Origin of the sequence: Priestia sp. SIMBA_032 (genome assembly GCF_046535215.1) — a bacterium.
Lineage (GTDB): Bacteria > Bacillota > Bacilli > Bacillales > Bacillaceae_H > Priestia > Priestia aryabhattai.
This window is the reverse complement of the sequence record NZ_JAWRXD010000014.1, coordinates 1-102731: the sequence shown is the minus strand read 5'-3', so window position 1 is coordinate 102731 and position 102731 is coordinate 1. Positions and strand designations below refer to the sequence as shown.

Annotated in this window: 118 protein-coding genes, 6 tRNA genes, 1 rRNA gene, 2 other RNA genes, 2 pseudogenes and 2 riboswitches; of the genes and pseudogenes, 39 read left to right on the top strand and 90 right to left on the bottom strand. The window is 38.5% G+C overall.

Annotation, left to right across the window (positions count from 1 at the left end; translation table 11 throughout):
* Positions 1 to 183 precede the first annotated feature (183 nt).
* Positions 184 to 1506, bottom strand: coding sequence for an SH3 domain-containing protein (locus SB717_RS26075; RefSeq protein ID WP_410905399.1), 1323 nt, complete (start codon positions 1504 to 1506; stop codon positions 184 to 186).
* A 345-nt stretch (positions 1507 to 1851) separates the two neighbouring features.
* On the opposite strand from SB717_RS26075, the gene SB717_RS26070 reads away from it, so the two are divergent.
* The 3 genes from SB717_RS26070 to SB717_RS26060 all read left to right on the top strand — a co-directional run bounded on the left by SB717_RS26070 (position 1852) and on the right by SB717_RS26060 (position 3819).
* Positions 1852 to 3063, top strand: coding sequence for an AGE family epimerase/isomerase (locus SB717_RS26070; protein WP_410905397.1), 1212 nt, complete (start codon positions 1852 to 1854; stop codon positions 3061 to 3063).
* A 130-nt stretch (positions 3064 to 3193) separates the two neighbouring features.
* Positions 3194 to 3499 (top strand): hypothetical protein, encoded by a 306-nt coding sequence (locus SB717_RS26065; protein WP_410905395.1) that lies wholly within the window; start codon positions 3194 to 3196, stop codon positions 3497 to 3499.
* A 17-nt stretch (positions 3500 to 3516) separates the two neighbouring features.
* Positions 3517 to 3819, top strand: a complete 303-nt coding sequence (locus SB717_RS26060; protein WP_155660409.1) for a hypothetical protein — start codon at positions 3517 to 3519, stop codon at positions 3817 to 3819.
* Positions 3820 to 3866: 47 nt separating this feature from the next.
* Here SB717_RS26060 and SB717_RS26055 read toward each other — a convergent pair whose 3' ends face one another.
* On the bottom strand, positions 3867 to 4808 hold the full coding sequence (locus SB717_RS26055) for a magnesium transporter CorA family protein (RefSeq protein ID WP_057234659.1): 942 nt from the start codon (positions 4806 to 4808) through the stop codon (positions 3867 to 3869).
* A 166-nt stretch (positions 4809 to 4974) separates the two neighbouring features.
* On the opposite strand from SB717_RS26055, the gene SB717_RS26050 reads away from it, so the two are divergent.
* A complete protein-coding gene (locus SB717_RS26050; protein ID WP_410905393.1) occupies positions 4975 to 5832 on the top strand; it encodes an STAS domain-containing protein in 858 nt (285 codons plus the stop codon).
* A gap of 43 nt (positions 5833 to 5875) precedes the next feature.
* Here the strand turns inward: SB717_RS26050 and SB717_RS26045 are convergent, their stop codons facing one another.
* Together SB717_RS26045 and SB717_RS26040 are read right to left on the bottom strand one after the other, a co-directional pair.
* Entirely contained in the window at positions 5876 to 6100 is a 225-nt protein-coding gene (locus SB717_RS26045) for a hypothetical protein (protein WP_114896177.1), read from the bottom strand.
* Positions 6101 to 6131: 31 nt separating this feature from the next.
* Positions 6132 to 7001, bottom strand: a complete 870-nt coding sequence (locus tag SB717_RS26040) for an SDR family oxidoreductase (protein ID WP_013058194.1) — start codon at positions 6999 to 7001, stop codon at positions 6132 to 6134.
* Positions 7002 to 7223: 222 nt separating this feature from the next.
* Between SB717_RS26040 and SB717_RS26035 the strand changes: the two genes are divergently transcribed.
* Positions 7224 to 7562 carry a YflT domain-containing protein gene (locus tag SB717_RS26035; RefSeq protein WP_064471932.1) on the top strand — a complete coding sequence of 113 codons (339 nt, stop codon included), beginning with the start codon at positions 7224 to 7226 and terminating at the stop codon, positions 7560 to 7562.
* Positions 7563 to 7846: 284 nt separating this feature from the next.
* Here the strand turns inward: SB717_RS26035 and SB717_RS26030 are convergent, their stop codons facing one another.
* Positions 7847 to 8017 (bottom strand): hypothetical protein, encoded by a 171-nt coding sequence (locus tag SB717_RS26030; RefSeq protein ID WP_410905390.1) that lies wholly within the window; start codon positions 8015 to 8017, stop codon positions 7847 to 7849.
* A 102-nt stretch (positions 8018 to 8119) separates the two neighbouring features.
* Here SB717_RS26030 and SB717_RS26025 point away from each other — a divergent pair, with 102 nt between their 5' ends.
* Complete coding sequence (locus SB717_RS26025; protein WP_013058198.1) at positions 8120 to 9049, top strand: SDR family oxidoreductase; 930 nt, start codon at positions 8120 to 8122, stop codon at positions 9047 to 9049.
* A gap of 45 nt (positions 9050 to 9094) precedes the next feature.
* Here the strand turns inward: SB717_RS26025 and SB717_RS26020 are convergent, their stop codons facing one another.
* The 5 genes from SB717_RS26020 to SB717_RS26000 form a co-directional block, all read right to left on the bottom strand.
* Complete coding sequence (locus tag SB717_RS26020; protein ID WP_410905388.1) at positions 9095 to 10750, bottom strand: M14 family metallopeptidase; 1656 nt, start codon at positions 10748 to 10750, stop codon at positions 9095 to 9097.
* Between the two features lie 523 nt (positions 10751 to 11273).
* The gene (locus SB717_RS26015; protein WP_410905386.1) at positions 11274 to 11858 is read right to left on the bottom strand and encodes a hypothetical protein; all 585 of its coding nucleotides are present in this window, start codon (positions 11856 to 11858) and stop codon (positions 11274 to 11276) included.
* 157 nt (positions 11859 to 12015) lie between these two features.
* The gene (locus tag SB717_RS26010; protein ID WP_410905384.1) at positions 12016 to 13095 is read right to left on the bottom strand and encodes a DNA alkylation repair protein; all 1080 of its coding nucleotides are present in this window, start codon (positions 13093 to 13095) and stop codon (positions 12016 to 12018) included.
* 2 nt (positions 13096 to 13097) lie between these two features.
* The gene (locus SB717_RS26005; protein WP_410905382.1) at positions 13098 to 13580 is read right to left on the bottom strand and encodes a GNAT family N-acetyltransferase; all 483 of its coding nucleotides are present in this window, start codon (positions 13578 to 13580) and stop codon (positions 13098 to 13100) included.
* 81 nt (positions 13581 to 13661) lie between these two features.
* Positions 13662 to 14024 carry a DUF2306 domain-containing protein gene (locus SB717_RS26000; protein ID WP_410905380.1) on the bottom strand — a complete coding sequence of 121 codons (363 nt, stop codon included), beginning with the start codon at positions 14022 to 14024 and terminating at the stop codon, positions 13662 to 13664.
* Positions 14025 to 14453: 429 nt separating this feature from the next.
* On the opposite strand from SB717_RS26000, the gene SB717_RS25995 reads away from it, so the two are divergent.
* Complete coding sequence (locus SB717_RS25995; protein WP_182005314.1) at positions 14454 to 14921, top strand: hypothetical protein; 468 nt, start codon at positions 14454 to 14456, stop codon at positions 14919 to 14921.
* Between the two features lie 90 nt (positions 14922 to 15011).
* On the opposite strand, the gene SB717_RS25990 is transcribed toward SB717_RS25995, so the two are convergent.
* From SB717_RS25990 to SB717_RS25955, 8 genes are all read right to left on the bottom strand, one after another.
* Positions 15012 to 16334 (bottom strand): MFS transporter, encoded by a 1323-nt coding sequence (locus SB717_RS25990; RefSeq protein WP_234483787.1) that lies wholly within the window; start codon positions 16332 to 16334, stop codon positions 15012 to 15014.
* Entirely contained in the window at positions 16321 to 17955 is a 1635-nt protein-coding gene (locus tag SB717_RS25985; protein WP_410905378.1) for a PEP-utilizing enzyme, read from the bottom strand. Before SB717_RS25985 ends, SB717_RS25990 begins: the two co-directional genes overlap by 14 nt.
* Before the next feature lie 22 nt (positions 17956 to 17977).
* The gene (locus tag SB717_RS25980; RefSeq protein ID WP_410905376.1) at positions 17978 to 18871 is read right to left on the bottom strand and encodes a PEP/pyruvate-binding domain-containing protein; all 894 of its coding nucleotides are present in this window, start codon (positions 18869 to 18871) and stop codon (positions 17978 to 17980) included.
* Between the two features lie 218 nt (positions 18872 to 19089).
* Complete coding sequence (locus SB717_RS25975) at positions 19090 to 19335, bottom strand: hypothetical protein (RefSeq protein WP_200508548.1); 246 nt, start codon at positions 19333 to 19335, stop codon at positions 19090 to 19092.
* Positions 19310 to 20869 (bottom strand): sodium:solute symporter family protein, encoded by a 1560-nt coding sequence (locus SB717_RS25970; protein WP_074679604.1) that lies wholly within the window; start codon positions 20867 to 20869, stop codon positions 19310 to 19312. Before SB717_RS25970 ends, SB717_RS25975 begins: the two co-directional genes overlap by 26 nt.
* A 272-nt stretch (positions 20870 to 21141) precedes the next feature.
* Positions 21142 to 21837, bottom strand: a complete 696-nt coding sequence (locus SB717_RS25965; protein ID WP_016765006.1) for a FadR/GntR family transcriptional regulator — start codon at positions 21835 to 21837, stop codon at positions 21142 to 21144.
* Between the two features lie 225 nt (positions 21838 to 22062).
* Entirely contained in the window at positions 22063 to 22692 is a 630-nt protein-coding gene (locus tag SB717_RS25960; RefSeq protein ID WP_410905374.1) for a CPBP family intramembrane glutamic endopeptidase, read from the bottom strand.
* A 104-nt stretch (positions 22693 to 22796) separates the two neighbouring features.
* Complete coding sequence (locus tag SB717_RS25955; RefSeq protein WP_410905372.1) at positions 22797 to 23726, bottom strand: hypothetical protein; 930 nt, start codon at positions 23724 to 23726, stop codon at positions 22797 to 22799.
* A 115-nt stretch (positions 23727 to 23841) separates the two neighbouring features.
* On the opposite strand from SB717_RS25955, the gene SB717_RS25950 reads away from it, so the two are divergent.
* From SB717_RS25950 to SB717_RS25940, 3 genes are all read left to right on the top strand, one after another.
* Positions 23842 to 24342: a GNAT family N-acetyltransferase gene (locus SB717_RS25950; RefSeq protein WP_410905370.1), complete on the top strand. Its 501-nt coding sequence runs from the start codon at positions 23842 to 23844 to the stop codon at positions 24340 to 24342.
* A gap of 73 nt (positions 24343 to 24415) precedes the next feature.
* The gene (locus SB717_RS25945) at positions 24416 to 25105 is read left to right on the top strand and encodes a YoaK family protein (protein WP_410905368.1); all 690 of its coding nucleotides are present in this window, start codon (positions 24416 to 24418) and stop codon (positions 25103 to 25105) included.
* A gap of 135 nt (positions 25106 to 25240) precedes the next feature.
* Positions 25241 to 25375: a hypothetical protein gene (locus SB717_RS25940; RefSeq protein WP_312036101.1), complete on the top strand. Its 135-nt coding sequence runs from the start codon at positions 25241 to 25243 to the stop codon at positions 25373 to 25375.
* 157 nt (positions 25376 to 25532) lie between these two features.
* Here the strand turns inward: SB717_RS25940 and SB717_RS25935 are convergent, their stop codons facing one another.
* Positions 25533 to 25661, bottom strand: a complete 129-nt coding sequence (locus tag SB717_RS25935; RefSeq protein ID WP_410905366.1) for a hypothetical protein — start codon at positions 25659 to 25661, stop codon at positions 25533 to 25535.
* Positions 25662 to 25713: 52 nt separating this feature from the next.
* Positions 25714 to 26472 carry a DeoR/GlpR family DNA-binding transcription regulator gene (locus tag SB717_RS25930; RefSeq protein WP_410905364.1) on the bottom strand — a complete coding sequence of 253 codons (759 nt, stop codon included), beginning with the start codon at positions 26470 to 26472 and terminating at the stop codon, positions 25714 to 25716.
* A gap of 164 nt (positions 26473 to 26636) precedes the next feature.
* On the opposite strand from SB717_RS25930, the gene SB717_RS25925 reads away from it, so the two are divergent.
* On the top strand, positions 26637 to 27512 hold the full coding sequence (locus SB717_RS25925; RefSeq protein WP_410905362.1) for a Cof-type HAD-IIB family hydrolase: 876 nt from the start codon (positions 26637 to 26639) through the stop codon (positions 27510 to 27512).
* A gap of 28 nt (positions 27513 to 27540) precedes the next feature.
* Here SB717_RS25925 and SB717_RS25920 read toward each other — a convergent pair whose 3' ends face one another.
* Together SB717_RS25920 and SB717_RS25915 are read right to left on the bottom strand one after the other, a co-directional pair.
* Complete coding sequence (locus SB717_RS25920) at positions 27541 to 27771, bottom strand: YczI family protein (protein ID WP_410905360.1); 231 nt, start codon at positions 27769 to 27771, stop codon at positions 27541 to 27543.
* Between the two features lie 11 nt (positions 27772 to 27782).
* Positions 27783 to 28748 carry a 2-hydroxyacid dehydrogenase gene (locus SB717_RS25915; protein ID WP_074679590.1) on the bottom strand — a complete coding sequence of 322 codons (966 nt, stop codon included), beginning with the start codon at positions 28746 to 28748 and terminating at the stop codon, positions 27783 to 27785.
* 126 nt (positions 28749 to 28874) lie between these two features.
* Here SB717_RS25915 and SB717_RS25910 point away from each other — a divergent pair, with 126 nt between their 5' ends.
* The 3 genes from SB717_RS25910 to SB717_RS25900 all read left to right on the top strand — a co-directional run bounded on the left by SB717_RS25910 (position 28875) and on the right by SB717_RS25900 (position 30225).
* Positions 28875 to 29357, top strand: a complete 483-nt coding sequence (locus tag SB717_RS25910; protein WP_410905358.1) for a DUF2500 domain-containing protein — start codon at positions 28875 to 28877, stop codon at positions 29355 to 29357.
* A 153-nt stretch (positions 29358 to 29510) separates the two neighbouring features.
* Entirely contained in the window at positions 29511 to 29708 is a 198-nt protein-coding gene (locus tag SB717_RS25905; RefSeq protein WP_098621697.1) for a hypothetical protein, read from the top strand.
* Positions 29709 to 29784: 76 nt separating this feature from the next.
* Positions 29785 to 30225: a DUF5391 family protein gene (locus SB717_RS25900; RefSeq protein WP_251460594.1), complete on the top strand. Its 441-nt coding sequence runs from the start codon at positions 29785 to 29787 to the stop codon at positions 30223 to 30225.
* Between the two features lie 71 nt (positions 30226 to 30296).
* On the opposite strand, the gene SB717_RS25895 is transcribed toward SB717_RS25900, so the two are convergent.
* Together SB717_RS25895 and SB717_RS25890 are read right to left on the bottom strand one after the other, a co-directional pair.
* A complete protein-coding gene (locus SB717_RS25895; RefSeq protein WP_410905356.1) occupies positions 30297 to 30431 on the bottom strand; it encodes a hypothetical protein in 135 nt (44 codons plus the stop codon).
* 127 nt (positions 30432 to 30558) lie between these two features.
* On the bottom strand, positions 30559 to 31170 hold the full coding sequence (locus SB717_RS25890; protein ID WP_074679584.1) for a transglutaminase-like domain-containing protein: 612 nt from the start codon (positions 31168 to 31170) through the stop codon (positions 30559 to 30561).
* A 138-nt stretch (positions 31171 to 31308) separates the two neighbouring features.
* On the opposite strand from SB717_RS25890, the gene SB717_RS25885 reads away from it, so the two are divergent.
* Positions 31309 to 31941 carry a LysE family translocator gene (locus tag SB717_RS25885; protein ID WP_410905407.1) on the top strand — a complete coding sequence of 211 codons (633 nt, stop codon included), beginning with the start codon at positions 31309 to 31311 and terminating at the stop codon, positions 31939 to 31941.
* 165 nt (positions 31942 to 32106) lie between these two features.
* Positions 32107 to 32247, top strand: a complete 141-nt coding sequence (locus tag SB717_RS25880) for a hypothetical protein (RefSeq protein WP_013058226.1) — start codon at positions 32107 to 32109, stop codon at positions 32245 to 32247.
* A gap of 86 nt (positions 32248 to 32333) precedes the next feature.
* Here the strand turns inward: SB717_RS25880 and SB717_RS25875 are convergent, their stop codons facing one another.
* From SB717_RS25875 to SB717_RS25865, 3 genes are all read right to left on the bottom strand, one after another.
* A complete protein-coding gene (locus SB717_RS25875) occupies positions 32334 to 32747 on the bottom strand; it encodes a DUF5301 domain-containing protein (RefSeq protein WP_074679582.1) in 414 nt (137 codons plus the stop codon).
* A 31-nt stretch (positions 32748 to 32778) separates the two neighbouring features.
* On the bottom strand, positions 32779 to 32943 hold the full coding sequence (locus SB717_RS25870) for a hypothetical protein (protein WP_176547866.1): 165 nt from the start codon (positions 32941 to 32943) through the stop codon (positions 32779 to 32781).
* Between the two features lie 158 nt (positions 32944 to 33101).
* Positions 33102 to 33302 (bottom strand): helix-turn-helix transcriptional regulator, encoded by a 201-nt coding sequence (locus tag SB717_RS25865; protein WP_074679580.1) that lies wholly within the window; start codon positions 33300 to 33302, stop codon positions 33102 to 33104.
* A 242-nt stretch (positions 33303 to 33544) separates the two neighbouring features.
* Between SB717_RS25865 and SB717_RS25860 the strand changes: the two genes are divergently transcribed.
* The gene (locus tag SB717_RS25860) at positions 33545 to 33721 is read left to right on the top strand and encodes a hypothetical protein (protein WP_410905353.1); all 177 of its coding nucleotides are present in this window, start codon (positions 33545 to 33547) and stop codon (positions 33719 to 33721) included.
* Here the strand turns inward: SB717_RS25860 and SB717_RS25855 are convergent.
* From SB717_RS25855 to SB717_RS25815, 9 genes are all read right to left on the bottom strand, one after another.
* Entirely contained in the window at positions 33699 to 34199 is a 501-nt protein-coding gene (locus SB717_RS25855) for a GNAT family N-acetyltransferase (RefSeq protein ID WP_410905351.1), read from the bottom strand. The genes SB717_RS25860 and SB717_RS25855 overlap by 23 nt on opposite strands.
* Before the next feature lie 144 nt (positions 34200 to 34343).
* Positions 34344 to 34961, bottom strand: a complete 618-nt coding sequence (locus tag SB717_RS25850; RefSeq protein WP_013058231.1) for an acetate uptake transporter — start codon at positions 34959 to 34961, stop codon at positions 34344 to 34346.
* A 142-nt stretch (positions 34962 to 35103) separates the two neighbouring features.
* Positions 35104 to 37398, bottom strand: a complete 2295-nt coding sequence (metE, locus tag SB717_RS25845; RefSeq protein WP_410905349.1) for a 5-methyltetrahydropteroyltriglutamate--homocysteine S-methyltransferase — start codon at positions 37396 to 37398, stop codon at positions 35104 to 35106.
* 150 nt (positions 37399 to 37548) lie between these two features.
* A riboswitch (cobalamin riboswitch) is annotated at positions 37549 to 37737 on the bottom strand.
* Between the two features lie 79 nt (positions 37738 to 37816).
* Positions 37817 to 37927, bottom strand: a riboswitch (SAM riboswitch).
* Between the two features lie 80 nt (positions 37928 to 38007).
* Positions 38008 to 38259, bottom strand: a complete 252-nt coding sequence (locus tag SB717_RS25840) for a hypothetical protein (protein WP_028414722.1) — start codon at positions 38257 to 38259, stop codon at positions 38008 to 38010.
* Between the two features lie 270 nt (positions 38260 to 38529).
* Positions 38530 to 38700, bottom strand: coding sequence for a hypothetical protein (locus tag SB717_RS25835; protein WP_410905347.1), 171 nt, complete (start codon positions 38698 to 38700; stop codon positions 38530 to 38532).
* A gap of 137 nt (positions 38701 to 38837) precedes the next feature.
* Positions 38838 to 40217: a sugar porter family MFS transporter gene (locus tag SB717_RS25830; protein WP_074679570.1), complete on the bottom strand. Its 1380-nt coding sequence runs from the start codon at positions 40215 to 40217 to the stop codon at positions 38838 to 38840.
* A 150-nt stretch (positions 40218 to 40367) separates the two neighbouring features.
* Positions 40368 to 41792 carry an L-arabinose isomerase gene (gene araA, locus SB717_RS25825; protein WP_410905345.1) on the bottom strand — a complete coding sequence of 475 codons (1425 nt, stop codon included), beginning with the start codon at positions 41790 to 41792 and terminating at the stop codon, positions 40368 to 40370.
* A gap of 29 nt (positions 41793 to 41821) precedes the next feature.
* A complete protein-coding gene (locus SB717_RS25820; protein WP_144644242.1) occupies positions 41822 to 42520 on the bottom strand; it encodes an L-ribulose-5-phosphate 4-epimerase in 699 nt (232 codons plus the stop codon).
* On the bottom strand, positions 42514 to 44145 hold the full coding sequence (locus tag SB717_RS25815; RefSeq protein ID WP_410905343.1) for a xylulokinase: 1632 nt from the start codon (positions 44143 to 44145) through the stop codon (positions 42514 to 42516). The genes SB717_RS25820 and SB717_RS25815 overlap by 7 nt, the downstream gene beginning before the upstream one ends.
* Before the next feature lie 337 nt (positions 44146 to 44482).
* Between SB717_RS25815 and SB717_RS25810 the strand changes: the two genes are divergently transcribed.
* Entirely contained in the window at positions 44483 to 45589 is a 1107-nt protein-coding gene (locus tag SB717_RS25810) for a GntR family transcriptional regulator (protein WP_410905341.1), read from the top strand.
* 119 nt (positions 45590 to 45708) lie between these two features.
* Here the strand turns inward: SB717_RS25810 and SB717_RS25805 are convergent, their stop codons facing one another.
* The 5 genes from SB717_RS25805 to SB717_RS25785 all read right to left on the bottom strand — a co-directional run bounded on the left by SB717_RS25805 (position 45709) and on the right by SB717_RS25785 (position 48925).
* Positions 45709 to 46086: a hypothetical protein gene (locus SB717_RS25805; RefSeq protein ID WP_410905339.1), complete on the bottom strand. Its 378-nt coding sequence runs from the start codon at positions 46084 to 46086 to the stop codon at positions 45709 to 45711.
* Between the two features lie 113 nt (positions 46087 to 46199).
* Positions 46200 to 46382, bottom strand: coding sequence for a hypothetical protein (locus SB717_RS25800; RefSeq protein ID WP_310878000.1), 183 nt, complete (start codon positions 46380 to 46382; stop codon positions 46200 to 46202).
* A gap of 180 nt (positions 46383 to 46562) precedes the next feature.
* A complete protein-coding gene (locus SB717_RS25795) occupies positions 46563 to 47930 on the bottom strand; it encodes a ferrous iron transporter B (RefSeq protein WP_169746658.1) in 1368 nt (455 codons plus the stop codon).
* Between the two features lie 13 nt (positions 47931 to 47943).
* The gene (locus tag SB717_RS25790; protein WP_410905337.1) at positions 47944 to 48675 is read right to left on the bottom strand and encodes a FeoB small GTPase domain-containing protein; all 732 of its coding nucleotides are present in this window, start codon (positions 48673 to 48675) and stop codon (positions 47944 to 47946) included.
* Entirely contained in the window at positions 48668 to 48925 is a 258-nt protein-coding gene (locus SB717_RS25785; protein ID WP_013058246.1) for a FeoA family protein, read from the bottom strand. Before SB717_RS25785 ends, SB717_RS25790 begins: the two co-directional genes overlap by 8 nt.
* A 432-nt stretch (positions 48926 to 49357) precedes the next feature.
* On the opposite strand from SB717_RS25785, the gene SB717_RS25780 reads away from it, so the two are divergent.
* Together SB717_RS25780 and SB717_RS25775 are read left to right on the top strand one after the other, a co-directional pair.
* Entirely contained in the window at positions 49358 to 49795 is a 438-nt protein-coding gene (locus tag SB717_RS25780; RefSeq protein WP_410905335.1) for a hypothetical protein, read from the top strand.
* Positions 49796 to 49807: 12 nt separating this feature from the next.
* On the top strand, positions 49808 to 50287 hold the full coding sequence (locus SB717_RS25775; protein ID WP_410905405.1) for a DUF3298 and DUF4163 domain-containing protein: 480 nt from the start codon (positions 49808 to 49810) through the stop codon (positions 50285 to 50287).
* Between the two features lie 327 nt (positions 50288 to 50614).
* Here SB717_RS25775 and SB717_RS25770 read toward each other — a convergent pair whose 3' ends face one another.
* The 3 genes from SB717_RS25770 to SB717_RS25760 form a co-directional block, all read right to left on the bottom strand.
* Entirely contained in the window at positions 50615 to 50782 is a 168-nt protein-coding gene (locus SB717_RS25770; protein WP_312036094.1) for a hypothetical protein, read from the bottom strand.
* A 386-nt stretch (positions 50783 to 51168) separates the two neighbouring features.
* Complete coding sequence (locus SB717_RS25765; protein ID WP_029714248.1) at positions 51169 to 51552, bottom strand: FixH family protein; 384 nt, start codon at positions 51550 to 51552, stop codon at positions 51169 to 51171.
* A gap of 204 nt (positions 51553 to 51756) precedes the next feature.
* A complete protein-coding gene (locus SB717_RS25760; protein ID WP_410905333.1) occupies positions 51757 to 52104 on the bottom strand; it encodes a DUF6054 family protein in 348 nt (115 codons plus the stop codon).
* 143 nt (positions 52105 to 52247) lie between these two features.
* Here SB717_RS25760 and SB717_RS25755 point away from each other — a divergent pair, with 143 nt between their 5' ends.
* The gene (locus SB717_RS25755; RefSeq protein WP_410905331.1) at positions 52248 to 52667 is read left to right on the top strand and encodes a MarR family winged helix-turn-helix transcriptional regulator; all 420 of its coding nucleotides are present in this window, start codon (positions 52248 to 52250) and stop codon (positions 52665 to 52667) included.
* Positions 52668 to 52713: 46 nt separating this feature from the next.
* On the opposite strand, the gene SB717_RS25750 is transcribed toward SB717_RS25755, so the two are convergent.
* Together SB717_RS25750 and SB717_RS25745 are read right to left on the bottom strand one after the other, a co-directional pair.
* Positions 52714 to 53877, bottom strand: coding sequence for a DUF4179 domain-containing protein (locus tag SB717_RS25750; RefSeq protein WP_410905329.1), 1164 nt, complete (start codon positions 53875 to 53877; stop codon positions 52714 to 52716).
* Positions 53878 to 53896: 19 nt separating this feature from the next.
* Positions 53897 to 54409 carry a sigma-70 family RNA polymerase sigma factor gene (locus SB717_RS25745; RefSeq protein WP_410905327.1) on the bottom strand — a complete coding sequence of 171 codons (513 nt, stop codon included), beginning with the start codon at positions 54407 to 54409 and terminating at the stop codon, positions 53897 to 53899.
* A gap of 148 nt (positions 54410 to 54557) precedes the next feature.
* On the opposite strand from SB717_RS25745, the gene SB717_RS25740 reads away from it, so the two are divergent.
* Positions 54558 to 55571, top strand: coding sequence for a S66 family peptidase (locus SB717_RS25740; protein WP_410905325.1), 1014 nt, complete (start codon positions 54558 to 54560; stop codon positions 55569 to 55571).
* 150 nt (positions 55572 to 55721) lie between these two features.
* A complete protein-coding gene (locus tag SB717_RS25735) occupies positions 55722 to 55904 on the top strand; it encodes a hypothetical protein (protein WP_410905403.1) in 183 nt (60 codons plus the stop codon).
* Here SB717_RS25735 and SB717_RS25730 read toward each other — a convergent pair.
* The gene (locus SB717_RS25730; protein WP_098621680.1) at positions 55879 to 56232 is read right to left on the bottom strand and encodes a DUF4181 domain-containing protein; all 354 of its coding nucleotides are present in this window, start codon (positions 56230 to 56232) and stop codon (positions 55879 to 55881) included. The two genes, SB717_RS25735 and SB717_RS25730, sit on opposite strands and share 26 nt — an antisense overlap.
* A 191-nt stretch (positions 56233 to 56423) precedes the next feature.
* On the opposite strand from SB717_RS25730, the gene SB717_RS25725 reads away from it, so the two are divergent.
* Positions 56424 to 57074, top strand: coding sequence for a DUF975 family protein (locus SB717_RS25725; RefSeq protein WP_410905323.1), 651 nt, complete (start codon positions 56424 to 56426; stop codon positions 57072 to 57074).
* A 437-nt stretch (positions 57075 to 57511) separates the two neighbouring features.
* Positions 57512 to 58354, top strand: a complete 843-nt coding sequence (locus tag SB717_RS25720) for a C40 family peptidase (protein ID WP_410905321.1) — start codon at positions 57512 to 57514, stop codon at positions 58352 to 58354.
* 57 nt (positions 58355 to 58411) lie between these two features.
* Here the strand turns inward: SB717_RS25720 and SB717_RS25715 are convergent, their stop codons facing one another.
* Positions 58412 to 59077, bottom strand: a complete 666-nt coding sequence (locus SB717_RS25715; protein WP_410905319.1) for an MOSC domain-containing protein — start codon at positions 59075 to 59077, stop codon at positions 58412 to 58414.
* A gap of 434 nt (positions 59078 to 59511) precedes the next feature.
* Here SB717_RS25715 and SB717_RS25710 point away from each other — a divergent pair, with 434 nt between their 5' ends.
* Positions 59512 to 60687: a NupC/NupG family nucleoside CNT transporter gene (locus tag SB717_RS25710; RefSeq protein WP_074679540.1), complete on the top strand. Its 1176-nt coding sequence runs from the start codon at positions 59512 to 59514 to the stop codon at positions 60685 to 60687.
* Positions 60688 to 61030: 343 nt separating this feature from the next.
* On the opposite strand, the gene SB717_RS25705 is transcribed toward SB717_RS25710, so the two are convergent.
* From SB717_RS25705 to SB717_RS25650, 12 genes are all read right to left on the bottom strand, one after another.
* A tRNA-Ser gene (locus tag SB717_RS25705) sits at positions 61031 to 61121 on the bottom strand.
* A gap of 114 nt (positions 61122 to 61235) precedes the next feature.
* Positions 61236 to 61312: transfer RNA gene (locus SB717_RS25700), tRNA-Arg, on the bottom strand.
* Positions 61313 to 61321: 9 nt separating this feature from the next.
* Positions 61322 to 61406, bottom strand: a tRNA-Leu gene (locus SB717_RS25695).
* A 10-nt stretch (positions 61407 to 61416) separates the two neighbouring features.
* Positions 61417 to 61493 (bottom strand) — tRNA-Met (locus SB717_RS25690).
* Positions 61494 to 61511: 18 nt separating this feature from the next.
* A tRNA-Ser gene (locus SB717_RS25685) sits at positions 61512 to 61604 on the bottom strand.
* Positions 61605 to 61619: 15 nt separating this feature from the next.
* A tRNA-Ile gene (locus SB717_RS25680) sits at positions 61620 to 61696 on the bottom strand.
* A 340-nt stretch (positions 61697 to 62036) separates the two neighbouring features.
* Positions 62037 to 62888 (bottom strand): tyrosine-type recombinase/integrase, encoded by an 852-nt coding sequence (locus SB717_RS25675; protein WP_410905317.1) that lies wholly within the window; start codon positions 62886 to 62888, stop codon positions 62037 to 62039.
* Between the two features lie 125 nt (positions 62889 to 63013).
* Positions 63014 to 63129: ribosomal RNA gene (gene rrf / locus SB717_RS25670) — 5S ribosomal RNA — on the bottom strand.
* Between the two features lie 52 nt (positions 63130 to 63181).
* Positions 63182 to 63446, bottom strand: an RNA gene (ffs, locus tag SB717_RS25665) — signal recognition particle sRNA large type.
* A 13-nt stretch (positions 63447 to 63459) separates the two neighbouring features.
* Positions 63460 to 63648, bottom strand: a non-coding RNA gene (gene ssrS, locus SB717_RS25660) — 6S RNA.
* 339 nt (positions 63649 to 63987) lie between these two features.
* A complete protein-coding gene (locus SB717_RS25655; RefSeq protein WP_029714236.1) occupies positions 63988 to 64167 on the bottom strand; it encodes a small acid-soluble spore protein H in 180 nt (59 codons plus the stop codon).
* Positions 64168 to 64693: 526 nt separating this feature from the next.
* Positions 64694 to 64954, bottom strand: a complete 261-nt coding sequence (locus SB717_RS25650) for a hypothetical protein (protein WP_029714235.1) — start codon at positions 64952 to 64954, stop codon at positions 64694 to 64696.
* Positions 64955 to 65295: 341 nt separating this feature from the next.
* Here SB717_RS25650 and SB717_RS25645 point away from each other — a divergent pair, with 341 nt between their 5' ends.
* The gene (locus SB717_RS25645; RefSeq protein ID WP_169746697.1) at positions 65296 to 65451 is read left to right on the top strand and encodes a hypothetical protein; all 156 of its coding nucleotides are present in this window, start codon (positions 65296 to 65298) and stop codon (positions 65449 to 65451) included.
* Between the two features lie 325 nt (positions 65452 to 65776).
* On the opposite strand, the gene SB717_RS25640 is transcribed toward SB717_RS25645, so the two are convergent.
* Positions 65777 to 66391, bottom strand: a complete 615-nt coding sequence (locus SB717_RS25640) for a TetR/AcrR family transcriptional regulator (protein ID WP_410905314.1) — start codon at positions 66389 to 66391, stop codon at positions 65777 to 65779.
* Between the two features lie 189 nt (positions 66392 to 66580).
* Here SB717_RS25640 and kynU point away from each other — a divergent pair, with 189 nt between their 5' ends.
* From kynU to kynB, 4 genes are all read left to right on the top strand, one after another.
* Positions 66581 to 67867, top strand: a complete 1287-nt coding sequence (kynU, locus tag SB717_RS25635; protein WP_410905312.1) for a kynureninase — start codon at positions 66581 to 66583, stop codon at positions 67865 to 67867.
* Between the two features lie 117 nt (positions 67868 to 67984).
* On the top strand, positions 67985 to 69427 hold the full coding sequence (locus SB717_RS25630; protein ID WP_074679534.1) for an amino acid permease: 1443 nt from the start codon (positions 67985 to 67987) through the stop codon (positions 69425 to 69427).
* A 45-nt stretch (positions 69428 to 69472) separates the two neighbouring features.
* A complete protein-coding gene (gene kynA, locus SB717_RS25625; RefSeq protein ID WP_410905310.1) occupies positions 69473 to 70327 on the top strand; it encodes a tryptophan 2,3-dioxygenase in 855 nt (284 codons plus the stop codon).
* A 33-nt stretch (positions 70328 to 70360) separates the two neighbouring features.
* Complete coding sequence (kynB, locus tag SB717_RS25620; RefSeq protein WP_410905308.1) at positions 70361 to 70987, top strand: arylformamidase; 627 nt, start codon at positions 70361 to 70363, stop codon at positions 70985 to 70987.
* Between the two features lie 118 nt (positions 70988 to 71105).
* Here kynB and SB717_RS25615 read toward each other — a convergent pair whose 3' ends face one another.
* The 12 genes from SB717_RS25615 to SB717_RS25560 form a co-directional block, all read right to left on the bottom strand.
* Positions 71106 to 71309, bottom strand: coding sequence for a 4-oxalocrotonate tautomerase (locus SB717_RS25615; RefSeq protein WP_029714227.1), 204 nt, complete (start codon positions 71307 to 71309; stop codon positions 71106 to 71108).
* A 77-nt stretch (positions 71310 to 71386) separates the two neighbouring features.
* Complete coding sequence (locus SB717_RS25610) at positions 71387 to 72175, bottom strand: 2-keto-4-pentenoate hydratase (RefSeq protein WP_074679529.1); 789 nt, start codon at positions 72173 to 72175, stop codon at positions 71387 to 71389.
* Positions 72176 to 72177: 2 nt separating this feature from the next.
* Positions 72178 to 73203, bottom strand: a complete 1026-nt coding sequence (gene dmpG, locus SB717_RS25605; RefSeq protein WP_098621676.1) for a 4-hydroxy-2-oxovalerate aldolase — start codon at positions 73201 to 73203, stop codon at positions 72178 to 72180.
* The gene (locus SB717_RS25600; RefSeq protein ID WP_410905305.1) at positions 73193 to 74110 is read right to left on the bottom strand and encodes an acetaldehyde dehydrogenase (acetylating); all 918 of its coding nucleotides are present in this window, start codon (positions 74108 to 74110) and stop codon (positions 73193 to 73195) included. The genes dmpG and SB717_RS25600 overlap by 11 nt, the downstream gene beginning before the upstream one ends.
* 23 nt (positions 74111 to 74133) lie before the next feature.
* Entirely contained in the window at positions 74134 to 74913 is a 780-nt protein-coding gene (locus tag SB717_RS25595) for a 2-keto-4-pentenoate hydratase (protein WP_410905303.1), read from the bottom strand.
* 24 nt (positions 74914 to 74937) lie between these two features.
* The gene (locus SB717_RS25590; protein WP_098621673.1) at positions 74938 to 76407 is read right to left on the bottom strand and encodes an aldehyde dehydrogenase; all 1470 of its coding nucleotides are present in this window, start codon (positions 76405 to 76407) and stop codon (positions 74938 to 74940) included.
* Complete coding sequence (locus SB717_RS25585) at positions 76404 to 76877, bottom strand: RidA family protein (RefSeq protein WP_074679518.1); 474 nt, start codon at positions 76875 to 76877, stop codon at positions 76404 to 76406. The genes SB717_RS25590 and SB717_RS25585 overlap by 4 nt, the downstream gene beginning before the upstream one ends.
* On the bottom strand, positions 76849 to 77892 hold the full coding sequence (locus tag SB717_RS25580; protein WP_410905301.1) for an amidohydrolase family protein: 1044 nt from the start codon (positions 77890 to 77892) through the stop codon (positions 76849 to 76851). Before SB717_RS25580 ends, SB717_RS25585 begins: the two co-directional genes overlap by 29 nt.
* A complete protein-coding gene (locus SB717_RS25575) occupies positions 77877 to 78425 on the bottom strand; it encodes a 3-hydroxyanthranilate 3,4-dioxygenase (RefSeq protein ID WP_028414764.1) in 549 nt (182 codons plus the stop codon). The genes SB717_RS25580 and SB717_RS25575 overlap by 16 nt, the downstream gene beginning before the upstream one ends.
* A gap of 88 nt (positions 78426 to 78513) precedes the next feature.
* Positions 78514 to 79071: an NADPH-dependent FMN reductase gene (locus tag SB717_RS25570; protein ID WP_098621672.1), complete on the bottom strand. Its 558-nt coding sequence runs from the start codon at positions 79069 to 79071 to the stop codon at positions 78514 to 78516.
* A gap of 56 nt (positions 79072 to 79127) precedes the next feature.
* The gene (locus SB717_RS25565; RefSeq protein ID WP_029714217.1) at positions 79128 to 79673 is read right to left on the bottom strand and encodes an FAD synthetase family protein; all 546 of its coding nucleotides are present in this window, start codon (positions 79671 to 79673) and stop codon (positions 79128 to 79130) included.
* 87 nt (positions 79674 to 79760) lie between these two features.
* Complete coding sequence (locus SB717_RS25560; protein ID WP_410905298.1) at positions 79761 to 81239, bottom strand: 4-hydroxyphenylacetate 3-hydroxylase family protein; 1479 nt, start codon at positions 81237 to 81239, stop codon at positions 79761 to 79763.
* A gap of 374 nt (positions 81240 to 81613) precedes the next feature.
* On the opposite strand from SB717_RS25560, the gene SB717_RS25555 reads away from it, so the two are divergent.
* Entirely contained in the window at positions 81614 to 82243 is a 630-nt protein-coding gene (locus SB717_RS25555; protein ID WP_029714214.1) for a Crp/Fnr family transcriptional regulator, read from the top strand.
* Between the two features lie 96 nt (positions 82244 to 82339).
* Positions 82340 to 82999, top strand: a complete 660-nt coding sequence (locus SB717_RS25550; protein ID WP_182005370.1) for a Crp/Fnr family transcriptional regulator — start codon at positions 82340 to 82342, stop codon at positions 82997 to 82999.
* A gap of 168 nt (positions 83000 to 83167) precedes the next feature.
* Here SB717_RS25550 and SB717_RS25545 read toward each other — a convergent pair whose 3' ends face one another.
* Both SB717_RS25545 and SB717_RS25540 read right to left on the bottom strand, forming a co-directional pair.
* A complete protein-coding gene (locus tag SB717_RS25545; protein ID WP_410905296.1) occupies positions 83168 to 83410 on the bottom strand; it encodes a hypothetical protein in 243 nt (80 codons plus the stop codon).
* A 384-nt stretch (positions 83411 to 83794) separates the two neighbouring features.
* Positions 83795 to 84184 (bottom strand): carboxymuconolactone decarboxylase family protein, encoded by a 390-nt coding sequence (locus tag SB717_RS25540; RefSeq protein ID WP_410905401.1) that lies wholly within the window; start codon positions 84182 to 84184, stop codon positions 83795 to 83797.
* Between the two features lie 108 nt (positions 84185 to 84292).
* On the opposite strand from SB717_RS25540, the gene SB717_RS25535 reads away from it, so the two are divergent.
* A complete protein-coding gene (locus SB717_RS25535) occupies positions 84293 to 84676 on the top strand; it encodes a MerR family transcriptional regulator (protein ID WP_367039783.1) in 384 nt (127 codons plus the stop codon).
* A gap of 329 nt (positions 84677 to 85005) precedes the next feature.
* Here SB717_RS25535 and SB717_RS25530 read toward each other — a convergent pair whose 3' ends face one another.
* From SB717_RS25530 to SB717_RS25520, 3 genes are all read right to left on the bottom strand, one after another.
* Positions 85006 to 85986 (bottom strand): carbohydrate kinase family protein, encoded by a 981-nt coding sequence (locus SB717_RS25530; RefSeq protein ID WP_410905294.1) that lies wholly within the window; start codon positions 85984 to 85986, stop codon positions 85006 to 85008.
* A 15-nt stretch (positions 85987 to 86001) separates the two neighbouring features.
* On the bottom strand, positions 86002 to 87396 hold the full coding sequence (locus tag SB717_RS25525; RefSeq protein WP_074679500.1) for an MFS transporter: 1395 nt from the start codon (positions 87394 to 87396) through the stop codon (positions 86002 to 86004).
* Between the two features lie 200 nt (positions 87397 to 87596).
* A complete protein-coding gene (locus SB717_RS25520; RefSeq protein WP_410905292.1) occupies positions 87597 to 88658 on the bottom strand; it encodes an NAD(P)-dependent alcohol dehydrogenase in 1062 nt (353 codons plus the stop codon).
* A 301-nt stretch (positions 88659 to 88959) separates the two neighbouring features.
* Here SB717_RS25520 and SB717_RS25515 point away from each other — a divergent pair, with 301 nt between their 5' ends.
* Positions 88960 to 91494: an NACHT domain-containing protein gene (locus tag SB717_RS25515; protein ID WP_410905290.1), complete on the top strand. Its 2535-nt coding sequence runs from the start codon at positions 88960 to 88962 to the stop codon at positions 91492 to 91494.
* Positions 91495 to 91769: 275 nt separating this feature from the next.
* Here SB717_RS25515 and SB717_RS25510 read toward each other — a convergent pair whose 3' ends face one another.
* A complete protein-coding gene (locus SB717_RS25510) occupies positions 91770 to 91997 on the bottom strand; it encodes a hypothetical protein (RefSeq protein WP_410905288.1) in 228 nt (75 codons plus the stop codon).
* A gap of 501 nt (positions 91998 to 92498) precedes the next feature.
* Here SB717_RS25510 and SB717_RS25505 point away from each other — a divergent pair.
* Complete coding sequence (locus SB717_RS25505; RefSeq protein ID WP_410905286.1) at positions 92499 to 92687, top strand: hypothetical protein; 189 nt, start codon at positions 92499 to 92501, stop codon at positions 92685 to 92687.
* Between the two features lie 269 nt (positions 92688 to 92956).
* Here SB717_RS25505 and SB717_RS25500 read toward each other — a convergent pair whose 3' ends face one another.
* The 8 genes and pseudogenes from SB717_RS25500 to SB717_RS25465 form a co-directional block, all read right to left on the bottom strand.
* Positions 92957 to 93442 carry a tetratricopeptide repeat protein gene (locus tag SB717_RS25500; protein ID WP_074679492.1) on the bottom strand — a complete coding sequence of 162 codons (486 nt, stop codon included), beginning with the start codon at positions 93440 to 93442 and terminating at the stop codon, positions 92957 to 92959.
* A gap of 123 nt (positions 93443 to 93565) precedes the next feature.
* Complete coding sequence (locus SB717_RS25495) at positions 93566 to 93859, bottom strand: RNA polymerase alpha subunit C-terminal domain-containing protein (protein ID WP_410905284.1); 294 nt, start codon at positions 93857 to 93859, stop codon at positions 93566 to 93568.
* 168 nt (positions 93860 to 94027) lie between these two features.
* Entirely contained in the window at positions 94028 to 94735 is a 708-nt protein-coding gene (locus SB717_RS25490) for a DNA alkylation repair protein (protein ID WP_410905282.1), read from the bottom strand.
* Between the two features lie 40 nt (positions 94736 to 94775).
* Positions 94776 to 95147: an iron chaperone gene (locus SB717_RS25485; protein ID WP_074679486.1), complete on the bottom strand. Its 372-nt coding sequence runs from the start codon at positions 95145 to 95147 to the stop codon at positions 94776 to 94778.
* Positions 95148 to 95288: 141 nt separating this feature from the next.
* On the bottom strand, positions 95289 to 95882 hold the full coding sequence (locus SB717_RS25480; protein ID WP_029714200.1) for a YdeI/OmpD-associated family protein: 594 nt from the start codon (positions 95880 to 95882) through the stop codon (positions 95289 to 95291).
* Between the two features lie 258 nt (positions 95883 to 96140).
* A complete protein-coding gene (locus tag SB717_RS25475) occupies positions 96141 to 96659 on the bottom strand; it encodes a MepB family protein (protein WP_410905280.1) in 519 nt (172 codons plus the stop codon).
* Between the two features lie 199 nt (positions 96660 to 96858).
* Complete coding sequence (locus SB717_RS25470; RefSeq protein WP_410905278.1) at positions 96859 to 97239, bottom strand: hypothetical protein; 381 nt, start codon at positions 97237 to 97239, stop codon at positions 96859 to 96861.
* Between the two features lie 47 nt (positions 97240 to 97286).
* Positions 97287 to 97555, bottom strand: a pseudogene (locus SB717_RS25465) (Y-family DNA polymerase); the annotation flags it as partial.
* Positions 97556 to 98050: 495 nt separating this feature from the next.
* Between SB717_RS25465 and SB717_RS25460 the strand changes: the two are divergent.
* Both SB717_RS25460 and SB717_RS25455 read left to right on the top strand, forming a co-directional pair.
* Positions 98051 to 98407, top strand: a complete 357-nt coding sequence (locus SB717_RS25460) for a DUF4181 domain-containing protein (RefSeq protein WP_410905276.1) — start codon at positions 98051 to 98053, stop codon at positions 98405 to 98407.
* Positions 98408 to 98424: 17 nt separating this feature from the next.
* Complete coding sequence (locus SB717_RS25455) at positions 98425 to 98781, top strand: DUF4181 domain-containing protein (RefSeq protein ID WP_410905274.1); 357 nt, start codon at positions 98425 to 98427, stop codon at positions 98779 to 98781.
* 680 nt (positions 98782 to 99461) lie between these two features.
* Here SB717_RS25455 and SB717_RS25450 read toward each other — a convergent pair.
* Both SB717_RS25450 and SB717_RS25445 read right to left on the bottom strand, forming a co-directional pair.
* A complete protein-coding gene (locus SB717_RS25450) occupies positions 99462 to 100355 on the bottom strand; it encodes a DMT family transporter (protein WP_074679482.1) in 894 nt (297 codons plus the stop codon).
* 123 nt (positions 100356 to 100478) lie between these two features.
* Positions 100479 to 101018 (bottom strand): prolyl-tRNA synthetase associated domain-containing protein, encoded by a 540-nt coding sequence (locus tag SB717_RS25445; protein ID WP_410905271.1) that lies wholly within the window; start codon positions 101016 to 101018, stop codon positions 100479 to 100481.
* Between the two features lie 127 nt (positions 101019 to 101145).
* Between SB717_RS25445 and SB717_RS25440 the strand changes: the two genes are divergently transcribed.
* Positions 101146 to 102006 carry a LysR family transcriptional regulator gene (locus tag SB717_RS25440; protein ID WP_312036136.1) on the top strand — a complete coding sequence of 287 codons (861 nt, stop codon included), beginning with the start codon at positions 101146 to 101148 and terminating at the stop codon, positions 102004 to 102006.
* Positions 102007 to 102336: 330 nt separating this feature from the next.
* Here the strand turns inward: SB717_RS25440 and SB717_RS25435 are convergent.
* Positions 102337 to 102731: pseudogene (locus SB717_RS25435) on the bottom strand (IS110 family transposase); the annotation flags it as partial.

The following is a 102731-nucleotide window of genomic DNA, read 5'->3' as shown; positions in this document are numbered from 1 at the left end:
CTGAGTCCTTATCAGTATAGAACTCAGGCTGCATAGGTAGTTTTCTTAAGACTGTCTATTTGACAGGGGTCACTCCACCAAAATGAGGTAGCCTCTTTTATACATAATTGATCTTAGTACTACACTTTACGGACGTTTCTTCTCAAATTAAAGTTATTTCGTAAAGTCTTATCCCTTTTTTCATTACTTAATGCCGTAATATTCTTCAAGCGTAATTCCTTTACTCTTAATCGCCTGCGCCACTGGTTTGCCTACATATCGCAAATGCCACGGCTCATATTTATAGCCCGTTACCGCGTCTTTCCCTTTTGGATAACGAATAATAAATCCGTATTCTGCTGCGTGGGCATCGAGCCAAGTTGCTTCTTTTGTTCCGCCAAAGCAGTCTTGAGCAGCACATGTGCCGTCGCCTTTTGTTACATCAATTCCCAGACCCGTTTCATGTTCACTCGTGCCTGGCAATGCGCTATAAGTTGCCGCTTTATCATAACCGTCCCGTTGAACATACGAACTAAAAAGCGCGCTTTGCGTTGCATGTGAACGGTAAGCTGATACGCCAAGAAGCGTAACGCCTTGTTTTTTCGCACCTGCAAATAACTGTGCAATAGCAGCGGCTGCTTCACTGCGCATTTTTTTCTTTTCCGTTTGTTCTTTGAATGTAAATGGAATCGTTGTATATACTAAATCTTTCGGAACGTAGTTTTCCGGAAGCTTGTTTTGTTTATTCACAACAACTTGTATACTTTCAGGGTTCGAAACCACTTTCATGCCAGCCAATGCTCGTACGTATTGACCGCTTACATAGCCAACCTTACCTTGATACGTAATTTTCAGCCAGCCGTTTGCTGCTTTATCCGTCACGTCGAGCTGTGTGCCGGCTTTAAGTGTTGCCATGACAGCACCAGCAGTTGAAGCAGTTGTTCGAACATTTAAATTTGCCGTCGCCACATAGACAGAAGCCGCTGGAGCTGGTTCGGAAGAACCCGTTGATTCCTTTACGTACTGCGTGCTCACATAGCCTATTTTGCCTTGATAGCTTACTTTTAGCCAGCCGTTCGCTGCTTGTTCTGTCGACGTTAGCTGCGCGCCTTGTTTGACCGTTACAACAATCGCGCTTGACGTCGATGGACCGCTTCGAATATTTAAATTTGCCGTTGTTACGTAAGTTTTGGTCGTTGAACTCGCTGACTTTTTAACATACTCACTGCTTACGTAGCCTGTTTTGCCTTGATAGCTTACTTTCAGCCAGCCACTTGCTGCTTGTCCAATTACCGTTAGCTGCGTGCCTTGTTTGACCGTTGCAATAATCGCGTTAGACGTCGATGGACCGCTTCGAATATTTAAATTCGCCGTTGCTGTATATGTTTCCGCCGCTGCGCTTGCGACAGTTGGCTCACCCGTAAAATTTAAAGAATGAAGACCTAGAGTTCCTGCCCCTACAAGTGTAAAAGCAAGGCCTGTTACCACTAATTTTTTGTAAAATGTTTGTCTGTTCACTTCTGTCATGTTTTATACCTCATTTGCAAAATATAATAGAAATCCATGCTGCTAGTTTAATAGGTTAAGTGAAAACAGGATCCGATGTTTAAGCTCAACCTTAACTAAACAGCATTAAGTAAAATTATTCGACGTCTAGAGGCTTACCCTTACTTCGTTCCAGCTAGCACGTATCTTTAGAATACCGGATAATCGTGTCAAAAGTATATCAAAATATTTCAAACTTGTTTCCAAACTGATACATTTTCAACAAAAATAGAATAATAGAGCAGAAACAGCAAAAAAATCCTTACGTTTACTCCCAACTGCTTAGGGTAAAAAACATTTAAAAACAAAGATTGAGATGGTGATAAAATGAACACGGCAACGGATTTCTCCTCAACTGCGTTTCGAGAACCTCACACATTAAAACAGCATATTTTTGATACGCTTCATTTCTACTACCCCGCTTGTATTGACCAAAAAAACGGCGGGTATATCCATGAATATTACGACGACGGCACCCTCAACAACACGCATTCAAAGCACTTGGTAAGTACGGCGCGCTTTATTTATATCTTCAGTGTAGGGGCTCTTTTAGGCGGACCGGATTGGTGCAAAGAAGCAGCTCATCACGGCATCCGTTTTCTACAAAACAACCATTATGATAGAGAGCACGGCGGGTATTTTTTTGAAATAGCCGATAACGGAGAAGTAAAAGATGATTCTAAACAAGCATATGGCCACGCTTTTGCTCTTTTAGCTTCTTCCATCGCATATCAAGCCGGCATTCAAGAAGCAAAAGAAACAATTGAACAGGTATATGACGTGGTGGAAAAGTATTTTTGGGAAGATGCGCACGGCTTTTATCGAGACGAATGGGATGCATCGTGGTCAGCTTCTTCTTTATATCGCGGCCAAAATGCAAATATGCATATGTGTGAAGCGATGCTTTCTGCCTTTGAAGCAACAAGAGATAAAAAATACTTAGACCGAGCGTACACGCTTGCAAAAGGCGTTACTCAGCAGCTTGCTGAACGATCTGGCGGCATGATTTGGGAGCATTATGATACAGACTGGCAGCCGGATTGGGAGTACAATAAAAACGATACAAAAGATGAATTTCGTCCGTACGGCTTTATACCAGGACATCAGTTTGAATGGAGCAAGCTGCTTTTATGGCTTGATCGGCACCGTTCGGAAAACTGGATGACAGAACGCGCAAAGTATTTGTTTGATAAAGGCTGGAACCGAGGCTGGGATGCTAAGTACGGAGGTCTTTACTTTGCGCTGTCTCCTCAAGAAGAAGTCATTGACCCCGATAAAAACTACTGGGTGATGGCCGAAGCCATTTCTGCGGCTTCACTGCTCGGGGTAAAAACCGGAGACAGCGGATATTGGAAAGCATACGACGCCCTGTTCTCCTACTGTCAGAAACACTTTATTGATCACACATATGGAGGCTGGTATCAGCTGTTAAATCAGCAAAACGAACGCTACAGCTCGAAAAAAAGCCCGGCTCCTAAAGCCGATTATCACCCTGTAGCAGCTTGCTATCAAACGCTGATAGCACTGAATTCTCTCTAAGATAACAATCATAAAGAAACCGTTTTCTTCCAAATGCGTTTATTTTGTTTATTTAAGGGAATTTACTTACTAACAATCATTGTTTCTATATTTCATAAAAAGCACGACTATATATATGTAAGGAGTGAAGATGATGTATTTTTACGCGTTAGCACAAGGAAAAGATTCTGGAGACCCAGTAACACTGCATCATGAGAGGAAATTTTCGAAAAAAGAATTTTTAAAGATGTTTAACGAAGCGTTAGATGAGTTGGATACGCATCCAGCTCCAAGCGATGTTGGTGAATACCTTTGCCGTGCATACGGATTTCAAGAAATTGAAATCGAGACGGGTGTTGTATGCTACTGCGCTCCTTTTAGAAAGCTAGACGACTCGGATATTATAGAAGACCGCACGTACATGGACGCCACGACCCGAACACTAAAATACAACTAACCAAAAAGAAAGGTTGGATGCGTGTGAAGACCGTACAGAACATTTATCGAACCAGTGAAGCTGTACCAGAATCGGGCGCTTACGTTTGTGCGGAAGGTGAAATTAAACTCTTTCAAAAAGATGATCTTTTTACACCTTGCCCACATACACGTGAATCAACGACGTGGAAGCCTGTAGATGACGCCTTTTCAACCGGAGAATTGGTTCCGCAAACCGGTCGCTATACCGACGAAAACGGCAATCAAGTAAAGCTAAAAGAAAACGATTTATTTCCAAGATGCCTTCGTTCAGGTGAGCCCACGACGTGGAGGCGAGGATAACAGACAACAAAGCAGCCGCTTATTAAGCGGCTGCTTTTTCTTGAAGCTTATTTAAAAAATGAATTCTTTTTTCTTCCTTTTAACAGATCGCCCGTCCACCCTTTCATTCGTAAATAGAGATAAATGGCCACGGTTGAAAGAACAATTAAAATGAGTGCGTAGACATAGCCAAACTTCCAATCAAGCTCCGGCATCCCTTTAAAGTTCATTCCCCAAAGAGCTCCAAAAGCCGTTAAAGGCGTACTGATTGCTGTCAGCAGCGTTAAAGCTTTCATAATCTCATTTCCTCGATGAGTAGACACAACTTCTTCTAATTTAATTAACGCGTCAAATTCTTTTTGATATTGTTCAATCAGCGTTAAGCCGATTTCGATTTTTTTACACATCCGCTGATATTCGACCGTTTGGTTAATTTTTTTATGAAATGCTTCTTCTATTCCCATTGTGACTTCTCGAACAGAACTAATTAAATTCGTCCATATAAGCAGGTCATACCGGGCTTTATGAATGTCATCTAACACGTCGATATTATTATTATGGCGAACTTCCCACAGAAGCTCTCTGAAATGACTTTCAAACTGATCAAACCCATTTAAGTGTTTTTTCATAATTTCGCCTAAAAGAATAAAAAAACTTTCCGCCGTGTTAGCAGACTGCTTCATGCGTTCAATCATTCGTTCATGATTGGTGTTCTCGAGGATTTTTAAATCGATTCCTGCCGTTATAATAAACTCCTCAGTAATATAAAAATGAAACGAATCATAATTTTTTTGGTCAAACGACTCCTTATGATAAATCAGTGAACCATAAATGAGCTCACTTTCTCCTATTACATCTACTTGAATATGATTAGAATTTTTCTTTTGAAGCTGCTGACAAAACCATTCATCTCTTGGATACTGATAGTCTTTGATTATATCAGCTATTCCGTCTGCTTCTTCTAAATCAAACTGATACCATTTCCACTGATCGCTCGTCACGGTATTCATACTTTCCCTCTTTCCCCTTTTATTAGAATTTTTCCCTATATACAATCACTTAAAACCTCACGCGCAAAATAAACATACATTTCATATCCATCTTTACAAAAATGATGCTATAATAAATATGTTGCGCGCCTGCGCGATGCTTTATCAGTTTGAGAGGAGAATAACAGTGAAGAAAGATATCGCTTTACGTTCTTATCTGCTAGAGAATGCACCAAATATGACGGAGGAATGGTATGAATCTTTGGACAAAAAATCTTCTGAAGGCGTATATACCTCTAATGATCCTCACGTCATTCAACGCTTAAAAGCGCAAAACTATGAATTCCATTTATATATTAGCAACGTCTTTATAGAAGATGAAAAAAGTTTTTTTGAATCTTTTAATACGTGGCTAAATAAAGTTGCCAAAGATCAACAGCATCTCAGAACCCCCATTCAAAGTATTATTAAAGAATTTATGAACGTCCGCAAACAATACTGCGAGTATATTCGCCGATTTGCAGAACTTCATGATGACATCACTCAGCAGCATATCGATATGTGGAATGAAAAAGTAGTACGGGTATTTGATATTATTATTTTGAAATTCATCACAGAAGCGCAGGAATATGCCTCAAACCGCCTCCGCTCTCAGCAGGAAATGATTCATGAATTAAGTTCACCTGTTATTGTGATTAAAAAAGACGTGGCTCTTTTACCATTAGTTGGCGATATTGATACGGCAAGAGCCAAAATGATCCTAGAAAGCACGTTAAAACAGTGTGCTGAGAAGCAAATCTCTCATTTGTATATTGATTTGTCAGGAGTTGTGATGATCGATACAATGGTCGCGCACGAGCTGTTTCAGCTAATAAATGCGCTTGATTTAATCGGCGTTAAATCGATTTTATCGGGCATTCGTCCTGAATTAGCCACTACTGCGATGCAGCTTGGTTTAACTTTTGACCATATACGAATTAAATCGAATCTTGCTCAAGCATTAGAAGATGATTCAAAAATTGTAATTGCTTCTAGCACTCATTAATATAGGGATACAAACAAAAAAAACAGCCCGAGAAGGCTGTTTTTTATTTTCTATGATGAATGTTTTCAGAACCTGATTCATCTTTCGTTTTCGTTTTATTTTTCTCTTCTTTTTGTTCAAGTCTTATGTCTTCCAACGGCATAGGATCGACCGTTTCTTCTTCTTTAAAACGTTCAAATAACGTTTCGTCTTGATCTGTTACACGCTGTTCCGTTTCATCTCTTTTTTTTGGTGTATTTGAAATAGATCTTTTCTCGCGTTCTCCCATCTTTTTCTCCTCCTTTATATAGGTGAAGCAATTATGTGTTCATGAAATCTCCGCCGTTGACATGAAGCGTTTGACCCGTCATATAAGATGAATCATTTGAAGCTAGCAGCACATAGCAGCCTACGTGCTCCACAGGATGCCCAGGTCTGCCCATCGGCGTATCTGTACCGAATTCTCCTACTTTATCACCTGAGAAAGTAGACGGGATAAGCGGTGTCCAGATTGGTCCCGGTGCTACGGCGTTCACGCGAATGCCATCTTTGACAAGCGCTTGCGCCATACTGCGCGTAAAGCCGTTGATTGCACCTTTTGTCGCCGTATAATCGATCAGCTGAGGATTTCCGCGGTAAGGATTAATTGACGTTGTATTAATGATTGCACTGCCTTTTCCTAAATAATCAAGCGCTTTTTTCGTAAAATAAAAGTATGAATAAAAGTTCGTTTTGAACGTTCGTTCAAGCTGTTCACTTGTAATTTCTTTAATGCTTTCTTTTGGATGCTGCTCTCCTGCATTGTTCACAAGAATATCAAGCTTTCCAAGCTCACTTACTGTTTTTTCTACCGCTTCGTTACAGAATGATTCGTCTCCTACGTCTCCTGCAATCAGCAGGCACCTTACACCTTCTTCTTCAATGCGGGCTTTTGTTTCCTCGGCGTCGCTATGTTCGTTTAAGTAAACGATGGCTACGTCCGCTCCTTCTTTCGCATAAGCAATGGATACAGCTCGTCCAATTCCGCTGTCTCCTCCGGTAACTAGCGCTACTTTTCCTTTTAATTTTCCTGTACCAATGTAATTGTCATCCTCATAAATAGGGAGAGGATTCATCTCGCTTTCGATACCCGGCTGGCGGTCTTGCGTTTGCTGAGGCTGACCTTGTGTTTGTTGATCTTGTAAATTCATTTTAATCTCCTCCTATTTTTGATGGAACTTTTTAGTATAGTCTACGTTTAGCCTTCTGTTTTGAAGTTCAAACATCTTTTTTAAAAAATTTATGATATTTCTATTCTCTTTTACTATCTTAGAAAATTCATAGAAAACAAGTTTAAAGTTGGAAACAAAGGCTACAGAATGAGTAGAAGATGTATTTCAGAAATATCTTTTATTAGGAGGTTTGGTTGGTATATGAAACACATTGAAATAGCAGAAAACCAAGAGGAGGCAACCTGCATCATCCATTCTTTTTTAAAAAAAGGATTTACAAGCAAAGATATTTACCTGCTGGCCTACGATAAAGAATGGGCTCATAATTTAACGGACGCAACACATACAAAAAAATACAGAATGGCAGAGCAAGGTATTTTTGAAACGGCGGTAAATAAACTTCTTTCAAGAGAAGATGAGCTTCTTTCAAAGATGGCTTCGCTGGGCTTATCCAATCAAGAAGCAAACCGGTATAAAGAAGAAATGAAACAAGGACATATCGTGGTTATTGGCGCACAGAGTCAATCAATTCCCTACTAAAACAGCGGAAACGTTTTTTATCAGCTTATAAGGGTATTTAGTAAAATAAACCATTGTCTATCAAGAAAGGAAGTTATAACGATGTTAAATTATTTGGGAATTCAGATAGGCTCTCTTTACTTTCCTACTAGTATTTTGCTTATCACGTTTCTTGTATTAATCGGCTTTTTTATTTATTTCCTATCTAGAAGAAGAAAAAACCGCCAGGAATCACGTGAGCAATCACGCGGAAAATAAAAGAGAATGTCAAGGTAAAAGCCCTTCGTGCAGAAGGGCTCTTTATGCTATAAAACAGGCAGATACTTCTCATAGCGAGGGTTTACATAAAAAGGCGGACGAGGTCCTAAAAGCGGCATCATAAGAGGCTGAGGGTCCGAGTTATAGATTACTTCCACCGTCTGATTTGACCCGTCCATTAGCAATAGCTTCACTTCTTCACTGTAGTAATATCTCATGAACTCACCTTCTTTCTCGCATTCTACACTCTTTATACGTATGCATGAGAGATTGATCTATGTCATAGAGTGAAAGAGTGATGCTTTTTAGGAGGTTGTTTTATGTGTCCAAACAATGAATTTTATCAGGACAAGCAAGGGTATCCGATGCAGCCGAATTACGGAAAAATTACGCGCTATGAAGACGTTCCGATTACGGTTCCTGAACAGCGGCAGCTTCGCCAGCCCGGGTTAGAAAGTTTGATGGTTCCGCGTCCCATTATCGAAAATCCGCATTACAAAGGAAGCGGCAAGCTAAAAGGAAAAATTGCTCTCATTACAGGCGGTGACAGCGGAATCGGAGCAGCCGCTGCCATTGCCTTCGCTAAAGAAGGAGCAAACGTTGCGATTGCTTATTTAGATGAACATGAAGATGCAAATCGAACGAAAGCAAGGATTGAAGAACTGAGTCAAAAATGTGTGCTGCTTCCCGGCGACGTGCGGGACAAACAGCACTGTAAAGACATCGTCGAAAAAACGGTAGAAACGTTCGGTCAGCTTGATATTTTGTGCAATAACGTAGGCGTTCAGTTTCAGCAGATGAGTCTTTTAGACATCACCGATGAGCAGTTTGATCATACATTTAAAGTGAATATCTACTCGCACTTTTACACGACGCGTGCCGCTCTGCCTCATTTAAAAGCCGGCAGCTCGATTATTAATACTGCTTCAATTGTGACGTATAAAGGCTATGAACAGTTAATTGACTATACGGCAACTAAAGGAGCCATTGTCGGTTTCACTCGTGCACTTTCCAATAGCCTGATTAAAGACGGCATTCGCGTAAACGCCGTAGCGCCGGGGCGCATTTGGACGCCGCTCATTCCAGCAAGCTTTTCAGCTGATCAAGTAACGCAAGTGGACAATCCGATGGAGCGCCAAGGGCAGCCGTTTGAACTTGCTCCAACCTACGTGTATCTCGCAAGCGACGACTCACGGTTTGTCACGGGGCAAACGCTGCATGTAAACGGCGGAGAGTGGGTTTCTTCTTAAAAATCTCAATATAAAAAGCGTGAAGCCAGGCTCCACGCTTTTTCATTATTTACGGAATTCTTTTTGCAAAGGCGATTTTTCAATGGAACGCGTAAACCGGTAAACATCAAGCTCTTGTCCTACTTCTGAAGGCAAATACCCAAACGTCGTGAAACTGTCCACCGATTCCGGTTCAAGCGATAGAGACAATAAATTGTTTTGCGGCTGAGAGGTTAAAAAGACGTAGCTTCCTTTTGGAAACGTTACTGTTTTGGGCTTGACGATTGTTTGCACGTCTACATTTGGTTTGTTTTCGTAGGCTTCATTTTCAATGCGGCTGCTGACGTTATACGCTTCTACTGAAAGAACCGTTTCTTTCGTTAATTTGAAGCCATTTACGCCTTGTCCCTGCAGTTTGGCTGCTACATCTTCGTGTCCTGGTTTTAAAAGATAAGCAGTCGGACGTTCGCGGACAAGCGCCGGCGTTGCTTCTTTTGCACTGTAGTACATCACGGGAACTTCTTTAACAGACGCACTTTCCACATCGACCATTTCTAACGTGGAGTTTGGTATTTTTTTATTTTCACTGTTTACAACGATTGGGTCATGATCATTTGCATTTTTTCCTTTTTTAACAAGTTCCGCTTTTTCTTTTGCAATCAGCGCCTTAATTTGTTTGGCGTGATCAGCTGTTTGGGTAATCAGCTTTTCTTGCGTAGCAATTTGTGCACTCACTCGCCGCGGAAAATCTTCTCGTCCAATACCGATCCCTCTGCTTTCAACTAAAAACGAAAACGAAGGATACAAGCCTAGTGAGTTTCGGCCAATTCGCGGTTCAACTGAGCCTTCTTCCACTTCAAGCTGCCCTTGTTTATTCACTTGAGACGTATAGTATACTTCTCCTGAATATCCTTGCTTTTCAATGGCTGTAAGCGTACTGTTCACAAACAGCTCATCAGACACGTCGCGAATGCGCTGCGGAATATTTAAGTTTCGACCGGACTGCAGTAAAATATCGTGATACTTCCACACGCCTTCTTTACCGATATTTTTAAATCCGCTGCTGTAAGGCGTATATTCATGAGCATCAATGACGACTTCCGGTGAAAAACGGTTAAATTCAGCTCGTACGCTCTGCACTTCCGGGCTTTCAAGCTTTATGTAGTCGCGGTTTCCATCTAAATTATTCGCTAGCTGACGCTTGAATGCATAAGATCCGTCTGGATTAATGCGCGGTACAATGACAATGTTCACTTTATTTAGCACATCTTTTCCAAAGTCTTCTGTCAAACGCGTTGCAACAGCTAGTACAGATTCACCGCTTGCCGGTTCATTACCATGAATTTGACTTTGAAGCCAAATCGTTGGCTTTTTGGATGTTTTTCCATCCGCAAATTTCTTTTCCTTTGAAAAATACAGAGCCGGAATGTCACGCCCTTGCTGTGACTTTCCGATAATCTTCAGCTTTACATACGGACTTTTATGAGCAAGATTTTGGACATAGCTCATCATCTCTTCTTGCGTCGTAAATGCGTCTTGTCCTTTTGTAAATGCCGGCGTTGCTTCATTCACCTTTATTTCCGGATAAAGCGCCTTAATTTTTTCCGGCTGACTATAGTCTTTTCCGTAATAAGGCATGTCAGCTTGTACCGCAAGCGGCGACAGCAATAATCCAATCGACAAAAGAGCCGGCACGGCCGTTCGTTTTACAGTTTTTTTCATTCATTTACTCCTCCCCATCCTCTTGATTAGACATTTTAAATTTTAAAAATATTTAAAATGTTACATAAATAATTATACCGTTTAAGGAAATAACTTCAAGATAAGGGAGCTGAACCTTTTTGACTATTTTTTATGTATCAAATGAATGCATTATATAAAAAAGAATTGAGACATAACAAAATCAATTCAACCTGAAGACAAATAATCAGGATTAACAATTCTGACTTCTTGTTCGACCGCTGTTGATTTCCGTGCAAGGCTTCTCTTTCCGCGGGTGGCCGCTGAGCCTCCTAGTCGCTTGCGCTCCAATCAACTACTAGAAGGAACGAAACACACGAAACTATATTCACCATAAAAAAAACAAACCACTCATCAAACATGTTAATCAATGGTTCATTTTTTATTTCAGCTAACATACGTTTATCCTAGCCTCTTTTTTATGTATGAACTGCTATAAACTTTAGGCCTTCATTGAGCCCGCACTGTCCGTAATTTAACTGCGCATACTCCATGCAGCTGTTGGTCATTTCTTTACAGATTCTAACGTCTCTAAATCATATCGACCAATTTCTTTGTTATTTCTTGTAATGACGAGCTTTCCATGCCTCGCAGCCTGTTGGAGTTTTTTTAATTTCTGATCGGACGGAGCCAGAGGCATTTCTTTGTTTTTAACAGTCGCGCCCAGATCGTAGTGCACATCGACTTTGCCTTTTTTCATATAGTTAAAGTCTTCAATTCCCATACCTGTACCGAACTGACCATGCCCCTCATCAAATACATTAACGCCTACTGTATTGATAGATGCTTTCTTTAAATCTTCATTCGGTATAATTTCAGCTTCTATTTCGTCTTTATCATTTTGATAGAATTTACGCTGACCTTGCTGCTTCATTTTAAACTCGTAATAAAGCGCTTTTGGTTTTACGTCGACCATTTTTCCTTTGCTGTCTTGTATTCCCACTTTTCCAATTAAATCAGCAGCATCCGTTATCTTGACTTTCACTTTTTGAATCCTATATCCGCTCTCTTCTTTGCTAGCAAAGTTTGAGCACGCTACCAATGACATTGCAAAAAAAGCACTCAATGTGCCCACCATAAATTTCTTCACTTCATCACCCCTTAAGGATTAATATACCATAAAAGGAATTTAAATGGATGTTTATCAGTCGATTTTGTAAATAAGTAAAGGGACAGTAACCTATTGACTTACGTTTCCTCATCAGCTCTATAAAAACATAAAAAAAACTCTCTCCATCAGGAAAGAGTTACTCGATCACAAAATCCGCTTCTGCTTTTACCACTCCGTTTACAATAACAGAAAGCGTATGCGTACCGCTGTAATGTTTTCGTGTACTTAAATCTTTAAATGCATGCTTTTTTGTGACTGTCAGCGTTTGGCCTGCTTTTGCTTGAACGTTTTTTAACATAAACACTTTTTGAGTGCGGTTTCCTTTTGCTTTTACGTAATGAATTCCGTACTCTATGCGAAGGGGCATGATTTTTTCGACCGATAGTTCAAATGAAAAGTCAATACTATCACCGATTGTAATGGTATGTGGATGTAAGCTAAGACCAGTGACAATTACGCCTGGATCATCTCCATAGCCAAAAAGAGAAAGGGCTTCAGGATCTCCTTTTTTCAACAGTGAACGGCACGCATGTTTGACGATCCAGTCGGTTTTAGCGTCTTTTCCGTACCAGCTTTTCATCACATCGAGCATCCAATCTTTCTCTATGTAAGAAATATCATTTAAATGATTGGCTACACTTTTACGAACATATAGCGATTCATCGAATTTTAACTGTTCTAAAATCGGCAGCGTTTGCTTCGGCTCCTGCTTTAACGCAGGTACTGATTGTCCCCATGGAAGTCTAGGACGACTCCCTTCGCTTGCTAATCTGCGAATATGATGATTTTCATCTCCCGCCCACTCAATCATTTGTTCAAGCATTCGATTTGTATCTTGAATTAAAAACGGACGCACCGCAAATTCTGATGTGGAAAACGGCGTAAAAAAAGCAAGTGCTTTGATTGAAGCTTCCCAAGCGTTCAATCCGTAGAGTTCAACATAATCTGGAAAAATCGTGCCTTGTAGTCCTCCTACCGTTGGAGCCACTTCGTATAGAATAGAGAGCGCATTTTCATAATCCGCCGGCAGCACTTCATGCATGGAAAGTGTAATTCTTCTCATGCGCTCTTTCAGCGCTAAGTCTTCCCAGTCCTGTTGAAAAACCAGCTCATGAAATGTTTTTTTATCAAAGGAGCTCATTTCACGTGAAAAGGCGTCGCTCAAGTGCATAATCAACTCTTCATTAAATACGCTTTTACGTAACTCTTCAGCCATACCTATCCCTCTTTTCCAGGTAGTATTTTATTTTCTTCCGAATAAAGCGCCCGCTCGTACATGCCTTTTTTAAAAATTTGCATAAACAGCTGCTTATTTTTAACTTCTTTAAATCCGTACTGACTGTACAAGCCGTGAGCATCTTTTGTTGCCAATAAAATTTTTCGTACGTGTTGAATCAGCTGATAGCGAATCATTTCCTGTACCAATGCTTTTCCAAGGCCGTTGCCTCGCGCGTGTGGAAGAATAAACACATCCGCCAAATAAGCAAACGTCGCAAAATCGGAAATAATCCGTCCAAACCCTACTTGTTTATCACACTCATCATACACGCCAAAACAAACGGAGTATTCAATAGACGTTTGAACAAGGTGAAGCGGAATTCCTTTTGCCCAGTACGATTCATGATGAAGGTACGAGTAGATGACATCTATATCAAGCTTTTCTTTGTTCGTATGTATGGTAAACTGATGATTTTCTTTCATGCTGCATCCTCCTTGCTTCTCTATCATAGCACAAATGTTCGCCATAGAAAAAAGCCTTTTTGCGGTAAAAGGCTTTTTTGGTTAGTATGATATTTTTTTAGAAACAGAAGCATTTTTTCTATAGCGTCTTCCGACTATGTAAATAAGCGGACTGCCAATAATCGTAGGCAAAAACCAATAAAAAAGAGAAGGAAGCATATTTAACAGCGGAATACTGTCTCCAATATTCACAAGCAGCACGGTAACCGCTCCGATATAAGATCCCAGCATACCGCGAATATGATGCTGAAGCCAGCTTTTCCATTTTTGCTTACGTGCTAAGTATCCGTAAATCGCTAATCCATATGAAAACACCGCGATATAAAATAAATAAGCAATTTCACTCCATTTCCAAATCGCTAACATGATAGCTGTGGCAGCTAGTGCTGCGTGATCTCGGAGCAATGCTTCTCACCCTCGTCTAGCCCCATACGCCACTTTTTATGCTGGCTTTAATCACTGGCGGCTTCTTTAAAATTGGTCTGTTTTTCTACGCCACTGTGCTGGGCCTTTCTCACGTGTTTAAAATTTAAAACCCGTCACCGCTTGTATTTCCAATCGGCTTGGTCATTTTATTTTATTCATTGTCTCTTGCTCAAAACTATTTCGAACATATATATGAAGGATTAAAAATCATTCCGTTCACCTTACATCTTCCGTTTCAAATTGTCATTCCTGCTTTTTTACTTGTGATCGCATTTTTAAGAAATAGAAAAAAATACAGTCCGTCCCTGTGAAAAATACCGCAGAAAATTCGTAGTATGTCCATTTCTCTATTGGATTTAACCTCCTAAAATTATACAATATAGTCAAGAAGCCAAAAGGAGAACCAATATGATTGGATTAATTCTTTCTATTTTAATATTTAATATTCTTGCTTTTAAAACAAACAAGCGCTTCACAGCAAATCAAATTGTACACATTTGGATGTTCACCATTGCTGCTCAGCATATCTTTGACGTCTTCATTAATTTCAAATTTCACGGCTACTGGTATTTTACACCAGAGACAGACTGGCAAGGTATTTTCGCCTATACTGTTCTCATTCCGCCTGTAAACATGCTTTTTCTTACCTACTATCCTTTTGCCGGAAAGCTCACAAAAAAGGCCGCCTATATTTTACTTTGGTCGGTTGCTGTTTTACTTTATGAAGTAGTGGCCCTTCTCCCTGCTCCTTGGGGTTATTTTCACTACGGATGGTGGACGTGGTGGTATTCGCTTCTTCTAAATCCACTGTTGTTTTTGATGGTGGTGCAGTATTACCGGTGGGTGTGTAAAATTGAAAAAAGAGCGATCACTTAAAAATAGAATAGCCTTTGGACCAGCAGACACTCATTTTCAGCACGTGCAATAAAATGAGTGTCTGCTTCTCCGGTGGCTATTCTTTTTTTATTAAAAAACGTCTTTGGACAAGGTAACTTGCTTTTCTTTTTCCTTTCCAACTAACGACACAAGGAATCCTGCTATTCCAGCTATACATAGAACCACCAATAGACCAGTAGTACCTACTAACAAGCTCACCGCAGCTGACGCTAACATTCCTCCAATATACCGAAAAGTGGAATAAATGCCTGATGCAGTGCCTGATTGCTCTTTTTTGACAGATTGAATATTCATAGCCTGCATAGATGAAACACCGATTCCCGCTCCCACTCCTCCTACTAATAAAGATACAATGGTATAAGAAATGGATGCATTCGCTAAGTGGAAATAAAGCATCGCCGCAAGCAGTGAAATAAGAAACGATAATCGTATCGGATGTTCTTTCCCTACCTTTTCTGCTAACAGTCCTCCCACCCAAGAAGAAATAGACATGGCTAATGAAAAAAAGAAAAGAAGCAAACCAATTAAACGAATATCATACTGCTTCTCTAGCAAAAGCGGAACAAACAAAATGGTACTATACATCATAAAATTACTGCATAGAATGGAAAGATTTGAAGAAAAAAAAGGACGAACCTTAAAAAGCTTAAAATCAATCAGCGGCTCTTTGACTTTGCGTTCTTGCATAATGAAAAGAACGATAGACGCTATGCATATAAAAATAGTCCAAGCATTAAACAAATCACGGTGCGTCAGCATTAGCGTAAAGCTCGTCATGCTTACTCCAAGTAAAAAAGCGCCCCCTATATCCAGCATTTTTGCTTTTTGTTTTACGGTAGACGGCACGTATATAAATGAACAAATTAACGATAGAACAGCAAAAGGAACGTTAAACCAAAAAATCGACGTCCACCCAAGATACTTAATTAAAAACGCACCTAATACAGGCCCGACAGCTGCCCCTAGCCCCATTGATAATCCAAATAACCCAAGCGTTCTTCCAAGCTTTTCTTTTGGCAAACTGTGTCTCATAATGGCTGTTGCGTTAGGCGTAGCTAATGCACCCCCCAATGCTTGCAGCGTTCGAAAGACCGTGAGCGAAAGTAAGTTATATGAAAACACACAGGCGGCAGATCCCACTAGAAAAATACTCATTCCAGCTACAAACATCGTTTTATTTCCATATAAATCCCCAAGTTTCCCCGCAATGGGCTGAGCAACTGCCATCACAATTAAATAGATCGTTACCACTACTGATACATGTACGATGGAAAGATGAAGCGCTTTGGCAATAGACGGTAATCCTACCGCAATCATAGTAGAATTAACGGGAATTAAAAAAGTTCCCGTTAAAATAGAAAAGATAATCAAAGACGGCTTACTGCTGTTCAATCGTCACCACTCCGTTAGTTCCGTCTACGGTAATAACATCTCCGTCTTTTAGTAGATCCACGGCTACTTTTGTGCCAAGAACCGCTGGAAGTTTATATTCACGAGCCACTGTTCCTGCATGAGACAAAATTCCTCCTGCATTGGTTACAATTGCGCCAGCAAGCGAAAATAACGTGGTCCAAGCGGGTGCTGTTGTTTCACACACAAGAATATCTCCTTGTTCAAGCTTAGAAAATTGACTTGGCTCTGAAATAATTTTCACTACTCCCGTATAAACACCTCTTGAAGCGGCACTTCCTTTAAAGATTTTTTGAGTTTCATCTACTTCTGGAGGCCCCATTTTTCCGAATACCCGCTCCAACAAAGGATCTTCTCCTGTTTCAGGAGGCGTTCCATAAGCAGGCGGCGTTTTTTTATGACGATTTTCTTCAAACTCCTGCTTTCTATTGTCAATAAGTTCATGAGATGCGACGGGTTTTTTTAATACTTCCAGCAATTCATCGTAATAAAAATGAAAAATATCTTGAGGCTGATGAATCACTTGGTGGTCAGCTAAAAGAGTTCCTACATTCAGCAAAAACAGTCTTGCTGTAGCAGGCAGCATCGCATCGATATAAAAATGATGATCTTCATCCAACCCCCATGCCTCCAAAGCCCATCCATAAAACAGCTTAAACTGCTCTTTTTCTTCGCACTCCGGCATTTTTGCGAGTACATCACGATAGCTTTCTTCTCTCTTTTTTACGACGTCTTCATAATTTTTCTTGAAATCGTAATCTTTACGCACATAGCCAGCAATAATCGATAGCGCATGTAAAGGATCCTCTACCCACGTCTCATCAATAAACTCGTGCGAATTTGCAGAACGATAGCCATACTCATTCAAAAAGCTTTGCAGACTCTTTAAAAATTCTCTGCCTTCAGCTATGCCTAATAGATTTGCTTCTATGTCTTCTGACTTTTGTTCCGTAAAAGCTTGTTTTAAAGCGCCAGAACGCTTTACCGTGTCAGTTAGTTCCCACAGTGCTTGATCCGTTTCAAGTGACTTGTTCATCACGCCTTCCAGCAGATCATATACGTAAGCGGTATTCGCGTCTCCGGTCAAGTTTCCGTATAGCTCTTCTAAAACCATTCCTAAATCACTTCTCGGCATGACGATTTCAAAGTGAAGCTGCCAAGCTTTTTTATAAAAAGCATGCAGCTCTTTTACTTTTTTTTCTGCTTCTTTTAAAGATAAAGGACGTTCTGCATTTCTTTTGACTTCCGTATAAAAAGGTAAAAACACCTCATCAACGTACTCGTATAATCTAGGTTTAAGTCGAGGTAACAGCGGCTTCACTGCTTCCTGGTGCTCCTTTAAGCGATCATTTACGTCACCGGGAAACGGGATATTTTGCTGATACATTTTTCCATCAGCTAATTTCACTACAAATTGATAGATAGGCAGTTTTAACGTTTCAAAACCCTGCTTTGTCCCGTAAGTCATTGCCGGAAGCTGAAAGGAAGCGTATAAAGGACTTAGTGCATGTGCGATATGTAGGTTGTCTTGCACCCAAAATCCCGTTTGTTTTTCTTCCTCACTTAAAAATAAGTCGTTTTGAAATGCAGATAATACGTTCATTTGATTTCCCCTTTCCTTTTCGTTATGTAGTAACAGGTCTTACTTGGAGCAAATAAATATGTTCATTTTTTATGGCAAATTCAATGTCTACAGCGTACTGACAATACTGCTCTACTTGATTCGTTAAACGAAGCAGCTGTAGTGCTGTTTCATCTGATATGGAAAATTCATTTTTTTCTTTATCCGTTGTCACAGCTTTTGTTATTCCTGCAAAACCTGACACTAGCTTATACTCTTTTAATCCTAGTTCTTTCATTATATTTTTTGTCTGTTTATGAATAATAAATAAATCCGGCGTAACACCACCTGATACGATTCCCTCTCCTAAGCCGTACGCCACGTTAATCACCACTTCATCTTCACTTTCTGTAATAGGGTTTACGCTAAAAATCACACCGGATACATCAGCTTCAACCATTCCTTGTACAAGGACACCCATCTGGGGATTAGAAAGCGAAATTTCTTTATCTTCGGCGTACGCTTGAACCACGGATGAAAAATAAGAAGCCCAGCATCTTTTTATACTTGTCAAAAGTTCTTCGCTGTTTCTTACGTTTAATATCGTTTCATACTGTCCGGCAAAAGACGCATTCTCCAAATCTTCAAGTGCGGAAGAAGACCTTACGGCTACGGCTTTTACACCAGCATCCTGAATATTGGCATACGAAGAAACAATTTCTTTTTGCAAAGCTAAAGGAAACGTGCCGCTTTGAATCTTCTTTTCTATGACGCTGCTATCTTCTGCTTTTATTTCTATATGGTTAAACGTTAAAAAGGAATGTAATGCGTGAGATGTTAAAACAAATCCTGTAGGAATATGAGAAACGTGCTGAATCATTTTTGAGAGATTGTAAGCTTTTGAACCTACTGCTCGAAGTTCTGCATAACATGCTTTTTCTAAAGAGACGATGTGCAATCACTTAACCTCCTTTCATTTATGTCAAAAGACAATCAAATAAAATAGGAAAATGTATTTAAAACCATAATGTAATTTTATGGAATTAAGTCCGGTTTACCAAAAATTAACATAAATTTAAATATCTTTACAAAAAAATCACAAACCATATTCACTAGAATATGATTTGTGATTTTTTTTATAACTAACACATTTGAAATTCATATCGTTTTGACAAATTAAACTATATCTCTATCCTTCTTCTCTCTCACAAACTCCACCACAGGCCCCACAATAATGCAAATCCCTGCGATAATCAGCCAGCCAAACGCAAGATACGTCCAGCCTTTAAAAAAGGAAAGCGTGTATTGATAGCCCGTTAAAAACATCACGCCTGGAAACAAGAGGACAAACAAGAATGTAAGTCCCAGCGCCCAGCGCGTACATAGCTTTGCGTCTTTATTTAACTGTTGTTGTGGATCCATACGCCACTTCCTCTCTTAATGGTTCGTCTCCGTGTTCATCAAAGCTTTTAAATTTATCTTTTAGTTCATCAAAGTCAAATTCTTTTTTAGCAAGTAAGCCGTGTCCAATTGATATAACCCCGCTGATGATAAAAACGGTAGAATTTCCAATAAGCATTGGATACAGTCCGCCAAGGGCTTCTACGTTAATGTGACCGTTAATCAAGTAAGCAGATGTGTTCCATGCGACAACGCCTCCGATCATTCCTAACAGCGCACCATAGAATGCACCTGTGTTCGTCGCTTTTTTCCACATCAGTCCAAGCGTAACGGGAATAACGGCTCCGCTGACGAAAATACCCATGGCCATATAAACAAACCCAAGGCTAACTCCTAAATAAAACAGTAAAATGGAAAACACGCCCATCGCCAGCCCGAAGCCAAGCGTCACTTTTCGCGACGTGCTTAAGATTTTTTTACTGCTTGCTTTCGGGTTGATAGAACGCAGGTAAATGTCCGTTACGATAATATTGGTAATCGCCGTTAATTCAGCTGCTCCTGTCGACATTACTGCCATAAACAGCATCGTTAAAAACAAAATAGAACCTAGATTTCCAAGCACGTGTGACGCCATAACCGGTGCAATAGAATCTGGTGAATCAACGGCAATTCCAAGACCAGCCGCGCTTACGCCGAGGAAAGTGGCAACCGCAAATGGAATCGAAAACCAAGCAATTCCGCCGTAAATATACGCTTTTGAAGCAGCGCTGTTTTTACTTGCAATGGCACGCTGCCAGTAAGCTTGATCCACAAAGACCGTACCAAAGTTCCCGATAATATTAATCATTCCAAACAAAAGCCCCGGCACCGATGCCATCGTAAGCATATGCTGTGACTGAGGCAGATTTTTCAATCCTTCGTACACGCTTGTTACGCCGAACTTATAATAGACGGCAGCAGCAAAAATAAATAAAATAACGAAAATAAAAACGGTGTTAAAATAATCAGCAACAAATGAGGCTTTTAAACCGCCAATCATGGTGTAGATTGTAAACGTAAGAGGAATTAAAAAAGCGGCAACAAAAATATTCATCCCGGTAAGAGAGTTTAAAGCAATGGCTCCTCCTAAAATAACCATGGCGGTCACAATAATATTTGTCATAAGCGCAAAACCAAGCATTAAACGATGATTTTTCACGTCGAAGCGCTGTGCAATAAATTCTAAAAACGTATGAGCGTTCGGTGCTTTTTTCTTCAGGTTAATCGCGACAATGGCAAACAGCAAAATTTGAATGCTTGCTCCCGCTGCGTACCAATACGGTCCGCTAATTCCGTACTGATAACCTGTGGAAGAAGACATCATTAACGTAGCGGCCCATGTCCATGCAGCAATAATGGATGCACTCGCCAGCCCAACGCCTACATTTCTTCCGGCTGTACTAAACTGCTCAGCCGTCATTTCCTTTCCTTGACGGCGCTGCATTATGATTGTGACGACTGTAAAGCCTCCTCCAAAAATCAGTAAAATCAAATAACCCACGCTTGATGAAAGCATCTTATCCCTCCTCTTCCTCTTAATGTTATATTTACTTACATTAAAATGTAAATAAATATAACATTTGTTAATAAAATACCACGCCATAAATTTATTAACAATACTGTATTTTCTGATTGTTAAAGAGTATAATTAATTGTTTTCTCTATTCACACACAAAAAAGCCGGCACATTCGCACCGGCTTAAGCGTAAATTTTCGTTTTTAACATGTTTTATTTCTTTACATAACGAAATAATAAAAAACGATAGCCACAAGGGCTATCGTTTTTTATTATTGAGATACCATTACTTTTTGGCGAACGTGCTCCAAGTGATCACGAACCGCTTCTGCTGCTTCTTCTGGGTCTCCATTTTTAATCGCTTCAAAAATACGCTCATGGTCGGCATCGGTTTGCTTGCGATTTTCTTTTTGGCTTTTATTTAACGAATAAGCAAGCGCTTTTCGATACAAATGGCCTAAATCTTCTACGGCATGAAGAAGGAATGAATTATGAGCTGCTTTCACGATATCATGGTGAAAGCGATAGTCCGCTTCATGTCCAATTTCTTCACTGTTGTGAACCGTCTTTTTAAATGCTTCTAACGATTCTTTAATTTCAATCAGTTCTTCATCTGTACGGCGCAGCGCGGCTAAGCTTGCTGCCTGCGACTCAATGATAATACGCATTTCAATTAATTCAAGAACCTGATCTGCTTCAACCATTTCAAATGTCATTGGATCAAGCATACCCACTAAGTTTACACGCTTTACGTAGCTTCCTCCGCCTTGTCTTGATTCAATTAATCCGCTGGCAGAAAGAACGCTTAGCGCTTCACGAATTGGTGCGCGGCTCACTCCAAACATTTTTGACAGTTCATGTTCCGACGGTAAACGAGACTCTGGTGGGAACGTTTTCTCTTTAATCATCTTTTTTAATTGATCAAGCACTTGACTAGATACTTTTTTACGCTCAATAGGTACAAACATACTTCTATTCCTCCTCCAAGTAATTATCTCTCTCTTTTTTTATAGTGTTCATCGGCTCCAGTATAACTGTGTGTATTCCGATTTATGTAAACGCTTCAATCTTTGTATTACAAGTATACATTATTTCAATTCAAATGTGTTGATAAAATTTTACTATTATTGTTATTATACCATGAAAACAAGTTATAAATGAATAGCGATTCATGTTTTTTTGACATAATACCACTATCTTACATATAATCCGTATACAATCATAATCGCCGCGTCCGCTAACGCATGACTAATAATTGCCGCTTCGGCCCCATATCGCTCCCTTATACACGCCCACGTTATACCTGCTAAAAAAACGCCTGCAGCCGAGATCCAATTAAAAGGAAACGAAAAAACAGGCAGAATAATAAACAGGTGATAAAGCGTATAAAAGCTTGATGTAACAATGATTGAAGCGGGTAAGGGCAGATGCTTCTTCACTTTATTCTGTATATATACGCGCCAATACATTTCTTCCAAATAAGGATTAATAAAAATCAAAATGACGGCTAAAATGATCACTTTCCATCCGCTAAATCCCCATATTTGCAAAACCGCTTGCATATCTTCTACATGAAAGATTTTACCAGAAAAAAGCAGGCTGCTTCCAATTATCACAGCGGCACATAGAACTCCACTCAGAGTTCCCACATACAGAGATTTTTTTGTAAGCGCTACCTTCAAGTTAATTTTATTATTTGCATATAAAATCATAAACATCCAGCCGTAAAAGCACACAAATGTTACCAACACATTTTGGATAAGCCACAAACCGAAAAAAACAAAGATTGTAGGCATAAACAGCAAAAACAAAAATTTTATCACGTTTATGGCGCACCTTCTTTAAGAGCCGCTTTTCTTTTACCTAGTAAACCTTTCGTATTCAAAAGGTTTACTATCTTTTATCTTATAAAAGTCCAGGGGTATTTTCAATTATTTTTTAATTCCTGCTCCAGCTCACGAAGACTTTCAGCAAGCTTTTTCTTTTCTTCTTCAAAGTGAGCATCATTTCTAAAAGCAGGAGCTGAAGGGTCTGTCTCTTCATTTTCTTTTAGCCAATCCGGCGTCAATTCCTTGCGAACAACGCGCTTTTTAGTAGCGTAGGAAAGCGGTTTTTCAGTCTGCTGACTCGCTAGCGTGCGCTGTGATGTTACATAATGCTTATGAAAAAGATGCTGTTTAATGTAGGCAAATGCTCGAATGGTATCGCCGCTGTATTTAGGCACGTAGTGATCAAATGCTTCATGCAGTCCAGCTAGCGCCTCTTCTATAGGTATTTCGCTTTTGGCGACTTCATACATATGCTTCAAATCACTAGCTGAAGGATACACCCCTAGGTTTCTTCTAGCAATAAAAGCGGCTTCTAACGTTTGTACATAAGCGTCATGCGCCTCTTCTTCTCTTTTTATTTGATTTGTATTTTCTGCTGTAGTCTCTGTTAATGAAGCCTTTACTGTGACCGGCTCCGCTGCTTCAATTTGACTCTCCCCTTCTGTCAAATTGACATCTTCGAGCTCTTCAAACTCATCGCTTGGCATAAGCTCTTCTAGTTTCTTATAATCAATCCGGTACCAAACGGTGTTGTTAAATTTAGAGCGGTTGTACTTTCCTTTTATAATTAACCCTTCTTTTTCAAGCTTTGAAATGATGCGTTGAATCGTTGAAAGCGACCAAAACGGAAACTGCTGCAGCCACTGCTGATTGGTGTTGTATACCCATGTGTATCCGTCCTGCACGTTTACGCTTTTTTCAAGCCAGTAGTGAAGCTGCTGAAGAAACAGGGCTCCGTTCACTCCTACTTTGACTGCCAGCGCCGGCAGTACAATTAACGGCTGATCTTTTAATAATAATTTACTCATTATATCATCTCCTTTGTTATGTAAAATAGCTACTATATATATACAAAGAAAACGAAAAAACGGGGATGCCCGTTTTGAAATTATGTTAAAATATAGAAAAAAATGAGGTGGTCATATGATACGTCAAGGCAGAATTGGGGATGAAGCAGGCATCGCAAATGTACACGTAGAAAGCTGGAAATCAACTTATAAAGGACTTGTTCCGGATTCTTTCTTAAATTCGTTGAACGCTGAAAAACGAAAGCCCATCTGGAAAAAGCAGCTGGAATCAAATTCTATTTTTGTTGCAGAAGAAAACGGTCAAATCGTAGGCTTTGCTTCTTATGGCAAAGAAAGAACCAGCAAGCATCCTTTCTATAAAGGAGAACTGTATGCCATGTATTTACTCGCAGAGCATCAGCGAAAAGAAATTGGAAAAGCGCTTTTGCATAAAATAGCGCAAGAGCTGGTAGACCAAGATATACATACAATGCTCACATGGGCTTTCGAAGAGAACGGCGCCTGTCAATTTTACGAAGCGCTTGGCGGAAAAAGAATCGATCGTGCTGAAGTGATTATTGATGGCAAACATCTATCTGAAGTGGCTTTTGGATGGGACACACTTAAAAATTTGTAGGACAACTCTCTGGACAGATTTTTTTCTTCACGGTAAACTGTTTAGTTGGTATAAAAAGAAAGGATTACTTACCGTGACGAATTTTACTTATCGAAACATTATTTTGCTCGTTCTTTGCGTAACAGCAGGTATTGTGGATGTGATTGGCTACTTAAGTCTTGGGCATATCTTTACCGCAAATATGACGGGAAACATCGTGCTGCTTGGGTTAGCAATTGGAAACTCTCTTGAAACAACTGTTTTTCATTCCCTAACAGCTCTAGGAGGATTTAGTATAGGAGTTATAGGCGCCGCAATTATAGTTGGAAATAAAGAGAAAACGTTTTGGCCTAAAGCCGTAACGATTGCTCTTGGATTAGAAGGATTACTTTTACTTGTTTTTGTACTTTTATCTTCGTTTTCTCCTTCTTTACACTTAACTTACTTGTTTATTTTCTTATTAAGCTCAGCAATGGGACTTCAAACAACGGCCGCTCGAAAGCTTGGCGTAGCCGGAATTTCAACAACCGTATTAACGGGGACGCTTGCTAATTTCTTTGAAGACGTAACGGCACGTTTGCGCAGCCCTCGCTACCGCAAAACGTTTACAACTGATGCCATTCTTCGCGCGTTGTCTCTTGTATTTTACTGCTTTGGCGCTGCTATCGCCGCACTTGCAGAGCCAGCTTATAAATTTGAAATTATTTGGCTGCCAATTGTGATTCTATTAGCCATTATCATTTTTGTCAGCACGAAGTTTCGTTCTCATTCAGAAAAAAAATAATAAAACGAGGCTAGGACAAAGGTATTTTAGTCAAAGGAAAATCCGAACGAGTTTGATTCGTGATTGAGAATCAAACTTGTTCGGATTTTTATTATTATTATAGTGAACATTCATATATGTAGCAGCTTCTAGCTGGTGATTGGAGGGCAAGACGAAGACTCCTGCGGGAAAAGCGGACTAGGTGAGACCCCGCAGGAGCGAAAGCGACGAGGAGGCTCACCAGCCGCCCGCGGAAAGCGAAGTCTTGAACGGAAATCAACAGCGGTGTAACAAGCGAACATACTAGATCATTTATCCAATTTGTTCGTCTTGAGATTATATTGATTTAGTTAGGTCTCAACCTTTTTCACTTTCCCGCTAGTGCCGCTAAAAAGCCAAAAATAATTGCCGCCATAGGACCTACAATAAATAGTCCAATTAAAATCGATCATATAGCTTCCCATAAGAACCATAAAGGTCCTTGCCTGGACTCTGCTTTTTCCACTCTTTCCTCTAGGTGTTCGACTCTTTGCTGAAGCTTCGCTAATTCCTGCGTAACATCTATTTGTTCGCTCATCGCTCAAGCTCCTTTTTACTCTACATTACCATATATTTCCTTGCCAACACTACTATTTATTTGTTATTACTTCAATGCCGATTTCGCGGTAAGCATTTAACACGGTTTCGTTCACATGTTCTTCTGTAATGAGCCAATCTAGTGAGTTTGCTGAGCTGAACGTGTACGTTGAAGACGTATTGAGTTTTTTTGCTGTTACAATAGCTGCTACTTCACTCGCACTTTTAATCATTTGGCTTTTAATGTGCATTTCTTCAAGCAAAGGAATGCTCATGCCGATTTTAGGATCGATTGCGTATACGCCTAAAAAACAAAGATCCGCTCGAATTTGTTTTAACGTATCAACCACGCTTTGTCCTACTGTGACCATCGATTCTTTTCGAAACGTTCCTCCAAGAGAAACCACTTCTACAAAGTCATGTTCCGCTAGTGCAACGGTAATTAACGGACTGTTTGTAATAACCGTAACGTTTAAATTCTTTGGAAAAGCTTTGACGAGCTGAATATTTGTTGTACTTCCGTCCATCAAGAGCACCTGCCCGTCTTTAATTAACGGAAGCGCCGCAACGGCAAGTGAATGCTTAACAGCCATCAATTCACGTTTTCGCTCTTTGTAATCAACCGCGGACGTTGAACGAGGCAGTGCTCCTCCGTGTACGCGCTGCAGCAGACCAAGCGCGTCCATTTCCCGCAGATCTCTGCGGATTGTATCTTCTGAAACATTCAGCGTTTGGCTAAGCGTCGTAGCTACAATTCGCCCTTCTTTTTCAAGCAAATTCATAATTTGTTTGCGTCTTTCTTGTTTTAACATTGCTTGTTCACCTGTTTTCTTTCTGCTTTTTACTTTATTATACTTGTTTCTTTTGTAAAAACAATGTAAAAACGCTTGATTATCAGTGTTTTTTCGTTTATTGTAGGATAAACAAGATAAAACACGCAAAAACAAGTAATAATAACCAAAGGGAGAGATAGTTTATGAAGATGATTTTTACAGATTTAGATGGAACTCTTTTAAATAGCAGCAGTGAAATTAGTACAATTAATGCAGAAGCAATTAAAAAAGCGCAAAAGCACGGAGTTGAAGTCGTGGTTGCTACAGGGCGCGCTTATTTCGACGTGCAGGAAATTTTAAAAAAAGCTGAGCTTTCCAACCTTTGGGTGATTGCCGCAAACGGAGCGACTATTCATGACCCGAACGGACAGCTCAGACATTCTGTTCCAATTGATGCACATCACGTAAAAGAAGCGCTTCAGTGGCTGGATGCAAACGAATTTTATTATGAAGTGTTTGCAGAGCATGCGATTTATACACCAAACTCAGGCCGTGAGCTGCTTGCCATTGAAATTGACAGAGTAAAAAGCGCCAATAAAAATGTGGACGAAGAAAGACTTCATCACGCTGCGGCTAAGCAGTACAGCCAAACGGGATTTGCCTTTGTTGCATCGTATGAAGATATTTTAAATACAAACGCTGAGCTTTATAACGTATTAGCTTTTTCATTTGATGATAAAAAACGAAAAAAAGGCTGGGATCACTTTAGCAAGCAGCACGACATGACGCTTGTCTCTTCCGCTGATCATAACTTTGAACTCGAACACAAAGACGCGTCAAAAGGAAACGCATTAACATACGTTGTAAAAGAGCTTGGCGGTTCTCTTCACGATACCATTGCCATTGGAGACAGCTTTAACGACGTATCGATGCTCCAAACGGCTGGAAAAGGAATTGCTATGGCAAATGCGCACGCAGAAATTAAAGCGCTAGCTGATGATGTTACATTAACGAACGATGAAAACGGCGTAGCTTCGGTTATTGAAAAAGTGTTCGAAACACAGCTGGAAGCACATTAAAAAAACGCTTGGCATATGCCAAGCGTTTTTAAATGGTCATGCGGTAAATACCGACAAACCAGCTGAACAGCGCAACGAAAAACAGCAGCCACGCGCTGCTTTTCTTTCTTTTTTGCCACTCGATTGCTCCTAAAACTAGCATGGTAAACCCGAGCAGTATATTTAAAAATGAAAGGAACTGGTAGCTGTGAGTGAGCATGATATAAAGAGCCAGTCCAACAGTAATAATTGAAAGAATAAGCTGTAATGCTTTTAACAAAAAATCTCTCCTTACTTGTAGTTCACTTCTTCATTCACACACGTCACTAAAGGCTTTTTCTCAAGGCCTAACAGCAAGTTCTGTACGGCTAAATCCGCCATGCGATTGCGCGTCTCGTACGTAGCACTTCCAATATGAGGTGTTACTAACACGTTTGAAAGCTGCAGCAGCTTGTGATCTGCCGGAAGCGGCTCTGGGTCTGTTACGTCCAGTGCGGCATACGCAATTTCTTCATTTTTCAGCGCTTCGTACAGTGCTTCCGTATCCACTAATCCTCCGCGCGCTGCGTTTACAAAATACGCACTATTTTTCATTGCTTTAAATTCTGCTTCTCCAAACATGCCTTTGCTTTCATTTGAAAGCGGCACTAAGCATACGATACAGTCAGCTGTGTGAAGAAGCTCTTCAAACGAAAGGTACACGGCATCAAGCTCTTTTTCGGCTTCATGCTTGCGGCTTCGGTTGTGGTAAATGATGTTCATACCCGATGCCTTTGCTCGTCTGGCAACGGCGCTTCCGATATCGCCCATTCCAACAATACCAAGCGTTTTTCCAAATAAATCAACGCCAAATACCGTTTCCCAGTTTCCTTGTTTCACTTTTTCATAGCCTTCATGAATGCGGCGAGCTGCTGACAGCAATAGACCAAACGTTAAGTCTGCCGTTGCTTCTACTAGCACACCTGGCGTATTACTAAATGGCACGCCTTTTTGGGTACACGCTTTGACATCTACACTGTCATACCCGACGCCTGATTGAGAAATAACGCGCAGGTTCGGTGCTGCTTCTAACAGCTCTTCATCTACTGTGATGTGACCGATATTAAAAAAGCCGTCCGCATCACGAAGCCAGTCGCGCAGCGTTTCTTGTGGAATCTTCCCTTCTCCTTCCCACATTTGAATATCGCAGTGCTCCGCTAGCTTTTCGTAAGCGTTTGGCCACGTTTTTCCAGACATAACAACCTTATATTTCCCCATGTGTATCTCTCCTTTTCCTTGTTCACTCATATGTATGAATAGTAACTAGCTATCCTATCATAAGACTACTATAAAGATGAAACTTTTTCCATTCAGGAACCGTATTTATAGTAAGGGGGAATACGAATGTTTGAAGATGAAATGATATTTGAAGATGACCCGTCCGGAAATGACATTGTTTTTGAAGGTGATGCTGACCTAAGCGGAGGCGCTTTTTTTCCAGACGATGCGTTATTTAACGGAATACCTGCGTTTGTTATGCTATTTTTTGTTATTGTTATTGGTATTTTCTTATTTTCTATTTTTAAAGGAATTAGCACATGGAGCAAAAATGAGCAGTCTCCCCGTCTATCCGTAAAAGCAAAAATTACGGGCAAAAGGACAAACGTCCAACACCACAACAGTCACGCTCACGAACATCACCACTCTCATACGTCTACAACTTACTATGTAACCTTCCAGTTTGAAAGCACCGACCGCTCTGAATTTACTGTTTCAGGCAGCGAATACGGCAAGCTTGCAGAAGGTGATGAAGGAATGCTGACGTTTCAAGGAACTCGTTTTTTGGATTTTCAAAGGAACCTCAGTGAAGAACATACAGATGCCTAGGTTATGACCTCTTGCTTTTAGAGGTCTTTTTTACTGTAAGGGAGCATTCATATAGCCAATGACCTATTTGTGCCCTTTTTACACTCTAGAAGAACGTTAATCCGTATAAAAACATACCGTGTAACACATTCATTTAAGCAGGCAGGTGATTTTATGTATTCTCCTTATTCAGGCAGCGGCCTCTACTACGGACATTACGGTGAAGCCCCTCATTCGCACCCTATTCAAACAATACTGACGCAATACTGGCATGAAACCCACTATCCAGGTCCACACAAAAAATATGTACACGTGTATTATCTTAACCCGGCTTCTCTTCATTATTATCCAGCCTATCGAACGTTTTTGTAAAAAACTGGTGATTATCAAACTTTTATATTGTAAAATTAATCCATATACTTGTTTATTGGAAAGGAGGTTAAAAACAGTGCGTAATTCTACAGCAAAAAATAGTGTGATAGTCACCACTTTGCTTTCCGCCCTATTTTTCTGCTTCATTTTGGTTCTTGGTTCGCTTTCTCCTCTAGCAGATTCAGGCCCCAACGTTAATACATTCGGCTCAACTGGGCTGTTGTTATCTCTTGGCATGGTTCTATTTTTATATCTGTTGCCTTTAGCATTTTATCTGCTAGGAATGCGTTTCTTAAAATTTGTGATGGCTGCTTTTTGCAGCATTGGCCTTTTAATCGCTGCTAGTACTCTATTACTAATGCCGGCTCTGTTTTTATTTGGACTGGAAGATTTCTCAGGAAACTTAGCTTCCATCATAGGTGTAATGATTTCTTGCTTAGGCTTGCTGATCACGAATATTGTGTGGTTTGTTGCTGCGTTTAAAAGACCGTCAGCCACCGTGCAGGAAAGCGTTTAAAATGGTGAAGAGGTTGATACTAATTTTTCAGTTAAAGACGAATAAATTGGAGAGATGAGCTGAACCGCTTGTTACACCGCTGTTGATTTCCGTGCAAGACTTCGCTTTCCGCGGGCGGCCGGTGAGCCTCCTCGTTGCTTTCGCTCCTGCGGGGTCTCACCACTTCCGCTGTTCCCGCAGGAGTCTTCGTCTTGCCCTCCCATCACCAGCTAGAAGCAGCCACATACATGAAGCTATCAATAAAAAATCCGAGCGAATTCAATTCTCTATTAAGAGTCTCCATTCATCGTTCGGATCTTCCTTCAACTAAAATACGTTTGTCCCAGCCTCTTTTTATAGCTTGGTAGGCAAGTAGTGCAAATACATATCCAAGCAGTCTTCGTGCTGAGACAACACGTCCATTGTTTCTTTACGAGGTTTTGTATAAATAGTCGCATAGTCTACTTCACCCTGTGCAGGATTTACTGGAAAAGCCAGTTTTTCTTTTTTCAGCGAAAAGTCGGCCTGCACTCTTTCTTTATTTCCTCTTGCGTCTAATCGAATCCATTTCTTTTCACTTTTGATGTAGACAGCATTTAACGCATGAATACAGTAGCCGGTGTCTATTGTGTTTCCAAGTATTAGCCTCTGATAACAAAAGCCTGTTGGAATTCCTTCTGCACGCAGCAGAGCAGCTAATAGATTACACTTGCTGTAACAAATCCCTTCTTTTTCTTTTAAAGCCTCTGAAGCCGTTTTTGTGATGATTCTGCTTTGAATATCCCATGAATGAGAAACTTCATCTCTCACAAACTCATACGCTTTTTTTATGTACGCTAGTGAAGAATGAGGCAAGCCGCTTTTGAGTTCACATACCTTTTGCTGAATCAAAGGATGTGTAAAGTTCACCTCTGGTAGTTCTTGCGTGTAGTCTTCTTTTTCCAACGATTCACAAATTAATTTCATTCACTTTCTTCCTCCTCTATATTCACTACATGTTTTTTTATACATAATATTGAATTTTATTACATAATTTTATATAATGAAAGACCACTTAAACGGAAAACGATAGTAGATACGAGATTGAAAGAGGTTTTGTTTTTGGTGACGTTATTTTTAACAAATGTGCTGCTCGGTCTTTCGATTGCCCTTCCCGTTGGCACGGTGACGATGGAAATGACGAAGCAAGGTTTAAAAAATGGTTTTCTGCACGGTTGGGTTGTTGGACTTGGGGGCATGACGGTTGATTTATTATTAATTGTGCTGCTTTACTCTGGACTGGCTTCTTTTTTATCGGCTCCTTTTATCCAGCTTATGATGTGGCTTATAGGAGCGCTTTTTCTACTCTATATTGGCTATGACAGCATTAGACACGCGGATCATGACATAACGGCTCCTGGAGAACACGTAAAAAAGTCGTTTGCATCTTCTTATGTGAACGGAATCTTTGTTGCCGTTTCTCCTAGCAATCTCATATTTTGGCTGAGCGTATTTGGAACGGTGCTGACAAATTCGCTTCAATCCTCTCACTCTTTTCATTTCCTGCTGATTGCCGCCGGAATATTAACAGGGATTTTAATTCATGACCTGGGCTTAATGACGATTGTCTCCGGAACTAGAAAAGTGCTGAATCAGCTTTATATTAAATGGGTTTCTATTGCCGCAGGATGTATCTTAATCGGTTTTTCATGCTATTTTCTCTACCGATTTATTGAGAATCTGCGCATGTACTTTTAATGTTTCTACATATTTTATGACTTACTATATCCCTCTTTATCTAGTATAGAGAGGGAATTTTTATAATCTATCAGGGACTATCAGACAAAAAGTTCACATTTTCGTCACATTTCTATTGATTTTTTTCTCTTTTTATACGAAAATATAAAAAAGGGAGGAAATATCATGAAAATCAAAAAAGCACTTCGCATCTTTATTGGATCAAACGTTCTTGTATTATTAACATTTGGCCTTCTTCCAGCACTATTAGTTAACCCCGATATTGACCTAATTCAATCATTTATTAATTATATAGGCAAAGATTAATCCTGCTTAAAATAGTCAAAATTTTCAATCTATTGTTTTTATAAAAAAAGACAGCGCAGGCTGTCTTTTTTAGTAGGTTTACACGTTTATTTAGTTGACAACAGCTTTTTCACATCTATTTTTTGGTCTTTACCGATCGTATACGTGGCCTGCTTTTTATCTTTAAAATTAAATGCTTTTATGTACTCATCATCGTAAATCGTTAAGCCGTACGCATCTTTTCCGTTTTCAACGATTTTTACCCAGTAAGACTGGTCAAACTTTGGATCGAGTTCCTTGCTTTTTTTCACTTCTACTTTTGCTAAAGAATGTACGATTTGCTTTATCTCTTTTTTGTCATCTACTACACGTTTTCCTTCGTCCGTATCTATTTCAATACGCGTAACGTTTGCTTCGTCTACTTTCACAACATCTTTTAACTGATAGGCTTTCCCGGTATATGTAAAATAAAATACGACGATAAATAAAAGTGCAGCTATAATAATCGTTCTTTTTTTCAAAAGGAACCTCCTTTTCTATATCACGCTGCATTCACGTGATACACCTTTTTATTCCTCCTGTCCCGCAGCCTTTTAGTAGAATGCTGCTTCCTACAAGTAAACTATAGATTAATCCCGGAACAGGAAGTATTAACGTTATCATCAACAGTAACATGCCCGTACTTGTAAGAGCTACTCCTGCAGCTCGATTTTCCATTCGTTTCACCGCCATCGCTTGGCAAATTTTTTATATGAAGCAATAGAAACAGTATTAATCTTCTACCTACTTATGTATTGTTCGCGTATAAGACAGAATCATCAACACGCCTACTAGAAAGACCGTTGCTTCACATTGTCTTTTTCTTTTTAACTAACTCATGATTTATGAAATAAAAACAGCTCATCTACTGTTGCTCCCAGCTCTTCGGCCAGCTGGAAAGCCAGCGCTAAGCTTGGATCATACTTATTGTTTTCAATTGCATTAATCGTTTGTCTCGATACGCCGCATACTTTTGCCAGTTCATCTTGAGACATCCGCTTGATTTTACGCAGTTCTTTAATTCGGTTTTCCACCATTCATCACTCATCTCTAAAATGTAAAAAACTTTTTACACCCATATCTTATATTATTTCCTTTGTTACTGTCAAATATGTTTGACAAAGCAGAGTCTTTTACATAACTAAAATAGAGGTTGGAACAAAAGTAGGTTAGTTGAAGAACACTGCGAACGAGTTTGATTAAGAATTCACCTCGTGCTAATTTTTTTATGGGTATGGTGAACGTAGGTTTCGTGTATGTTGGTGCTTCTAGCAGATGATTGGAGGGCAAGGCGAAGACTCCTGCGGGGGAAAACGGAACAGGTGAGACCCCGCAGGAGCGCAAGCGACGAGGAGGCTCAGCGGCCGCCCGCGGAAAGCGAAGCCTTGCACGGAAATCATTAGCGGTGTTACAAGCAATTCATAGTAGTAACATTAAAGCTCCTTGCTCATATTAAACCACTGGACGCCTGCATGCTGAGACTCCGCAACTCCTTGATTCACATATCCGTTTTTTTCGTAAAAAGGAATTAATTCTTCTTTACATGTTAAAGTAACCGTTAAGCGCTGGTTGTTCCGCGCTTGTTTTTCAAACTCTTTTAGCAGCATACTGGCAATTCCTTTGTGATGATGCTTGGGATTTACAACGATACCTAAAATGCTTTGATAACCGCCTGTCTCAGGGTTCAAAATCGTTTTTTTAAACAAATCATCCGTAATAAACGGTGCTGAAATGACAGGACCGTTCACATATCCGATTATTTCTTCATTTTCTTCGGCAATAATAAACGTATCAGGAATGGTGTTAATCCGCGTGATAAATGCATCTTTTGAGGCAGCTTCTTCAGGTGTAAAGCCTTTGTTTTCTAACGTAATTAATTGGTTTAAATCTTTTTCATCCACTTTTCTTATAATCATTGAAACGTTTCCTCTCATTATGTATTTCTCTTTTTTCTCTAAAAGCTTCTATTACATATAACTATCTCTTTCTACTATATATAAAAACGCCCAAACAAAAAAGGATTGACCTCTGCATCATACAGAATTCAACCCTACTTCGCTTTTTAATGAACGTCTTGATTATTTGATAAATGCTCCAAATGGCTTGCCCACCGGAAGCACAACTCGACCGTAGTGAGTATTTAATACAGCCGCTGCAGATCCATAAAATGAAAACAGAGCAATCAATAGCTCTGACACTGCTGCTAGTAAGTGCGTGTATTCATATGCCACACCAAATGTACTTAGCGATAATCCAATGAATAAGAAATCAATTAACACAAAAATAATAAATAATACTTTATGAGTGCCCATTGCTCCAACTGTCATAAAAACGCTGAAAATCAAGTAGCCGACAAAAGCGAATGCGAGCTGCTTCGGATCCGCTTCTTTTGCGAGCGCTTCCCCAAATGCTCCAAGCTGAATAAGCCATGTCATAGCTACACCTAGCCAAAATAACCCGAAGGCACCAAAAGCAGTTGCGCCGAAGGTATTATTATGTTTGAAATCTTGCATAGACGCGATTAACTGTCCTATTCCGCCTAAAAAAATCGCCCATGGCAATACCAATGAAACACCATCGGTTACCCCAAGCTTTTGAAACGATGCAACAAGTGTCACCATGGCAAGTCCGAATAGACCTAGCGCTGATGGATCCGCTGTTACAATTTTAACGTGCTGCGTGCTGTTGTTACTCATGTTGTACCTCCCTGATTTTAAAAACACCTTTAAAAAGATACAAAAATCTACGGGAAGTGTCAATGGATATTTTTGGCCTTTAAAAAACCCATAAGACCAAGCAGTGTAGCGTTTACACTGCTTGGTCTTTACTTTCTTGTTATTAAACGTTTTGTAATAAATTTTGTCTGGTTTGTTTTGCAGACTCAACCATCACTTTTAAAGCTTCAACCGTCTCGCTGATTCCTCTTGTTTTAAGACCGCAGTCGGGATTAATCCAAAATAATGCAGGATCAAGTACCTGCAGAGCGCGGTCAATGTTTCGCTGAAGCTCTTCAAGCTTCGGTACGCGCGGGCTGTGGATATCATATACACCAAGTCCGATTCCTTGATTGTACGTATGTTTTTCAAACGCATAAATTAATTCACCGTGGCTTTTAGACGTTTCAATGGAAATCACGTCAGCATCAAGCGCTTTGATCGCATCAATAATCTCTTCGAATTCTGAATAGCACATATGCGTGTGAATTTGCGTCTCGTTTTGCACGGATACAGTGGCTAGCTTAAATGCATACACCGCGGCGTTCAAGTAGCTCTCCCAGTTTTCTCGTTTTAACGGCAGCCCTTCACGCAGCGCCGGTTCATCTACTTGAATCATTGAAATACCCTGACTTTCAAGTGCTTCCACTTCTTTTCTAAGAGCAAGTGCAATTTGATTTGCCACGTCGTAGCGCGGGATATCATCACGTACAAACGACCAGTTTAAAATCGTAATCGGACCCGTCAGCATTCCTTTAACCGGCTTATTGGTTAGAGACTGTGCGTAGACCGTTTCTTTGATCGTCATTGCCTGCTCGTACGATACATCTCCGTAAATAAGCGGCGGCTTCACGCAGCGAGAACCGTAAGATTGCACCCAGCCAAACTTCGTAAACTGAAAGCCTCCTAATTTCTCACCGAAGTATTCGACCATATCCGTACGCTCAAACTCTCCGTGCACAAGGACATCTAAGCCGATGTTTTCTTGAATTTCAATCCATTTTTTTATTTCCTCGCTAATGTACACTTCATATGCTTCATCGCTTAACTCGCCTTTACGCCATTTTAGACGCTCTTTTCGCACTTCTTTTGTTTGCGGAAAGCTTCCAATCGTTGTCGTTGGAAGAAGCGGCAGTTGAAAAGCTTCTTGCTGAACGCGCTGACGTACGTCAAACGGCGCTTGTCGCTCTGCTTTATAGCTGTGCAGCTGCTTCAGCTCTTTTTGCACGTCTTGATGATTTCGAAAAGATGATCCATTTAATGCTTGAATTGCCTGTTTGCTTACACTTATTTCTTCTTCTATTGCTTCTTTTCCTTGCTGCACCGCTTTCGTTAACAGCGTAATTTCCTTCAGCTTTTCATCTGCAAAAGAGAGCGCATTTTTCAATACTGGATCAATCGTCTCTTCATTTTTCACCGTGACAGGAACATGTAGCAGACTTGATGAAGGCTGCAGAATCAAACGGTCTTTTGATACGGCTTCTTCAATTTCACTGATTGTTAAAAGCTGCTCGTCCAAATTTTCACGCCAAATGTTTCGTCCGTCAATCACTCCTGCTGCCAGCACTTTATCAGTTGGAAAACCATATTTATTAAGCGCCGTGAGATTTTCGCCTCGGTCATGCACAAAGTCTAAACCGATTCCTTCAACAGGAAGAGACACGACTTCCTTATAGTAATCAACGCTGTCAAAATACGTTTGCAAAATGACTTTTACATTCGGTGCCGCTTCCTTCAAAGTTTGATAGACTTCTGTGTAAAGCGCCAGGTCTTCTTTTGATAGCGTTGTAGATAAAACCGGCTCATCTATTTGTACCCACTCTACTCCTTCTGCCTGCAGCTCCGCTAAGATAGTTGCATAAAGAGGAACAAATTGTTCAACTACTTTTTTAAACTCACTTTCTTTATATCCTTTTGACAGCTTTACAAATGTTACTGGACCTAAAATAACGGGCTTGCCTTCAATATTCAGCTTCTGTTTTGCTTCTTTGTAAAATTGAAGCGGGCGATTTTCTACAAGTGCCGGCGTACATTCCTCAAGCTCTGGTACGATATAGTGATAATTTGTGTTAAACCATTTTGTCATCGTAGAGGCTACCGCACCTTTTGTTCCTCGCGCGATGTCAAAATACGTTTCAAGCGATACCGGTCCTCCGTCATATTCAAAGCGCTTTGGCACCAAACCAAACATAGCGGCTGTATCTAACACGTGATCGTATAAGCTAAAATCTCCGACTGGAATCAGTTCAATTCCTGCGTCATGCTGTTTTTTCAGATGCCCAAGACGAAGAGCTTCAATTTCCTGTAGAAAGATATCTTTCTCTAGCTTCCCTGCCCAAAACTGCTCAAGCGCTTTTTTCCATTCTCGTTTTTCACCAATTCTTGGATAACCTACATTTGAACTTTTTACACTGCTCATTTTTTCCACTCCCTGTATATTTTTTTATCGATAAACTAAAAAATCTCTCTTTTCGAAATGAAAAGAGAGATGATACGCATACTTAACTAAAGTTGAGATAGTCTGTTTTTCTCAACACGTATTCCTCACTCCTCTCTATATCCCGTAGAGCTTAAGTGCATACAACAGGCAGGTCTCCTGACTTAGGTTCATCGCTTCCTATCCCTTCCCATTTCAGCATGAAACAGTGGTTAATAAGTTGCTCCCCATTACAGTGGCGGGACCGCGCCGGCTTTTCACCGATCTTCCCTTTTAAGCTGCGTACATTCGTTACACAGCACCTGATGCATTTCTATGAAATTGTTCATTCAAAACATATTCACATAAAATAAAAAGCCTCTCTATCACGAATAGAGAGGCATAGTATCTATGAAATCCTCTCTTATTTTTCAAAGCTGTACGCTTTGCAGGATGTAGCACCTTTTCAACAAGATTGTTAAATGGTTGCCGGGCTTCACAGGGCCAGTCCCTCCGCCTCTCTCAATAAGAGTTTTGATTGTTTATAATATTTTGAATGTAGAGTCATCTTAACACCTTACATTTATGTTGTCAAAAGAAATTTCAAAAAAATCAGTTTTCAGGAGGCGTTGACGCTAATTTTTGCCTTAACAATTTGTAATCATCTTTTCGATGTGTTTCGATCAAGTCTTTTGCTCCTTGATGATACCCTGAAGAATAGATGTACTCTACCGCCGTTTCAATAAGCATTCTCTTTTCTTCCGCACACTCTCGGTCCATTAAGGGAAACAGTCTACCTAAAAGGTCATTTAAATCTTCCTTAATAAAACGATTAAGTCCTTCTTGCATCTTTTCGTTTGCCATGATAGCTCCTCCATTTGCTGTGTATGTTCCAAGCCTCTATAAACAGGCATTTCACTGTAAATTTTAAGATAAAGTTAAGTCATTAAACAGTATATCAAGTGAATGTTTTTCTTCAGTTACATATGTAATACAAATATATGACAAATATAGAGAATATATCATCCTTCATTATCTATTATAACGCTTGACTTAACCTTCTGCTACAAGGTTTCGTTAAGAGTTATGTACGGTTTTCCAAAAGAGGTTGAGACATAACGAAATGAATCCACTCTAAAGACACATGGAATACATGAGCTGAATCGCTTGTGACACCGCAGTTGATTTCCGTACAAGACTTCGCTTTCCGCGGGCGTCCGGTGAGCCTCCTCGTCGCATACGCTCCTGCGGGGTCTCACCTGTTCCGCTTTTCCCGAAGGAGTCTGCGTCTTTCCCTCCAATCAACTGCTAGAAGAAACTCAACAGATGAAACCTGCGCTTACCATAAAAAAACGAACCACTAATCAAACACTTTGATCAGTGGTTCGTTTTTCACTTCGGCTACCATACTTTTATCGCAGCCTCTTACATTTAAACAACAATTAGACGTATTTATTACGCTCAACCGGACTTAAAGAATTTCTTTCAGAGCGAGTTGCCATGTCCGTTTCAATTTGTTCTAGGCTACGTCCTTTTGTTTCAACAACTACAAAACGTATGAAGAATAATCCGAGAATACAAATGATCCCGAACGTTGAAAAGATAACGCCCAGACTAAACTGATCAGCTAAAATTGGGAACACAAGCCCTACTGCCAGCGATCCTGTCCAGTTAAAAGCAGATGAAATACCAGCACCGATTCCGCGTACAGAAAGCGGGAAAATTTCTCCTACAATGATCCACGTAAGCGGCGCCCAAGAAAACGCATAGCAAAGGATAAAGCAGCAAAGAGCAATTAACGTAACCCAGTTAACAACGACTTCATTAACGCCTAACGCTCCTAGAATAGCCGGTGTAAAGAATGAAAGAGCCATACCCGCGCCGCCAATCGTAAGAATGGTACGGCGGTTGAATCTATCAACAAACTGCAGAAAAATAAGTGTTGTCACGACGAAGATTACCCCAACAATGACCGTAAAACCAGCAGCTACCTGCGGGGCTAAACCAACTTGGCGAGCAATGCTTGTTGCATAATAAACAATTGAGTTTGAGCCTTGAATCTGCTGAAAAGTTGCCATTCCGACGCCGATAATTAAAGCTAGACGAAACTTTTTCTGAAACAGCTGCTTAATGCCTGATTGTTCATGCACAGCTACGCTTTCAATTTCAGACACTTCAGCTTCGACTTCCACTGCTGAGGGACGAAGCGTGCGCAGCACTTCACGCGCTTTATCTGGCATTCCATTTTTAATTAAGTAGCGAGGCGACTCTGGAAGCTTGATCATACCGATGCATAATACAATTGCAAAAATACCGGCGCTGCCAAGCATTAATCGCCAGCTGTTTGGAACCGGCTCAAAAATAAAGGCTACGATATAGCTTAATAATAATCCAATTACAATCATTAGCTGATTTAAACCTGAAAGCTTCCCGCGAATATTAGCAGGTGCGATTTCTGACATATAGGCAGGAACTAAAGAAGAAGCCGTTCCTACTGCTGTACCTAAAAAGACGCGCGCAATCGTTAACGTAATTTCCTCTGGTGCAATCGCTGAACCGATGGAGCCCAAAAGAAAGATGATCGACGAAATTAAAATTAACTTTCTTCGTCCAAACTTATCGCCTAATAATCCGCTTAAAATGGAACCGATAATTGCTCCTCCCATTAGCGACGAAACCACAATCCCCAGCCAGAGCGGACTCAAATGAAACGCTTCACGGATATGACCTTCTGCACCAGCAATAATCCCAATATCATAACCGAATAAAATACCGGCAAATGAGCCGAAGAAGAAGATAAACTTACTTGATACTTTACTCATGATTATATATCCCCTTTTTGTTGTCTTAGTTTTTCTTTCTATCACAAAATTTAAAACGCTTTCATTTATTTCTAAAAACGGCGTTCTTTTACTAAATTGCGCTATATTTTCACTTCCAAGGAAGCAGCGCTCCCTTGAAAGTAGTGATGCTTACTTAATAATGACGTACTCTAGATCAACAAGCTTTGCATAGCTCACGATTTGATCCGTCGTTAAATTTAATGAAAGAACCGTATGATGGCCTCCTCCGTTTTCAATCCACGCTTTAACGCCGTCTTGGAAGTTCGGCTTAATGTTCCAAAGCACGCGCGCTACCGGAAGATTTGGAGCTGGAACTTCCGGTTCAAATGCCGATACTTCGTTAATTAACAGCTTGTAATGCGTGCCGAAGTCAGCCATGGAAACTACTACGCCTTCTCCTTGTTTACCATCAAACACTAAGCGGGCCGGATCTTCGCGGTTACCGATACCTAGCGGAGAAACGATTAGTTTTGGCTTGTTTACCGCTAGCGTTGGGTCTACTTCAAGCATGTGTGATTGAAGCACTGACTCACGTCCGGGTGCTAATTCATACGTGTAGTCTTCCATAAAGCCCGTTGACTGATTATGGCTCATTACTTTAAGCAAACGGTCAAGCGCGGCTGTTTTCCAGTCTCCTTCACCGGCAAATCCGTATCCCTGTGCCATCAAGCGCTGTACGGCTAGACCAGGAAGCTGTTTCATACCGTATAGATCTTCAAAGTTAGTGGTAAAAGCGCTGTAGCCGCCTTCATCTAGAAAACGTTTAATCGCAATTTCATAGCTTGCCTGTACTTTTACGCTAGATTCCCAGTCTTCTGCAGAATAATCGCCGTAAACAAACTCATACGCGTCGGCATATTCAGTAAATAAATCATTGATTTCTTCTTCCGTAACGGCATTTACATATTGAACAAGGTCGCCAATTCCAAAGTAGTCAACCGTCCAGCCAAATAGAATTTGCGCTTCAATTTTATCTCCTTCTGTTACCCCCACGTTGCGCATATTGTCACCGAAACGCGCGACTTTAATGTTGAAGCTTTCGTTATAAGCAGCGGCTACGTCCATCCACTGTGCAATTTGCTGCTGTACTTCGGGGCGCTCCCAGTAGCCTACTACAATTTTATTTTGCTTGTTCAAACGCGCGTTGATAAAGCCGTATTCACGATCACCGTGAGCGGACTGATTCAAGTTCATAAAATCCATATCAATCGTTTCCCAAGGAATACTTTCGTTAAATTGTGTTGCCAAATGAAGCAGCGGTTTTTGCAGTAACTTGGTACCGCGAATCCACATTTTTGCAGGCGAGAACGTATGCATCCACGTGATTACACCGGCAACTTCATCTCGGTAATTCACTTCTTTCATCATGCTTGTAATCGTATCAGCACTCACAGCTAAATCTTGCAGAACAATCGGATAAGGCAAGACACCGCTTTCATTTAAAGCATCAGTCATTGTTTGCGCGTGTGCTTTTACTTCTGCTAGCGCTTCTTTTCCGTAAAGATGCTGTGAACCAACAATAAACCAAAATTCTTTTTGAACTGTTTTTAACATGATAATCCCCTTTTCTGTATGTAAGTCTTTTACTGTCCTTGCCCGTAATACGCGTTTTGTCCGTGTTTTCGTAAATAATGTTTGTCTAATATGCGCTGAGGCAGCTCTTCAGCCAGTCCGTTTAATTTTTGAGTAAAGAAATTCATTTTGGATACTTCGTCTAATACGACGCTGTTCATTACCGCCGTTTTAGCATCTTTTCCCCACGTAAACGGTCCGTGCCCTTGAAGTAGAATACCAGGAACCGCTAACACATCTAAGCCACGCTCTTCAAATGTTTCGATAATCACCTTGCCTGTTTCCACTTCATATCCGTCATTTACTTCTTTTTCTGTCAAAAAGCGCGCGCACGGTACGGAACCATAAAAGGTATCGGCATGAGTCGTTCCCATTGCCTGCACGTCGAGTCCTGCTTGAGCCCAAATGGTCGCCCACGTTGAATGCGTATGAGCAATACCGCCAATTTGCGTGTAATGTTTATAGAGTACGGCATGTGTCAGCGTATCAGATGAAGGATTAAGCTCACCTTCTACCACGCGACCATCTAAATCAACGACTACCATGTCTTGCGCCGTCATTTTCTCGTACGTCACGCCGCTTGGTTTAATCACAAACAAACCGCTGTCTCGATCAATCGCACTTACATTTCCCCACGTGTACTTGACCAGTCCGTGTTTTGGCAAATCGACGTTTGCTTGAAATACTTCTTCTTTTAATTTATCTAGCACACTAACTCCTCCCGTTCTTCGCTGTGGTGCTCTGCAGCTGCTTTTTCAATCACTAGCCCTTTTTTATATCTTTTAATAAATGCTTCAAACCCTTTTACATCGAGCTCATCAGGATAGATTTCTTGTGCGGTCACTTCTTTAAAAACTTTATCATCCAAGAAATCTTCTAAACTTTCATTCTCATTTTTATTGAGCATATAAGAAGAAAGAATAGCCATGCCCCACGCGCCGCCTTCTCCTGCTGTGTCCATGACGGAAACCGGGGTATTAATTGCCGCTGCCATCATTTTTTGACCGACTACCGGCGTTTTAAATAACCCTCCGTGCGCTAAAATGCTGTGAATCTTTACGTTTTCTTCTTTAACTAAAAGATCCATCCCTATTTTTAAAGCGCCAAAAGCTGTAAAAAGATGTGTACGCATAAAGTTTGCTAGATTAAAATTGCTTTTTGCTGAACGGACAAATAATGGACGTCCACTTTCTACTCCGGTAATATTTTCACCTGAGAAATAGCCGTAGCTAAGCAAGCCCCCTCCATCAGGATCAGCTTCTAACGCTTTATTTAACATCACTTCGAATAATTTATCCGACTCTACTTTTTGTCCCATCGCCTCTGAAAATTCGCGAAACAATCCGAGCCAGGCGTTTAAGTCGCTTGAGCAGTTATTCGCATGAACCATGGCAACTGGACTGCCGTTTGGCGTGGTAACCAAATCAATTTCCGGATAAACGTTTGAAAGCTTTTTATCTAGTACAATCATCGCAAAAACGGACGTTCCTACTGAAACATTTCCCGTGCGCTTTCTTACGCTGTTTGTCGCCACCATTCCCGTTCCCGCATCTCCTTCTGGAGGACAAAACGGAATGCCCGGCTGCAAATTTTTTGATTGATCTAAAATGCTGGCTCCTATCGCTGTTAATGTACCTGCTTGCTCTCCTGAAGTATGAACTGCAGGCAGAATATCTGATAGTTGCCACGGATATCCTTTGTAAGAAATAAGCTCATCAAACTGCTTCATCATATCTTCACTATAATTTTGCGTGCGTTCATCAATTGGAAACATCCCTGAAGCGTCTCCAATGCCAAGCGATTTACTGCCTGTCAGCAGCCAATGAATATAGCCGGCTAGCGTTGTCATGTAATCAATGCGCGGCAGATGTTTTTCTTGATTGATGATTGCCTGATACAGATGCGCAATGCTCCATCGTTCAGGAATATTAAATTGGAAATGTTCAGTTAATTCTTTTGCTGCTGCACTTGTTGTTGCATTACGCCACGTTCGAAACGGAACAAGCAGCTCACCCGTTTTATCAAACGCCATATATCCGTGCATCATAGCTGAAACGCCGATGGAGCCAACTGTTCGGATGGTGATCCCGTAGCTTCGTTCCACTTCTTGCTTCATTTCACGGTAAGCACTTTGCAGACCTGTAATAATATCGAGTAAGTTGTACGTCCAAAAACCGTCTTCTAAGAGATTTTCCCATTCATAACTGCCCGATGCGATCGTTTCAAAGTTTTCATCGATCAGCACCGCTTTAATACGAGTAGATCCAAGTTCAATTCCAAGGGACGTTTTCCCTTTAGCAATTGCTTGTTTTATGCTTTCTTGAGTTGTTTTCACGTTTAATCTCCTTTCTGATAGCTATAACAATACCTATAGCAGTAAGGAAGCGCTTTCCGTTTTATGTAACGCTGTTTGAATTTGTTAACAACTTAAGTATATTTATTTGTACGTACATTTGTCAATATAAAAATTATATATGCACACAAATACTTAAAACATCCTACTCTTCCCTTCTTAAACTTTTAAAAAATCGGATCTACCCCTTAAATCATTCTCCTTTCGATTAAAAATCAAGGAAATCTTTTCATTTATTCACGTTCATGATAAAATATGTCCATACAAATTTTACACATAAAAAAAGTTGAATGTATACAACTACGAAAGAAGTGAAAACATGAAGCCAAAATATCAGGTGATTATTGAGGATATAAAAAGCAAAATTCTTTCAGGCGATTACAGCATGGGCGAACAAATCCCGACTGAATCGGTCATGCAAGAAACGTATGGTGTCAGCAGACATACGGTTCGAAAAGCCATTTTAGAGCTGTCGAATGAAGGATTTTTAAGAAGCGAAAAAGGATCTGGCACCTATGTAAGCAATCAGTATCAATCAAAAACTAGCGGGGCTTCTGCCAACAAAACAATCGGTGTAATTACTACGTATATTTCCGACTATATTTTCCCTTCGATCATTCGCGGAATTGAAAGCAGATTAAATAAAGATAATTATTCGCTGCTGCTGGCGAGCACGAATAATGATGTGGAACAAGAAAAAAAAGCATTGGAAATGATGCTTTCCTATGGAGTAGACGGCTTAATTGTTGAGCCTACAAAAAGCAATTTGTACAATCCAAACATCTCGTATTATTTATCATTCAAAGAACAAGACGTTCCGTTTACCATGATTAATGCCTATTACGAAGAATTGAACGTTCCGTTTTTTTGTCTAGACGACGTTCAGTCAAGCTACCTTGCCACAAATGAATTAATTTCAAAAGGACATACGCAAATTGGGCTCATCGCAAAAATGGATGATCTTCAGGGAAAGTACCGAATGAAAGGCTACATAAAGGCACTCGGTGAAGCAAAACTCCGCTTTCAGCCTGAGCATATTTTGTCTTTTAACACCGAAACAAAGCTCGATTTGTACGCTAATTTAAAAACGTTTCTTACTGAAAATCAAGAGGAAATGACGGCTCTTGTCTGCTATAACGATGAAGTAGGATTAGAAGTCGTAAATGTATGCAGACAGCTCGCTATTTCCATTCCGGACAAGTTGTCAATTATTGGTCAAGACAATTCCTACATCGCTAAAAATGCGACCATTAATTTAACAACGTTAACCCATCCGCAAGAACAAATGGGACACGACGCGGCGGATTGGATTATTAAAAAGCTGCAGGGCAAAAAAGAGTTGCCAAATGAAACCTACTATCAGCCGGTGTTAGTTGAAGGAGAAACGATTAAAGAATTAACTGCAAAGCGCGATGAAGTTCGTTAAGAGAAGGCTTCTTTAGGGGTCTATAAAACTTCTTATTGTTTACGAAAAAAGTGACGGTTGGGGAGAAAAAGTAAATAGTCTATCAAAAAGCGACCTCTGCTTGTCAAAGGTCGCTTTTACTATTTCTTTGATTCTTTGATACGGTCAAGATAATGCTTCGCATGAAGCAAACCAAGATTTTTTTCTTTGCGTATGTATTTAATAGCCTGAACGTCACTTCGGCCATTCATCATCATCAAATTGACTCTGTTTTCAAAAGCCTCGTCTTTCTCTATTTCTAGCTGCTTCCACTCTTCCTCTAAATCACGTTTAGGGGTTTTGAGCAGGAATACCACTAGTATAACAAGAACGCTACTTGTGGTGATATAAAGCCACAGCCAATCGAGAAACCAGCTGTTGATCACATTGATTATGATGAGAACAGTGAAGCAAGAATACAGCCTTGTTTGATACTTACTCCCCTTGGTTGAATCTATTTTATTAAAAAATATCCCCACGGTCAGCCTCCTTTTAGCATTTCATTGGCGCTTTTTTCTATTAATCTCTCGTGATGCAAACCGCCGCTTCTTTTTACCTGATGATGACGCTTTTGGTCGTACCCTCGCTTGTCTCATAGCTTCCCGAACTGTTGGTTGCTGCCAGTCACTTGTATGCTGCCGTAATCATGATAATCCTTGTTCGAAGATAGAAGCGTTTGGTTTGTACCTTTATAAACGACATTTACGATACTGAGAATAAGGAGAGCAAGGATTGCCAGCCAGCAGATGGTTTCTGCTGCCTTGTTTTTTGCCATAGTTGTTCTCCCCCAGAAGTTAAATCTGTGCATATCATAAAAGAAATACATACCATATAAATTACCATTTCATCTAAAAAATATCAATTAATCATCCGTGAGGAAACTAAAAATCTATTAAGATAGCAGCTCATAAAAAATACAGGACTTTTCGCAAAGCCCTGCACGTTTATTTCATATTTAAATAAGGTTAAACATTTTTACGACTTGAGCAACCGCAAACGTAACGCCAATCGCAATCACTGTTGGAATCGCAAAAGCAAGAAACGTCCACTTTGCATTTTTGGTTTCTTTATAAATATTTACAAGCGTCGTTCCGCATGGAAAATGCAGAAGCGAAAACAGCATCATATTAAGAGCCGTTAGCCACGTCCAGTGGTGATCAAGGAAAATTTGTTTGAGTCTTGTTGCATCTTCAATTTCAATTAATGAGCCCGTTGATAAATACGCCATCAGTAAAACTGGTACAACAATTTCATTAGCCGGCAAGCCAATAATAAAAGCAGCTAATATATAACCGTCTAGCCCCAGCGTCTTGGCAAACGGATCAAGAAACTGAACAAAGTGCATTAAAATACTTGTATCACCGATATAGATATTAGCCAATACCCATGTTAACACCGCCGCGGGTGCTGCAACAATAATCGCGCGTTTTAACACAAACAGCGATTTATCCAGCGTTGCGCGCACAATTGTATCTACAAATTTTGGCTTACGGTAAGGCGGGAGCTCTAGCGTATAGTGTGTTGGTACTCCGCGCAGTGCCGTTTTAGACAGTGCCCATGATACAAACAGCGTCACAACAATTCCAAATAACACCGTTCCCACTACAACAAGCGCCGTTACGAAAGTTTTAGCACTCCCTGTAAAGCCCGTTGCCATAAATAAAGAAGCTAATAAAATCAGCGTAGGCCATCTGCCGTTACATGGAACAAAGTTATTTGTTAAAATCGCCATCATACGTTCACGGGGCGATTCAATAATACGCGTTGACATAATCGCTGCGGCGTTACATCCAAATCCCATCGCCATTGTCAGCGACTGCTTGCCGTGTGCACCTGCTCGTTTGAACAAACGATCCATATTAAACGCCACGCGAGGCAAATAGCCGTAGTTTTCTAAAAGCGCAAAAACAGGGAAAAAGATGGCCATCGGAGGCAGCATCACGCTAATAACCCATCCCGTACCGCGAAACAGTCCTAGTACAAGAATTCCGTGCAGCCATTCTGGTGCGTGCATCGCTTGAAAGAAAGCTGTTAAATACCCTTCCGCCCAGCCAAACCCTTCCGCAATTAACCCAGAAGGAACGTTTGCGCCGGCTATGGTGATATAAAAGATCACCGATAAAATACCAAGCATAATCGGAAAGCCCCAAATTGGCGAGGTAAAGACTTTATCCAGTTTCTCGGTGCGCTGAAGCTTTGAACGGTCTTCGTACACAACTGATTTTTTACATATTTGCTGCGACGACTGATAAATGCTTGCGACCATATTTGAACGATGATCTTTTTCTTTTGCCTGCTGCGCATAGCGCGTTAGCTGCTCCATCGCTAATGAGTTTTCAGGAGTTAACGGATTTCCCATATGTGCTGTTCCTCCTTTCTGTGTGACTGATATCTTGCTGCTGACGCTGCTGAATCGTTTCTAAAAATGACGTATCTCCATCAAGAACCCGTAAAGCAATCCAGCGCAGAGGAAATTGATTTCCAACAATAGAAGCGACTTGAGGTTCTAGCTCCTTTAGTGACGCTTCAATTTCTTTTGTGTACTGCACCTGGTAAGGATTAAGCTTTACTTGCCCTCGCACGACTTGTTCAATCGCATCCAGCAAATTCGTAATTCCTTTTTTATTGCGAGCTGATATAGGCACAACTGGTACGCCTAACGATTCAGCGAGCTTTTTTTCGTTAATTACAATTCCTTTTTTCTTTGCTTCATCCATTAAATTCACGCAAATTACGACGTTTTCCGTCATTTCCATTACCTGCAGGGCTAGATTAAGATTTCGTTCCATCGCCGTTGCATCCACCACCACAACCGTCACGTCAGGTCTTTCAAATAAAATATAATCGCGCGCTACTTCTTCGTCCGCCGAGTTTGAATAAAGTGAATACGTTCCAGGTAAATCGACGATTGTATAGAGCTGCTGGTGATGTTCAAACGTCCCTTCTGCTTTGGCTACAGTTTTTCCCGTCCAGTTTCCCGTGTGCTGCTTGAGACCGGTTAACCCGTTAAATAACGTACTTTTTCCTGTGTTCGGATTTCCTGCTAATGCAATACGATACTCACTCACCGTCGTCACCTACTTTTTTTACATAAATTTTTGAACTTTCTTCTTTTCTCAGACCAATCGTTGTATGACTGACTTGATAAGCAACAGGATCTCCTAACGGACTTTTTTGAAGCACTTTGATGATGGCTCCTGGAATAAATCCTAAATCTAACAAGCGGCGCTTTAACGCACCTTCGATTTCGATTCGTTCGAGCTGTACCGTTTCACCTGTCGTAAATGTAGACAATGGATAATTATTTACACTAGCCATCTATTTTTCGTCCCTTCTTATTTTTTACCTATGGTTATATTTTTTTCGTCAGACCAACTTTTAAGGTAAAAAAATATGCTCGTTGATTTTTAATAGGGTATTCTGCTGGTGCAGAAAAATGAACATGTCAGCATGATTTATTTAAAATTTTCAGTTTTTATGTGTCATAATACCGAAAGTTTACCACAGGAAACTTTTTTAGTCTAGGGTAAAAAACTGATTTTTTTCTTCTTTCTACTAAAGGCATAAAGTGCACCGGTCTATTTTATTTAATCATTTAATAAGAGGAATCAAGTCGAAAAATAATTCAGTAAAAATGAATTGATAAAAGTAAAAAACTGTAAAAATATACTATACTAGTGAATGGGTTTTTTTGAAAAATAAAGTATCGATTAGCTTTAAAACCTACAAAAATCGCTTTAGGGGGCTTTTATGAAAAGGTTTAAAAGAGTTAGCGCAGTTGTTTTAGGTTTGGCTTTGTTATTCTCACCGCTTGCTCCGCAAACAGTTGCAGAAGCAAAAGTTGTGTGGGGGAATCAGGAACTGGTTAAAGGGCAAATAGGACGCGTTACCGTTTTAAAGAACACGAATCTTTACAACATCAAAAACAACAAGTTAGTAGCGGCTAGAAAAGTGACAAAAGGGCAAGTATTCCGCGTGTATTCTGAGTCTAGCAAATTTGGCGGTCTTTATGGGGTATCAAAGGGTACCTATGCTCAAAAGTCATCAAGCATTAAGTATGAAAAAGCGCCTAGTGACAAAATTCAAGCACTAGGAGTAACGGTTACGAAGAAATCTTTAGCCAGCAACATTAGCTATCCGCAGGTATCCGGCCTTATCAATAAACCATTTGAGGCTAGCTATAATTGAAAATTTTTAAACATTGCGAAAGAAGCACAAAAAGAACACAACGAGCTAAAAGAACAGGAAAAGGAAGACCGTAAAAACGGCTGGGCACCAGGTCCTTATTCTCGTAATATGACATACTCTGTACCTTACAACCAAGATAATATTTTAAGTGTTGCTATTACGAATGATGCGTACGCTGGCGGCGCTCACGGCAACGCTTGGATTGATACTTATAATTACGATTTGTTGAAAGCTCGACAAATTAGCTTAAAAGATATTATTAACAACAACACTAAGTTGAATAAAGTTAATAACTATATTCGTAATGAAATGATTGCTCGTAATAAAAAAGGCGCTCAGTTCTGGGTTAATGAATTTAAGTCTGTAAATTTAAAAGAAGATCAGTTTTACTACACAAGCGGCGGCATTGCCATTATTTTTGGCGAATATGAGTACGGCCCGTATTCTAACGGCATTCATACGTTTAAAATTCCGTCCAGCGTTTATAAATAAGATCGTCGTACAAAAAAAGAAGCCTGCGAACCATTAGTTCACATGCTTCTTTTTTTTTCTGCAGAATAAGCAGAGCAAAAAAGAAAGATGAGCCCTTTTCCGCTTCCAACCATCATTGAATAGGAAAACGTATCTCTTAAAGCTAGACCGCCTATCATTGACAATACAAACAGAAAATAAAACAGTAATGTGTAGTTCCTCTTCACAATCGCTACTCTCCCCTTTCCCATCATTTTCCGAAAACCAAATCATACAACCACGGAAGAACTCAGGGCCGCATGCATTACGCTTCTTGTAGCCGAGGAAAAACCGCTTTTCAAGGTATTTTTATAGTGTTTGAAAAAGTGAAATGGTCAGAACTAACGTCAGCAAGGAGCCAGCGGATGTTAACATCATTATTTTTCGGTTACTCTGATTCTTTTCAGGTTTTAAAAACTCTTGAATGGCTACAAACCAGATAACCAAAGTGATTAAAGAAAGTATCCCCATAGACATACGAGCCTCTCCATTCATATATGTATTTAAACTTTTAACACATCTAATCAACAAACTTTCCAGACCATGTTACTAAAATAAATGCCACTCCCTATCCAATATTAACATAAAATTCCATAATCCTTTAATGCATTGTGTAAAACCACAATAGAAAAAATCGAAAGCGTAATTAGTCATTTACAAAAACATAATGTAGAAATCGAAGAAGGACCGGTAAAACAAACAGGTGCTGTAGGCCCTATTGTTTCTGTTTATATTAGAGCTCCTGATTACAATTTGATTGAGCTATCGAACTACTTAGATTAAAGCCATCTTACTAAAAAAGAGAATGCGCAAGGCATTCTCTTTTCACATGGCTATATAAGCCGCTTTTCCAATCATAGGTACTACTCTTTAGACTTACCTACCTCTACTTTTTTCGTAAACATTTTCATGTCACCGTCTACCGTCACGTGAGCGGTAATCATATATTCGCCGTCTTCTTTAAACGTATAGTCCGTGCTGTATACACCTTTTCCTTCGTGCGGCGCTTTTGTCATTTCTTGATTGATGTAGCCTTCTTTTTCAACTTGGAACTGCACGTCATCGGCGTTTTCCACTTTTTTGTCTCCTTGCGTCACAAGGACTTTAAGCTTGACTTGTTCATTTGCTTGAATTGATTCCGGTACTTCAATCGTTCCTTTTACTTCTTTTGAACGTGAATCATTTCCTTTTGAACAGCCTACTATAGCTATCATTAAAACAAATAATACGATGCTGAGTTTTTTCATTATGTTGTTCTCCTTTGTTATGTAAATGTGAAGTCTTCCTGCAATTTCATATTATACTCATTTATCCGGTAAAAAGAGAAAAAATGCTTATTGTCCACATAAAGTTCTTATTTCTACAGTAGCTTTTGCATCTTTTCATTTCTCTACTCGCCCTTCGCTTCACAAAAAAAGCTGAAGAAGCTCATTGCCTTCTCCAACTTTGCCTTATCTTTGCGGTTCTTCTAGCGTATAAGCAGACAGTGCGTTTTCTACCCATCGCACAAAATCTTTGCTTGCTCCCCAATCAATATTTAATATCCCTTCTGCGCTTCCTGAAGGAATACACTTTACTCTGTTTGGACCCGATACATTTTCTAAAATAATCGTTAGTGATCCCCTGCCGCCGGTGCGGAAAAAATAGCGTTCAAACACAAGCGTACACATCTGCTTGCCGTCTCCGAGATCATAATATTCTTTGTATAATAAGTCACTTTCTGAATTATTTGCGTTCACAAGCTTTTTTGCTCCATCAAAAGGAAGCAGCGTAGTTTTAAGCTCAATTACCTTTTCCATCACTCAAGCCCCTTTCTATCGCAACAGATATCTACTACTTCTCTTTTTCTCTCTAAAAAACCTGCCGCTTCTCTTTATGTACAATATGGTACAATAGAAAAGAAAAGAAATTGTTTGAACGGAAAAAGGAGCACACAACCTCAATGAATACACGAGATGAACTTATCCAAGATGTGGTTTCAACGATGCGAAACCAAACGAAAAAAATGCAGATGTCAGTTATCCCCACTTTAAAATCATATATTCCTTTAAATGAATTTTTAGCGCTTCACATGCTATATAAAGAAGGGAATCATATCGTTTCTGAGATTGCCGAGCATATGCACATCTCAAACAGCAGCATGACGTGCATCAGCGACCGCCTCATGGAAAGAGAATTTGTTACGCGCGTACGCAGTCAAAAAGACCGCCGCGTTGTCTACTTATCGATTACGGATAAAGGAAAAGCGTTTGCAGAAGAAATGGAAGAAGTACTCACCAAAGAATATGGTGAAAAGCTTAGCCATTTTACGGATGAAGAATTACAGACGTTTCTTCGCTTGTTAAATAAAATGGATATCTAATAAAAAACCAGATGCACGCTAAGCAGGCATCTGGTTTTTATTTTGGTTAGTTGTTGTTCACCTTCAAATTAAAGGCGTCTGAAGTTAAATCTTTTGACCAGTCTTTTTCATGATCACTTACATATGGAATAAATCTAAGCATAATAACGTCTTTATCATTTCGGTACTCTCCGTCCATCTCTAGCCCCTTGTCTGTTCCTCCTCCACTGCCGCTTTCAGAAAGGTTTCTTCCATTTTGGTCTTTTATGTCTACACCGACATCCGTTCCGCCTCGGATGCTTCCGGTTGACGATGTAAACGTATAGTGCAGCTTAATCGAAACAGGTGATACGCGAACTTCTTTGATCGACAATACGCCTTCTATTCCATTTTCGTTAATAGGAATTTCTTTATTCAACGGATACACTTTTGTATCAGCAATAATTTTTGAGCCGTTTACGCTAGTGTGTACCATCCAATTCCCTTTAATTTCTCCGTAGGAATCCCGGTAGTTCCCGCTTTTCGTCTGGCCAGGATTCTTTTCAAATTCTAGACTTGTGAACTGCGCGCTGATTTGATAGTTTTTATTTGGATCAATATGATCTAGCACATTGTAGCCTTCCACATCGATTTTCCCATCTCCGTTCGTGTCGGCTTGCGTTAATTTCAAAGCGTACAGATAGTTCCAGCTTCCGTCTTTGTTTTTAATTGGTTCCTCTCTAATACTGGAAGCCGAATCAAAAAACGACATATTGCCAATTTTCACATGCAGCTCTCCCGGGCGAATTGGCGCGTTCCGATTAAGCCCTAGTGCAGTTCTTCTAAATTCATCGGCACTAATCGTCAGCCCAAGCAGCACCTGTCCGTCATCAAGCATCAGCTCATTTACTTTTACTTGAATGCCTTGGTCCGTTGCCGTTTCATTTACCGTTTTTTTATAGCTGCTCAAGCTGCCTTCAGGCTTGTTCATAAGCAGCTCAATTTGCTGGCCAATTTGCTGACTGATTCGCACAGCCGATGCCCATACCGTTTCGTTTTGTATCATTACAGGCGTCACAGCAAGCAGCAGCACCGCAGCGGCAATCAGCGGACGCTCTTTTTTCCGCGCCGGCTTTATTTCACGTTTTAAGCGCTTTTTCATTCGTTTTTTCTCACTTGCCGTTAGCTCAATTTCTTCATATTCATCAAAATCTACAGAAGAACCGTTTAATAACTCATACTGATTTTTCATGTTTGTCCCTCCTCAATTCTCATTTAAAAATCGCTTTTAATTTTTTTCGTCCGCGCGACAGCCGGTTGTATAAATTGCTAATGGTGGTCTCTTGTTTTTTAGCAATTTGTTTAAGCTCAATTTCTTGTAAGTAATACGCTTTAAACAGCTCGCGGTCTCCTTCACTTAAGTGACCTAAAAGTTCTTCCACGTCGTTTGTTTGAACGTTATGGACTTCTGAAGTTTCACCCACTCCCGCTTCACCAAGCGCTTCGTGCTGCGTTTTTATGTATTTGCGCTGATAGTCAATGGCTTTGTACTTTGCGATAGCCGCAACCCAGTTTTTAAACGTATTTTTCTCCGAATCAAAGCGGTGAATATGATGCCATATCGCTAACAATACGTCGTTTATACACTCTTCTTCGTAGCTTTTTAACGTGCCTAAATGCTTGCGTACAATGGCCGTAATTAACCCTCCGTACTGATCGATTAACAGCTCTAATCCTTTTTCTTTTTTTCGCGTTATACACGCAACAATCCAGTCATCTTCCATGACATTGCTCCTTTCCGCTTGCTTTTACATCTATTAATACGGATTTCTTTTATAAAACCTATCAATCTCCCCAAATTAAATTAAAAATAAGCTTGTTCAGTATTTCTCTCGCTGGTAAAATAAGCTAAAACCTTTGAAGGAGGCCGCTATGATTACCTATCCTTTTCTTATATCCAACCCAACCATCGGCATAACCGCACCTTCTTCTGGTGTACCTCAAGCTCTTCATTCCATGTTTTCTTTATCGTGTGAACGCATGAAACAAAAAGGCTTTTCTGTTATACCGGGAGAAACCGTTTGGACGCAGCATAAAGCAAAATCCGCTTCTCCTAAAAAACGTGCGAATGAGCTTCAAGCCATGATTGCTGATGAAAACATTGATATCATTATTCCTCCTTGGGGAGGCGAGCTGCTGATTGAAATTCTTGAACATCTCGACTTTACAAAATGGACAGCAAAATGGGTGCTTGGCTATTCTGACAGCAGCGTTCTTTTGCTGGCTATTACACTTAATACGGGTATCGCAACGGCTCACGGCACCAACTTTGTGGATTTACGCGGAGATTATTGGGATCCAACCACTGCGATGTGGCAGCAGGTGCTGACGACTAAAGAAAGAGAAAGCGTGGTTCAAGTTTCTTCTGAGTGCTATCAAAAAGAATGGAAGCACGACAACCCGTCACCATGCGTGTTTCATTTAACCGAACAAACCGCTTGGAAGCATACAGAGTCACGCGACGTTCACATTGAAGGGCGCCTGCTTGGAGGATGTATTGACGTAATTAGGCATTTGGTGGGCACTTCTTTTGGAGATGTAAAAGCTTTTCGAGAAAAATATATTCCTGCTGAGCCTGTCATTTGGTACTTTGACAACTGTGAACTGACGACGGCTGACCTTCGTCGCTCACTTCTTCAGCTTAAGCTAGCGGGCTGGTTTGATAACTGCTCAGGTATTTTATTCGGCAGAAGCAGCGCTAATAAACCCGTTGATTCCTACACCGCTGAAGATGTGTATCACGACCTTGCCTCTGATTTACATATTCCAGTTATCTATGATATTGATTGCGGCCACCTCCCTCCTCAGCTCACACTTATTAACGGCGCGTATGCGCGTGTTAACGTAGAGAAGAACAAAGGCACAGTCGTTCAATACTTTACGTAAAAAAAGAAGATTATATATAGGTAGTTTGATTAAAAGAAGATTCGAACGAATTTGATTCTTGGTGCAGAATCAAATTCGTTCGGATTTTTTTATGAGTATGGTGAACGCAGGTTTGTTTCATATATGTAGGTGCTTCCAATGGTTGAATGGTTGATTGGAGGGCAAGACGAAGACTCCTGCGGGAAAAGCGGAACAAGTGAGACCCCGCAGGAGCGTTCGCGACGAGGAGGCTCACCGGCCGCCAGCGGAAAGCGAAGTCTTGCACGGAAATTAACCGCGATTCATTTCGTTGTTTCGCAGCCTTGTTTTACATATCTGTCATCAGTAATATAAACGTCCCAAATAAGAAAAAAGTTGCACCAAACCATGAGTGGTAGTGCTCTTTTTGTTTTCTTTCAAACTTCCATTCTTCGAATCCTCGAAGCACGTACAGGAGAAAAAAGAAAAGAAACATAAATACGGAGGTGTAGGGTGGAGGTATAACAAAGATCAGCACTAAAAACGCAGCAAGCATCACCATTTCAATTGTGATAAACAGCGGACGCCTTCCTTTAAAGCTTCTCCAATAGCTTTTTTTCATTTTTGTATGCAGCTTTTTTCGCATGAAAAGATCCAGAAAGATATAAACAACTGCCAGAATCAGCAAATACACAAGCGTCATTTCCATTCCTCCTTCCGCTTAAAATATCCTTATACTTCCATTTTAAAGGACTTTCCATAAATTTCAAGGACCTAAAAAACTTTATCCAACTTATTAGTGCAAGCATTCATATATTCAAAAATCGCTAATATATTGACTAATGTACAGGTTAAATTCTCTGTATAAACTCACCTAGAGGGGGACATCAAGTTATGAGAATAAAAGAAGTGAAGCAAGGTGCACTCACGGCGCTGAAAAACCGCTGGGGATTTGCCGTACTGCTTACGTTCGTTACGTATTTAATTGCTGCTGGTATTCCAGGACTTATTGACTTTTTAATCAACGGATTTCCAAGCGGGTCTGAAACCGAATACTCTCAGTCTACCTTGGCTAATATTGTATCCCTGCTGCTCGTACCGCTCTTTTTCTCTTACTACTGGGTACTATTGCGTCTGGTACGAGGAGAAAGTGTACGTGTAGGAAACGTGTTTGATTCATTTTCATCTGCGGGATTATATTTTAGAACACTCGGACTTTACTTGCTAACGATTATTTATACCGTGCTATGGAGTATTTTATTAATCATTCCTGGCATCATCAAAAGTCTTGCCTATTCACAGGCTTACTACGTATTCCGCGATAACCCAGATTATTCGGTCAATCAGTCTATTACTGAAAGCAGACGGTTAATGAACGGCTACAAGTGGACCTACTTTTTACTCCTTTTAAGCTTTATTGGCTGGGGAATTTTAAGTATGATCACACTTGGCATCGGGTTATTATGGCTCGTTCCGTATGTAACGGCTTCGCTTGGCGTATTTTATGAAAAGCTAAAAGCAAATGAAACTGAAGCTGCTGAATAAACGAAAAACCGTATTCGAGTTGCGAATACGGTTTTTTTATTTAGTTTTGGTATTCTCTCCATATACATCAGCTGAAATTTGTAACTTGTTATTCACTAAATGGGCTAGTAAACTATATTACCATCGAACTATATCTCCTAGAAACAGCAGCTAAACAGTCGCTGTCTTTTTCACTCCCCCTCTTTTTTAACATAAAAATAGAAAAATTCCATACCCTTTACATATTTTCTAATAAATCTATGAATTCCCTAAACATTTCTACCTAGATAAATTGTCAGAATTATTACAGAGAAGGTGACAATTCTACTTATATCGCTCTTTAATATTAAAACTATGTTACAAAATGTCGTAATTTGGAATTAGATGTTTACTTTTCCTGTCAGGATTGATAGACTCACAGTTGTGAATAAAACAAGTTATGGAAAGGGAGAAAGAACATGCTAAAGAAAGCAAATCGTACAGTTATGAATATGGGGTTAGCAGCATTACTTGTTCCCGCTGCCCTAACATTTAGCACAACTTCAGCAAGTGCAAATGACGGAGGCGCTGCACCAGCACCCGTACAAGAAAAGGTAACGCCAAGCGTACCTCAACAACAAGCAACTATTACTAATCAAAAAGTCATCGTAAACGTGAGTGCGTTAAATATTCGTCAAGGAGCTAGCTTTTCATCTCCAGTCGTTGGAACTGCAACACAAGGTCAAGAGTTTGCTATTTTAAAAGAAGCAAACGGCTTAGTTGAAATTGCACCAAACAAATGGATTTCAAAAAGCTCAAGCTACGTAACAATTGCATCAGGTAAACCAAGCGCAAACCAAGTAAAAGGTGTAAGCACATCAACCCCTTCTACTTCTACAGCATCTGCATCTACATCTGCAGCACAAGAAACAAGCACACCAGCACCTGCTCCAACAACAAGCACGGCTTCTGGAAGCACAGTAAATGTTGCACGTAGTTTAGTAGGGTCACCTTACCAATGGGCAGGAAACACACCAAGCGGATTTGACTGCTCAGGCTTTATCGCATACGTGTTCAACCATAGCGGTCACAGCATTTCACGTACAAGCGTAGCCAACTACTGGAACATGGCGACAAAAGTTTCGTCTCCACAACCAGGAGATCTAGTATTCTTCCAAAACACATACACAAGCGGCCCATCTCACATGGGAATCTACATCGGAAATGGCCAAATGATTCATGCTGGTTCACACGGTGTAGCTGTAGCTGACCTAGATGTTTCTTACTACCAAGATCATTTCTTAGGATACGGACGCTTCTAAGAAAAAAATGCCCTCTAATCGTTAGAACGTATCTAACGATTAGAGGGCATTTACTTTTTATCGCTGCGCGACGGAAAGCGCCTTTTCAATCCGCGTTTGAAATTTATGCTTCCAGTCTTCAGCTAGCTCAGCCACTTCTAAAGCACGCTGCATTCCTTCTACATCTTTTGAACGGTGGAAATATAAATCAAGTGTGAACCACACGGATACTTGATCTGGATGAACTTGAATTAACTTCACTTCCGCATCTTGCGTAATCGTACCTTCTTTCAGCACGCGGCAAAGGTAGCCCGTATAGCTTGTCTCAATCATTCGTTTTAAAATCCCTTTAACGCCCGTTCGCTTTGTAATTGTGTCGCATGGATTTCGCCCTTGCGTCACTTGAATAACGGCGTCTCCTACTTGATAAATGTCTCCAATGCATACTTCTTTTTCAAGCATGCCTGCAACAACAAGATTTTCTCCAAACGCAGACATCGGCAGCTCCGTATCAAACTCTTCGTTCCATTTTTTGTAGTGCTCATACGGATACACGCACACCGCACGATCCGGTCCACCGTGATACTTTAAGTTAGCTACCCCGTCGCCTTGAAACCCTTCTTTTGCTAAAAACGTTTCATTTACTTGCTTCTTACATATGCCTGTACGCATTTCTTTATCAGGACTATATGCCATTTGCTCAGGCATGCCGGTTGCTAAATGAATTATTTTACGTTGATTCATTTGTACCTCTCCCTTCCCCTTTTTCCCTTATTAATTACGTCATATTTTACCACATTTTAAAGAGGGATCTCTTATTTTTTGTGTATTCCACTAAAATCTTGGCAATATCATGAAAGTTTAAAAAATATTTCACAATTATATTAAAAATATCTTCATTTCCTCTTTTTCTTTTGTTCGAAATGATTTAAGATAGTAGAGGCTGTCGAAATATAAGTTATTATGTCAGTTCTGCATGTTTTTTTACATATTAGCACATAGTAAATATTATTTTACAATTACGTCATTTTTTACAATGGCCTAAAAAATTTTGCCCATTTTTACTAAAACTAGCGTGAAAGTCCTGATTTTTATATAAAATAGAGGCCGATTTACATAGTCATTTCTATGCACGTCCCTCTTTTATAAATATAGAATACATGTAAGGAGAAAAGTAAATGTCAATTTTAATGGGAATTATCGGGATTGTAATTATCTTAGCAATTGCATTCCTCATGTCAAACGACAGAAAACTTATCAACTATAAAGGCATCGCAGTTATGCTTGTTATTCAGCTCGCTATCTCTGCTTTTATGATGAATACATCGATTGGTCGCAAGGTGCTTGACTTTATCACAAGTGTATTTACAAAGATCTTATCATTTGGTAACGACGGAATTTCGTTCGTGTTTGGAGATCTTGCAGGAAAAGGCATTTTCTTTATCCAAACGTTAGTTATGATTGTATTCGTTTCAGCATTATTAAGTATTTTAAATTACTCTCGTATTTTACCCTTTGGGATCAAATATATTGGAGGACTTGTTTCAAAAATTACTGGACTTCCCCAAATTGAAAGCTTCACAGCCGTGAATGCGATGATCTTTGGTGATACAACGGCGCTAATTGCGGTGAAAAACCACATCGGAGGTTTAACACCAAACCGTTTATTTATCGTGACAACAACATCTTTAGTATCCGTTTCTTGTTCAATTCTTGGCGCATACATGCAGATGATTCCGGCGGAATACGTATTAATTGCCCTTCCGCTAAACGTATTCTCTGGTTTAATCGTTTCTTCTATCGTTGCACCAGTAAAAGTAGAAGATGAAAACGAAGTCGATATCAAAGCGCCTGCTAAGCAAGGCACGCTGTTTGAAGCAATCGGTGACGGTGCCCTAGACGGCGGACGCGTTGCGTTAATCGTAGCAGCTATGCTTGTAACATACGTTGGTCTTTTAGCATTAGTGAACTACGTATTAAACGGCGTAATTGGATTAACCGTTCAAGATATTTTAGGCTATATCTTCTACCCAATTGCCTTTATCATGGGTATTCCGGCAGATGAACTAATGAGAGCCGGTGGCGTAATGGGAACAAAAGTAGTAGCAAACGAATTCGTTGCCATGCTTGACTTCCAAAAAATGATGCCTCACCTTTCTGAAAAAACGGTTGGGATCGTATCAGCTTACTTAATCTCATTTGCTAACTTCAGCTCAATTGGCATCGTTCTTGGTACGATCCAAGCAATCAACGGCGAACAAGCTTCACGCGTTGCGAAGTTTGGCTTGAAGATGCTGTTAGTAGCGACAATGGGATCGATTTTAACAGGTATTATGGTTGGATTGTTTATTTAATGGAAAAGCACTCACTTGTGGTGAGTGCTTTTTTGTTGGGGGTGGTTCTTTTTGGGTTATATCTGGAGCGTTTCTACAATGTTGAAATTTATTAAATATCTCTGTTGACATACTCCGAGTTATCGGCACTATTATCAAATGCTTTTTATCTTCATTCTAATAACATTTAAATTAGTTTTACATAATGGATTAAAGCAATATCTCTTATCAAATAAAAAGACAGCTTGCTTTATTAGCAAACTGCCTTTTTTGTAATGACCCGTCCGGGATTCGAACCCGTGTTACCTTTTTAAAAAGATAATCTCTTGACCACTTGGCCAACGGACCAGATAAAATTATGAAATGGCAGAGAAGAAGGGATTCGAACCCTCGCACCGCGTTAACGATCTACTCCCTTAGCAGGGGAGCCCCTTGAGCCACTTGGGTACTTCTCTGTATGAATCTCCCACTGAGATACTGTGGAATAATAGTAGGCTTAAGTGGACTTAAACCACCGACCTCACGCTTATCAGAATTGGGTTCTAGCAAAATGAGCTACTTCCCGTTTATGGCGCGCCCGAGAGGAGTCGAACCCCTAACCTTTTGATCCGTAGTCAAACGCTCTATCCAATTGAGCTACGGGCGCTTACTAAAATGGTGCGGATGAAGGGACTTGAACCCCCACGTCATAAGACACTAGATCCTAAGTCTAGCGCGTCTGCCAATTCCGCCACATCCGCATGTGAAAAATGGTTGCGGGGACAGGATTTGAACCTGCGACCTTCGGGTTATGAGCCCGACGAGCTACCGAACTGCTCCACCCCGCGATAATAACAAAGATATAATGGAAGAGGAAGAGGGATTCGAACCCCCGCGGGCTTTGACACCCCTGTCGGTTTTCAAGACCGATCCCTTCAGCCAGACTTGGGTATTCCTCCATATTTCAGGTTCAATGGTGGACCTTGTAGGACTCGAACCTACGACCGGACGGTTATGAGCCGTCTGCTCTAACCAGCTGAGCTAAAGGTCCTTTCTAAGCTCTCTATTAGAATGTGGATACAGCAATCGGATTTGAACCGGTGATAAAGGTATTGCAGACCCTGACTATGCCACCAATAAGTATAGAAATTATTTATAGTCAGTTACATTTATCCGTATGCTACCCCTTCATATGAAACATGGACTAGTAATTTAATAATTAATATCTGTTTCGCTACCAACAAAAATTATTTTACCTTATAATTTCGTAGAAGTCAACATCTATGTAAGTTGTGTTTTAATACTTAATTTTGCAATTATTAAGTAGGAACATACACCTAAATAAAAAAACTCTGTAACAAGGATCATGATTCTTGTTACAGAGCTTATTTTTATAAAAAGGTTTGCGTAATCGCACTTTCTAAATCTCTTGTAGAAGATTTTAGGTATCGTTTTGTAACATTCACATCAGAATGGCCTGCTAGTTCGGCAACTGTTGCAATATCTATCCCTTTCTTAACTAACTCATGACAGAAAGTGTGGCGTAATTTATGAGGATTTACATTATATTTTTTTAACATGTACTGAACCGTACGTGCAGACATTCTTCTATCAAAATTAGAGACAAATAAAGCTTCATGATTAGAATCAAGTGAATCAATATATTTCTTCAAACTATTCCTTGCTTCTGTAGAAAGAGGAACAAATCGCTTTTTAGACCCTTTAGCATTACGGATAATTAAAAAACCATCAGATTTGTTAATCTCTACGTCTTTACGATTCAAAGCACAAATCTCTGATACCCGAATCCCTGTATGTAATAAAGTATATACAATAGCAATATCACGAAGGTTTCCCTGTTGCTTTACTTCAGATAAAAGGCGGTCACGCTCACTTGCTTCTAATGACTCTGGTACAACCTCGTTATTTTTCTCTTTTTGTTTACGTTCAATATTTTGAACAATTTGTGGTTTTTCAAGAAAACGTGCAAAAACGCTAATTGTTACAAAAGCTTTTTCTATAGTCGACGCACTTTTATTATTAGATTCAAGGTTAATCATATAAGTTTGGACATTATTTCTTGTTACTTGATCTAAATGTTTACCTTCACTTAGAAGCCATTCATGAAATTGGTTTAGCACTGCTCGATAGGTTTTAATCGTATTATCAGATTTGCCTGATTCTATTAACCATTGGCTAAAGTCATCAATCAACGGAATAACTTCTAGGCTATTTTTTTTCACTCTAAATCCTCCTACATATACTAATAAATTACGTAAAACATAACATTTAATTTCGCAGAAATCAATTTAAACGAAATTAATATACAAAAAAACAGCCCATCATTGATATGATGGGCTGTTTTTTTGCCTGACAACGTCCTACTCTCACGAGGACAAAGTCCCCATTACCATTGGCGCTAGAGAACTTAACTTCCGTGTTCGATATGGGAACGGGTGTGACCTCTCTGCTATCGCCACCAGACCTATTAAAGATAGTTTTCTTAACACTAAATAAAAATTGCTAAGTAAAAACACCGTGCACCCGTCATTGACATGATCAAATAAGCGTTACTTGTACAGTTAGCTCGACCGGGTTGTGCTGCAACACACAGAAGAATCTACTTATGGCTGCTTCCTTCCGGACCTGACCATGTTCATAGGTTTCTGTTGTGCAGGACCTAGTTGTCAACACCACTTGTCCAAGTCAGACCTTACCTGACTCATACCTCTGTTAGGAATTAAACCCTGCTAAGGCGGATTGCAGGTTACAGGGCACCGCCATCTCCCCGTCTAGCACGGTATGTATAGTTAAGGGATTCCCACCTATGTCGTCCTCCCTATCTGTTTTGTGAACCCGCGATCTCGCAGGTGGGTTTCCGCATATTAACGTTCTAGCGATCCTGTTTCAAAGACAGGCATGGCATCAGTCAACAGATGTAGGAACCCCAAATAAACAGTACGGTTCAAAACAAATAGGGCATAACGTGCATCGTAGGATAAGTATTTAATGTGTTTATTGATGATATAGATTATCCTACAATAAAATTTCGCAGAAGTCAACATAAACGAAAAAATGACTCCTAAACCTCAATGTTTTATTTGATTGATTTACTTTTGTTGGGAAGGGATTTCTTTGAAAGATGGAAGTTATAAGGAGTCGCGTTTCATTATATTGAGTCATCCACTTAAAAGTGAAGTTCATTATGATTAGATTTTTATACAACCTTGATCTAACCACACTTTTCTGATGTGGTTATTTTTTCTTCTCATCCTCTCTCGATAAAAATAACAGAAAAATAAAAAAGCCTAAATAAAGCGGCTTTTTTATTTTAAGAGTAAATTATTGTTCTGCTAGTTCAGATATAGAAACACTTTGCTTATTATTTGGTTCATCCAGGTTATGAATTGTAGCTATTCCATTTTGCTGGTCTACATGCTCAATGTAAATACTTTTCCCATTATATATTACATTGGCCATATCCACTGAATCAGCAATTTCTTGTGCTCTTTGTGCATCCATCTTTATCTAGCCTCCTTTTTATTTATGACAATGAAAGTATTTGTTTTTAATTAATTTTTATGTATTTAATTCCTCTATATAAAATCAATTTAATTTTTCAGATGGGACATAAAGCAGTAAAAAAGCTATCTCGTTCATAATTTGAGATAGCTTTTTATTTTATTAATTCAGTTTAATCTTCTTCTGGAATCTTAATTAAAATGGCTATAGCTATTGTTGCCAAAAATATAACCCCTAAAGTTAGCAATAGACTCGTACTCATATGCCTCATCTACCCTTCTCTCTTCATCCCTATGATTCCATTTTAGCAGAGGAAATTAGTTAATAAAACTGGAAATGATAGCGTTTTACTAAAAATTTTATACATGTTAAAATAATGTAGTTGTTTTAACTCAACCAATGTATTCAATTTTTAGCTTGAGTAGAGCAAGCTACCTCTTTCCTATTTTGGGGTAGCCCTTTTTTTATCGTGATAAAATAAAATTTTGTTTTGGATCTATTTCTTCATATCCTCGGTTTACATTCGTTATTTACGAATCTGTTCAATCTCTTCATCTGTAAGCTCCGTTAATTCAGATATTGTTTGATTATCCATACCTTTTTGTAGCATGCTTAATGCTACTCTCTTAATAGCTCTTTTTTCCCCTTGCTTTTCAGCTTTTTTTAATGTCAATGTTTCATCTACTTGGAATTCTTGGTTTACTTCATAAGTCACTAACATTTGTGGATCCTCAGTTACACGTGCCCATTCATTCATCGCATTTTTCAACGTTTGATCATTCTCCATTACAACTTCCTCCAAAAATGAGTAAAATCTTCATCTCTTGACATATTAAACAACAGTAATTGTTTTACTAATTATGTGTCCTTTTTGCGATCCTATTCTCAATTATTCCAAAATCAAATTAATCCCATAAAGCTTGTCCCTCCACCCTAAAACTAAAAAAGAAAAATTACTGCATTAGGTAAGGTGTGCTCGCTTTTTTATATGCTGGGGTTAGTTAGCCTAGTGACAAATAGGGCTTCAATTCAGAAGCAACTAACAAATTATTTATTTAATTTATATGTTTTTTCTTATAGTTGCACATATTAAAAACAATACTAGATGAAAGCGAGATGAGATAAGTAATGTCAAAACAAGGGATGCAGAAAAAGAATCAGACAAGAGAGCAAGTAGAGAAGCAAGATAAAAGAAATGATGTTGAATTAGGAAATGAATTTCAAACTGGCAACACAAGTTCCCAAAGCCAGAAAAAAAGTGGACGCCAAGTAAATAAAAAATAAATTTAACCTTTCGAGGATAATAAGAAACCTCAGTTCAAATGTATGACTTGAACTGAGGTTTCTTTTATAGATTGAAGAAGACTTATGTAAAAAAGAGGCACCAAGCTAAAGGGAATTTGAATTCTATTATGAAAACAGAATTCAAATAAAAAAGAAAGTATCTCACATTAGTTAATCGTTAAGTAATGAGGGAATATTTTTTTGGAACCCTCTATTCAAAATCAAGTCAAATTCATTCATCAACTATTTGGATTAGCTTTATAAAGTTGAATATTAATGGGCTACTATATACTTGTTTCAAACAAATTCAATTTACGCACCAAAATTATAAATAGAGTCCTTTAATATAAATTGATGCGATATTCTTAGCAATTTGTTCTACAGGATGCTCATATTCATTACGAACAATTTCCCAAAGGTACATTTCATTAGTGAAAAACCACCCTCTTGCTACTAGCCCGTTATGTACATCTTTACGTGCTAATCCATTGCGCTGCGCATAGGCAATGTCTTCTGAAATTCGTTGAATAAACTTTTCCCGAATGTTTTTCCATTTCTCTGAAACGAGAGGAGAAATACCAATAGCCTGCTCAAACACTTGCAGCATTTTTTGTTCATCTTCAGCCATTTTTAAAAACTCGTTCGTTTGTTTATGAATCATTTCTTCTGCTTCATTTACAGATGCGGGTAAAAATGCAGCCTCGGCAATTTCATAAAATTTCTCCATAACATTCTCCATTAATATAACTAAAAAGTCTTCTTTTCCTTCGAAATGAACGTATGCAGTACCATACCCAACCCTTGCCTTTTTTATTATTTGAGTGATAGTTGCTTTGTGAAAACCTTCTTGTATAAATACTTCTCTTGCAGCTTCTAATAATTTTTGTCGAGTCTTTATTGAACGTAAATGCCGTTTATCTTCAACGTTATTTTCATTCATTAAGGTTCCTTCCTCCCTATCCGTTTTACTCTCTAGGATATAGAAGTTTTCACAAAACGAAAAGAAATAAAGAGAATTTATTACAAAAATTATTTTTTTAATTTTCAAAATTATATTATTGACACTGTGTCATATTCTTTGTTACGATTCTTCTAGGATACATATTAAGTAATGCAGAGGAGGAAAATTATGCAATTAAATACCTTTAAACCCACATTAGAGTATGCCAAACAGTTGGATCAAGAAGACTCACTTTCAAGTTTTCGTGACGAATTTTATTTAAAACCTGATTCCATATATATGGATGGAAACTCATTGGGGCTCCTTTCTAAAAGAGCTGAACGCAGACTTATAGAAGTGTTAAATGATTGGAAAGAACAAGGAATTGATGGATGGACTCAGGGGAAACACCCATGGTTCTCCTTGTCCGAAAAATTAGGTGAAATGAGCGCGCCGTTAGTTGGGGCTTCTAGCGAAGAAGTCATTGTAACCGGTTCGACAACAGTTAACCTTCATCAGCTTGTAGCTACTTTCTACAACCCAAAAGGAACGCGCACAAAGATTTTAGCTGATGAACTGACCTTCCCATCTGATATTTATGCGCTTCAAAGTCAGCTGCGAACCCATGGATACAATCCAGATACTCACCTTATACGTGTAAAAAGCCGCGATGGCCGTTTTTTAGAAGAAGATGACATTATTGAGGCTATGACCGATGAGATTGCTTTAATTATCTTACCGACTGTACTCTATCGCAGCGGCCAAATATTAGATATGGAACGATTGACGGCTGAAGCACACAAGCGTGGAATTTTAATTGGATTTGATGGCTGCCACTCTATTGGAGCAATTCCTCACTCCTTCAGTAAATGGGATGTTGACTTTGCATATTGGTGTAATTACAAGCACTTAAACGGTGGACCTGGCTGTGTAGGCGGTTTATATGTAAATAAAAAACATTTTGGAACAGCACCTGGTTTAGCAGGCTGGTTTAGTTCAAAAAAAGAAAAGCAGTTTGATATGGAGCACACATTAACACCTGCTGATTCAGCCGGTGCTTATCAAATTGGAACACCCCATGTTTTAAGTCTTGCTCCTTTAATTGGATCGCTAGAAATTTTCACTGAGGCTGGTATAGATAGTATTCGAGCTAAATCTCTTAAAATCAATCATTATTTAATGTATTTATTAGAAAAAGAGCTGAGTGACTTCAATTTTACCCTTGGAAGCCCTAGAGAAGATAAAAAGCGCGGAGGGCACGTAAGTCTTGAACATAAGGAAGCAGCGCGCATTTGTAAAGCATTAAAAGAGAATGGTATCATTCCAGATTTTCGCGCTCCGAATATTATTCGCCTTGCTCCTGTTGCTCTTTACACTTCTTATACAGAAGTTTGGGAAGTAGTACAAACTTTGAAAAAAATTATGAACGATAAAGAATATGAAAAATTTAAAAATGAACGTGAAGTAGTGGCGTAAAAGCTAAACTGCTTGTTTTTTTAACAAGAAAAGTAAGCGCTTTCTAAATCTTAAGGAAGCTATTTGACGTAGTTATGCAGCCAAACCATTATTTTGAAACTATGAAGGAGATGAAATATGAAAACCCACAATACTCAATTGCCAAACAAAGATGACGCAGAAAAGGGATTAAAACGAAATCTAAAAACAAGTCAATTGACAATGATTTCGATGGGCTGTGCAATTGGAACTGGACTGTTCTTAGGCAGTGGACTTGCGATTCAAACAGCTGGACCTAGTGTATTGGTTAGTTATGCCTTAGGGGCTTTTGTTGTATTACTTTTAATGGGGTGTTTGGCAGAAATGACAGTGGCCCACCCTACTTCTGGATCGTTTGGAACAATTTCTGAAAAATATGTACATCCCCTGGCAGGCTTTTTGGTTCGCTATTCATATTGGATAGCCAACGTTCTCGCCGTTGGAGTAGAAGTAAGTGCAATAGCCGTGTATATGAAGTACTGGTTTCCAAGCGTTCCGGGTATTGTCTGGATTTTAGTGTTTGCTACTATACTAATCTATGTAAACGCAACTAGTGTTAATACGTTTGCTACTTTTGAGTATTGGTTTTCTATGATAAAAATTAGTGCAATTGTGGGCTTTATTCTTTTAGGATCCTATGTTCTGTTTGGAACAGATGCACGCCCTAATATGGGTACAGGTAATTTTGTAAATGATGGTGGATTCCTTCCTTTTGGGTGGTGGGGAATGTGGGTAGCTGTCTTTATTTCCCTCTTTAGTTTCTTAGGAACCGAAATGATTGCAGTTACAGCTGGAGAAGCAAAAGAGCCTGATATAGCCGTTCCGAAGGCTTTAAAAGCAACTGTGTTTCGTTTAACTACTTTTTACGTTTTGACTATAGGCATCATGTTAATGATTGTTCCATGGAAGTCAGCTCAAGTTGATAAAAGTCCATTTGTGAAAGTAATGGAAATTCTGAATATCCCCGCTGCCTCTGGAATTATGAATTTTATTATTTTAACGGCTGCTTTATCAGCTATGAACAGTCAGTTATATGCTTCTACACGTATGATGTTCTCCCTCTCTCAAAGTAAACATGCACCAGCTTTTTTAGGGAGACTAAGCAAAAAAGGTGTACCGCTATGGGCCCTTGCTGTATCAACCTTGGGCATTTTTCTTGCGGCAGCAGTTAATGGACTGCTCCCAAGCTCTTCGTATGCCTTTATGATGGGTATTTCAATGTTCGGAGCTATGTTCACATGGCTTATGATATTTGTTTCTCACCTCTACTTCCGAAAAAAATGGGAGAAATCTGGTGGAAGAAAATTACCGGTAAGGATGCTTGGCTTCCCCTATTTTACGATTTTAGGAGCCATCTTATTACTCGGTTTGATGATTACCACCTGGTTTACAGATTTTAAAATTATGCTTCAATTTGGAATTCCTTGGTTAGCATTCTTATCCATTGCTTATTTTATCTCTAAGAAAAGAAAAGTTAACCATCACTTTGTAGAAGATATGGCTAATAGCAGCTTAAAAGAAGAATTAGAGGAATTACGTTAACGTTCAAGTTCAAGTTATTTTACATAAAAACAAGGGGGATACAAAATGAAAACTACAAATAACAAGGCACCAAATGCAGTTGAACTAGAGAAAGAACTTCAAACCGACTTTCAGAAATCTATGTCTTATGGAGACTACCTGTACCTTGATAAAATATTATCTAGTCAGCATAGACTTTCTAATCACCATGATGAAATGCTGTTTATTGTCATCCATCAGGCTAGTGAACTATGGATGAAACTAATTCTACATGAGGTAACAGCTGCTATTCAGTGCATCCGTGCTAATAACCTGGAACCTTCATTTAAAATGTTATCACGTGTTTCAAGAATTCAGCAGCAGCTAATTCAATCTTGGAGTGTTCTCTCTACGCTGACACCAGCAGAGTACATGGAATTTAGAGATAAATTAGGTCAATCTTCCGGATTTCAATCCTATCAAAATCGCCTAATAGAATTTGCTTTAGGAAATAAAAATGTCCATACACTCTCTGTTTACCAGCATGACACGGATTTGTATCAAAAAATGCAAACGGCTCTTCATGAGCCTAGTATCTATGATGCTGCTATTCACGCTCTTATGAAACGCGGATTACCAATAGATGAAGAAGTCTTGCAAAGAGATTGTTCACAGCCTTACGAACCGAATGCCACCGTAGAGGATGCGTGGCTTACCGTATACCGGAACGTTGATCAGTATTGGGACTTATACGAATTAGCAGAAAAATTAGTTGATATCGGAAATCAACAGCAAATGTGGCGATTTAGTCATATGAGTACAGTAGAAAGAATTATTGGAAACAAACAAGGTACAGGAGGATCTTCTGGAGTGAATTACTTAAAGAGAGCTCTGGATCAGCACTTTTTCCCAGAATTATGGAGCCTGCGAACTAAGTTATAAACATTTCTATAAAAAGATAGAGAGGTAATAAGAATGAGCAGATGGATTGATATTTCACAGCCTCTAGACAAAAAAATAGCAGGATGGCCTGGTGATACTCCCTTTTCTTATGAAGTGAATTGGAGTAAAGAAGAGACCGGTTCTGTAAATGTTGGAAAAATAACAATGAGTATCCATACCGGTACTCATATCGATGCACCTTTTCATTTTGATAATAATGGAAAAAAGGTTATAGATTTGGCCTTAGATTTATATATTGGACGTACAAAAGTTGTCCATATTCCAGCTAATAAAAGCATTGGAATAAATGAATTGTCCGATTTTGATTTAAAAGGTGTTACACGCTTATTGATTCGAACAGACGCGTGGCAAGATCGAAGTGTTTTCCCTGAAACCATTCCTTATATTGAACCAAGCTTAGCTCCTTACCTTGCTAAGCTTGGAATTCGCCTATTAGGAATTGATCTGCCTTCAGTAGATCCACTCGATAGTAAAGAACTAGCGGCTCACCATGAACTTGCATACCATAAAATTCACATTTTAGAAGGTGTTGTACTAGATAAAATTCCTTCGGGGGACTATGAACTAATCGCAGCTCCCCTTCCTTTAGCTGAAGCTGATGGAAGTCCTGTGCGCGCGCTGCTGAAAAAAACCGACTAACTTAAAGCTACTATTAAAAGAGCGATTCTTTTTCCTTAGATAGTTTCCGTTGTATACAAAAAAAGAGCGGTATATAAATATACCGCTCTTTTATTATAGCTAATCAAATTTTTTCACCTTATTTCTTCTTATTCATATCTATTTCTTTCCTTGATACTCCTGCAATTCCCCAGTGCGAAGATGGAACCTCGTTGACAATGATCCTTATTCTCTCCTTTTCAACGTGAAGACTGTTAGAAAGTGCTTCGGTTACTTCTACTAACATGTTTTTAATGTCTTTTTCTTCTCTTCCTTCCAAAAGGTGAACTTGTACAATCGGCATACTATCGACTTCCCTTAAAGTTTTCTATACAACAAAGGGTCTTTATATTCAGATGAAAGATTATTAAAAAATTCTAGTTAGCTGCAGCTGAATGATACGCTGCCTAATTCAGCAAACTGTGCATGGATACTATCACCTGGTCTAAAAGAAATGGCTTCAGATACCGCTCCAGTTAATACGATATCCCCTTTTTTCAACCCTTCTTTATGTTCACCTAGTTTATTAACCGCCCAGGCGACAGCTTTAGCAGGATGTCCTAATACGGCAGCACCCGCGCCTACCGTAGCAACCTCTCCGTTTTTAGACATCACCATTCCGATATTAGCTAGATTCACTTGGTCAGGCTTGATCCAATTGCTCCCTACAACAAAACGTGAAGACGAACAGTTATCAGCTACTACATCAGGAAGAGTAAATTTAAAATCCAAGTAACGGCTGTCGATAATTTCAAGAGCTGGTGCAACATATTTTACTGCTTTTAAAACATCTTCTTCAGTTAAGTTGGTTCCACAGAGGTCTTCCCCCATTAAAAAAGCAATTTCAGGCTCAGCTTTTGGGTGGATCAGCTGATTAAATACTATAGGTTCCCATTCAAGTCCCAGCATGTCGCTTGTTAAGTATCCATAAATTGCTTCATGTACCCCCATCATTTCCTGCTTAGCCTTACTTGTTAAACCAAGCTTTACACCTACTCGTTTTACACCGTCTTGTACTTTTCGTTGGATCAATTGTTTTTGCAAGCTGTAAGCGTCATCAATTGTCAAATCAGGGTAGCGTTCCGTCACTTTTGTTACTTCATATCCTTCTCTTTCTGCAGATAACAGATAGTCAACGATTTCTAAATTTCCGCTTTTCGTTAAAGGCATGATCACATTTCCACCTTTCTTTGAGCTAACTCAGCAGCCACGTCTAGAATCATATCTTCTTGACCGCCGACTGCTTTTCTTTTACCAAGTTCAAGTAAAATATCACGTGAATCCAAATTAAAACGCTTTGCAGCACGCTCTGCATGAAGTAAGAAACTAGAATACACGCCTGCATAACCCATTGCGAGGCTGCCTTTTCGAATCTCTTGAGAGCTTGGCAGGATAGGTCCTACTACTTCTTCAGCCAGATCCATTATTTTATACAAATCAATACCGACATCTATTCCTAAACGGTTTAACACGGCTATTAGTGCTTCAGTTTGAGTGTTACCTGCGCCGGCTCCTAAACAACGAACACTTCCGTCTATTCTCGTGGCGCCTTCTTCAATAGCAGCAAGCGTATTTGCAACAGCTAACGAAAGATTATTATGAGCGTGAAAACCAACTTCAACTTGAAGAGATTGACGAAGTGCTCTAACACGTTCACGAACTTCATGAGGCAAAAGAGCTCCTGCTGAATCAGTTATGTACACTCCTTGTGCCCCATAGCTTTCCATTAGCTTTGCTTGCTCCACAAGCTTTTCTACGGGTGCTGAATGGGCCATCATTAGAAAACCGAAAGTTTCCATCCCTAGCTTTCGAGCATATTCAATGTGCTGAGCAGAAACATCTGCTTCCGTCACATGTGTAGCTACCCGGACTAAGCCTGCCCCAAGACTATTTGCTTGCTTCAGCTCATGTACCGTTCCAATTCCCGGAATTAAAAGAACAGCAACGGTGGCTTGTTTCACTTCTTCTACCGCAGCCTCAATTAATTTCATTTCGTCAACGAGAGACTTTCCGTATTGCAGAGTCGAGCCTCCTAACCCGTCTCCATGACTAACTTCGATATAGTGCATCCCTGCATCGTCCAGCGCTTTCGCTACACTTTTTACTTGTGCTTCTGTGAATTGATGCTTGACTACATGACTTCCATCCCGGAGGCTGACCTCTGTAATCTTAATAGGCTTATCACTGTTACGTTTCATTCGTCATAGCCCTCTCTTTCTTTATTCCTCCATATAGACTCTCTTCGAGTTTATAGCGCGCATAATCTTCCGCAACCTTCGCTGCAGCAGCCGTCATAATATCTAAGTTACCAGCATAAGAAGGAAAATAATCTCCGGCTCCAGTTACCTCTAAAAAGACTGTTACTTGATCACTATCAAATAATGCTTCTTGCTTTAAATTATAGCCTGGTACATATTCTTGTACTTTTTTGACCATATCCTTGATAGCCTTTTGAATAGCTTCCTTATTCATATTTTTTACTTTACAATAAATTGTATCGCGCATTAAGATAGGTGGATCAGCCGGATTTAAGAGAATAATAGCTTTTCCGCAGTCTGCACCTCCTACTTTTTCAATAGCTTTTCTTGTGGTAACAGTAAACTCATCAATATTTGCTCTTGTTCCTGGTCCAGCACTTAGGCTAGAAATAGTAGCCACAATTTCTCCATATGTTACATCTGCAACTTGGTTGATTGCATAGATGATAGGAATCGTCGCTTGACCGCCGCATGTAATCATGTTTACATTTTCTGATTCAAGATTTTCTCCGAGATTAACAGGAGGACACACGAAAGGTCCTTTGGCAGCAGGAGTTAAGTCGATAACCATTTTTCCTAAGTCTTTTAAAATCTTTGCATGTCTAACGTGAGCCTTAGCCGATGTAGCATCAAACACAATTTCTGCTAGATCTGGATTTTCAGCAAGGGCTTTTATTCCATTGCTGTATGTTTGATATCCTGCTTCTCTCGCTCTTTTTAGACCATCTGAATCCGGATCAATTCCAAGAACAGCTGTTAACTCGATAAATTCGCTGCGCTGAAGCTTATACATCAAATCGGTCCCAATATTTCCTGAGCCAATAATTGCGGCTTTCACTTTTTCCACTACTCTTCACCTTCTTTCCGGTATTATTCAAAACGTACGGATACTGAACAAAGAGAGCCGAATTCTGCTTTTACTGCATCCCCGCTCGCAACTGGTACTGCTGCAGATAGAGCCCCTGGTAAGATTAATTCGCCGGCTTTTAGACAAATATCGAAATCAGATAGCTTATTTGCAAGCCATGCAACCGCATGTGCCGGATGCCCAAGGGCAGCTGCCCCAGCTCCTGTTGCAACAAGCTCTTTATTTTTATAGAGAAGCATACTAGTCGTACGTAAATCGGCTTGTTCAATTGTGGAATATTTATTCCCTACCACTACTTTGGCAGAAGAGCCATTGTCTGCAACCGTATCGACTAATTTGATTTTCCAATCGGCAATGCGACTATCAATGACTTCGATGGTCGGCACCACATATTTCGTTGCCATTAAGACATCTATATAGGTAACGTTTGGACCTTTTAAATCTTCTTCTAGAATAAATCCGATTTCCGCTTCAATTTTTGGCGCCACCATTGAATGAATGTTGATTGTTTCATTATCCGTTACTTTCATATCATCAAATAAGTGTCCATAATCAGGCTCACTAACTCCTAACATATCTTGCATGGCTTTACTGGTTAGACCAACTTTTTTACCAATAATCTTTTTTCCTTCTTCCAGCTTTCTCTTTACAATTTCTAATTGAATATGGTAAGAATCAGCTACTGATAAAGCAGCATGTCGTTCTGTAATAGGAGAAATTGGCTGATTCGTCTTTTCTGCTTCTAAAAGTTCTTCTGCAAGCTCACTAATAAGCGTACGCATCCGTTAATCACCTCTTTTATAGAGTTAAAGTTTCATCGTAATTGTTTTAGCTTCTGTATAAAATTCAAAGCTGTGCCGGCCGCCTTCACGACCAATTCCACTTGCTTTTGCTCCGCCAAATGGCGTTCTTAAATCACGAATATACCAGCAGTTGATCCAAAGTAACCCAGCAGTAACTCCAGAAGCAACGCGTTGTGCTCTTCGTAAATCGTTTGTCCAAACGACTCCTGCTAATCCATAAATAGAATCATTGGCAATTTGAATTGCTTCCTCTTCTGTTTTAAATGGAATAACAACAAGTACAGGTCCAAAAATTTCTTCTTGAGCTACACGCATTTTGTTATCTACGTCGTAAAGAACAGTCGGCTCATAAAAGTTTCCTGTTTCTAAACCTTCTACTCTTTTTCCTCCGCATGCCAGCTTAGCCCCTTCCGCCAAACCAATTCGGACATATTCATCGACCGTTTCGAAGTGACTTTGTGATACAAGTGCTCCCATGTTTGTCTCTTCACTCAGAGGATCGCCTACTTTAATATTTCTTACCGCTGCTGTGAACTTTTCAAGAAACTGCTTATAAATACTTTCTTGTACAAGTAAACGAGAACCTGCTAAGCATATCTCTCCTTGATTTCGGTAGATTGCTTCGATAGATCCTTTTACTGCTTCATCCAAATCCGCATCTTCAAATACAATATTGGCTGATTTGCCTCCAAGCTCTAGCGAAACAGGAATCAGGTTTTCTGCTGCATTTCGCATGACCGTTTTTCCTGTATTACTTTCCCCTACAAATGAAATACGGCGAACGGACGGGTGAGTAGACATAGTAGTCCCTACCGTATTCCCCGGACCTGTAATAATATTCAATACACCAGGAGGCAATCCAGCCTCGTTAGCGATTTCTCCAAGCATTACTGCACTTAACGGTGTATAAGAAGCGGGCTTAATAACCACTGTATTGCCAGATGCCAAAGCAGCCGAAGCTTTCCATGTCATCTGCATAAAAGGTAGATTCCAAGGGATAATGAGGCTTGTAACTCCCGCTGGTGAATACTTGGCATAGGACATGACATTATGCTTTTCGTAATGCTCATGCACCATATATTTAGCCATTTCAGCAAAGAAACGGAAGTTTTGAGCTGCTCGTGGAATATCAAACTCTCGACTTTCTTTAATAGGTTTTCCTACATCTAGCGTTTCTAAATAAGCTAGTTCATCTACCTTTTCCATAATTAAGTCAGCCATTTTACAAAGGATGGCAGAGCGCTCTTCAACAGGCATCTTGCTCCAAATACCGCTTTCAAATGCACGTTGAGCTGCGTCGATAGCGCGCTTTGCATCTTCTGTGCCGCCATTAGCTACAGAAGCTAATTTCTCATTCGTTGCTGGATTAAAGGTATCAAAGGTTTGACCGGATAGAGCATCTACGTATTCTCCATTAATAAAAAGCTTTGCATCTTTTACCGTCATTTTTTCAATAACTGCCTCTTTACTCATCGGATATCCTCCTCATCCTCAATCTCTAAAATCATTTCAATTTCTACAGCTGTGTTATTCGGGAGCTGAGCCATTCCTACAGCTGAACGGCCGTGTTTCCCTTTATCCCCAAATACTTTTACGAGTAAGTCTGAAGCACCATCCATTACTTTAGGCTGGTCCGTAAAGTCCTCCGTACTATTTACAAAACCAAGAATTTTAACGACACGCTTCACTTTGCTTAACCCTTCTAACTCGTAACTTACCGCACTCAATACATTCAGCATGGATTGCTGAGCCGCCTTATATCCCTCTTCAATTGTTAAATCCTTGCCTAACTTGCCGTGATATTGATCTACCCCTTGGCCAGCAGTAAACAATAAATTACCTGTTCGTACACAGCTGACGTAGTTTCCTACTGATGGACGAACCTTTGACAGCGTTAAGCCAAGTTCTTGTAATCTATTCTCTGGTGTTTGTACTGTCGGCATAAATGTCACTCCTTTTCTCTTGCCCGATGTTTAAAAACTTCGCGGCATTTCCACCTAACATATCTAATCTTTGTTGTTCAGTTAAATCCAGCGTTTCATCCAGAACTTTTCCCGGAACAACTTCACGCAGTAAAAATGGATAATCCGACCCCATAAAGATTTTTTCATGTCCAAACCGTTCAATCATGTACTTTATATTTAGTGGATCGTAGTTTAACGAATCAAAATAAAATTGCTTTGCATAGTAACTAGGAGGATATGTTGTCAGTCTAAGATGCGGCCACACTTCCCACCCTTTATCTAATCTAGGAAGAATATAAGGGAAAGATCCTCCTCCATGTGCAAAACAGACTTTTAATTTAGGGAATTTTTCCATAATGCCGCTCCATAGAAGAGTGGCAGCCGCTAGTGCTGTTTCACTTGGCATTCCTACGGTATACATAAAGTTATGGTTTGGCATTCGATCACGGCCTAACGTTTCCCACGGGTGAATGAAAATGGGCACTTCCCACCTTTCAGCCATTTGAAAAAACTCAATGAAAGACGGATGGTCTAAATTTTGACCATTGACGTTTGTCCCAATTTCAATTCCATGCAGTTTTAATTCATTCATGCACCGTTCCATTTCTTTAACAGCCGTAGGTCCGTCTTGCATAGGAACCGTCCCTAAACCAACAAAGCGATCAGGGTACGTAGCAACTGTTTCTGCAATAAAATCATTTTGGATTTTAGCCATTTCTAATGCATGTTCAGGCTGAGCCCAATAAGAAAAAGTAACAGGGATAGGAGATAACACTTGAATATCTACGCCTTCTTTATCCATGTCCGCTATACGTTTTTCAGGGCTCCATACTTGGTCCGTTACGTCTCTGAAATTTTTCCCTCCCACCATAATCGATGCGCCGCATGTACATGTACGTTCCAGCACGGGCCAGCGTTCACCGCCATATTTTTGAGCAAAATCAGGGAAACTTTCCGGAATGATATGTGTGTGAAAATCTATTCGCATTTCCATTCACTCGCTTCCGGTGCCATAACATGATTACACTTTTTACATGTGCGTAATTCTAAGCTGCTGTTGAACTCATGAATGGCTTCTTTTACTTGAACTTCAATATTAGTTAGCTGAACTTTCACACGATGCATTTCCGCATCACATTCATCACAGAACCATACAAAGTCTTCTAACTCCCCTTCACTTCTGTTTCGCTCGATAACAATACCGATTGTGTCTGCTACACGGTGTGGAGAATGCGGAACGTTTGGAGGAAGTAAATACACTTCTCCTTCTTTCACCGTTACAACTTCACGTTTGCCTTCTTCATTAATGATTTCAACATAGCAATCACCTTTTAATTGATAAAAGATCTCTTCAGAAGGATCTACGTGGAAGTCACGGCGTTTATTGGGTCCTCCCAAAACCATAAACATCAATTCTGAGTCTTTCCATACCACTTTATTGTTTACGGGTGGTTTTAATTGATCTTTATGCTCTTCGATAAACTTCCAAAGATTTAATGGTTTAGATGATTGAATAGTATTTGTCATTGAGATAAGCTCCTTTTAATAAATTTTAATTTTCAAAAAATAACGGTTGGTTTGATTGCACTTAAAATACTAAGATCTTAAAATATGATTAATTCAGGATTTCCAGCTCGCTTACTTTTAGCTTTTTCTGCATGTAGACAACTTCGTTTGCTAAATGTTTAATACGATCTAATACTTCCGGATCTGCTACCTCATTCTTTTGATTAAAGTGAGTCGTATGAGCATAGACATAACTCGGTGCCACAAAAGCACGAAAGTAACCCGCAATAGGCTTTAACTGATTTTCAATGACTAAATAATGCTGATACGTCCCGCCTGTGGCGATAAACCCCATTACTTTATTTCGAAAAACCTGTGGGTGTATTAAATCAAATACATTCTTAAGAGCACCCGTGATTGACCCTTGGAAGATAGGTGAACCAATTACATAAAAATCAGCGCTAGAAATAATTTCAATGACTTTTTTAGTATCTTCTGAATAAGCAGCAGGATTGCGTCCATCACAAAATTGGATAGTATAATCTCGTAAATCTAAAAATTCAATTTCGATATCTGGATGCTGCAATTTAGCTTCTTCAAGTACTTGTTGAACAACAGCACCTGTTTTAGAACCTATAATCGTGCCTGATATGCCTAATAATTTCATTTTTCACTTTCCTCCTTCTAAAGAAGTCTCATACTTATCTTTAAACACTAATGTTTTTATACATATTCCTTTTGTAAAGACCAGCCTAATAAATCATTTGATTGTTCAATTGCACCTTGCTGGATTAACTGGCGAATTCTAGTAGAAGAAATTCTTGTTCCTTCTGCACAACAGACAGGCGGGATGATATCTACGAGAAAGTGCTTTGCTAGCAGCTTAATATCTCCTTCTCTATTTCGGCCGAAACGAAAATCGTTGCCTACTATGATCTCCGATGGATTAAGCTTTTTTAAGTTACTGATAAAATCGATTGATGGGCGCTTAGCGTATAATTCATCAAAATGGATAATAACTGCGTAGTCTACTCCTAACTCTGCTATCAGATTTACCTTTTGATCAATGAGCGTTAACACTTGATCTTGTTGAAAATGAAAACGAGGAGGAGGATCAAATGTATAAACAACGCTAGGTACCTTTAAAGCTTTGCTTCGAGTTACAGCTTGCTTAATCACTGCTTGATGTCCTTGATGCACGCCATCAAATGCACCTATAGCTATTACTGATGCTGGTAAAGTTAGTATTCCATCCTCATACCGCTGCATCTTTAGACCTCCCTTATTAAGAACGTCATGAACCTAGACTCTGTATCTATTAACAAAGTTCATTTTTAGATAAAAAGAGTATGGGTATCAGCTGTTTGTTACTTCTTTCTTTTTAACTTCTGTATTTAAAGCAGCATCTACCATGGCAAATGAATGGCTGCGCTTGTAGCTATTGTAGAAAATAGCTCTTTTACGGATTGGATCTCCTGTATAGTATCTCTCGTATTGAAGTAACCTTTGGCCAAATGCTTCTCCACATAAATCCCACGCTAATTTAAATAATTGAACACGATCTATAGCAGGCACCCCTTCTCGGCCTCCATAATAACGATTTAAATCCTCTCTTAATTCAAGATTTTCAAAATCCGCTCCTGTAGGAGACATAAGCAAGCCGCCTGCACCAATTGTTTGCATGACTTCAATAGCACGAGGATACATTTTAGGAAGCAATCCACGAATTGTTTCTAAAGCCGTTTCATTTGGAAGAGCTTCTCCTTTTTCATTAATCGTATACTCATACTCTGATGTTCGAAGCAAAGCCCTAATGGATTCTACTGACTGTATCAACTCCCCTAAGCTCTCTTGAACGTTTAGATATCCGTCTACACCAATTGCATCCGCTACTTTACAAGCTACTTCCGTTGCAAATTGAAGTTTAACTAATCCTCTTACGCCAGATTGATGTGCCGGTTGCTGAGCGATTCCTGTTTTAGGATAAAGAAGATTGGCAGCTTCAATATTGTTATATAAAAACACTCGGTTCCAAGGAATCAGCACATCGTTAAAAATCAAGACTGCATCCATCTCTTCAAATCGAGAGGCTAGCGGATGATCAAACACTGATCTTGTTCCGTCTTGCATAGCTTCTCGACAAAGAATTCGAAGTCCCGGTGTATCAATCGGCAGCGCAAAAGCAAGTGCGTAACGTTCATCGCCAGGTTTAAACCCTGGGAACGAATAAACAATCACTTCATCGGTAATAGGTGAAAGTGTAGCTAGCATTTTAGCTCCTTTTACAACAAGTCCTTCTGGCGTTTCTTTGACAGCACCTAAATGAGTAAAAAGATCTTGCTGTTCATGGGAGGCTTTGCTTCGGTCATTCTGTGGGTTGATAATAGCATGAGTTAAAAACAAGTCATTATCACGAATATAACGGTAATAATCTCTTATATTTTTGCCCCACTGTTCATTGTAATGATCTAGGAAACTAGCATTATGAAATAAAGAAGTGACTACAACATTTAAGAAATCCGGTGTTCTTCCCATCAGTCCAAAGGTAGCTTTTGCAAATGCTTCAAACACTTCTCGGCGGGCTACTAAGTCTTCGTAACTTTTAGGAATTAAGAAAGCATTTGATATTCTCTCTCCTGTTTCTTCACAAATATGAGTAATTTTCTCTTGGTAAGCCGGGTCATGCTGCATATCGTACAACTTCGCAATTTCTAAAATAGGCTGTTGAAACACCTTTTCTTCAAATACATTTGTAATTTTTCTGCCTCCTAACCAAATTTCTGGCTGGCGTGACTTTAACGCATCAATATATTGAGCACCTGTACGAATCCCCATATTTGTTCATCCCCTTAAGGTTTATAGTAATTAATTGAATTATAGTATTTGAATTTTTTCAGGGGTGTAGTCTCGTTAACATTTTTTTGGAGTTTTTTATTTTTGGAATGGACGGAGCAGCTCGAATAAGAAATTTATATGATTGCATTTACGCATTTTTCGCTTTAAGATATTGTAGAGAGCGCAACGTTTTTATAAAAATATTGGCTTATTAAAAAAGAGAGCAAATAAAGCGCATATTATTGTAAGCGCTTACTTATCTTGTTTTTTATAGCAACGTAAATAAAATGCCCTACCCTATAGTGTGTTACTTGATCTTACAATTGTCTTTTCAATTTTTTAAGCGTATCTTATATTTTGGTTAAGGAGTGAGTATCATGGCTATTCTCTTCAATCATGAAAATAATTTCAAAAACTACTTAATGTACGGAAAAAGGCAATATATGAAACAAAAAAATGTGGTATATGAACAAGGAGACATAGGAGAAGGATTTTATTACTTGGAGAATGGATTAATTAAAGTCCATACCTCTACCCCATTAGGGAAAGAACGCGTGTTAAACATTGTATTGCCAGGTCAATTGTTGGGAGTCCAAGCAATGGACCAGCAAGCTCATTTCACTACTGCTACTACGGTAAAAGATTCCGTACTATATTATTTTAGTTATGACGATTTTAAAAAGCTTATAACTATTCACCCGCCCATACTAAACCTTATTACAAAAAGTATTATTCAAAAAATGCATATCTTAGCTGAACAAATTAATTTACATACGTTAACTACCGAACAGCAAATCGCCGCTGTGCTTTTAAACATCTATCATGACTTTAAAAGCTATGAAATTCCTTTAACACAAAAGGACTTAGCAACGTGTACCGGTTTAACAAGGATTACGGTTTATAAAACGTTAAAAAAATGGAAAGAGAAAAAACTAATAGATAGTAAAGATAAAAGATTTCTAATTAAGAACCCGGATCTGTTAAAAAACTATCTCTTTCAGTGATAAACGCTTTGGTCACGTTATCAAAGTAAGGAATAATGCTCGATGCAGTAAATGTTTCTGTACGTTTAAAATACACGTTTATAGAAAGGTGATTAAATGGTAAACCTTCGATACATATGGCGTCCCTTTTTAAAGTATGGACAGATGATAAAATTAGAAGAAAACACCACAATCTATTATCAAGGAGAAGTTGGTAAAGGATTTTATTATTTAGATAAAGGCAGTGTAAAGATTACTCTCTTAACTGAGAAGGGAGCAGAACGTACGGTTAACTATGTACCTGAAGGCATGTTATTGGGGGAAAACGGTATTAATAAAGAGCCTTATTTAACAACTGCTGTAACCACAACTCCATCCGTTTTATATTATTTTACTAATGAAGCAATGTTAAAAATATACGAGGAGGAACCGAAAGCAGTCATTCTCTTTACAAATTCTCTTCTCTATAAGTTTAGACTGCTAGCAGAAATTATTACGTTTCTTAACCTCCCCGTTGAACAACAGATGGCTCATTATTTAGTAAAGCTCGTAAAAGAAAATGAGGAATTTCCCTTTAATCAAACATCCTTTGCCCGCTACGTTGGGACTTCCCGTATTACTGTGAATAAAATTATTCAAAAATGGAGTAAAGAAAAATTGATTGAGCTGTCTAATCAAAATATTTATATTAAAAACATCAGTAAACTGAAAGAAATAAGAGATCAAAACAGCAAAAATATAGGAGATTTAGATATGTTAATGCTGCCATTAATGTGATTATAAATATGCTTGTGATGGTGCTTTGCACATAGAAGATATGGATGGAAATACAGGGCAAGTGAAAACATAATTGAATAACAAAAAACGAACCACGAATCAAATGTGTTGATCAACGGTTCGTTTTTCACTTGGGCTAAAATACTTTTCTCCGTCTCTTTCACCCTTTTAATATGTATGTGTAACTAATACAAAAATGAAAAATAAACACCAAACAGTTCCTAAAACCATAAGCGAGATACGCAAAAGTGTCTCTGCTGAAACCTTAAATATTTTTCCGATGATATCAAAGAAGATTTCTACTATCCAAATATCCGGAGCGGAACTAATTTCATCATACGAACGCTTCCATCCCCCATAAATAAAGAGGAACCCTACTAAAATCATACAACAAATAATAACAACTGCCATTTAAGTCCTGCTTTCTTTTATCTTTAATTGTATACGTTATATATATTGTTATAAATACAGCTTACTTATCAAGCACTATTTTTCACCAGTCTGTGCAAATGTCCGAATCCATCCAATGGCTGATGAAATTAAACGGCATCGTGGAGGCTTGGGATTTGACTTTTATGTTCAAATATATCGTTTGCTAACGCATGATAGGCCTTTTCAACGTAATCTTTTGGATGATTGTTTTTTGCTGAAAAATATATTTATTCTAAGGTTAATCTTGTATCACAAATCATGTTTTTTAGGGTACTACTACGATTTATTATGTTTCCCCCTGATCAACACGTACCTCTGTTTAAAAGTTCAATTAAAATCGACTTGCCCTATATACATATGCCTTTATTTCAAAGTTACGGTTAAGTCTCTTTCTGTAAAAACTTGTTTAGCAATAAAAATAGCATTTAACACTCTAGGAAAGCCAGTGTATGGAATACAGTGAGTAATGGCTTCTACTATTTCATGTGGTGTGAGACCTACATTAAGCGCAGCATTAATATGAACATTTAATTGTGGTTCACACCCTCCTTGTGTCGTAAGCGAGCTTATCGTAACCAGTTGTTTTTGCTGTAGGTTAAGTCCTTTTCTTGTATAAATATCTCCAAAGGCAAATTCAATGACGTATTTTCCAATGTCAGGAGCAATGTCTTTTAATGATTCAATTACTCGTTTTCCACCCTCTCCATCTACTTCCATTAACGTTGTCCAACCATTTTCGTAACGTTCATTCATCAACTGAATCTCTCCTTACAACTGAGTTATTTTATTTACAAGTTAGATATTACGCTTTAGAGCGCGCTCTAAAGCAAGCACTTTATTTCTCATGTTATAATAATTAATATGGAAAATTTATTCAGTATTCAACAAGTAGCAAGTATGACCGGTCTTTCTACACATACTTTGCGTTATTACGAAAAAATTGGATTAATAAAAAATGTACAAAGAGCCCAAACCGGATATCGGCAATATACAGACGTTGATCTAGCTTGGATTCAGTTTTTAATTCGTTTACGTGTTACAGGAATGCCTATGCTTAAAATGAAGCAGTTTTCTGATTTGCGACAGAAAGGAGATTCTACTATTACGGCAAGAAAGGAATTGTTAGAAGAACATTATAAAGATGTCTTAGGCAAGATAGAGGAACTAGAGTTAAATTCGCAGAGAATTGAAGAAAAAATTGCGCACTATAAAAAATTAGAGACAGTGGAAAACAAACAATCTTAATAACTATAAAGAAGAACTTGAAACACATTTTTCAAGTTCTTTTCATAGTACCTAGGCTAACATCAAACAGAAGGTGCTGGATTTATATATTTAATAGAGACGAGATATTTCCACCTAATACTCTATCTATAACTTCTTGACTAGATGTATGACGCTTAACAGCCTGTAGATGTAAATATCGATCTCCATATGGAAAATCTGAACTAAATTAACGTTCTCTGAGGTATTTCTTTTATAGTCAAAGACAAGGCGTATATTGTATAAAATGGCTTTGCTATAGGACTAATATAAAATGGTGTCTAGTTATTGTATTATTACTGCTAGGCTGTTTATACACTAGTAATTTCTATTTCTTCAATATTTGGCAGTGCTTCAATTGCTCCTATCTTTGTACATACCAGCGCTCCAACTCGGTTTGCAAATGCAATAATGTCGAGTAACTGATCGAAATCATTTTTAATGGATTTGATATTCTGTGTATTAGCTAATTTGAACAACGTTGCACCTACAAAAGCATCCCCAGCTCCTGTAGAGTCAATTGACTTAATAGGAATACTCTTCACTAGTTCTTTTTTTCTACTATTAGATATTAATGTTCCCCTTTTTCCAAGAGTAACTGCTACAATTTTAGCTCCCATTTTATGTAGGGTATCAACACCTACTTCATGATTCTTAATGCCTGTGATAGTCTCTAATTCTTCATCACTTACTTTTACAAAATCACTTAAAGCAATAGCTTTCTTTGCGATTGAGATGAAATCTATTAATCTTCCTTTCCATAAATCTCTTCGATAGTTAGGATCAAAAGAAATAAACTTTCCTTCCTCTTTAGCACTAGAGATAAGGCTTAAATAAGTTTCACGGAATGGAGAAGTTAACATTGCCGTAGCTGAACCAAAATGAAGGATTTCAGCTTTATTTATTTCATTTAGGTTAATGTCCTCCATTGTCATTAAAGCGTCAGCTCCCCTATGAAATACAAAGTCTCGCTCACCATTTTCTTGTAGAGACACAAAAGCTAGGGTAGTTGCTACCTTTTCATCCCAAGCAAGCATCGAGGTATCTACGTTTAATGAATTTAAGGTTTCTTCTAAAAAGTAGCCGAATGGGTCTTTACCTACTTTACCACTAAACGATGCATTACCCCCTAGTTTTGCTATAGTTGCGCATACATTTGCTGGTGCTCCACCGGCATTTTTTAAAAATTGGCGTCCCTCTATTAAATTGGAATTAATATTGCTACAAAAGAAATCAATTAATAATTCTCCTACACAAACAACTGGAGCATTTTCACTTATGCTATTTTGCACTTATATCACACTCATTTACTTAGATTTTTTCTCTAAATCCAAAATCATTTTATTATATGTTTTTTCAGTTAAAGGATAAAAGCAGATTATTAATACAGAAAGTAAAATGAAAATCCCTGGTACTAGAGCATTCATATTTTTTATAGCATTTAAGGAAGCTACGGTTTGTTCTGCATTAGCTACATAGCCTGCTATCCCCAAATAGATGGCTGAGAATGATCCAGCAAGTGCAACCCCTAACTTATTAGTAAAACTCATTAAGGAAATAACAACACCATCTGCTCGAACTCCAGTTTTCCATTCAGCATAATCTACACAATCGGCAACCATCCCCCAAGCTAGTGTGTTTAGTGGAGTGGTAAAGAATCCCGAAGCAAACAGCCAAAATAAAATTAAAGCAATTGAATCAAAAGAAGTAAATTGGAGTCCTATATATGAAATAAGAGATACTGTAGCTGATACAATCATTACACTCTTTCTACCCCATTTATCAGAGAATAAAGGAATAAATAAGTTACTAATTAGCGCAGCTCCAAAAAATAAAACAGTGCCCCAAAATACTAATTCCTTTTGATGAACATTGTAAGTAAAATAGTAAACCATTGTGCTAAGTTTAATATTAAAACCAATAGCAAATGCCAAGAAAGACGAAACTAGTACTAGTAGTGGTTTGTTTTTAAACAAAACAGATAAAGTTACTTTAAGTCCATGTTTTTTACTCTTTTTAGGAGCAATGCGTTCGCGTACTGTAAAGAAGCTAAACAGATTTAAAATGATACTTATAGCAGCATAGACTAGAGCAGTCATCTGAAATCCAAATTCTTGATTTTTGCCTCCAATAGCTGTTACAAGAGGGGTTGCGCATGAAATGGAAAGGAGGATTCCTACATAAACCAATATCATACGAGTAGTTGTTAAAACCGTGCGTTCCTGAACATTATTAGTAATTCGTCCTGTTAAGCTATTAACTGGAATCGTTTGCATACTAAACGTCATCCCTAATAAGATATAGGTAATATACATATATATAATATTTCCAGTTGATCCTAAGTGAGGGTTGGTAAAACATAGGATAGTGAAGAAAGCAAAAGGAAGTGATACCCATAACAAATATGGTCTTGCTTTTCCCCAACGTGTATTAGTTTTATCTAAAATAACTCCCATTATAGGGTCGCAAATAGCATCTAGAACTCGTACTACTAAAAATAGCGTTGCAACAGCTGCAGGATGGATACCTCCGACATCAGTATAATAAAAAAGTAGATAGGCATTAACGAATTGAAAAACAATATTATATGCCATGTCTCCCGATCCATATCCAAACCGTTCTAACCAGGATAACCTAGGAATAGAATTAGGTTTACCTTTACTTTCAGCCTCTAATATTTGTGATTGTTCTGCGTTTAACATAGGTAATACCTCCAGAATGCGTTTTCAAAAATATGTTAAGAAAGCTAGTAGAAAGTCCGTATTATAAACATTTACCTTAAAGAAAAAACAGATGCGGTTTAGTTGCAAATGTCCTATTTTAACTCCGCATCTGAAAATTAAAAGTTCAAGAATCTCGTCATAAATATCAACTAGAAATCTAGCTTTCAAGTATAATGTTTTTATTCGTTTGGATACACTATAATTTTTAAACATTCGTTTTTAAAATTTAGTGCTCTCTCCATCGCTTCACGTGTGTCGGCTAACGGATATCTATCTGTTACAAGATTCTTTGTGTCAATTGCACCAGAAGTAAGAAATTTAATTCCTTTTGGATAAGTGTTGGCATAGCGGAAAATACCGTATATATCAATCTCATTATCAGCAATAAATGGTACATCGAGTGGAATATCGCTTTGAGAAGGTAAACCTACGATTGCTAATTTCCCACCACGACGAATTGAAGATAATGAAGATTGTAATGCTTTTGGATTCCCTGCAGTCTCCCATGCAACATCAACGCCTACGTTTTCAGTAATATTTTTAATTTCATTAAGAGGATCTTGCTCTCTGATATTAATAACGTGAGTTGCCCCCATTCGTTTTGCTGCCTCAAGACGCAATGGTTCTAAGTCTGTTGCTATTATTGTACTTGCTCCAAATGCTTTCGCTGCTGCTACAGCCATTAATCCTACCGGTCCCATTCCCATAATCGCAATCGTTGACCCAGGCTGAAGTTTTGTTCTCGTCGCTGCATGGATACCAACTGAAAAAGGCTCTATTAAGGCAGCATCTTCATAGGAAAGGGAATCCGGGATTAAAAAGACAAAATCCTGACGCATTTTTATATATTGAACAAAGGCACCATCAACTGGTGGTGTTGCTAAGAATTGAACATCTGGACAAAGATTGTACCTTCCCTCTTTGCATGCTTCACAATGTCCACAGGTTACTCCTGGTTCAACGGCTACGCGATCCCCTACTCTAAATCTTTCAACAGCTGATCCAATAGCTACAACCTCACCTGAGCATTCATGTCCAAGGATAAATGGTTTTTCTACTTTGTATTTACCAATTCTACCCTGGGTATAATAATGTAAGTCTGAGCCACAAATTCCTACAGCCATTACTTTAATTAAAACTTCATTTTCATCAATTTGTGGTATAGGCAATGTTTCAATACTGATTTCTCTTGTGCCGTGCATGACAGCTGCTTTCATAATTTTAGGTAAGTTGTTATTCATCAATAATTTTCCTTTCTTTAATAGAAATTCTATATAAACTCACAACATAAAAACTAATATGAATTTATTTTCAACTCATAAATCTCTAATTTACTTGACTGTATCTTAAACATATTTCTATCATTATGTAAGTGCATACATTTTGAAATGTTTTATTACATAGGCTAATTTTACCTGTTAACATCACGTTATCAATAGCTTTTTGTACTGTATAAAAGTACAGTGCTACTGTACTTTTCTTTTTTGTATACAAAAAAGAATATAGCATTAAAATAAAACTAATAGGAGGTGTATAGTTCGTATGGCTGAAATTGAAGATCAGAAGAAATTTGCGGAACTGTTATCTTTGGGTGTTAAAGAACTAAAACTTCACCCTGATTATAAGATTAAAAGAAAAAAAGGCGAAGATAGCTCACTAGGACAATCTTATATAGCTAATATCGCAAATGAACTAGGTGTATCTCCCAATACAATTAAAAGTTGGATAGGTCAGATGGGATTAAAATATATTCCTGGTCGTATTGACGATGGAAAGCTCTTCGGCATCATATGGATAATATTCAAAAAAACGGATATAGATATCAGTTGGTTCTCAAAGCTGATGGAAACAACTTCTATACCCACTCTTAAACCTGCTTTACCAGCTTGGGTGTCTTCGTGTCTGGAAAAGGCAAAAATATTAGGGGCAGACAACTCATTTGGTGCACCCCTTAATAAAGATATTGAGGAAGTAGTAAAAAAAATATTTCATAATAAACTTCAGACTGAAGCTGCTACTCCAAAGGAACATTTTACAATACATAACTTGCCAGCACGCTGGTCAGGAGTTTTTATTGGAAGACACTTTGACCTGGAGGCAATTCGTCAGTGGGTAATTTCCCCTTCTCCATTATGTTTAATTTCCGGATGGGCTGGTATTGGAAAAACAACCCTTGCTCTTGAAGTAGCATATGCGTGTATTCAGAAGAATTATAGGGAAACAGAAAGCCTTAAGATGGATTGGCCAAACCTCAATTCTATAGTATGGTTTAGTGCTGACTGGAAGGGATTAACCTTTAGTGATTTTCTAAATACAATTGCTTACCAACTTGGACGGATAGAGCAAATCAACCGATCCATTGACGAGAAACGTCTTGTGGTTCGCAATGCATTAGCTAATTATGCAAAAGAAAAACCTGTATTACTTGTGATTGATAGCATCGATACAGCTGAAAGTGAAATTTATGAATTTATTACTAATCTTCCACAAGGCGTTAAAGTATTACTCACATCTCGCGAGAATCTACAGCAAAAATATAGAAACAACTTTAGAGATATAATAACCATTCAACTAAAGGGACTGGAAAAGGACGATGCTCTTAACTATCTTTCTTACGAAGTAAAACAACATATGAAAATGTCTAATTCATCGAACAAACAAGAACAAATGAAACAGTTATTAAATAGCCCTCTTGAAACTCGTGAACAACTCATTTCAGCTACTGCTGGAAATCCTAAAGCTATCGCTCTTAGTATAGCTTACATTGCAGATGATGACATTCCTGCTCAGCAACTTATTCAGGAACTAGGAAAAGCCGGTTACTCACTGTTGGAATTATTTGATTTTCTTTTCGGACGCACATGGGAGAAATGTAATGAAGATACTTTACACCTTTGGAAAGTGTTATGCTTTTTCAGCAAACCTCCTGACGAGAAAAGTTGGGCAAAAGCGGCTGGACTAGACGCTCGAAAATTCCATTTTGCTGTTGATCAAATGAAATTATTTGCGCTTATCCAAGGAGAACGTATAGAAGGAAAAATCCATTATCTAGGTCATCAAACCGTAGTAACATATGGTGAACAACGATTGTTAGAAGATAAACAATTTGAAAATGTAGCACGTAAGCGTTGGAGCCAATACTATATCCAATATTTAGACAACTATTTAAAACGGGATCTTCCGGATTCGATTTATTGGAGTTATTTGCTTGGTCGTGATTTAGAGGAAATTAAGAAAGAATGGCCGAATATACTCAAGGTTATAAAATGGGCAAACGAATCCGATCAAAAAGAGCTTTTGATTGAACTGGTATTTCGCATAAGCCATTTTCTAAGTCGAATTAATTTACCGTTAAGGATTAAATATGGAAAAATAGCAGCTGATTATGCAAAACAACTTAGAAAACATACCTATGAGGCATTTTTTAGAATTGATACATTGGGTTGGGCATTGATGGAGGTCAATAACCTAGATGGTTCCCTGCTACAAATAGATTCCGGTCTAAAGACACTAGATCAGTTAAGCTCAGGCAGGTCTGATGTTTACGATTTGAAAGCTTGGGGACTTGCCTTAAAAGCAAGGCTCTTGTTGAAGAAAAATAATCCTAACAAAGCAGAATGTATTCTTGAAGAAGTTAGGGAGATCTTCACTACACCGGTGATTCAACATAGAATTTCATTAGTGCGAGGTGATCTATGTATGGTCTATAAAAATTATGGAGCAGCAATCCGATTATATGAAGAAGCTAATGAAATCAGTTTAATATATGGAGGAGAAAAGACCATTGAAGCTTACTTTAATTTAGGTGTGGCTTATGTCATTTGTGATATGCTTGAGGAAGCAGAAAAATGCTTTAATAGCCTTCTTTATCAGAAAGACAAAGCCAACCAAATTGAATTAATATACTATCACTACGGGATGGCCCAATTGCTATTACGAAAAGGAGAGAATATAGAGGCTTTACAATCTATCCAAGAAGCTATAAACCTTATCGATTCTTGGGGACCAACCATTAGTATTCGAAAAGAAGTAGAAGAATTCAATGAAGTTATTAAACATAATATTAGAGAGAATTAAGTAAAACAGCCACTTGTATGAAACAAGTGGCTGTTTGTTTAAATGTAGTGCTTCAATTAGGTTGAATTTTATCTGGCCTCTTATTTCTTCCAAGTTGATCACTCTTTTCTATTTGGCTTTTATTAGACTAACGCAATTACATCTATATAAAAGGATTATGTTAAAAATACTTTGGTTTCTCCACTAGTTGCATCTGAAAAATTTTAGTTGCTTGAATATCTCTTAAATTTACTCGTGGTTATACTTATAGAATTAGTTACACTCTGATATATAGCTTAATTAATGACTTTAAGAACTTGTTTCAAATAATCCATTTCAGAGGTTATATCATCTATCCTTTGGTTTAACTGACTTACTTTATCAAGAGTACTCCGTGCATCCAATAAATTAATTTCTAACATCAAACGGCTTGCTTCGCTCTCAAGTTCTAGTCTCTTTGCAAATAATACCTCGTGCTTTTTTATAATTTCAGATTTTAAATTCTTACTATTGGTTTCTTTCATACTTCTACCTCACTAACTTGTAATAACAGTATTTTATTGAGCTGTAAATTTCCCTATATAATTTAATAATTACCTACAGGGTAGTTTATGACATAGTTAAAGTTGCCTTTTTCACTTACAGGAAAACCGCATTTACATAAGATAAATAATAAGAACCAATTAAAATAAATCCCTTTATTCAGTTTCCTTGGATGGCGTTCATAAGTTCTTGGTGTTGACATTCAGATACATACTGAGCGCTCAAAAGCTTCTCTAACTGTTAAAAACAAATACAACATTCCAAAATAAGGGAAAATTTAAATCGTTTTGTTTTTTTTGCAGGAAAAGAAAGGACAGTATATAAAGATAACAGTATGCATCAAAAAGTGTTGAGAACATTTTATCATCATTTTCTATCAGCACGAGAGCAATAATTTGAGAAAAGAGCTTATATCAGTCCGTGTCTTAAGTATGCCTATTATATGGAATGGGTTACTTAGTAAATAAGGGAAGGTGATTTATATGTTAGGGGACGAAGATTTAAAAGTAAATTGTATATCAGCTGCTATAGGTTTACTCATCCAACATAATATCATCACTCACCAGGAACTGGACAAACTAACTAAAACGAATTATCACGTTTTTTATCATTTTCTAATGGATAAGCTAATTGAAGAAGAGTTTAGTAAGGATAGAGTGGTACAAACATAAGTGCTTCAACAAAGAAAGAAGCGCAAGATCCAAAGCAAAAATCTCCTCTTTCAAATGTAATTCTTATAGGGCTCCTTACATATTAGACATATATAATATGTAAGGGCTTTCTTGTTCAACAAACGCACCTTATAGTTTAAATGTATTTCTTCACAATCTAATCTATCATTTTAAAAGTCATTTTATCACAGGAAGCCTGCCAGTATTGTTACAAAAAAAGTCCTCTCCTCGTTTCAAGAAAAGAACTTATACTCAGTAAATTTTATAAACTACTTCCAAGTCTGATCCAGTTTATCTGAATAGAAATTTAAGGCTCTTTTATAACTTAGTATTTCATTGTCATTTGTCGTATTTAGTAAGCATTTCAGTATCAGTTCCATCGCTTTGCTATGTTCTTTTAAATTGTATAAGGTCATGGAATAAAACACTTTAATTACATGATTATCGGGGAATAATTCCATGCCTTTTAAAAATATATCTTTTGACTTTTCATATTCCCCTAAGGCTCTATATGTGCTGCCCAACCCCAATACTGCACCTTCCATATCCTTAGAAGGTAACCCTATCTTTATGGCATTTTCGTAAAAAGACACTGCCTTTTCTTCCTCCCCTAATATGTCAAAGCTCCAAGCACATTGATAGTTATATAAAGCATCGTCTGGAAATTCCTTAACTAATTCACTTAGCAACTCGTTAGATTCTTTGTGATTTCCATTCTTTCGTAACGCTAATGCTTTATCTAGTTTGTTATTCATTATCTAAATCTCCAGCCCTTCTTTTTCCCACTACTTATCTCTTAACATCCTTCCATATGCGGAAATTCAGCATAGTCATACACTTTATCCAGATCTATTTCTTGCTTTAACTATCCTTAATGTTTAAATTTTAAAGGCTAACCCATTGGTCTGCAAAGCTGTTCTAAGTTTAGGTAAAGAAGCCGGCCCCATGCCATGAAATTGTAATATCTCTTTTTCACTAAATTTTGATAACTGCTGCAAAGTAGTTATCCCGTTGTTTTCCAACGCTCGTCTTGCTGGTGCTGATAGCATGGAGAGAAATCCATCTTCAGGTTTGTTTTCTTGCTCACAAGTTGGGCAGGTCGGACAGTTACTGCTTTTATAATATTTGTGTCCTTTATGACAAATTCTTAGATTTCCCTTTTGGGTTTTCATTTTTAATCTCTCCTTTTCTCAAGAGTTTTTAAGCTTTTATCCCCTGCCACTTCTTCAATGGATGATTTATAAAGGAATAGAACATCCTGCGTATAGTAAATTTAAATTAATTATCATTAAATGCTTATTAGTCTCGTTTCAGATAGTGTAGCTCCATTACAAATCATGCTAACACCTTACATGTTTACGTTTGAAACCAATCCGTCCTCTATCTATATCCTTTTGAATGTTTTCGGAAGCAAGAAGAATACTACTTTTTTTCTTATCCTTCTTAACTTCGACTGGACCTACTGTCTTTGCCGTTTCAAGGGCCTTTTCATGAAGTGGCAAATACGAAACACCGACTGTATAGATAAAATTATTCATAGCCGATTTCGCTCGATCTGGAGCATCGTGAATCGTATTTTCCACTTGATTAAGCATATCGGCAATCTTACTTTTGCTAAATTCATCGTCAGGACGATTACCTAAAAGCCAGCAGTAACAACTCCAACCTGCCGACATTTTAAGTTCTTCACCGCTTGCCACCCATTTATCAGCAACAACTTGCGCAAAATCGGTTTCTGACAAAGTGACTGCAACTACATAATCGGATAGCATGTAAAAATACGCTTTATCAATCCAACGCTCGAAATCCTCCGGAGTCATCTCTGTAGGGTCTGCAATGATACCAGCAAAATACATAGCATCGTAATTGCCAGACGCATAAAGTTGCTCGGCCAAAGCCTGATTTTTCTTGATTTTCTTTGCAATCGGCTTCATTTTTCCTGTTGCCACTCCAAAAAGTGGATCGTGTGCACCATTGTTTATGTAAGTCTTTTTAATTCGTTCCGTACCGAGCGCTTCAAGTTCTTTGATAACCATTTCAAAGTCCACCGTTCTGTACCCTCCTTCTTCTCCGTTCATAATCTGCTTTTTATTTCCGCCAAAAAGTTGAACAGTCTTTCTTATCTAAGATATTAAACTCAATTATTTTTTTAAGTAATTCATAGTTTACTGGCTCAGTCCATAGAATTCGAAACAGGCCTTTGGTAGCGCTGTATCCAGCCTGGGCGATGTCATGATTAAAGTGCGCAATCCCTATTTCTTCAGGTGAAACGCTCAAATGATGTTTCGCTGAGGCAAAGCCGATGATGAATGTTCCATGATCAGTAAACATTGGCGTATTCCATTTGATTTGCGGTTCCAAATTCGGGAAAGTATGAGCAATCCAAGCCAAAACTTCCTCTGTTCGGTCACGGTGGTCAGGGCTATCTATACGCGCTAAATATTCTGCAAAAACTTCCATAGCATTTTCTCCTCAAATAAATTTTTTTTAATTTACTCTACTTTTATACAAATGGAACACCAGTCAGTTCACTTAACCTTATTTCACTTTTGACTCAAATACATTAACAATTTATATTAGCCATGTTTTAAATAAAGTGTACTAATCATTTAATCCTTTTCCATTAAGAATGTTTGGAATGCATTTTTCAACCCTTGATTCTCGAGTCTTAGATTGTTTGGCAGCAGAAAAATGAAGAATATATGCTCTTTGTCGTCCTGGAGTCAATGTAGTAAAAGCCGTTTTTAAAGCAGGTATTTCATCAAATTTATGCTGTAGCTCTTCAGGAATAATGAGTTCTTCAGGCTTTTTGGATTTGACTTTCAATCCGGCTTTTTCCACCTCAATAGCCTCATAGATATAAGCTTTTAAGACTGCTTCCTTTTCAACTATTTCTTGAACATTGGTAAACCGAATTTGTCGTGCCCCTTGTACATTCTCCGTTTGTTGGATTAGAATACCATGAGAATCTTGTAACAGAGAACCTTTAGGAAACAGCAACGCACAGTATTCTTTAAATCCATGCATTAAAACAATGTTTTTTTTCTCGAACGTGTAACAAGGATTCATCCACTTAAAATCTTCGGTCAACTCACAGTCAAGAACAATCTTTCTCAACGTCTCATATTCTTCTTTCCACTTTTTAGCTTTAGTTAAAAATTCATCAACCTTAGGATTCATTTTGCTATTTGTCATTAAGGAACACTCCTATTCAATTTTTTAATCTGTGGCTCTAGTAATGATATAGTCAACCGTCAATTCATTTAATGGTGTTACTATTCTTCAAATGTAGGAAATGCCCTTCTTCAATCGACTCGATAGTTATTAAAATTATAAACATTTCAAGTAGGTTCGCTCACTATACAAAGCGAACACTGAATGAATCCCGTCTTTGTTGCACATTGGCCTCTCTTATAGTACGTAAGGTACACTTGTTTATTTGTATGTAAGACTTTAATCGTTGGGACTCTCGAAGTATAGCTTTAATAATTTTTGGCGGGGCAAATTGTTCGCATCATTCGTCTCAACAAAATATTCTAACTGCCATTTTTGTGTTTCCATAGCTTGTTTGCTAGTTGGTTTATCCCATATCGGATACACTCTAATTGCCATCTTACCTTTTGCGGTAGCCGTTTTAAGGATTTTTTGTTTTAAAAGAATTTCTTTTGGAAAAATGAATTGTCCAAATCTATTTGTACTAGTAAAGGTATTAATAACCAATAAATCGGTAGCTTTTTCATACGAAAAGGCTTGGTTTTTACGAGCGGCATCTTTTTCCCAAAAAGATACAAACTGCCCTACCTTATTAGGGGTAGTTTTCGCCACCCTAAATCTTATAGATTTTGAATTTAACTGAAAGATACCAGCGCCATAATCCGAATTTTGAGCTTCTTCTCGAATAGCTTTTATAGCGAAGTGATTGGGTTTATAAAAGTTCTCATTTACATAGGTTAGCGCCTCATAAAATTTCATTGTTTTTACCTCTTATGTTTATAGGCTTCTTCAATTAATAGTAAGTGGTTTGTATGTCTCTCCTCGAAATTGCGTCTAAATATCTTAAATATTCCAAAATGTTATAGCGAAGCTATTCTCGTCTTATAACACCTCTTGATCCCTTAAGCATTGCTACCCTCTTAATATAGGTAATGTGCTACATATTAACCTCATTTTTTTACTCTTGTTCGCGATCTCTTTGTATTACTGAAATACTTGGAGGTTCAGTTGAAACCACATCAATTATATGATTTAAAGCATGTATTCCATAGTGTTTAAACGGGCCAGGGTGTATATCGTCAGCTATGGTACCAACTTCAATAAAATCTAGATATCTGGACTTTGAATAAACTGCAAAAGCGCTTCCTTTATACATTTCATACTCATCTATTACAGTAAAACTTTCGTTTCTAACAGAGTATGCAATGTACCAATCAAATGTAAGTCGAATTATAGGAAGTGCGTAATCCACATCAATAGAGGCATACGAAGAAGAAGTATTTTCTCCTGTTATCTCTTCAGCTACATTTCCACTAATTTTGCAACGTTCAATATCCACTATTAACGCGTTATCCTCAGGTTCAAATATAGAGTTTAAATAAATACAGCCTTGATATCTCTCTCCATGGATGGATTCACTACATGGGTATCTTTCCTTTTAGGAATGTCGAAAAAACGACTTCCTATTTTGATCTCTTCTTTCTTTAATAAAGGTGTGGCAGCTAATACAATCGATCCCGACCGTTTGATATCCTTACCACCGCAAGCCTTGTTTTCAACGGATCTAATCCCCATATGAAAGAGGAAACCAAGGCAAAAAACGATTTCATGTCTAGACAAATAATGACTCTGTCTGGTAGCTGCCCATAATCCATTGGAAGTAATCCTTAAACAAAAGAACACTTGTTCTCTTTATTATACAAGAACAAGTGTTCTTTATTCAATATAAACTCTAAAGTTTTCCCGATTATTGCTATCTAATGAGGATAGAAAATATAAATTAACTTTCCGTTTTTCTGTTTTGGTCTTTCTTTTTAATTAAAAAATAGATTCTAATTGCAAAGTACAAAGTATTACCGGAACCCTACAAAAATAAGAGCTCTTGATATACAAGAGCTTGTTAATTTTCCGCATTTTTAATCACAAGGTTATTTTTGTTATTGTATCATTTCCCCTAGGAACATATATTTTAAATTTTTGTAAAACGTAATTTTATTACTTTCGATTGCTACTATACCTCTATTCATGAGTGAGGTCTCCTCTTACTATTCAATAAAACATGTCTTAAGTTATATAATTAACTCCATGAGAAGTGGATTAATTTAATTAAAATGAAAAAAAATGATATTGTTGGATATTAGGAGGTATTTATGTACAAATTTTTGATTTTTATTATAGTAGCGTTTTATATGGCTCATTATGTTGAAAAATACTTAAGGAAAAAGATGCACTTAGAGACCGATCCAGAGATTTACAGAAAAAAAGTAAACAGGTGGCACTCAAGAATAGAAGTTGTACTATACATAATATTTTTATTTTCCCTAAGCTATTATAATCAAGTTCCTATGTGGATTATTTTAGCTGCTTTTTGTATTGTTTATCAGGGATTTAATATATTTATGGACTGGAAATTTGCAAGAGAAACGAAGGAGCACCTTTTAGCCGTTATTTTCTTCTTCTTTTATTTAGCTTCTATAGGAGTTGGCACTTTATTAAATGTATTTTAAATAGGAGTTGAATATTATTGCTAAAAACATTTTTATACCTCTTACTATTATTGTTAGTAGCATCCCTTCTTACAAAGTACCTTGCCGTAAAATTAAATGTTAAAGATGACCGCGACACCGAAAAAAATTACGTGAACAAGTGGCATAAATGGATAGAAAACAGTTTTTATGTTGTTTTTATTATACTCTTTATTGCTTTTGATCAGGTTCCTATGTGGATCATGTTAATTATTTTCTGTTTGTGTTATTTAAGTTTCCGAATCTTTATGGAGTGGAGATATAACAGAGAAACTAGGGAATATTTACTATCATTTAGTCTCCTGATATATTTTTTAATAGCAATTATTATTGGAGCAATATTGAATGTTTTCTAATGGTTTATTTATACATACACAAAGAGCTATGTACGTTATAAAAAGCATACAAAATAAATACACTATAATACATAAGAACAGGTGGAAATAATTTTTATACCTATATTAGTTTTACTAGCTGGTTTGTATCTATTAATCTCGGGAATTTTAATCATCGTAAAAGATAAAAACACAAAAGGAAAGACTAAAAAAACTTTAGTTTTTTTAGCAGTAGCATCCGATATAGTTACCGATCCAGTGTCGTCTTCGGGGTGTCGTCTTCGGGGTTCCGTATTATGCTTGGTGCTGTTTTTATAATAGGTGGATTAATTTTATTATAAGAAATACCTATTGGTATATAACTATGTTTTAAAAAGGTTCATATCGCTTAAATGGTATGAACTTTTTTTATTATCAAGATTAAATTTCCTTTTCGGTGCCAATAATTTTTATTTTAATTTTATTTACCTCTTTTTTTAACAAAAACGTTCGTAAAAGTATATGAATTCCAGAAGACGTTCGTAATCATTTTTTAGAACTTAAGCGAACAATAAAAATGATAGATTTCTTATAAAAATGAAAAGTTCGTAAAGATATACTTTTATGGAATTAATTACCGGAAAATCCCTCAGTATCAACATGAAAAGTTTTTAAATATATATAAAGCAGTAGGAAACTAATACTTCCTACTGCTTCGCATATTATAGGGTCGATACACTCTTACCTCTTTTGGGAAAATTAATCACTTTATTCTCACTTATAAATGTCGATCCTAAAAGAAGTGCGCCACCTATTATTTGAACAATTGTCATATGTTCTCGCAAGATAACTGCAGAAATCAATATGGCTACAAATGGATCTACGTAGCTTAGCATAGCGATACTTTGGCCTTTTAATTTCTCCATACCGGAGAAAAACAACCAAAATCCAACACCAGTGTTCACAATCCCCAGAATTATTATAAAGGGCACGGACGATTTAGATACTTCAAAGACACCGAATCCTTCCGTCAAAAATACATATGGTAAGAGCAGTAAAGCTGTTATTCCAAGTTGGATAATTGTAATCTCTAGCCTACCCATGAGGCGAATAAATTTATTGAGTAACATCAATGCAGCATAACATGCAGCTGCTAGTAATCCAAAAACGATTCCAAGTAAATCTTCTGTTCCAGAGGCACTTACACCATTTCCAACAATCATTAACATACCTATTATCGCTATACCGATACAAATAATTTTTTTGACAGGTAATTGTTCTTTAAGGATAAATGGTGAGAGGATCATGACGAATACAGGTGCAAAATAATAGCCTAGTGTTGCATTAGTGAGCGTTGTATGATCATATGCTTGGTAAAGAAACATCCAATTTCCTCCTAATGCAATACCTGAAAAGAATAAGATACAAGCATTAACTTTTACCAATTTCCATGAAATGGTTCTCTTCCTCATGAGAAAAACAATCATTAAAAATAAACACCCTATTGAACTACTTAGTAAAGCTATTTCACTCGAAGACAAATCAATATACCTTACAATTAAGCCCATTGTACCGAAAATAATCATAGATAAAACAAACTGTATCTTATATTTCACTGCCTTCACCTACTTAACCCATAGGCAATTTGATCAAACGATTTTAGATTATTTAGCTCTATTTTATTTGTCAGCGTAGAAGTTCCAACTTTTATGGCTATTCTATTTTTATATAAATACATATCACACCTCTATAATCGATAGCTTATGGTTTGTATAAGGTAAAAAATCATTCATAATTTGCTCTGTTCGTACTTTCATATATCCGGTTGTTGTTCCATCACTGCATCCATACCATTCTTCATTAGTTACATCTTTATCAAAAACAATTTGTACATTATTATCCTTATCAAATAGTGCACTAAAAACAGTTGCTGCTCCAATTTTTGTTCCTAACATATCTTTCATCAATTCCTCAGGAGCAAACGAGACTCTAGCTATATTTAGGGCACTACTGAAGTCTTTTGAGCGAAAAGGCTTATCTCCTTTAGTGATAAATAGATAGAAAGAAGTTTGCTGTCGATTACATAAAAACAAGGTTTTAACCATTTTCATGTTCAACTTTTTATTAATAAGAGTACAGTCATCCATTGTAATGGCTTCATCTGTATCAACACGTTGAAAAGGAATATTTAATTGTTGTAAAGCAAGATACGTACTTTCTTGTAAAGGTGTGGAGCCTTTTCTTGGAGCCATGGTATAAACCTTACTAATAAAAAACATATTTTTTCATTCCTTTGTTTTGTATATTTAATAAATGTAGATTATCATGGGAAACAGCATTACAAAAGCGAATATTTGTCATAATAAGCATGACAAAAACAGATACAAAGGTTGTGATACTATGGACATGAATATACAAAAATATATTGCTTTTGTTAAAACAGTGGAATTGGGAAGTTTCACAAAAGCAGCAAAGTATTTAAATTATTCTCAGTCTGGCATAAGTAGGATGATTAACGATTTAGAAAAAGAATGGGGAGTAACTCTACTTGAACGAGGCCGATCTGGTTTGCGGTTAACTTCAGACGGATTAAATTTATTTCCAGCTGCTAAAAGACTATTTGCAGAATATCAAAACTTACAACATCAGATAGAAGAAATTAACGGGTTACAATCGGGAGTGATTCGGATTGGCACTTTCTCTAGCGTAGCCACGCATTGGCTTCCAAAAATAATAAAACAATTTAAAACTGATTATCATAATATTGATTTTGAATTACTTTTAGGTGATTACCACGAAATAGAAAAGTGGATTATAGAAGGGCGTGTGGATTTTGGTTTTTTACGACTTCCTACTCTTCCAGAATTGGAAACAACATTTATAGAACAAGATAACCTAATTGTTGTATTGCCTAAAAGCCATCCTCTTGCAGATCTCGAAAAAATTCCAATTGCTGAACTTTCTGAGTCATCTTTTATCTTGTTAGAAAAAGAAGGGAATTCTGATGTGGCTAAACTGCTTAAAAAGTGGAATATTTGTCCCAAAATCAATTTTACGACATGGGATGACTATGCCATTATGGCTATGGTAGAGAGTGGTTTAGGTATTAGTATCTTACCGCAATTGGTTTTACAACGCATTTCTTACGACGTTATCACAAAAGAATTGGAAGTACCTGCTTACCGAAAAATTGGGTTAGCATACAGAGAAAATCAAACTTTATCTCTTGCTAGCAAACAATTTTTAAATTACTTAGAGTATAGATAAAATACTCATTCCTTCTCTAAAGATGCTATATTTTAAAAGACTAGCATATGAATAAAAGGTGCTCTTTTTATGCATCTATGTGGTTGATCCTCCTAATGAGAAGCCCCGTGTATCAAGGGTGTATGAAAAGCTGCATAATAAAGAACCTTTACCCTCATGGAAACCCCTCTACGCCAAGGGGTTTCTTTTCCCATGTGTTCCGGAAAGAGGTATTATGTTAATGTAGTGTAGTGTTTCTCCTCAAAAACGGAAATCCATTTTTGAGGGAATCACTCTTTTTATGTGGAAAAAAATCCTGAATATAATGATTTCAAGCACTTAGATAGATTTTTAGACATCTAGTTCCTCTAACTCAGTTGGTGGACTTTCCCCTATGAATCTTAATGCTTCATCATGAAAAGCATCATCATCAATATTTTCAAGCTTCTTATCGTACATACTTTCCCATGCGATTCCACATGCTTGGGCATGCTTCTTTGAATCATATTCTTGTCCTGTTTTGAGAGTCGTATAAATTAGTTTGGCAATCTTCCCACATAGATGTACGATAGCTTTCTTTTTGTTCATTTCTCGTTCGACTAAGCGATTATAATACATACTAAACACCGTAGGTTGCTTTTTAGTAGCGATCATGATGAGGGCCATTTAAAACAATACCCGACGGGTATCTCGGACACCACTAAACGTTTGACGTGTTCCTTTTACAGAAGTACCAGACTGCTTAT

What these genes read in the sequence shown, in the direction of transcription:
- SB717_RS25595 (WP_410905303.1), bottom strand. Translation starts at nt 74,913, where the DNA reads ATGCGTACGCTTATTAGTGAGCTTGCAGAAGAACTTTTAGAAGCAGAA.
- SB717_RS25485 (WP_074679486.1), bottom strand. Translation starts at nt 95,147, where the DNA reads ATGGAAGTTTTTGCAGAATATTTAGCGCGTATAGATAGCCCTGACCAC.
- SB717_RS25770 (WP_312036094.1), bottom strand. Translation starts at nt 50,782, where the DNA reads ATGTCTATGGGGATACTTTCTTTAATCACTTTGGTTATCTGGTTTGTA.
- SB717_RS25930 (WP_410905364.1), bottom strand. Translation starts at nt 26,472, where the DNA reads ATGTTAAAACAAGAAAGACGCAAACAAATTATGAATTTGCTTGAAAAA.
- kynU (WP_410905312.1), top strand. Translation starts at nt 66,581, where the DNA reads ATGCAATTAAATACCTTTAAACCCACATTAGAGTATGCCAAACAGTTG.
- SB717_RS25570 (WP_098621672.1), bottom strand. Translation starts at nt 79,071, where the DNA reads ATGAAATTATTAGGCATATCAGGCACGATTATAGGTTCTAAAACAGGT.
- SB717_RS25655 (WP_029714236.1), bottom strand. Translation starts at nt 64,167, where the DNA reads ATGGATGCACAAAGAGCACAAGAAATTGCTGATTCAGTGGATATGGCC.
- SB717_RS25965 (WP_016765006.1), bottom strand. Translation starts at nt 21,837, where the DNA reads ATGTTTGTACCTATTGAGCGTAAAAAAGTATCTAGTCAAGTGCTTGAT.
- SB717_RS26075 (WP_410905399.1), bottom strand. Translation starts at nt 1,506, where the DNA reads ATGACAGAAGTGAACAGACAAACATTTTACAAAAAATTAGTGGTAACA.
- SB717_RS25495 (WP_410905284.1), bottom strand. Translation starts at nt 93,859, where the DNA reads ATGAAAACCCAAAAGGGAAATCTAAGAATTTGTCATAAAGGACACAAA.
- SB717_RS26040 (WP_013058194.1), bottom strand. Translation starts at nt 7,001, where the DNA reads ATGAATTTACAAGATCAACAAACACAAGGTCAGCCTCAGCAAACGCAA.
- SB717_RS25755 (WP_410905331.1), top strand. Translation starts at nt 52,248, where the DNA reads ATGAATACACGAGATGAACTTATCCAAGATGTGGTTTCAACGATGCGA.
- SB717_RS25610 (WP_074679529.1), bottom strand. Translation starts at nt 72,175, where the DNA reads ATGCCTTTAACGAAAAGCGGAAATTTAGAAATCGTTGACTATCTGTTA.
- SB717_RS26020 (WP_410905388.1), bottom strand. Translation starts at nt 10,750, where the DNA reads ATGAAAAAAACTGTAAAACGAACGGCCGTGCCGGCTCTTTTGTCGATT.
- SB717_RS25905 (WP_098621697.1), top strand. Translation starts at nt 29,511, where the DNA reads ATGTATTCTCCTTATTCAGGCAGCGGCCTCTACTACGGACATTACGGT.
- SB717_RS26030 (WP_410905390.1), bottom strand. Translation starts at nt 8,017, where the DNA reads ATGAGATATTACTACAGTGAAGAAGTGAAGCTATTGCTAATGGACGGG.
- SB717_RS25840 (WP_028414722.1), bottom strand. Translation starts at nt 38,259, where the DNA reads ATGGCAAACGAAAAGATGCAAGAAGGACTTAATCGTTTTATTAAGGAA.
- SB717_RS25950 (WP_410905370.1), top strand. Translation starts at nt 23,842, where the DNA reads ATGATACGTCAAGGCAGAATTGGGGATGAAGCAGGCATCGCAAATGTA.
- SB717_RS25545 (WP_410905296.1), bottom strand. Translation starts at nt 83,410, where the DNA reads ATGGCAGTTGTTATTATTTGTTGTATGATTTTAGTAGGGTTCCTCTTT.
- SB717_RS25480 (WP_029714200.1), bottom strand. Translation starts at nt 95,882, where the DNA reads ATGACAAATAGCAAAATGAATCCTAAGGTTGATGAATTTTTAACTAAA.
- SB717_RS25830 (WP_074679570.1), bottom strand. Translation starts at nt 40,217, where the DNA reads ATGAGTAAAGTATCAAGTAAGTTTATCTTCTTCTTCGGCTCATTTGCC.
- SB717_RS25525 (WP_074679500.1), bottom strand. Translation starts at nt 87,396, where the DNA reads ATGTTAAACGCAGAACAATCACAAATATTAGAGGCTGAAAGTAAAGGT.
- dmpG (WP_098621676.1), bottom strand. Translation starts at nt 73,203, where the DNA reads ATGAAACGTAACAGTGATAAGCCTATTAAGATTACAGAGGTCAGCCTC.
- SB717_RS25640 (WP_410905314.1), bottom strand. Translation starts at nt 66,391, where the DNA reads ATGAATGAAAATAACGTTGAAGATAAACGGCATTTACGTTCAATAAAG.
- SB717_RS25650 (WP_029714235.1), bottom strand. Translation starts at nt 64,954, where the DNA reads ATGGAGAATGATCAAACGTTGAAAAATGCGATGAATGAATGGGCACGT.
- SB717_RS25540 (WP_410905401.1), bottom strand. Translation starts at nt 84,184, where the DNA reads ATGAATGAACGTTACGAAAATGGTTGGACAACGTTAATGGAAGTAGAT.
- SB717_RS25590 (WP_098621673.1), bottom strand. Translation starts at nt 76,407, where the DNA reads ATGAGTAAAGAGGCAGTTATTGAAAAAATGACGGTAAAAGATGCAAAG.
- SB717_RS25520 (WP_410905292.1), bottom strand. Translation starts at nt 88,658, where the DNA reads ATGAATAACAACTTACCTAAAATTATGAAAGCAGCTGTCATGCACGGC.
- SB717_RS26070 (WP_410905397.1), top strand. Translation starts at nt 1,852, where the DNA reads ATGAACACGGCAACGGATTTCTCCTCAACTGCGTTTCGAGAACCTCAC.
- SB717_RS25710 (WP_074679540.1), top strand. Translation starts at nt 59,512, where the DNA reads ATGTCAATTTTAATGGGAATTATCGGGATTGTAATTATCTTAGCAATT.
- SB717_RS25855 (WP_410905351.1), bottom strand. Translation starts at nt 34,199, where the DNA reads ATGAGAGGAAACGTTTCAATGATTATAAGAAAAGTGGATGAAAAAGAT.
- SB717_RS26060 (WP_155660409.1), top strand. Translation starts at nt 3,517, where the DNA reads ATGCGTGTGAAGACCGTACAGAACATTTATCGAACCAGTGAAGCTGTA.
- SB717_RS25850 (WP_013058231.1), bottom strand. Translation starts at nt 34,961, where the DNA reads ATGAGTAACAACAGCACGCAGCACGTTAAAATTGTAACAGCGGATCCA.
- SB717_RS25580 (WP_410905301.1), bottom strand. Translation starts at nt 77,892, where the DNA reads ATGGAAATGCGAATAGATTTTCACACACATATCATTCCGGAAAGTTTC.
- SB717_RS25445 (WP_410905271.1), bottom strand. Translation starts at nt 101,018, where the DNA reads ATGTTTTTTATTAGTAAGGTTTATACCATGGCTCCAAGAAAAGGCTCC.
- SB717_RS25785 (WP_013058246.1), bottom strand. Translation starts at nt 48,925, where the DNA reads ATGGCTAGTGTAAATAATTATCCATTGTCTACATTTACGACAGGTGAA.
- SB717_RS25870 (WP_176547866.1), bottom strand. Translation starts at nt 32,943, where the DNA reads ATGGAAAATCGAGCTGCAGGAGTAGCTCTTACAAGTACGGGCATGTTA.
- SB717_RS26045 (WP_114896177.1), bottom strand. Translation starts at nt 6,100, where the DNA reads ATGGGAGAACGCGAGAAAAGATCTATTTCAAATACACCAAAAAAAAGA.
- SB717_RS26055 (WP_057234659.1), bottom strand. Translation starts at nt 4,808, where the DNA reads ATGAATACCGTGACGAGCGATCAGTGGAAATGGTATCAGTTTGATTTA.
- SB717_RS25505 (WP_410905286.1), top strand. Translation starts at nt 92,499, where the DNA reads ATGTTAGGGGACGAAGATTTAAAAGTAAATTGTATATCAGCTGCTATA.
- SB717_RS25585 (WP_074679518.1), bottom strand. Translation starts at nt 76,877, where the DNA reads ATGCCGACAGTACAAACACCAGAGAATAGATTACAAGAACTTGGCTTA.
- SB717_RS25750 (WP_410905329.1), bottom strand. Translation starts at nt 53,877, where the DNA reads ATGAAAAATCAGTATGAGTTATTAAACGGTTCTTCTGTAGATTTTGAT.
- SB717_RS25715 (WP_410905319.1), bottom strand. Translation starts at nt 59,077, where the DNA reads ATGAATCAACGTAAAATAATTCATTTAGCAACCGGCATGCCTGAGCAA.
- SB717_RS25440 (WP_312036136.1), top strand. Translation starts at nt 101,146, where the DNA reads ATGAATATACAAAAATATATTGCTTTTGTTAAAACAGTGGAATTGGGA.
- SB717_RS25800 (WP_310878000.1), bottom strand. Translation starts at nt 46,382, where the DNA reads ATGGCAAAAAACAAGGCAGCAGAAACCATCTGCTGGCTGGCAATCCTT.
- SB717_RS25460 (WP_410905276.1), top strand. Translation starts at nt 98,051, where the DNA reads ATGTACAAATTTTTGATTTTTATTATAGTAGCGTTTTATATGGCTCAT.
- SB717_RS25910 (WP_410905358.1), top strand. Translation starts at nt 28,875, where the DNA reads ATGTTTGAAGATGAAATGATATTTGAAGATGACCCGTCCGGAAATGAC.
- SB717_RS25955 (WP_410905372.1), bottom strand. Translation starts at nt 23,726, where the DNA reads ATGAGTAAATTATTATTAAAAGATCAGCCGTTAATTGTACTGCCGGCG.
- SB717_RS25890 (WP_074679584.1), bottom strand. Translation starts at nt 31,170, where the DNA reads ATGAAATTAATTTGTGAATCGTTGGAAAAAGAAGACTACACGCAAGAA.
- SB717_RS25565 (WP_029714217.1), bottom strand. Translation starts at nt 79,673, where the DNA reads ATGCAGCGGTATGAGGATGGAATACTAACTTTACCAGCATCAGTAATA.
- SB717_RS25810 (WP_410905341.1), top strand. Translation starts at nt 44,483, where the DNA reads ATGAAGCCAAAATATCAGGTGATTATTGAGGATATAAAAAGCAAAATT.
- SB717_RS26065 (WP_410905395.1), top strand. Translation starts at nt 3,194, where the DNA reads ATGATGTATTTTTACGCGTTAGCACAAGGAAAAGATTCTGGAGACCCA.
- SB717_RS26025 (WP_013058198.1), top strand. Translation starts at nt 8,120, where the DNA reads ATGTGTCCAAACAATGAATTTTATCAGGACAAGCAAGGGTATCCGATG.
- SB717_RS25765 (WP_029714248.1), bottom strand. Translation starts at nt 51,552, where the DNA reads ATGAAAAAACTCAGCATCGTATTATTTGTTTTAATGATAGCTATAGTA.
- SB717_RS25575 (WP_028414764.1), bottom strand. Translation starts at nt 78,425, where the DNA reads ATGACAAATACTATTCAATCATCTAAACCATTAAATCTTTGGAAGTTT.
- SB717_RS25645 (WP_169746697.1), top strand. Translation starts at nt 65,296, where the DNA reads ATGTCAAAACAAGGGATGCAGAAAAAGAATCAGACAAGAGAGCAAGTA.
- SB717_RS25615 (WP_029714227.1), bottom strand. Translation starts at nt 71,309, where the DNA reads ATGCCGATTGTACAAGTTCACCTTTTGGAAGGAAGAGAAGAAAAAGAC.
- kynB (WP_410905308.1), top strand. Translation starts at nt 70,361, where the DNA reads ATGAGCAGATGGATTGATATTTCACAGCCTCTAGACAAAAAAATAGCA.
- SB717_RS25985 (WP_410905378.1), bottom strand. Translation starts at nt 17,955, where the DNA reads ATGAACGTATTATCTGCATTTCAAAACGACTTATTTTTAAGTGAGGAA.
- SB717_RS25935 (WP_410905366.1), bottom strand. Translation starts at nt 25,661, where the DNA reads ATGAGCGAACAAATAGATGTTACGCAGGAATTAGCGAAGCTTCAGCAA.
- SB717_RS25510 (WP_410905288.1), bottom strand. Translation starts at nt 91,997, where the DNA reads ATGAAAGAAACCAATAGTAAGAATTTAAAATCTGAAATTATAAAAAAG.
- SB717_RS26005 (WP_410905382.1), bottom strand. Translation starts at nt 13,580, where the DNA reads ATGAAAGAAAATCATCAGTTTACCATACATACGAACAAAGAAAAGCTT.
- araA (WP_410905345.1), bottom strand. Translation starts at nt 41,792, where the DNA reads ATGTTAAAAACAGTTCAAAAAGAATTTTGGTTTATTGTTGGTTCACAG.
- SB717_RS25970 (WP_074679604.1), bottom strand. Translation starts at nt 20,869, where the DNA reads ATGCTTTCATCAAGCGTGGGTTATTTGATTTTACTGATTTTTGGAGGA.
- SB717_RS25630 (WP_074679534.1), top strand. Translation starts at nt 67,985, where the DNA reads ATGAAAACCCACAATACTCAATTGCCAAACAAAGATGACGCAGAAAAG.
- SB717_RS25720 (WP_410905321.1), top strand. Translation starts at nt 57,512, where the DNA reads ATGCTAAAGAAAGCAAATCGTACAGTTATGAATATGGGGTTAGCAGCA.
- SB717_RS26010 (WP_410905384.1), bottom strand. Translation starts at nt 13,095, where the DNA reads ATGGCTGAAGAGTTACGTAAAAGCGTATTTAATGAAGAGTTGATTATG.
- kynA (WP_410905310.1), top strand. Translation starts at nt 69,473, where the DNA reads ATGAAAACTACAAATAACAAGGCACCAAATGCAGTTGAACTAGAGAAA.
- SB717_RS25780 (WP_410905335.1), top strand. Translation starts at nt 49,358, where the DNA reads ATGAAAAGGTTTAAAAGAGTTAGCGCAGTTGTTTTAGGTTTGGCTTTG.
- SB717_RS25550 (WP_182005370.1), top strand. Translation starts at nt 82,340, where the DNA reads ATGGTAAACCTTCGATACATATGGCGTCCCTTTTTAAAGTATGGACAG.
- SB717_RS25730 (WP_098621680.1), bottom strand. Translation starts at nt 56,232, where the DNA reads ATGACGCTTGTGTATTTGCTGATTCTGGCAGTTGTTTATATCTTTCTG.
- SB717_RS25995 (WP_182005314.1), top strand. Translation starts at nt 14,454, where the DNA reads ATGATTGGATTAATTCTTTCTATTTTAATATTTAATATTCTTGCTTTT.
- SB717_RS25560 (WP_410905298.1), bottom strand. Translation starts at nt 81,239, where the DNA reads ATGGGGATTCGTACAGGTGCTCAATATATTGATGCGTTAAAGTCACGC.
- SB717_RS25925 (WP_410905362.1), top strand. Translation starts at nt 26,637, where the DNA reads ATGAAGATGATTTTTACAGATTTAGATGGAACTCTTTTAAATAGCAGC.
- SB717_RS25740 (WP_410905325.1), top strand. Translation starts at nt 54,558, where the DNA reads ATGATTACCTATCCTTTTCTTATATCCAACCCAACCATCGGCATAACC.
- SB717_RS25915 (WP_074679590.1), bottom strand. Translation starts at nt 28,748, where the DNA reads ATGGGGAAATATAAGGTTGTTATGTCTGGAAAAACGTGGCCAAACGCT.
- SB717_RS25975 (WP_200508548.1), bottom strand. Translation starts at nt 19,335, where the DNA reads ATGGATCCACAACAACAGTTAAATAAAGACGCAAAGCTATGTACGCGC.
- SB717_RS25745 (WP_410905327.1), bottom strand. Translation starts at nt 54,409, where the DNA reads ATGGAAGATGACTGGATTGTTGCGTGTATAACGCGAAAAAAAGAAAAA.
- metE (WP_410905349.1), bottom strand. Translation starts at nt 37,398, where the DNA reads ATGAGCAGTGTAAAAAGTTCAAATGTAGGTTATCCAAGAATTGGTGAA.
- SB717_RS25795 (WP_169746658.1), bottom strand. Translation starts at nt 47,930, where the DNA reads ATGGAGCAGCTAACGCGCTATGCGCAGCAGGCAAAAGAAAAAGATCAT.
- SB717_RS25725 (WP_410905323.1), top strand. Translation starts at nt 56,424, where the DNA reads ATGAGAATAAAAGAAGTGAAGCAAGGTGCACTCACGGCGCTGAAAAAC.
- SB717_RS26035 (WP_064471932.1), top strand. Translation starts at nt 7,224, where the DNA reads ATGAAACACATTGAAATAGCAGAAAACCAAGAGGAGGCAACCTGCATC.
- SB717_RS25880 (WP_013058226.1), top strand. Translation starts at nt 32,107, where the DNA reads ATGAAAATCAAAAAAGCACTTCGCATCTTTATTGGATCAAACGTTCTT.
- SB717_RS25475 (WP_410905280.1), bottom strand. Translation starts at nt 96,659, where the DNA reads ATGAAATTTTATGAGGCGCTAACCTATGTAAATGAGAACTTTTATAAA.
- SB717_RS25760 (WP_410905333.1), bottom strand. Translation starts at nt 52,104, where the DNA reads ATGGAAAAGGTAATTGAGCTTAAAACTACGCTGCTTCCTTTTGATGGA.
- SB717_RS25515 (WP_410905290.1), top strand. Translation starts at nt 88,960, where the DNA reads ATGGCTGAAATTGAAGATCAGAAGAAATTTGCGGAACTGTTATCTTTG.
- SB717_RS25535 (WP_367039783.1), top strand. Translation starts at nt 84,293, where the DNA reads ATGGAAAATTTATTCAGTATTCAACAAGTAGCAAGTATGACCGGTCTT.
- SB717_RS25865 (WP_074679580.1), bottom strand. Translation starts at nt 33,302, where the DNA reads ATGGTGGAAAACCGAATTAAAGAACTGCGTAAAATCAAGCGGATGTCT.
- SB717_RS25500 (WP_074679492.1), bottom strand. Translation starts at nt 93,442, where the DNA reads ATGAATAACAAACTAGATAAAGCATTAGCGTTACGAAAGAATGGAAAT.